Genomic DNA, 115,343 nt, shown 5'->3' on the forward strand with positions numbered 1-115,343 from the left:
GCAGACGCTTGCCCTCCGCGTCGATCACCACCGCGTGGTGATGCGTCTTGCCGATGTCTACCCCGGCCCAGATCTCAGGCACGGTCACCTCCGCCAGCTCGTCGTAGACCGATCCCGCAGACGACCTCGCCGGCGTTGTCCTACAGCAGCGATCGGAGTCGCATCTCCCAATTGGCGGTCGAGTCGTCGCGGGGCTCCGGGCGGCCAAGTTCCTTGAGCCATCGAACGGTCTCCGCCATGCCAGCCATACCCAGAGCCCCTGGGCCCTCCGATCTTACGAATGACCAGAGTCAGACCCACACCTGAAAGGTAGGACCGCCATGCACACGACATGGCGCCTCAAGCAGGCTCCGGCAACCTCCAAGATCCTGGCTCTCGTTCCGGGCATCGGCGGGCTGCTCGCGCCGCGACAACCCGACCACCGCGATTCGGCCCGCGCCCAGGCGGAAGGAAACACCCCCTCATGAACCTTGTGTCACCGGTGATCGTCGGCATCGTCTACTGCCTGCTGATGTCCCTGGTCCAGGAACCGCACCGACGCCGCTTCAACGCGATCATGGTGGGCGGAGCCGGCGCCGCCTATCTGAGCGGGGGCGGATTCGGCCCATGGGAGCTCCCGTTCACCGCGCTCATGGCCTACGTCGCCTACCGCGGCCTGGAGTCCTGGGCTTTCATCGGCATCGGCTGGCTGCTCCACACCGCATGGGACCTGGCCCACCACATCAAGGGCAATCCGATCCTGCCGTTCTCCCACACCTCATCCCTGGGATGCGCCATCTGCGATCCGGTCATCGCCCTGTGGTGCTTCCTCGGAGGGCCTTCCCTGATCGCGCTCGTCCGCCACAGGTCCAGGCCCAGCCGGACAGCAGGACATGCGCACGATCGCACCTCTGCGCCCTCCTGACAGGCCGCACCCGCGTCTGGCCGCGAGTGTGGACGCCCGCCCGGGTGCGGTTCTTGACGAACCCTCGCCACCCGATGCCTGGGGGTGAGCTATTGCGCGGGCCATACAACGCTGATGCCGAGTCGGCTCTCCACAACAGTTATGTCGCACATAAAGCCCCTCATGCCACCGGACGGGACCCCGCCCCAGAGCAGGCCGACAGCGGTCTGAGTGCCTTCTTCAAGCACCAAGGAACCAGAGTCACCGCCCTTGGCGAAGATCCCGTCCGGGCATCCGACCGGGTTGAAGAAGATCTCATACGTGTGAGACATGACGAAACTGTGGCCAGGCGACGGCGCTGCCACGCCGTTCCACTCGACGAATGGATGGACGCCGACGACCAGGCCGGTCGTCGGGCCGGACTGTGAACCACGCTTTTTGACGGGCATTTTGAGCGACGGCGATGTGGATGAATCAACCACGCCGAAACCGTCGACGATCCCGTGCGAGATCGTGCGATTATGATTGCGCGCTTCGTCCAGCGACACGGTGGCCGCGTCCAACGGTTTTCCGAGCAATAGTTCGCTGCCGGACGGCACCGGAATCGTCTGCGTTTTCGGCGATTCGGCTGCTAGCGTCTTCCCGATACCATCGGTGAGATCCACGGGGGTATCGACACCAGCGATGATCATGGGTGCGACCGCTTGCCACACGAGCGAGCCCGGGTCACCCACGACGTGGTGGCACGTGAGGCCGACCTCGACACCGTTGCTGTCGTGCACAATCGCGCCGAGCGTGCCGGATGCGCTGGGGGCGGGCTGAATCTGGGCACCGCCCTGGAGATCGTCATAGCGCTTGGTGTCCGGATCGAAAAGCGCCTCGACAGGGAACTCGACTATGCAGGTGCCGAGCCCTGCGAGGCTCTCCGGGATTCCATCAGGGATGTTCGATGCATCGGTGACGAGTACACGAACGGCCAGCTCCTCTGACAGCTCACCGGAATCCTCGCGCAACCCGATACCCACTCCAATGACTCCGGGTATCGCCATCAAATTCGCTGCTGCGGCATCGACAGCACTGAACGCTTCCTGAGGTATGTCCATGAAACTCACCCCTCTGCTTGCAGGCGAAGGATCGATCCGCTGGATCATCTGCCATTTGCCGCCGAGGGGAAACGTCCGCCCGACTTCGTCGGCTCAGCGTCACGCGACCGCGTCGACAGTTACTTCCAGCGGAGCACTGATCACCTGACTTGGCAACCGCCCGTTCGGCCCCTCAAGGCGCTCCCTCGGCAGGCCGATATTCCAAGGTATCTGCCCAGGCCACCCACAGAGCACCGGAGCGAAGGTCCGATGGCCGACTTCAGTACCAACGTCGTACGTGCCGACGACCTTCTCAACCTCACCTTCGACTTCTTCAATCTGCACTTGGTCGAGACAGCAGGCCAGCCGCCCCAGCTGGTGAGGATCGACCCCGGCCAGCCGGCGTTCATGGTGGTCCGCCTCCCACCGCAGCACATCGCCGAGTCGGCCTACACGGCGGATCCGGGGAGCGGCATCCTGCTCGGCGAGGCCAGTCCGCCCGTCGAGTCCAGGATGGCGAGCCCGAGCCGGCTCGGCTTCCGGGTGCCGGACGGCATGACGGCCATCCCGTTCACGCTGGCGGCCCTCCTCGACTGGAACGCGCTGACTCCCAACGTTCCGGACAACGCCCTGCCTGACCCTCCGGATCTCAGCGCGAGCGCGCCCCGGCCCGGGCCGCCGACGGAGCAGCAGACCGATCTCGAGGTTCCCTACCGGCTGGACCTCTCGCCGGACGCCTCCGGCCGGTGGTCCCATGCCATCGACGCCGTGACGCACAACGGCGTCACCGAGCTGTGGCACACCCGTCTGGGAGTCATCGACTCGGACGACCCCGACGGCCCGGTGGACGAATCCGTGCTTCCGGCCCTGCGCGCGGTGTACACGCCCGATCTCAACCGCCATGACGACTCTCCGCAGATCGACGGCGCTTTGAAGCCCGAGTTCCGCCGGGACATCGTCACCGGGTCCTCGGATTTCTCCCCCGGCCCGCCGGGAACCACGTACCCGGCCCCACCCCTGCGTGCCACTCACTTCAGTCTGTCACCCCTGGGAGCCTCGACCGACCTGCAAGGGCTATGGCTCCCCGCCGGTGATCCGAATGCGCCCCAGCTCGGCATCCAGTCGTGGCGCCACGTCGTCGCCGGCGGCCGTGACCAGACCGTACGGGTCGTACAGCTGGGCTTCCTCTATCCCCTGGGGAACCGTGCGGCGCATCTCGACATCACCGAACGCAAGCTGGCCAAGTCAAACCCCCAGGACGCGGGTCACGGCGAATACCTGGTGACCACGACCTGGATCGCCGTACTGGAACCGGACCGTGACTACGACAGCCTGCCTGCCGACGGAATCCCCAACTACCAACACATGCCATTGCGGCAGGTGCGGATCACGACCAAGACAGTGGTTGTCCCACCGGGTGGTGAGCCGGCTCCCTTCCACGTGATCGCACAGGACTGGGCCGGGCACACCGTCGACTTCACCATGCCGCTGCTCTTCGTCCCCCCGGGGATGACGCAGGCCCAGATGCAGGAGCTGTACGGGGAATCCGGGCAGCTGGACCTCGGCGGGCGGCCGATGGCGCTCGGGCCGGAGGGAGGCGACCCCGCAGGCAGTACGACACTGCCCGTCGACGCGCTCCACTTCTCCGCCGATTTCCCCGGGTCGCTGGATCCCCCTTGCTTCCCCTATGTGGATCAAGCTTCCGTACGGGTGCCCGCCATCGCCCATCTGCTGGGCTCTTCTCAACGGGTCGACGCGGTCAACGTGACCCTTCTGGACCCGGAGGACAATTCCGGTGGCGTCTTCGCCCAGATCAAAGGCGGCCTCCCCCTCGACATTCCCACCGACAAAGCCGGCGGGATCACCAGCCCGAAGTTCGCCATCGCCGGCTTGTCCCGGTCCCAGGGTCCGGTGCCGAAAGGCGCGGAAGACATCGGCACTGCCATCCCGGCGGAACAGCTGTTCCACGATCTGGCCGGCGCCAACCTTCTCGGCGGCATCCGACTGGCGGACGTCATCACCCCGGTGACCGACCTGACGCAGTTGCCGGCTCTCCAGCAGGCCAGCCTGCCGGATTCGCTCACCACGAAGTTCAGCTGGGCTCCCCCACTGACTCGTCCGGCTCCCAGCCCGCTCACTCTGGAAGACTCTTCTCAACTGGTCATCAATGCGGAAACCACGGTTCCGCTGTCGACCACCGGCCAGCCCGGCGAACCGACCACCACCATCACCGGACAACTCACCAACTTCTCACTCGACTTCGGCGGAGTCGTCAATCTCTCCCTCGCCTCACTCGACTTCGCGGCTGGCACGGGGAAGAAGGTCAGCGTCGTCCCGAAGGGCATGGACATCACCTTCGCCAACGAGCTGCAATTCCTCAACGAGCTTGCGGACATCATCCCCAGCGGTGGTTTCGCCGGGCAACCCGAGCTGCGCATCTCCCCCCAAGGAGTGATCGCCGGCTACTCCCTCGGGCTGCCCAGCGCGGGATTGGCCGTTTTCAGTCTGGAGAACATTCTTCTGTCGGCCGTGGTCTCACTGCCGTTCGATGGGCATCCCGCGAGTCTGCGTCTGGCATTCTCCGAACGCGGCAATCCCTTCCTGGTCACCGTGGCGATGGTGGGTGGCAGCGGCTTCTTCGCGATCGAAGTCGACTCCACCAAGGTGCTGTCCATCGAGGGACAGATCGAGCTGGGGGCCAACCTCAGCGTGGACCTCGGTCTGGTGACCGCCAATGTGCACGTCATGGCGGGCTTCTACTTCGGCATCGCAGACGGAATCCTCACGTTCTCCGCATATCTGCGCATCGGTGGATCCGTGGAGCTGCTCGGTGTGGCGGGCATCTCGTTGGAAATCTACTTGGCGTTGACATACGACCCGCATGTCGACCCCAACAGCGTCGGCGGCCAGGCCACCGTCAGCGTCGGAGTGCATCTCCTGATGTTCACCAAGCACGTCCCCCTCACGGCCAAACGCCGTTTCGCCTTCCCTTCGCGGGGATCAGGCTCTCACCATGCCGTGGGCGGCCCCGTCGACCCCACGTTCGAAGACCTGATCACGCCCGCCGACTGGGAGAATTACTGCCGGGCCTTCGTATGAGACGTCTCCCCATCCCGACATCAACACGTGGCCGGTCGTGCCGCTCCGAGCCGGAGAGAAAATGACGCTACGCCAGTCAGTCATCTGGACGGCCCTGCCGGGCGGTATCACCGGCGCGCCCACCGACCGCAGGCTGCGGCTGTCCGTGTTCGTCTCTCCCCGGCTCGAGGCGGACCAGCCGGATGCTCCCCTCAGTGGGGACTTCACCGACTGGCCGTCGAATCTGCAGCCTGGCCGGGTCACCTTCTCGGTCCAGGTCCCCGGTGCGCCGCCTGTGAACGCCACGGTTGTCAGCCAGCCGCCGGATTCGGCTCTCTGGGCCGCCTTGTTCGGCAACGCGACCGTGAAAGCACCGCCCAGTCCGGACGACGTGGGTGGTCAACGCGTATACAGCTCCTACCCGGTGGCCGCCTTGCACTCCGTGATCAAGCAAGGGCATCGGCAGCTCGCCACCGACAACTCGGCCCTGGGGCTCACCGACGATCACATCAGGCGCGCCTACCCCGACGTCGTCCAGGCCGCCGCCCCCACCGACCGACGCATCACACACACCGCCTTCACGCCGGCGAACCTGGCCTCCGAGACCGACATCGCACGGCTCCAAGCCCTGCACGCCGACGCGGCGAGCAGTCTGCTGCGCGCCGACCGGATCACGGACCAGGCACAGCGGATCGCCGACTCGACGGCCGTGGCCGGACGACTGGCCGAGATCGTCTCAGATGCGCCCACGCCCGTGGTGGCGGACACCGGGCATCCGGCCAGTCCCTTCGCCCAGGTGCTCGCCTTCCACACCGGCAGCGCTCAGGCGGTCCCGAAGACGGAGGCGTCACCGCCACCGCCGCGATTCGACTTCCACGAGACGATGACCTTCCTCGCGGACTATCCGCAGCTCATGCGGTTGTTCGGCCTGGTGATCGATCTCGAGGTGCCCGAAGGGGCCCTCCCGCAGTCGGTCAGTGGCCAGGCGCAGCCGCAACGCCTCCAAGTCGTACCGGAGTTCAGCCAGTCGATCGCCGCGGAGTCCCACAGCCCCTTCACCGCGTATCTGCTGGAAGGCAACCGTTTCTTCGAGGCCGCGTCCGCGACCCCGTTCGCCGCCACCCCCGGTGCCACTCCCGCGGCGCCCGCGCCCACGGAGAATGTGCGCGGGATGCTGAACCTGGCGCTCGACGGTGCCTTCGAAGCGATTCAGCTGGATGTCGACGGCGGCGCCCTCAAGGTGCTCGGCATGGCCTCCGCGCTGACCGGGCAGGACGGCGCACCCGCTGCGGACGCGGTCGGGGTGCCGGCGCTGCGTACGAGCGGGGTGACCATCGCCCGGTCAGGACACGCCGCACTGCTGATGAACCGCATGTCGGCGGCGAAGACCGCCAACGACAGCCTCACCAGCGGCCAGGAGGTCACCTTCTTCGTCGAGGACCTCATCCGCGGCTATCGGTTCGATGTGCAGGACGTCACCTCGGGGACCTGGCACTCACTGCACCGGCGCGTCGGGACGTACGCCCTGTCCCAGCACGTCGGCGGTCCGCTCACCCTGAACTTCACCGACGAGGGCACAGTTCAGCCCGCGGTCACCCGGCCTCCCGGGCCGGATGGAGTCACTCCTGACCCGGGCGCACCCTTCCACATCCATGAGTCACTGCTGCACTGGCAGGGCTGGAGCATGGCTGCTCCACGCCCCGGAAAGACCGCGACCGACAGCGGACCGGGCACGGTGACGAGTCAGCCGCCGGCCGATGGCGTGCCGCTCCAGGCCACGTTCCAGGCGGAACCGGGCACCTTGCTGCGTCTCCGTTTCGGGCAGCAGTACCGGTTCCGCGCGCGAGCAGTCGATCTCGCGGGCAACAGCCTTTCGGTGGATGAGGCCACCGAGCTGCTCGACTTCTTCCAGCACGTCGTGGACCAGCCCCCACCGGTTCTGCCCATCGCCGGTACGGAGTTCACTTACGCCCGGTATGAGCCGGTGCCCTCACCGGTGCTGGTCCCACGTGAACGGTTCGACGAAGGCGAGTCACTGGAGCGGCTGGTCATCCGGAGCCGTAGCGGAACCACTGCTACGGAGTACGCCAACGCGCTCACCGGCGAGATCAGGGCTGCCCGGCCTACTTCCGGAGCGCATTACCGCGGCACCAGCGAGCGGCACGCCGCTCCTCCCAAGTCCTCGCAGGCGATGGCCGAGACCCACGGCATGTTCGACGCTTCCTTCGGCGCGGGGAGCGGCTTCCAGGAGACCTACGAACTGGCGCGCAGCGAGCGCGGCAGCATCGCCGACCCCGTGCTCGACGAGACCACCGGGCAGCCCAAGCTCACCCCGGACGTCGATCCACTCACCGGCGCCCAGACCTGGCGCCCGTGCGTGGAGCAGGTCACCACCGGGACCACCTCCTCAGGGGACCAGGGGTATGCGCTGCATCACGAACCCCAGCTCAAGCTGCCCTATCTACCTGACCCGCTCGCTCAGGGCGTGGCCCTGTTCGGCCTGCCCGGGCTCCCCGCCGACGGCGGCCCGGCGGGCTTGCCGGGTGCCGACGGCAGCCTCGCTTTCGCCCCCTCCAAGCTCACTCCCGAAACCCTCGGCGCCCTGGGTGGGTCGGCGGTGCACATCGACTTCGACGGGAACTGGCCCGACCGGCAGCCGTTCCGGATTCAACTGGCCGACCCCGGACCTGCGGCCGGCTCGGAAGCCGCTCCACCCACGCCACCCCCGAGCTGGGATCCTCAGGCACGTGTGCTCACCGTGTTCCTGCGCCAGGCCGAGCAGGCGACCTTCCGGCTGAGTTGCTTCCTCTCGACCGAGGGGAACACGAGCGGCCTGGAGAAGCTGGGGATCTGGCAATGGGTGGTCGAGCAGAGCCAGCTGGCAGGCCGGCAGCCCGGGCCGGTCGAGGTGGAAACCGCGCTCGAAGGTGGCCACCGCATGATCACTCCGTTCCGCACCGTCAAACTGGTGCACGCGACCGAGGCTCCGCTGAGCCCACCGACGCTGAGCGAGGACGACCTGGCCACTTCCCGGGATGCCGGCAACACCTTCGCCTACATCGGCGGGACGCTGCTGATCCACGGCAAGAGCACGGCCAAGGTCGACCTGCTCGCGTCCTGGAGCGAACAGATCGATGACCCCGACGCTGACGGACCGGTGACGGCCGATCGCCAGGCGCACGTCTTCGAGATCCCGGTCTTCCTGCCGGACGAAGACGAGCCCGCGCGCGACACCGACCCCGGGACCGTCCCCATCGCGGAGTACGAGCCGTTCCCGCAGGACGTCCTCACCTTCCAGGTGCCGCCGCCCGACGACGAGTCGGGCCTCGCCTATCTGTCCCGTCACGAGTTCGGCGACACCAAACACCGCAAGGTCACGTACCACGCGGTCGCCACCAGCCGGTTCCGCGAGTGCTTCCCGCCCGAGGTCGCCGACGACCCACGGCGGATCACCGTCACCGGCAACACCGTGCAAACGGACATCCTCAGCACGGCACGGCCCGCCGCACCGACCGTGGTGTCGGTCCTGCCGACCCAGCGCTGGTCACGGGAGACCCATCCGGACGGCACTCGTATCAGCCGTCGCACCGGCGGGGTACGCGTCTACCTCAAGCGGCCGTGGTTCTCCTCCGGCGACGAGGAGTTGCTGGGTGTGCTGGTCACGGACGGAATCCAGTATCCGGCGCCCGATGTGCTGGCGCCGTACCTCACTCACTATGGTGAGGACCCGGTCTTCACGTCGGGTCCGATCACCAGCTTCCCGAGTGTGACCGGCTTCCTCAACGCGGTCAGCACGGACAGCGGCCTCATCCTCGACGAACTGCCCGAAGGCCCGTCGGCCTCGGTGGCCGGGCACCCGGTTCAATTCGATCCCGGGCGCGGACTGTGGTTCTGCGACATCGAGGTGGCCGGTGCCCCAGCCGAGACGTACTGTCCTTTCCTCCGCCTGGCGCTGGCCCGCTACCAGCCCTTCTCGCTTCGCGCCCAGGAGCTCTCCCGGGTCGTCCAGACGGACTTCGTGCAGCTCTCGCCGCCGAGGACCGTCACGGTGAGTCCCCTTCCCGGCACCGCCGATGCCTTTGGTATCACCGTTGACGGCCCGAGCTATCGCGGCGTCGACTGGTCCCCTGACGAGAAGGTCATCGGCGACACCATGGACACCGGTAAGAGCCATCGCGTCCCGCCCCTGATCGAGGTGGGCATCCAGCAGCGCATCCCGGGCACCCAGGACGACCTCGGCTGGCGGTGGTTCCAAGGGGGCGGCGTACGCGTCGACGGCGCCCAGCCCGCGGGAGCGTCCGGCTCACCACTGTGGAGCGGACAGGTGACGCTGCCGGCGAACCGGCAACCGGGCCAATTCCGTGTCGTCATCCTGGAGAACGAGCACCTCGCGACGGACGAGCTCAACGTCAGAACGGAAAAGAAAATGATCCTCCCCGATCCCGAGGTGCTCCCCCATCTCCCCCCGCACCTGGGCACGGTCACCTACACCTGGATGCCGGGTGCCGACCGCCTGGTGTTCGCCGAGACCGTCGAATTCTGACCCGTCCCCGCCTGACAGCTCTAACGGGGTTGTTCTCCTGGTGTGAGACCGATCCACGTCTCGTTGCTCTTGGGGATCAGATAGACCGGGTCGGTGTCCGCTCTCCAACCCAGCGGTACGACGTAATAGCCGTCCGAGCCGGCGACGAGCTGCCGGAGGCCGGTGTAGCGGTGGCGTCGTCCGATGCCCATGACTCATGTAGCAGCTGGTGTGACCGACGGCCGTGCCGTTTGTGACGCGGAGGCTCCGTACAACGACGTCCGGGGCCGTGCGGAACTGCCCGGAGGGGAACCGTACGGCCTCCTCGTCACCCGGGCTCGGGATCTCCGTCGGATTTCCGGGCCGGGGGACGGGTCGGCGAAGCCGGCGTGGGGGTGGGCGTCGTTGACTCCATCGACTCCATTGGGGCCGCCAGCAACTTCTCCGAGGCCGCCTGGGCGGCATGGGACGGTGAGGCCGTCCGCAGGGCGGTGGCAAGCTGTGGGTCCGCCGAGGTGATGGCCGCGATGGCGCCCGCGCTTCTCAGGTACCGCTTGTCGACCTCGGCGGAAACGACCCTCGCGCCGCCCGCTCCCGCCAGAGCCGCCCCCACCAGGGCGGTCACCGTCATGTTGACCGGCAGTTCGCCCGCGGAGTGCGATCCCAGGAGCACGGCGTCTTTGAGGGGGCCGTACAGACCCCAGGTGACCACTGCTCCAAAGGAGCCCAGCAGTGCGTTGCCCAGGAACCCTGGCTGCAGGATCCCAGCCTTCTCCCTCGGCAGGATCAGTTCACTGTCACTCAGCAGGGCATTGACGATCCCACCCACCGCGCCGGCCGCGGCCACGCAGCCGAGGATTACCCAAACGGAGGATGATGTCACCACCTGAGACGCCGACGAAGTGAGATGCCCAAGCATGCGAAGCCTCATTCAGTGAGGGTGCGGATCGCGGGTACCCAATTTTCCACGTACGTTTTCGGTCTTCCAGCCGGGTGGGCCACACAGGTCAAGATGCGTTTGGCACGTCACGAAACTAGGGTGAAAAGAAGGAGCCGTCGGCCGTCGTTGCGCTGGGCGGCCTGTTGACCAACCCCTGCGAGCCTGACCCCGCAGTGCGGCCGGCCATGGCCTGGCGTGCGCCAACTGAGAGGGGACGCAAGATGCGAAATTCGGTGCGCAACAATTTCGCCGCCTTCTCCACCAGGCTCGAAGGCAGGGTGCCTCACATGTATCTGGACAGTCTGGGCAATGTCACGATCGCCATAGGCAATAAGATCGATCCGTTGAGTGACGCCCTCGGCCTGTCTGCTTCGGGTGCGACGTTGAAGCGCGACAGCGACGGCAACCCCGCAAGTGATTCCGAGATCACGGACGAATGGAATCGCGTCAAGTCCGCTTCCGGACCGGCTCAGCTGCACCTCGACCAATCCGACATCGATACGCTCGTGGCCAACAAGCTGAACGACACGGAGGCAGCTCTGCTCCCGTTCTTCTCCGGGTTCGCGGACTGGCCGGCGGATGCCCAGATGGGGCTTCTCAGCCTGGGCTGGGCCATGGGACCGAGCAAGTTGAAGCCGCCACTCTTCCCCATCTTCCACGCCGCCGTGGACGCCCGGGACTGGTTCGGCGCCGCACGGGCGTGCAATATGGCAGGCGCCGGACTGGTGAAGCGCAACGCCGTCGACCGCGGGCTCTTCCGCAACGCAGCCGTATCGGCGGAGCCGCCGCCCAGCGATCCGGAGACACTGTTCCTGCCGATCCCGGGCAGCCGCCCTCAACTCCAATCGGGCTCCAGTGACGTTCCCCCTGCCGATGATGTGGGGACCCTGCAAAGGATGTTCCAGCCGTCCCGTTTGAATCTGCTGACTCCAGGCAGCTTCACTCCCGGAACGTTCGACACCGCCACGGAATCCGCGGTGAGGACCTTCCAGAGCGGGGAATCCGGCTTTCCCGTGACGGGAGTTGTCGCCGAGCTCACCTGGGCAGCTCTGGGCGAGGGAGTCCCGCTGGCGTGACCTTCGCCCGAACCCGACCGCAAGCCCTTCTCGGGCTGAGGGGCCATGGACGCAGACGTGCCTGGAGCAGGTCCGCGGGGTTCGGAGGGGCTTTCCCGTTCTACGTGATGCTCGCAGCTTCCGTGCGCGATGATGAGCCCGTTGCTCCTTACCGCACAGGGAGGTTGCCATGGGTGATCACAGGAAACCTGATCCGGACCCCTCGCAGGGCAAGCCCCCGCCCGGGAATTCCGACGGCAAGGTTCCCGATCCCCCGCCGCCCAGTGGAACGCGCAGGAAGTGACCGTGGACATCGAGGTGCGCCGGCAGCGGCTGGCGGACGCCCTGAGCGCGCGGGGCTGCTGGCCGGTGGACTCGCCATGGGTCCGTGAGGCGATGTCCGCGCTGCCGCGGGACCTCTTCGCTCCGGACCGGCTATGGGTCTGGGACGGCGAGGACTACGCACCGGTGGACCGGGCCACCGCTTCCGAACGGTGGGTGCGGGCAGTGTTCGCCGGGCCGTACGACTCCGCCGTCACTCAGGTCGTCGACGGCCTTCCGGCGTCCAGCCTGTCCTGCGTGTCGGTCGTGGCCGACATGCTCGACGCGCTGATGGCCGAGCCCGGCCACCGGATTCTCGAACTCGGCACCGGATCCGGATGGAACGCCGCGCTCCTGGCGGCACGGGCCGGGGCCGGGCACGTCACCAGCGTCGAGGTCGACGCACGGCTCGCCGACGCGGCTCGCGAGCGGCTCAAGGCCGCAGGCGCCGGAGTCGACGTCCGCGTATGCGACGGGGCCGGCGGCTGGCCCGGTGGCGCCCCGTACGACCGGCTGATCGCGACGTATGCGGTGGACGAAGTGCCCTGGCCATGGGTGGAGCAGACCCGCCCCGGCGGCCGGCTCGTCCTCCCTTGGGGACGGCTCGGGCACATCGCTCTCACCGTCGCCGGCGACGGCCGGTCGGCGAGCGGCTGGTTCCAGGGCCTGGGGATGTTCATGCCCAGCCGGGGCACCGGCCAGGGCAAGCCCTTCCACGAAGTCCGCGGCGACGGGCAGCCCGACACCCAGGACACCCCCTCCCTGGAACCCCATCTGCTCAGGGACGGGAACCTGCTGTTCGCCCTGCGTGTCCTCCTCCCGGACGTCCGGATCAGCACCGAGACGAGCGGCACCGGGACAAGAGCCTGGATCCATGACGGCCGCTCGTCCTGGGCCACCCTCACCCCCGCCACGGATTCCGGTACGGCGGCGACCGCCTACCGGGGAGGCCCTCGCCGCCTCGACGACGAGCTCACCCGCGCATGGCAGCACTGGCAGGCCGCCGGAGCACCGGGCCTGTACGACTTCGGCATGACCCGGACACCCACCGAGCAGTACATCTGGACCGGCGACAAGGACACCGGCCCACGATGGCGACCTCTCGCCTCACTCGTCCCGCACAGCAGCTGAACGAACGCCGCGCGCAGGGAACATCGCCGCCCTCTCAGCCCCGACGCTCGTCATGACGGCTCTCCACCACGGAGGCGACAGCATTCCCCGCCCACACCGCGGGGGTTCGGCCCGACCACGGGCTTGCCTGTTCGAGTTGTCCAGCGAGGCGGAAGAGGTGGCCCTCTCGCCCGTACCCGGCAGCGAATTGCATACCGATCGGAAGCCCGGTCCCGGGGTCGGCCGTCACCGGCACGGACATGGCGGGCGTCCCCGCCACATTGAACGCCGCGCTGAACGGCGTGAGGTCGAAGACGCGGCGAAGCCAGCCGAGGCCGTCCAGCGTCTCCGCGCCCTCGGCATAGGCGCCCAAGGGCACGGGAAGCTCCGGCAAGGTCGGGGTGAGCAGCATGTCGTGAGCGGCGAAGTACCGTGCCAGGCTCCGGGCGACCCGGTTCCGGACGGCGAAGGCGGTGACGAACTGTGCGCCGCTGACCTGCTGCCCGTAGTGGTAGCTGGCGAGGATGGGCGGCTCGAGGGTTGAGGAGTCGATGGGCCGACCGGAGGCGGCAGCCAGCTCATCGACCGACACCGTGAGATTCGCCGTCCACTGACGGGCGTTGGCCAGGACGAACTCCTCCCAGTCGACCCCGAGATCGACCTCGACCTCTTCCACCTGGTGACCGAGGGATTCGAGCAGGCGCACGGTGCGGGAGAGGGCATCGGCCACGGGCGTGGTGGTGCGGCGTCCGCCCCATGCCTGGGTGAGGACACCTATCCGCAGCGAGCCCGGGCGACGGGTGACTTCCTCGGCGTACGGCCGGGACGGCTCCTGGGCGAAGTAGGGGTCGCCCTCTTCCGGGCCGCGGATCTGGTCGAGCAGTACCGCACTGTCGCGTACGGTGCGGCTGACGCTGCCCTGCACGGCCAGGCCGTTCAGGATCTCATCGAAATCGGGACCCACCGAGACCCGGCCACGCGTGGGCTTCAGCCCGAAGAGGCCGTTGCAGGCGGCGGGAACGCGGATCGAGCCCGCGGCGTCGGTGGCATGCGCGATCGGGACCACCCCGGCAGCGACGGCCGCGCCCGCGCCCCCGCTGGACCCGCCCGCGCTCCGCTCCGGATCCCATGGGTTGCGGGTCGCGCCGTACAGCACGGGTTCCGTCGTGGTGCTGTAGGCCATTTCCGGTGTCGCGGTGCGCCCGAGGGTCACGAGGCCGGCACGACGGAACCGCCGCATCAGGGAGGAATCGGCGTCGGCGACATTGCCGGCCGCGAGACGACTGCCCAACTCCGTGCGCTTTCCGGCCATGGAGACCCCGAGGTCCTTGATCAGGAAAGGGACTCCGGCCAGCGGTGTACTGCCGGGGGTGGGCTCGTCGTCGGCCGGCCATGTCTCCACGATCGCGTTGATCCGCGGATTGACCGCCTGTGCGGCCTCGCGCGCGGCCGCTTCCACTTCGGCGGGGGTCACCTCACCCCCCGCCACCAGCTCCGCGAGCCCGACCGCGTCGAAGCTCACGTACTCGGTCATTCTCATTGCCACTCCCGGAAGAAGAGGATGGTGATACCGCTGAGTACCCAGTGATACCCATCGGTATCGCGCGGAACGGACTGGTACCGTAGCAGAGGATGGGCCCCGGGCCCACAACGAACCGAACGTCACGGAGCAGTCATGGCATCGACCGTCAGAAGGCCGAGCAGGGTGGCGAAACTGCCGCCCCGCGAGCGCATCCTCGACGCGGCGGAAGAGCTCTTCCAGAGCGAGGGGATCCGACGGGTGGGCGTCCAGGCGATCGCCGAGAAGGCCGAGACCACCAAGATGGCGATCTACCGGCACTTCGAGACCAAGGACGCGCTGGTCGCGGAGTGGCTGCGGATCGTCGCCGCCGACTACCAAGCGGCCTTCGACCGGGTCGAGACCGAATTCCCCGGCCGCCCCAGGGAGCAGATCCTGGGCCTGGCCCGCTTCATCGCCGAGGGCTTGCCGGCGATCTCCCACCGGGGCTGCCCATTCATCAACTCCATCGCCGAGCTGCCCGATCGGTCCCACCCCGCACGGCAGGTCATCGAGAAACACAAGGCCCGCCAGACCCGCAGGCTGGTCGGCATGTGCGCCGGGGCCGGACTTCCCGATCCCGAACAGACCGCCGCCGAGATCACCTTCGCACTCGAAGGCGCGCAGGTCAGCGCACAGAACGGCAGCATCGATCAGACGGGGGACCGGCTGATGAGGATCGTCGAGGGCATCGTGGACCGGCACCACTCCCCCACCGGCGCGTCCCGGGCGACCGCCGGATGAGGGGGCGCTTCCGCGTCCCCCTATACGGAATCGGCTGCGCGTTCGCCCAGGTTCACCGGAACATTTGCCACGTCAGACGGGGAGGGCGGCGAGCCACTCGGTCAGGAGCCGGTTGACTTCGGCGGGGCGTTCTTGCTGAATCCAGTGGCCGCAGTTGTCGAGAAGCTGGGAAGAGAGCAGGCCCGGCAGCGTGACCGGGTACGCCCTGATCGCATCGGCCATCCATGTAGTAGAGGCGTCCAGTTCGCCGCCGATGAACAACGACGGCTGGGTGATGGAGGCGCCGTCGAAGGCCGCGAGGTCCTCCCAGTCGCGGTTCATGTTGCGGTAGCGGTTGAGGGCTCCGGTGAGGCCGGTGCGTTCGAACTCCCCCGCGTAGACGTCGAGGTCCCTCTCGCTGAGCCAGGCGGGCAGCCGACCGCTGGGGAACCGGTCCCGCAGCGTGCCGGCCTTGCTGACGAAGTGCGGGTCGGGAGCGCCGGGCGCGGGCATGGTGTCGGCGGACAGAGCCGCGTAGAAGCCCGCCAGCCAGCCGCGTACGTCCGGCTCGATCTCGGCCTCGGCGCGGCCCGGCTCCTGGAAGTACGAGACGTAGAACTCCTCGTCCCCGCCCATCCGGGCGAAGACGTCGCTGGGGCGGGGCCCACCGCGCGGGCTGTAAGGAACACTCAGCAGCCCCAGCGCGCGGAAGACCTCCGGCCTGAGCAGGGCGGAGTTCGCGGCGATGGTCGCACCCCAGTCGTGGCCGATGACCACCGCCGACTCCTCGCCCAGGGCGTGCACCACCGCGACGTTGTCCTCCACCAGGTCGAGCATCCGGTATGCCTCCGCGGCGGCCGGCTTCGAGGAGCGGCCATAGCCCCGGACGTCGATGGCCACCGCCCGATATCCCGCCGCCGCGAGCGCCGGCAACTGATGGCGCCAGGAGTACCAGGATTCCGGAAAGCCGTGTACGAGCAGCACCAGCGGCCCTGTTCCCTGCTCGGCAAGGTGAATCCGGCCTCCCGGCGAGGACACCAGCCGGTGTACGGGCTCCGCGACGTGCCACGACATATGTCTCCTCCAGGATCGCCGGGCTGCTGTACGCCGGGACGGCAGCCTCGCCCGCCGTTCCGTCTCCCCCGAGACCGATGATGCGGAGGGCACGGCCGGGAAGCCAAGCGGGTTTGCCGCTTCGGCAAGCTGATCCTCGGTACGGGCGCCAGGAGTTGATGGGCAGTGTGGTGCGCGATGGTGTCGCCGTCGTGGGACGGGCGTCGCTCAGGCCTCATCATCGCCGACTGGCCACGAGGGGACGTTCAGCCGTAGGCACCGTGCGTCGGGCTTTGATGCTAAAGCAGCACATCACCGCCAGGAGAGTGAGCCCGAGAGGGAGGAGGAGTGTCCACCTCATGGCCGAGACGAATCCGGTGTTGAACACGTCAGTGCTCAGCTGCTGGAGTTGGCTGCCCATGCCCCCGGACGTGCCAGTGGTCTTCGGTGCCTTGGCGAATGCTCCGCCTTGTCCCGCGTGGGCAAAGCTGTCGACGAATCCACGGCGGTAGGCAGGCGGGAGGCTCCTGCTGCGGTGAGTGGCTTCGTCCACCAGGGCATGGTGGAGGGTCGCCTGCAGCAAGGCACCCACGGCGGCGGTACCCAGCGCCTGCCCCAGTTGACGTGTGGTGTTGAAGACACCTGAGGCCGCGCCCGACAGATCGGCGCCGACTTCTCCGACGGCGACCGTGGTCATCGACGTGAACAACAAGCCGATGCCGATGCCGAGCGCGGCGACCGCGGGCAGCATCGTCCAGCTGCTGATATGTGGCCTGGCCGCGATGACCGCGGCCGTGATGCCGACCGCGAAGGCCAGCAAGCCGGCGATGAGCAAGTATTTCCCGCCGGTGCGGTCGGTGCGGAAACCTGCGAATGGCGCGATGAGCGCGGCGATCACTGAGGCCGGGGCGGTCACCACGCCTGCCATCAGCGGTGTGAGGCCGAGCACTTCCTGCAAGAAGATCATCAGGGGTAGCAGGCTGACCATGGCGAAGCCCACTCCCATGGCCACCACATTGGCCACGGTGAAGTTCCGGTTGGCGAACAGCGCCAGGGGCACCAGCGGGTCGGCCGACCTCAGCTGCTGCAGGACGAATGCGAGGAGCAGCACCACTCCGCAGGCGATCAGGGCCGGGACGGTGAGCCGACCGGTGATCGTGCCCCAGTGGTAGCGGCTGCCTTCCAGCAGCCCGAAGGTAATGAGGGACAGGCCACCGGTGAGCAGCGTGATGCCCACCGGGTCGAAACCGTGGGCGGTGTCGGTACGGGACTCGGGCACCCAGAGCAGGACGAGCAGCAACCCCAACGCGCCGACCGGCACATTGACGAAGAAGATCCACTGCCAGTGGAGCTTCTCCACGATGAGTCCGCCGAGGAGAGGCCCGGCGATGGTCGAGATGCCCGCGACGGCGCTCCACATGCCGAAGGCGGCGCCGCGCTTGTTCGGGGGGAACAGGACCACGATGAACGCCAGGGTCTGCGGGTTCATCAACGCGGCGCCGATGCCCTGCAGCGCGCGGGCGAGGATGAGTTCACCACCTGTGTGGGCCGTCCCGCACAATGCGGAGGCGATGGTGAAGACCACCAGTCCGATGACATAGAGCTTCTTGCGGCCGAACCGGTCACCCAGACGGCTCGCCACGATGAGGGGCACCGCGTAGGCCAGCACGTAGATGTTGACGACCCAGAGGATCTCGTCGAGACCGGCGTCCAAGCCGCTCAGCATGCTGGGAACGGCGATGTTCACGATGGTCGTGTCCAGAAGAATCATGAATAATCCCAGACACAGAGCACCGAGAGCCAGCCAGGGGTTGCGAGTGCGTAACGTCGGCATCAGCCTGCCTCCCCTGCGGGCCGGAGCGACTCGTGGCGGTCCTGTCGAGGCAGCCCGGTCTCCAGCAGGCGCAGCGGTTGAGCGGAGCCGGCATCGGGCCAGCCCAACGCGCCGCTCTCCAACTGTCCGACCACGTCTCTGATCCAGCTCAGCTGCGCCTCCTTGGCGGAGGTCTGCCACGTGAGGTCGATGAAGTAGATCGGCTCCACACCGGAGGCACGCAGCCGGGCGGTCATGACCTCCTCAGCGGCGATGGCGGCTTCCAACCGCGCCGCCCGCCAGGTGAGGCGTTCGATGGCCTCCTTGCGGTCGAGGGTGTGCAGCAGGGCCATCGCCAGCGGGAACTCCGAGAATTCTCCCTCCGGTGTGGATACCAACTCGCGTAGCCGCTCGGTGAAGGCCGCCCTGCCGCCCTCCGTGATGGCGTACACGGTGCGCTCGGGCAGACGGCCTTGGCGACTGGTCTCCACAGCCTCGATCAGGCCGAGCTTCTCAAGGCGCTCCACAGCGTGGTACAGCGTGCCGGCGGTGAGCTTCACCAGACGGTCCCGTCCGCGGTCGCGCAGCCGCTGCTGCATCTCGTAGGGGTGCATTGCCTCCTCCTCCAGCAGTTCCAGGACGGCCAGGGAGATCAGGTTGAGCTTTCGTGATCGTGGAGCGGGCATCGATCGACCTCCGTCATCTATTCCAACTGGGGTACTCAGGCTGGACTATACGACTTGGAGGGCGAGTTGGAACAGTGAGCGGCACGGCGAGGCCGAGGGAGCCACGCGCTGGGAGCCGGTCGCTTCGCCGCCGCCGGAGGCGGGCAGACAGAAGGCGACCCCGGCCAGAGCCTTGGCCCGTGCCCGAGCGGAAGTCGATTCAGGCTCCCTGACCAGAGCTGTCCATCCGGGCGATCGGCAGCCGCCGTGCAGGCAAGGCACCGGCGCCGTCGCCGACGTGGACCAGGCCGTGGAGGGTGCGGCATTGAAGTCGATGCCCCACGGAGGCACATAAAAGCCCAATGAATAGCAAGCACACCTCTTGGGACATGCTTTCAGTCAATTCAAACCACCATGAGGACCCGCGCGCCCTGGAGAGTAGTTTCGGTCGCGTAGGGACGGTCCGTCACCAAGGCAAGCACGAGCCGCGTGCCAGTGATGAGAAGTGAGACCGGTGATACCACCGAGCACCGCCAAGGTGGATATCCGCCCGCGCGACTGACATCCACCGACCCTCGGGGGCTGTCGGCGTGATCGCCACAGCGGAACGAATTTTCAACTCCGCCTACGTTCCTGATGACACACCCGCGCGCTCCTCAACATAACGCGGGTCGATCGCCGCCCCGGAATTATCCCGGCTAGGGAAATTCCGCAAGACGAGGGTGCTCCCAGGGCGGTTTCCAGAGTCGCCTGGATCACATCACCATGCAGAGACGGAGGCACGCATAGGGGCGCGGACTGTCGTTCAGCGTCCGCGTGGAAACCACATTGTCATGGGCTGATCCCCGGGCCCGGCAGGTCATCTGAAAGTCGACGATCTCGCAGTCGCCGAGAACCGACATCAGGTCCCTCTGGCGTAGCGCGTGAAGTGTCGGCAACCCCGCGCTCGCCAGGGGGACCCTCGTCGTCCCCACCCCGCAGAACGTCTCACCTGCACTGCGGAACACTCGCAGCCGCACACTGCGCTCCCCCGGCCCGGGCAGGCCACCGCACCCTCCCTTGCATCTTGGAGCAGTCCCGCAGCAGGAGCCGGCACAGGTGCGCAGCGGGCAGCATTCCTCCACTCGCCACCGCGAGCGCGATCCTCAGGGAGAGGTCGCGTAGCGGGTGCCGACGTTTCCGGCGTGCCATTCGTGGTTGCCGGTCATCCAGTTCGACAGCCCGGCCATGAAGCGGGCGGTGAGCGGGTTGGTGGCGGAGAGCGCGGCGGCATGCTCCTCGAAGAGGTGGACGATCTCGTTGTGGACCTCGATCGCCTTCTGGAAAGCGTCGTTGATGGAGCATTTCTCCTCGGCCGCGATGACGGTGGGCAGGCTGTAGTGGAAGCGTTCGCTGGCCTGTTCCTTGCGCAGCGAGTAGAGGTCGTTGCAGATCGTCGAGGCGTTGGAGGCCAGGGCAACGGCACGCTGTACCGCGGGCTCCGCGAAGAGGTGAGCGGGCAGTTCGTAGCCGCCGACGGAGTCGGTGATGGTCAGGCAGGGGCGGAAGTTGTTGAACTGACGCTGCACCAAGTATTCCCACACAGAAGGCGTACGGTGCTGGCTGATGCAGTCGCCCTCGGCGTTGTACCCGAGGTAGAGGTTGGCGATGTCGTGCCGGAAGCGGTGTGCCTGTGCCGGAGTGGCCAGGGCTTGGAAGTGGTCCATGGCCGACCGCATCGAGCGCAGGGCCGGATGGGAGCCGACCCCCGCCTGCCAGTCGGCTTCGTAGCGTGGGGTGTTGTGCGCGGGGTCGATCGCGGACTGCGCGACGGCGAGCGCCGCGCCGCGGCGGTCCGCGCTGCCGCCGTACTCCGCTTCGCAGAAGTAGTCGTCCACGGCGTTCTCGCCGATCAGGAGACGGGCGGCGGCCATGAGGTGCTCGATGCCGGGCGCGTCGGGATGGCACAGGACCACCGACCGCCCCGCGTCGAAGCCGACGAGTGCTTCCCTGTGCTCGGTGTCCGGGTAGAGTCCCACTTCCTTCTCGGCCCACTCGACGAGCCGCTCGTTGACCTCATCGGCCAGCGCGCGGTCGTCCCGTACGGCAGGCGGGCAGTAGAGACCTTCGATCCGCTGCGACGACGGCTGCGACTCCGTCAGCGAGGGGAGGGCGGTCGGCAACACTTCCGCGGCCGGAGCCGCGTCCGGATCCAAGCTCGCCGCGAGGCGCAGGGAGTTCGTCCCGATACCGGTCGGACCGGACAGCAGCCGGGCCAGGAGATGCGATGAGCCGCCAGCGGCCTCGGGCACATCGGCCGCGCTGGGGGTTGGCAAGGTCATCCGCAACTCCGTTCACAGACACTGGACTTGGCGCCTTCGTCGCCGAAGGGATAGCACGGCGCGCGGAGCGGCAACAAGAGTCTCCCTCTCGCCCACCGGCCTGACGTGCGCCTCTGACGCGTGCTCAACAACGTTGCTCACTCGTCGGGGTGAAGCGGTAGCACCCCCGGCCCCCTCACAACCCGCCTGGACGTTGGCCGGCGCCCGGTCGGCCAGGAAGCAAGTGGCGCGATGACGTCTTCTGCAGTCGGCGTTTCTTCGCCCATCCGGACGGCACGGGACATCAGTTCGCGCAGATCAAGTCATCCTCGGCAGCGGTGAATTCCGGTCCCGTAAGGCGCCGATGGCCGGCGACCACGGCTTCCGGGCGGCAGCCGGTGGCGCAAACCGATGGTGCACGTTCCGCCACTCTCGACCGACAACCTGACCCGCTGCTTCACTTGCGGCGCGCATCCGCGGCAGCAGGCCCGGCCCACCGCGGAAGCTGCGCGTGCCCTGCACCCCCCACGTTGTGTCGGAAGGGACCGGAATGACGAGTGCAGTGACGCCGGATCAATCGGAACAGCGTGAAGGATCCGCGGGACAGGCTCAGTTGAGCCTCGGGGTCGCAGCCGCCCGGAATCTGGCGACCACCACCAAGACCGTTCCGCAGATGCAGAACATCAGCTCGCGCTGGCTGCTGCGGATACTGCCCTGGGTGGAGGTCAGCGGCGGTACGTACCGGGTCAACCGGCGCCTGGCCTACGCGGTCGGCGACGGGCGGGTGACCTTCGTCCAGGAAGGGGCGGACGTCAGGGTCGTACCGGCGGAGCTGGGCGAACTGCCGCTGCTGCGCGGGTTCGACGAGCCGGAGGTGCTGCGGTCCCTGGCCGGGCGGTTCGAGCAGCGCGAGTACGAGCCGGGCGATGTCCTGGCCCGGGCCGGGCAGCCGGCGGACCATGTGGTCCTGATCGCGCACGGCAAGGTGGAGAAGACCGGCACCGGGAAGTACGGGGACGAGGTGCGGCTGGGGGTGCTCGCCGACGGCGGGTTCTTCGGCGGGCAGGTGGTGTCGGACGAGCCCGGCACGTGGGTGTTCACGGCGCGGGCGCTGACGGCGTGCACGGTGCTCGTACTGCCCCGGCAGGCGTACGAGGAGGTGGCCGGGCGGAGCGAGCCGCTGCGCGAGCACGTGCTGCGCCGCCAGGCCGAAAGGGAGCTCCCGCAGAACAAGCGCGGCGAAGCCGACATCGCGCTGGCCTCCGGCCACACCGGGGAGCCCGTCGTGCCGGGCACGTACGCCGAGTACGAACTCGCGCCGCGCGAGTACGAGTTGAGCGTGGCCCAGACGGTCCTGAGGGTGCACACGCGGGTCGCCGACCTCTACAACGACCCGATGAACCAGACCGAGCAGCAGTTGCGGCTCACGATCGAGGCGCTGCGCGAGCGCCAGGAGTACGAGCTGGTCAACAACCGCGCTTTCGGGCTGCTGCACAACGCCGACCACGGGCAGCGCATCTCCACCCACTCCGGCCCGCCCACACCGGACGACTTCGACGAGCTGCTGAGCATGCGCCGCCAGACCAAGGCGTTCTTCGCCCACCCCAAGGCGATCGCCGCTCTCGGCCGCGAGTGCAACAAACGCGGCATCTACTTCGGCGACGCCGACGTCAACGGCCATCGCATCCCAGCCTGGCGCGGTGTGCCGATCTTCCCCCTGGGCAAGCTGCCGCTCTCCGAGCAGGGCACCACCTCGGTCCTGGCCATGCGTACCGGCGAGGAGGCGTCGGGTGTGGTCGGGCTGCGGCAGACCGGGATCCCGGAGGAGTGCGAGCCGGGCATGAACGTGCGGTTCATGGGCATCAACGAGCAGGCTGTCATCTCCTACCTGGTCAGCACGTACTACTCGGCCGCGATCCTGGTGCCCGACGCGCTGGGCGTCCTGGAGAACGTCGAGGTCGGCCGCGCCTCCGGCGCCTGAGCGCCGCCCGCTACGGGCCGCGCTCGGGGAGCGGCTGCGCTCCGGCCCGTACGGCCGCTCTCCGCCCCGACAGCCACATGAGTGCCTGCCGCGCAGCGCACTCGCAACACCCTGAACTTCCCGCAGTCATCGGTACGTTGTAAGGAGTCTCCACCATGACCACCACCCCGGAAGCCCCCGCCGCCGTCCTGCGTACGGCGTACCAGCAGTCTGTCGCCGACTACTGGAACAACGAGAAGGACCCGGTGAACCTGCGGCTCGGCGAGGTCGACGACCTCTACCACCACCACTACGGACTGGGCGACTACGACCCGTCCGTGCTGGAGGGCCCGGAGGAGACCCGGGAGGCGCGCATCATCGAGGAGCTCCACCGCCTGGAGTCGGCCCAGGCCGACGTCCTCCTCGACCACCTCGGCCCCGTCGCCCCCGACCAGCGGCTGCTCGACGCGGGCTGCGGCCGCGGCGGCACCAGCATCATGGCCAACGCCCGCTTCGGCTGCCGGGTCGACGGCGTCTCCATCTCCGAGACGCAGGTCGCCTTCGCCAACGCGGAGGCCCGTCGGCGCGGCGTGGACGACAAGGTGCGCTACCACTTCCGCAACATGCTGGACACCGGCTTCCCGACGGGGGACTTCCAGGGCATCTGGAACAACGAGTCCACGATGTACGTGGACCTCAACGAGCTCTTCGCCGAGCACGCCCGGCAGCTCGCGCGCGGCGGCCGCTACGTCGTCATCACCGGCTGCTCCAACGACGTGACAGGCGGCCGCTCCAAGGCGGTCAGCGCCATCGACGAGCACTACACGTGCAACATCCACCCACGCAGTGCGTACTTCAAGGCCATGGTGGCGAACGGCCTCGTGCCGATGCACGTCGTGGACCTCACGCCCACCGCGATCCCGTACTGGGAGCTCCGGGCCAAGTCGTCGGTGGCCACGGGCGTCGAGGACCCCTTCCTGACGGCATACCGCGAAGGCAGCTTCCACTACCTCCTCATCGCCGCCGACCGCGTCTGAACCGTCTACAGGCGGCACCGTGCGCCCCACGGCCGGACGCTGTTCCACGTGACTGTGTCCGGTGCCGGGGCGACAAGATCGAGGCCCTGGTCGACGAGTTCGACCGGGGCCGGCGCATGTCGGCGTGCCTGCGGCCGATGGCGCGTTCTCTCTTCCTTGAAGACCTCGGGCGGGGCAGGATGACCGACGAGGAGTGATGACCCACATGACCGATGACCACTACCGGCGACACGTCCTGCCGTACTACCGGGCGTTCGAGTCACGCTTCGGGTACGCGGCACTGCTCGGTCGTACGCGCCACTTCGGCTGGTACGAGCCAGGTCATTCCCCATGGGGGTTCGCGGCAGCCATGCGCCGCATGGAACTCGTCGTGACCCGGAAGCTTGCCCTCCCTCCGGCGTCGTCCGTGCTCGACGCCGGGTGCGGGGTCGGCGACACAGCGCGCACGATCGCTCGGACGGGCGGGGTGCACGTCACCGGGATCGACGGGATCGAGCCGGACGTCGCCATCGCACGGCGGCGGTCGGCCCGCGCCGGCGAACCGGGCAGGCGCACGCGTTTCCTCCTGGCCGACTATCACGCCCTCCCCTTCGCCGATGCCTCCTTCGAGGGCGTCTACACCATGGAGTCCTTCGTCCACTCCCCCGACCCTCGCCAGGGGCTCGCCGAGTTCTTCCGCGTCCTGCGCCCTGGCGGAAGACTGGTGATGTTCGAGTATTCGAGCACTCCACAGGCCCATCTCCTGCCGAAGGCACGGTCCGCTCTGCTCAGGGTCTGCGAGCTCTCCGGCATGCCGGGCATGCTCACGCTGACCCACGGCCACCTGGAGCGGCTCCTCCACCAGGCCGGCTTCGTTGTCGAATCGAGCTATGACGCGACGGAGAAGATCCTGCCCATGCTGCGGTGCTTCTCGGCGCTCGGCCGGCTGCCCTACGCGCTCGCACGCGGCATGGGCCGAGGCGACAGGTTGGTCAACGCGATGAGCGGGGTGGAGATGTACCGGCACCAGGAGACTTGGCGGTACAACATCTGCAGCGCTACCAGGCCATGATGCGGCCTGATCAGTCAACTGCCCGTTCGACCTGTCGGTGCGCGACGACGCGGTGAAGAGACCGCCGCCTTCGGCGCGCCAGCTGGCCGGTCAGTGCCTCGATGCCGGGGCAGTTCGGCGTTGCGCACCGCGGTGGAAGTCAGGGCGATGACGGCGCGGGAGAGCTCGATCCGCGGCCACGGTCACGGCCGAGGTTGTCCACCGTCCGCTCGAACCCTGCACCCGCCCGTACAGGAGTCCGGGACGGCGTCCGCATCTTTGTGGCTTCTGCCAGTACGACGGTCTGCCGGAGTGCGGGAAGACTGCCCGCCGGAGGCCGCAGCGCCTCCCGGAGGCGGGCCACATTCAAGGGCATGGCGAAGCACGAGGGAGGACAGCACGATGGACGCACAGCAGTATGACGGGATCGGTGAGGCTTTCGAGGGGTTCAAGTCCCTTCCGCTGGCGCATTACGCGGAGGTGCCCAGCTTCCTCGCCATGGTCGGGGACGTGCGCGGCAAGTCGGTCCTCGACCTGGCTTCCGGAACCGGCTTCTACAGCAGGGAGTTCAAGCGGCGTGGCGCCACGGATGTGCTCGGAATCGATATCTCCGGTGAAATGGTCGCCGCGGCACGAGCCTTCGAGGAGCGTGAACCGCTGGGTGTGCGCTACGAAGTGGGTGATGTGTCCGCGCTACCACCCCTCGATCGGCGCTTCGACGTCGCCACGGGAGTTCAGCTGCTCAACTACGCGGAGGACGTCGCCGCCATGGAGCGGATGTGCCGCAACGTGCACCGGAGCCTGAAGCCGGGGGCCGAGTTCTTCGTGCTCGCGCAGACCCCTGACTACCGCTTCGACGGGCCGTCCTTGGCCAAGTACGGTTTCCTCTGCGAGCCGGCAGGGGAGGAGAGCGAGATCGGACCACGAGTGCGGATCACGGCACTGCTCGACCCACCGATCTCGTTCGTCGGTGCCTGCCCGCGCCGTGAAGTCTATGAAGGATGTCTGCGGGCGGCCGGATTCGACGAGTTGACCTGGGTCCCGCTGACAGTGTCCGACGCGGGCGTACGTGAATTCGGTGCGGAATTCTGGGCGGACTGCGTCGCCAACCCCCCACTGGAAATGCTGCGCTGCCGCGTCTGATGGGGCGATCGGGCATCCGGGGGGTTGTTGATCGGCCCCGGGCGAAGGCTTGTTCCGGGGCCAGTCGAGATTCCTCGCCGTGCCTTACCCCGCTTCGCTGTCCTCGGCGAGCCGGCCTGCGAGCCGTGCTATGGCCGACCGGATGCCATGGCCGTAGTCGTCCTTCTTGAGCGCGTCGAGGTGCTGCTGGGCTTGGGTCAGGTGTGTGCGGGCCTGTTCGGTATGGCCGAGCTTGTGGTAATCCGAGGCGAGGTTGAGGTGCAGGGATGGGTAGAACCCGCGAATCGCCAGTGACGAGTGGGTGCTGCTTGGCCCGGTCGTCGGTCACCGACCCTGCGGCTTCCAGGGCACGCAGGTCCCATGCGAGTTCGTCCTGCGGGTCCTGCTGAAGATCAGCCATGTAGTGGGCGAGGACGCACCGGTGAAAGGGGTCGCCGTCAGAAGCGATCTCTTCCCAGATCTCGGTGAACCGTCGCCGAGCGGTATCGGTTCCGCCTGCGTGCTGCAGTCCGATGGCCTCCTCGATGCGTTTCATCGTCTTGTCCTCGGTGGTCATGGGACCCTCCTCAAATGCTTGTCAGTGATCGTGTGGCAGCGTAGGGGCAACCACTGACACAACCAGCCCCGGTACCGCCGGGCCGTTCTTCTCCTCATGCTCCGTGAGGATTTCGCGTACGGGCAGCCGATGGCCGGGCTCAGAGGCGATCACCTCACGAGTGCCCCACCTCCAGCCGGACCATCGCGCCTTCCACCAGCGGAAGTGCTACCCCCGCATGCCCCGCCTTGACCTTCACACAATGACAAGGGGTTCACTGCGGCCAAGGAGGTGATCCCGACGATCATGTCGAAACAGGACACGGATACCATGCGAGCGCTCCAAGGGCTGGAGAACAACAACCCGTCGGTACGGCTGCGGGCAGCCCTGGCAATCGGCACGGCGCCTGACCCGCGGTTCGTCGTCACGCTCATCGAACGAGGCGCGATCGAGCCCGAATTCTACGTGCGCGAAATGCTTACGTGGGCTCTCACCCGTCACTCGTCATCAACAGTGGTCCCCAAGCTCATCGAAGAACTCCGCTCGGAGCGCGCGCAGGCGCGAAGCCAGGCGTTGCACACGCTGTCCAAGATCGGGGATCGGCAAGCGTGGCCGGCGATCACACACGCGCTTCTGACCGACGCCGACGACGAGGTGGCGCGGAGCGCCTGGCGGGCAGCGGTCGTGCTCGTGCCCGAAGGTGGAGAGCACGAGTTGGCCGGAGTGCTGGTGACGCAGCTCGGGCGCGGCGCGCGTGAGACGCAGTTGAGCCTCAGCCGGGCGCTGATCGGTCTCGGTGAGATGATCATGCCGATTCTGCGCGCCGTGCTGACGGATCTCGACCCTCACGCGCGTCAGCACGCGATCGCCACGGAACGGCTGTTCCGCAACCCGGATGCCGGATTCGAGTTCGCGATCGAGGAGGCGAAGCGCATCATGGCGCTCGGCACGACCAGCCAGGAGGGGTGACAAACGGTGTTGATCGGTGATGTGGCACGACGGTCGGGGGTCAGCGCCCGCATGCTCAGGCACTACGACTCGCTCGGCCTGGTGCGGCCAACGGGTCGTACCGAGGCCGGCTACCGGGAATACTCCAGCGAAGACATCCGGCGGATCCTCCATGTCGAGAGCCTGCGGTCATTGGGGATGTCGCTGCGTGAAGTCGGGCGTGCGCTGGATGACCCCGGCTTCACGCCCTCGGAGCTCGTCGACGACCTCATCCGCCAGACCCGCGAACGTATCGCGGCTGAGACCGCGCTGCTCACACGACTTCGTCGGATCGGCGCCACGGAGCCCGCCGGCTGGGAGGACGTACTCCAGATCGTCGCGCTCCTCCAGGCCCTGAGGTCGGAGAGCGCGGGGAGCCGTCAGCGTGCGGCATTGTCCTCGGTCGACGGGGTTCCGGTGCCGGTGGAGTCCCTGGCCGAAGCGGCCCTGAGCGAGACGGACCCGAACGTCGCCGGAGCCCTTCGATGGGCGCTGGCGCGAGCGGGTGACGGTGGGCTGGCGTTGCTGGCGGATGGTCTCGGCTCATCGGTGGCCGACGTGCGCAAGCGTGCCGTCCAGTCCATTGCCGAGATTCCGACCGGTGAGGCAACCGCACTGCTACAGGACGCTCTCACGGACTCCGACATCGCGGTCCGCAGAAGTGCGGCTCTGTCCCTCGCGGCACGTGGAGAGGCCGACGCGATCCCGACGCTCATCGACATGGTCGTCGAGGGGACGGACGACACGGCCGCAGCCGATGCCCTGAGCGCGCTGACGAGCGATCCCGCGTTGGCGGACCAGATCACCACAAGGCTCGTCGACTGCCTCGCCCAGGACACCCTCGAATCGTCCGCGCGCCGGCGGCTGACACAGGCGCTCGCGGACATCCCGGGAACCACGACGTCAGGCGCCCTCGCAGCTCTGTCACATGACGAAGACCGTGGCGTCGCGCTTACCGCGGCATACCTTCTCACGCTACGCGACGCACGATCCGGAGCCGCTGTCGCCTGAGGGCGTTACGGCCGGGGGAAGCCGACCGGGTTCCTGCCGAGGGCAGGCTGGCCAGGAGCGACGGCACCCGGCGACCGGATGCCGCCGCCTCTGGGAAGTGGCTCAGTCGATCTGGTTGTTCGTGTGCTTGGGCAGGCAGAACATCAGGGCCCACATCAGGGCGAGGAGGCTGCCGACCCACCACAGCACGGTGATGAACGCGTCGCGGTTGAGTCCGGCGTCGGGCGAGCCGCCGGTGATGGCGAAGAACACCAGGGCGGTCAGCGCGGTGCCGAGGGCGATGCCCAGGTGGATGGCGGTGTTGAACAGACCGGAGGCGGCTCCGGCGTCCTCGTGCGGGACCCTGGCCAGCGACAGGTCGGCGAGCGGGCCGCCGACCATGCCGAGGCCGAAGCCGATCAGTACCACCGGAGCGGTCATCGCCAGCAGGGTCGGATTCCCCTGGCCTGTGTCGACCTGGAGCCCGTAGGCGGCCATCGAAGCGGACGCGATGAGGGCTCCGGTCTGGGGCAACCTGCGGGCGAAGCGCCCGCCGCTCTTCGCCGCGATCGTCGCGCCGGCCAGCTCTCCGAGGGAGAGCAGCACGAAGGCCAGGGCCGCGTGGAAGGGGCTCATGCCCAGGCCGCGCTGGAGGTAGAGGGTCCAGGTCATGAAGAACAGCCCGCAGAGCAGGCCGTGCGTCAGCTGCGCGGCCATGCCGCCGGAGAACTGCCTGCCCCGGAAGAGGGACAGGGGCACCAGGGGCGCCTTGTCCTGCTTGCGCTGCTGGTGCCGCAGGAAGACGCCCAGCGCAAGGAGACCGGTGGTGAACATGGCAAAGCACCACAGCGGCCAGTGATGGAGGTGCCCCTCGGAGAGCGGGAAGACGATCAGGACGATGGCCAGTGCGGACAGCAGCATGCCGCTGAGGTCGAGCCGGTCGGCCTTCTGGACGGTCGACTCGGGGATGAATGTGCGTCCCAGGAGGAGCACGGCGAGGCCGACGGGCACGTTGGCCAGGAAGATCGGCCGCCATGACAGCCCGAGCAGGTCGGCCTCGGTGAGCAGGCCGCCCATCACCGGACCCAGGACGTTGGCGAGCGACATGACGGCCCCGTACAGACCGAACACCTTGCTGCGGTTCTGTCCCTCAAAGGTGACGTGGAGGGTGGCCAGGACCTGCGGGATCATCAGAGCCACCCCGACGCCCTGGAGCAGGCGGGCACCGATCAGCACGCCCGGCCCGGTGGCCAGACCGCACAGCAGCGAGGCCGCGGTGAACACGATGGTGCCGATGAAGAGGATCTTTCGCCTGCCGTAGAGGTCGCCGAGGCGCCCGCCGGTGATCAGCCCGACGGCGACGGGCAGTGAATAGCCGGTGGTCAGCCATTGCACCGCGGCCGGTCCGGCGCCGGTCGACTCCTGGATCGCGGGCAGGGCGGTCAGGACGACCGACTGGTCGATCATGTCCATCAGCTCGGCGCCCAGCAGCACCATGAGGGCGATCCAGGCCCCCAAGGCCATCTTCGACGGTCCAGGTCTGGGGTGGGCTGGGGGCTGGGTGGTGTGCTGCGGCTCGTTCTCGAGCGCGGGGGAAGGCACTGTGGGGCTCCTGATCCAAAGAGTCGGGGAGCCCTGCCGACAGCCGCACCGGGGCCGGAAAACACGAAAACCCGGGGCAGTCGGCAGAGCTGCACCCGGAGAATGACAGGGAAAAGCGGGGGTGGGTGACGCAACTCAGGCCAGCGCGACGTCCGCCCCCGGACACGTTCAAACGATCAGAACGTGGGGAACTGCGGACGGCTACTTGGCCTGGGAGATAAGTCGTCACCTCGAAACACAGCGCCGGGCCCCGGATCGGGCGCAGGCGGAACTCAAACAGGGTAAAGGCCCCTCCGGCATCCGTGCAACGCGATATCTCACCCACACCCCGCCGCGGCATCCCGGGCCTGCGACGTAACCCTTCAGTCCGCCAGATCCCCTCAAAGTGAAGCTTCGATCCGCGGACTGCGACGTCACTGGACACACATGGCCCGAGGCGGGATTGAACCCCGTTGGGAGGCGTAGCGACCGTGGAGGTCGCGGTTGTCCTTCCAAGCGTCGAGACGCAATCCCAGCTCGCCCACGCCCAGCGCTCACGACTCGTCGCAGCCGCCCAAGGATTCCCCCGCAGGGTATTTACGCAGGTCAGCTGCCAGCTGCGATAAAGTGCCCGGACTTTGTCCTCCGTCGTCAGAGGAGCAATCGTGTTCGACCTCATCGTCATCATCCGCGTGCCCAAGGCCGAAGACGCCGTCCATGTCGCGGACGCTCTGGCCCGTATGCGTCCACTGTGCCTGGCCGAAGACGGCTGCGTCAGCTGGGAGGCGTACCGATCGCACGAGGATGCCGCGCGTTTTGTCCTGGTCGAGCGCTGGGCGACTCGGGAGCATTGGGAGACCCACGGCTCCGGTGCGGCCATCCAGGACATCTATCTTCCCGAGATCATGCCGCGTATCGAACGTGAGGTGCACCCGAGCAGCCCTGTCGCATCGGTGTGAAACCTAGGGGACGCGGGGCATGGCGCTTCCGTGGTCAGCACGGGCCCGTGCGGCCGCGTGATCTGACTCCACTACTGCTGGCCGGTGGAGGCCGTGAGTTCCGCCAGCTTCGCGACCGTGTTCCAGTTGCGCGTCGTCGCCACGCCCCGCGCCGCTCTTCCTAAGGCATCCGCCAGCTTCGAACGGCCCAGGCCGTCTGGGGCGTAGAGGTAGAGCGCGCGGTCGCCGAGGCGGAAGTCCTCCGGGAGGAAGCGCTCGGCATCGACCTTCGCGAAGTCGGCCGCGGTGACCGGATTCGCGAAGTACGTGACGTGGAGCTGCTTCGGCTCCAGGGACGCCGCCGGGAAGGGGCAGGCGTCGGCCACCGCTCTCAAGTAGGCATGGTCGCGCACCAGGACGTCGACGGGAAATCCGAACCGGTCCTCGATCGCCTGGCTCACCCGCGTCTCGAGCGCCGCTTCGTCCGTGGGCACGCTCGTGAAGACCGCGTTGCCGCTCTGCAGATGCGTGCGGACATCTCCGTACCCCAACTCCGTGAGCAACGCCCGCAGATCCGCCATCGGGACCTTCCGGTGGCCGCCCACATTGATGCCGCGGAGAAGCGCCGCGTACGCCTTCGTCGTCATCCGCCCACCTTAAACAAACTCCGGTGTGCGAATTCTCGTATCGGTCACCTGTCTGGAGCTCGGCTGGAAGATGTAAGAAGAGCGTGGCGCTGTTCCGTCCCCGGGGTACCAGTAGCCAGAACGGACTGCGCGACGAAGAAGGAGTACCCGTGACGATTCAGCGGATGGACAACGTAGGCATCGTCGTCGACGATCTCAAGGCTGCCATCGCCTTTTTCACCGAGCTCGGCATGGAGCTGGAAGGCGAAGCGCAGATCGAGGGAGTCTGGGCAGACCAGACGGTGGGCCTCGACGGGGTCCGCAGTGCCATCGCGATGATGCGCACCCCGGACGGCCACGGCAAGCTGGAGCTGACGAAGTTCCACGCTCCCGCGGCGATCGCTGCCGGGCCGCTCAACCCGCCACCCAACACTCTGGGCCTGCACCGTGTCATGTTCGCCGTCGACGACATCGACGACACGATCACCCGGCTGCGCCGCCATGGCGCGGAACTCCTCGGCGAGGTGGCGCAGTACGAGAACGTCTACCGGCTCTGCAACCTCCGCGGCCCCTCGGGAATCATCGTCGCTCTGGCCGAACGGATCGGCTAGGTTCTGCCTCATTGGTCAGCTTCGGGTTCAGATGAGGATGCTCACGAGGTGGAGTGCGGCCCGATAAGCGATCGCGAGGCCTCCTCGTCGCAAGCAGTGACTGCCCTTGGTCGGACGGCTGTGGGACGACCGCACGGATGCCCCAGCGCCACGCTCCCTCCTTAGCCACCCTTGACCTCAATCGAACTTGAGGTACCAAGATCGTGTGCAGCGGGGAACACCCGCCTCACGGACAAGGCAACAGGAGCACCTCATGAGCGGCAGCACGACGGAGTTCGTATCGATCATCGACTACACGGTGGAGGGTGGGCCGCAGACGCAGGACGAACTGGTGGCTGCGTTCGCTCCGTTGCTGGAGAAGTGGGTGGCGTTCTACCCCGGCTATGTGTCGGCCCGCTTCCACGTGAGCACCGATGGCACCCGGGTCTACAACGTCGTGACCTGGGAAAGCGAGGCGGACTACCGGAATTTCGTGGAGAACTCCGACACCGACGGCCGCATGGCGGCCATAGGCGCGGCAGTGGAGGGCCTCACCTCGGGGAAGGCGGAGCCCAGGATGACGGGTGCACCGACGTACCGCATGGCGCGCCAGGTCGGGCCGACGGCGTTGCGCGGGTGACGGAGAGCGGCCCAGCCGCATGCCGGAGCGGTGGCGGGTCCGATGGGGGCCCGCCACCGGAATCCCCGGCAACGGGGAATTCGAAGGCAAAACCTAGTCGCCGCCGTCACCGCCCCCGCTGTCACCCCCGTCATGACCTCCACCGGCGTCACCGCTGTCGCCGCCGTCCGTACCCCAGCCGTCGCCGCCTCCGGGATCGTTGTCCTCTCCGCTCGTCCCGAGATTGCTGAACCACGAACGGTCCCAGTCGTCGTCGACGGCGACCGGCTCGCCCGCGGATGCCGGGCTCGGCTGTGCGCGGAACCGCACCAGGCCCGTCGTGTCCCCGAGTCCGAAGGCGACGGCGAAGACCTGTGCCATGACGGCGTCCAGCGGGTCGGCGCTCTCGTAGCGCACGGGGGCCAGCGGCAGCAGCACCGTGTCCGGCTCGACCGCCGGCCGGCGCGGAGGGCGCGTCAGGAGGGCAACGCGCCGTTCGTCGCGCAGCAGCCACGAACTGACCGCGTTCTCCCGCCGCAGCAACCACTGCTGCCCGGGCAACCGCACCTCCACCGAGCTCTTGGACTTGCGCAGCTTCTTCCTGAAGGCGAGCTGCGCCGTGAGGTCGCCCACGGTCAGGCACAAGCCGTGGGACGGGCCCTGGGAGCCGCGGTGGAAGCCGTGCGGCGCCCGGATCCGTACGGCGGGAGCGTGCGACCCCCACACATCCACGCGCACCAGACGCCGGTCCACGACGACGGTGACCGGCCCGGCGGGTCCCGGCGCGGTGCGCCGCGCCATCCACAGCGGTACGCCCTCGGTACGAGCCCTGGCCCCCAGAGCGGCCACCTGCTCCGGTCCACCACACTGCCGTACCGCCAGCTCGCCCAAGTTCCGGGCGAATTCGGCGGCCTGACGCACCTTCACCGGCACGGCGGTGCCGGTGACCCGAGTCACCGGGACGACGCCGGCACCGTCCGGCAACCGCTCCAGCGGACGCTCCGCTCCCCCGCCCCCGAGCCAGCAGCCGCGCTGGAACGCCTCGGCCATGCCGCCGAGGTTCAGCTCGTCCAGCGGTGTGGTCCTGCCACCCCTGCGCAGACCGGCTTCGGTCAGCTCCACGCTCCGCACCAGCGGATTCCACGAACGCTCGCCATAGAGCACCTGGCTCACATCAACCCCCATACTTTTTACGCCTTCACCAGAGCCCACCGGGCGACTTGTGCCGCCACTTGGAGCCGCCCCGCAACGGCGGCTACGCTGTCGGCGGGCCCGTCTCCCAGGCGATGCGCAGGTCAATGTCGTGCTCGTCCGGGCACGGCTGCCCGTCGACGGGACAGAACCTCTCCGGGTCCGCCCAGTACCCCGGCCACATGGCCTCGGCCCGCTCCACGCACATGGTGCAGAGCGTTTCGACAGCCACATTGACGGTGTCCGCCTCGGCCCCGCAGAACGCGGTACGCCACGAGGGGTCCCGGCAGCACACCAGGTGCCCGATCTCATCAGGGTCGGCGTCCAGACGGAACGAGGGTTCGGTCCGTGCTCCCAGGGCGTCGGCGTTCTGCTCTCTGGCGGCGGGTGACATCTGTCCGACCTTACGCCACAGACCTGCACGTTTTCGAACCGCCCTCACCGGCCCGCCCCGTCGTACCCCGAGCTCAAAGGCGCGCGACATCTGAGTACGCGCACCGTTCCGTGTGGGCCACCGATCCGGTGGAGTGAACGTATGAAATACCTCGCGACATCGGACACCGGCTCATCACAGGCGTCAGAACGCCGGGACACCCCTCCCGCCCATGTCGTGCTGGGACGGCCCATCGTCGGGACGGCTACGCCGGCCATCATCGGGAACCGCCAGTCGCAGGCCGCCATCGTGTTCGGCATCCGCCGTACCCCAACGTCTGTTCGTTGCACCTGGCGGCCACCTCATACACAGCCAGGCTCTCCGATATACCTTTACGTCCGGGTCGTCGGCAGTGATACCCCACGACGCCGCAGGCGCGGGATCAGACGGGGAACGCGTCGCTTGTACTCCTCGTACGTGCCCGGAAATGCCTCGGACATCAGTTTCTCCTCGACGTTGATCTTCCACTGCACGAGGAGGACAGCCAGCAACACCGCCACTACCCAGCCTCCGAACAGCATCAGCACTGCGGTACCGATGAACATGCCGAGGATGCCCGTGTAAATGGGGTGCCGGACGATCGCGTAGGGGCCGTCGGTGCGCAGTTCGTGGCCCTGCTTTTCCACAGGTGCGGAGGTCCACATGAGGCCGAGGCGGAGGCGAGCCCAGACCGTGAAGGCGGTCGCGGCGATCAGCACGACGGCGCCCACGGCCCGCAGCCACTGCACATGCAGGGTGATCGGCTCCCATGTGCCGTGCGGCAGCAGCGCGTTCACCGTCACCGCCACGACGATCCCGGCGGCAATGCTCCACCGCTGGAGCGGCTGTCCGCGTTTGCGCACGGCCGGGGAGCGGCGCGCGTTGTAGAGCGCGCCGAGGGCCCATACGGTCAGGAACGTCAGCCAGCAGACGACGTCGATCCCTGTCGCGACGTGACGCCACTGCGAGTCGGTCATGTTCGTTTCGCCCCCTTCAGCCGGGACGGCCCGTTCCTCCCGATGAGACGCAACGGCCCACGGACCGGTTTCCAGCGAGGAGGGTTCCGGGCGTACGCGACACGGCGCACGGGCGCGCAACGAGCAGCCCAGCAGCCGCTCGCTGTTCTGTTGCCCCAGTCGACATGATCAAGTAAAGTCCGCCGACGTGAACACCGGACCGGCGCTACGCCACACACGGATTGGCCACCCGGTGGAGGGCTGATCGCGCAGCGGGTGCGCGGTAGGCGCCCCCACAGTTCGGCACGCGGACCTCCCGACGCTCATGCGTCCCGAGTCCCTTCTCAGTGCCGAGCAATTACGAGGTCAGCTGCATGACAGTCACGTTCAACCACACCATCATCGCCGCCAAGGATCGCAGCGAGTCGGCTCAGTTCTTCCGCGAGCTGTTGGAACTCCCGGAAGCACCGTCCTGGGGCCCGTTCACCAATATCCAGCTCTCTGACGGCGTGCTGCTTCAGTTCGCCGAGCCACCGGTGGATATCCAGATGCAGCATTACGCGTTCCTCATCGACGACGAGCTGTTCGACCGGGCGTACCAGCAGCTCCGTGATCGCGGCATCGAGCACTGGGCCGATCCGCAGATGCGGCGTCCGAGCGAGATCAACAACGAGCACGGTGGTCGAGGGGTGTACTTCAAGGACCCCGCAGGTCACGCGATTGAGCTGATCACTCGCCCGTACCTGTAACCGAGTGAGTGCCTGGTCGGGCGCCCGGGATGCGGGGCCCGACCAGGCAGTCCTGGGGTCACCAGTAGAGGAGCCGACGTCTGTCGCGCCACACCCCATGCCCCTGTAACGTGAGCCGCTCGTCATCGGGGTCGACTCTGGGGCTGGGAGCGACTTGGTGCAGCGTGTGACCGGAGTGGATCACCATCTCGCCGCTCTCGTAAGGGACGTATTCCATGGTGTGGAAGCGTTTCAGGTCGGCGGCGGACTCGACCCAGCCCTTTTTCGAAGACGGAATTCCTCGTAGCTCGTCAGGGTGCGGGCTTCGACCGCAAGCCGTAGGCCGACAGGTGGGTCAAGAGTGTAGTCAGCCCGATACGCAGTTCCGTGTGCATGAGCGCGGCCCCCATGCAGTGGTGCGGGCCGCGGCCGAGGGGGAGGTGGCACGGTCCGGCGCGGGTGGTGTCGAAGCGGTACGGTCCGGGCAGGCCGCTGGGTCGCGGTTGGCCAGGCCGAACGCCACTGCCGCGCGGACGCCGGCGGTGTCGGCGCGGGTCATTCCGTCCGTGATGGCGGGGCAGCACCGCAGTGTCTCCTCAACGGTCGGGGCCAGGAGGCCGAGGTCGGTGGCCATTCCTGGCAAGCCAGTCGGAATGCGTGAACAAGCACAGGAGAGCGCTGGTGAGTTGATGCGCGGAGAGGAGGATGTGGCCGTCGAAGAACAGCGAGGCTGCCAGCCCTGTCAACTCGCCGGCTTCCAAGCCACCGCTGTGGTGGACCGCGAGCAGGTCGCGCAGAGGTCCCGGCGAAGGTCGTGCTGATCGAGCAACTCCACGACAGCACTGTGCAGGCCCGACTCTGCATAATACAAAGCAGAGCCATTGGCGTCGGGTACCTTCGACCAAGCGCACGACCAGCGGTCCAGCCCCAGCCGCGCGTGTTCCGGTACGCCGCATCACGCCTCCCGGACACAGGACCTCAAGTCAGGGTCACCATATGGATCCTCGGATCTGCCGTTCGCCACTGGGCGTCTGTAGATGGGGTGTTCGCCATCACCGGCCGCTCGTCAGCGGCGACGTGTTTCCGACGTTCACCGACTCGGGGCCAGGCGGTCCCCCGACGAACCGGTGGAGTGACCACCCTTCGCCAAGGTGACGAACAGGCGCGTGCAGGACCGATTCGCCATCCACGCAGGGGTGATGCCGCGCATGCGGCCGAGGCCGCGTGGGCAGACCCGGCCCGACCAGATCACCCTTACATCGGAAGGCACACCATGCGCCGCATCACCACCGTCCTCCTCGGAGCCGCCGCGATCCTCGGCATCCTCACCGTGCCCGCGAGCGCGGACGAGGCGCCCTGGAACCGCCTGGTGAGCGTGAACACCAATGCGGCCAGCGCGGACCCATGGCACTCGGGAGCTCCTGAACGCAACGGGCTGATCGTCCTGCCGTGATCCTGCCGTCCTGCCCGGGCACCGCCGTCCGGTGCCCGGGCAGGACGCTGCTCGAGCCCGGTCGGAGCAAGGACCGAGCGTGTACGGCTCGACGCTGCCGTTCACCACCCAGGAGCTGGTGAAGCGGCGCGCCGGCCGGATCAACAGCTGAGGTTTTCGTGTCGACATGCACAGCAAGGACGCCGCGCATGCCGGGAAGCCGTCGACGCGCCTCAATCTGGTCGCGGCTTGGCGTGAAGGCCACGGTGTTCACCGACGCCGAGCGCGCCGCCCTGGGGCCGGCCGAGCAGGGCACCCGCCTCGCCGACGCCGCCGGTGGAGTCACGGGCGAGTCCTGGGCGAACGCCCCCAAGCATGACGACGAGGAGCAGCTCGCTGCCCTCGTATGCCTCATCTCCCTGACCAACGCCTTCAACCGGGGCAATGCCATGCTCCGGCAGCCCGCCGGTGGCCATCAGCCCGGCCGGCGCGAGTAACCGGAGTCCAGCCGCCCCGCCGGGCTCTCCCGGGCGATCGTGGAAGATGAACCCATGACAGGGGAAGCTGGCGAGATCGTTCTGAGCAAGCGGGAACTTCGCGAGGTCACCGCGTTCGCCGCAGCGTGTGCGGAGGTGGTGCTCGAGATCTTCGAGACCGATCAGCCGGACGACTCGCGGCCCCGAGACGCTGTCAGTGCCGCGTGGGAGTTCGCCCGGGGCGGCGGACGCGGGAAATCTCTGCGCGACACGGCGTCGGCGGCCCTCAAGGCGGCCAAGTGCGCGGACACTGCGGCTGCGCGCGAGGCGGCGTGGGCAGCGATGTCCGCGGCAGGCGCCGCCTACCTGCATCCGTTGCCCAAGGCCACCCAGGTCAAGCACATTCTCGGCGCCGACGCCTACGCGGCCAGAGCGGCCGAACTCGTCGCCGACGACGACCGGAGCGTCGGTGCCGCACACCTCGAGCAGGCGGTGCACCGTGCGACACCGGTCGTCGTTGACGTGCTCAAACGCTTCCCGGCGGCGCCGAGTGGTGGCGGCCGTGTCGGTGAATTGATCCGCGTACTGGACGCCGACCTTCGTTCACTCACCCTCGTTGAGGACCCGCCATCCTGATTTCCGCTGGTCGGCGGGGCTGACATGTCGAGTTCCGACTCCGGGTCGCCGGAGCCGGAACAGGCGCTGGCCGGTACGGACGCGGACGGAATGCGGCTGATGCCGAACAGGGCCGAGGGCATGGGGAGATCCTGCCCCAGGAGTACTGGCGCATCGTGGGGATCGTGGGCAGTACGGGCGGACCGGTGATGGCCAGGACGACGCCCCCGACAACCCAGTGATCGTCACGGCCACAGGGCCACCCGCAACCACCGCCTCACCGACTCGTCCAGCCCGGCAGGCGAGGGCATCGGCTTCTTCTGCCTCACCAGCGCGGATACACACCCGACCTGGAACACAAGTACCCGTTCCCAAGCCGCTTCGAGGCAACACCGAACCATCAGGCCACGATCGGCCCACGCCTGGCTGCGGAGCGGACGACGAATTGACCGCTCGAAGCGCCTCCGCCATCCAGCTTCAGCAGTCTCCTCGTCACTCTTCTTGTTAAGGTGACAGGAATCGAAGTACCGTACGCAGCATGCAAGTTGATGCGTGGTCACCCACGCCGGTGCTGCTGACTGTCGATCTCGTGATCTTGACGCTGCGCGAGGGGCGACTGTGTGTCCTGCTCGTGGAACGGGGTGAAGATCCCTTTCAAGGCATGCCGGCGCTGCCTGGCGGATTCCTCAATCACGCAGGTGAGGAGATTCTGGACGCCGCTCACCGTGAGCTGAGGGAAGAAACCGCTCTGGTGGCCGGGCGGATGCATCTTGAGCAATTGGCCACCTACGGGGGCACAGGCCGTGATCCACGGGGACGAGTCGTTTCCGTAGCGCACTTGGCGATCGCGCCGGGACTCCCCGAACCGGTCGCGGGAACGGACGCCACGGATGCTGCATGGGTTCCCGCGGAAGCCGTCCTGTCCGGTGAGATGGAACTGGCCTTCGATCACCACCGGATCGTGACGGACGGAATTGAACGCGCGCGTACCAAGCTCGAATTCTCGGCACTGGCCACGGCATTCTGTGCAGAAGTCTTCACCATTGCCGAGTTGCAGCAGGTATACGAAGCCGTTTGGGGCACCAAACTCGATACCCGTAATTTCTATCGGAAAGTTCAGGCAGTAAAGGGATTCATCGTCCCCGCAGGCTCGGGGCGTAGGACCACAGGGGGACGGCCCGCTCGGCTGTACCGGGCCGGGCCGAAGTCGGTGTTGTTCCCACCACTGATCCGACCTGTGCCGTCCGCGACGGAAGAGGACACGAGAGGAGAAGGGGAATAGATGTCGAAAGACCTGGTGGTGATTCTCACCGCCCTCAATCTCGAATACCAGGCCGTGCGCCGGAAACTGACCGACCCACAGGTGCACCGGCATGAGCGTGGGACGCGGTTCGAGGTGGGAACCGTGCAGGGCACTTCATGCCGTGTCGCACTCGGCCTGACGAACAAAGGGAATCATTCCGCCGCGGTGATCGCTGAGCGCGCGATACAGGAGTTTTCGCCGGTGGCCGTGTTGTTCGTCGGCGTCGCCGGTGCCTTGTGGGATGACGCCAGGCTGGGCGACGTGGTGATGGCGACACACGTGTACGCCTACCACGGCGGGACCAGCGAGGACGACGGACTGAAGGCCCGTCCCCGGGCGTGGGAGGCGGCACACGGCATCAGTCAGCTCGGCTCGCATCTGGCTCGCGTGAACGACTGGGCAGACGACACGCCTGGTCATGAGCGCGCGCCGCAGGTGCGCTTCGGCGCGATCGCCGCCGGCGAGGTCGTGCAGAACTCGAAGATCTCGGCTGAGGCGCGGTGGATCCGGCAGCACTACAACGACGCGCTCGCGATCGAGATGGAGGCCGCCGGTGTGGCGCAAGCCGGTCATCTCAGCGGGGCACCAGTGGCCATCATCCGGGGAATCAGCGACCGAGCCGACGGTACGAAGAGCAGCGCGAAGGACCGTAACTGGCAACCACGGGCTGCGGCGAACGCGGCCGCATTCGCCACACGGCTGGCCGCGGAACTGGTAGGAGAACAGGAGCAGATCACGATGTCCCAGGAAGACAAGAACCATACGTCCGACAGACTCGAAGAGCACGTCAGCAACTCCGCCCATAACAGCACCGTTGGCATCATGGCCGGCTCGGTCAAGGAAAGCAGCGTCTACATGAACACGGCCCCGAAGGTGACCGGTCCGGCGGACCTGGTCGCGGAACTGGACGGACTCCGTGAGCACCTGAAGCATCACCACGCTGAGAGCGCCCTCGACGACGACTCCTACCGAGAGGCACTGGCCGAGCTGGGCTTCGCCCGCCGGGCGGCAAAGGAGAACACTCCCGGATCGTCCAAGAGGGCGACCATGGCACTCAAGAGGTTACGCGGCCTGGTCGCGGAGCTTCCCGAGCTGGTGGCCATGCTGGCGCCACTGGTTGTCGCGGCGGGCGACTTGTCATGAACGAGGGCAGCAGTGGCACGCACAATTCGGCCGCCTACGACTCCACTGTCGGAATCCAGGCCGAGACCGTGCACAACTCCAACGTCTACTTCGTCCATCCGGATGCATCGCCTCAGGAAAAATACAAGGTCGGTGTGCGGTTCCTGGAGGATGGCGTCCCCAGCCGTGCTCGCGACATGATCAGTGACGCGATCGCCCACGGACACGACAACGCGGAGGTCCGTTTCCACTGGGTGCTCGCCATGCTCAGTGCCCGCGCTTACCACGACCTCAGCACCGAAGAACTCCAGCGGCTGCACCATGCCTCCGGGCTCGTACGGACCTACGCTGAGGGAGAGTGGAAAGACGCTCTGCGCGTCGCTTTCGAACTGCTGGCGATGCTCAGCATCGCGGAAGGCGAAACAGGACGCGTACTGGAGCGGTTGCGAGCCCTGTCACTTCGCCAGCGTGACGCGATCCTCCACCACCTCGACCTCGTACTCACCGGAGGGCTGAAGGACAGCCTGTGGGCCGAGAACCGCGAGCGGGCCGAGGCGGCTCGCTTCGGCAACGACCGGGTCCAACGGGTCTGGGCTTATTTCGAACCCGATCCCATCGGGCCACGGGCCCTGCCGCCCCGTCCGAGCAGCGCTGCTGCCGCGAAGGCATCCCTCCCGCTCCGAGTCGGCCTGTTCGTCATCGTCGCCGGATTCCTCTCGATGTTGGCGCTGTTCGCGGATCCGGCTGCGGCAGTCATCGAGTTAGTGGTGGCACTCGGCGCCGGCCTGACCGCGGCTCACTTCGGCCGCCGATGGTGGCACCAAGACCATCGGCTTAAGGTCAAGAACCGTGAGTCCCACATCCCGTACACAGGCAATCCCGCATTTGCCGGAGACGGGTTCACCAACCGCGTCCGTCATTCGTTCGATCACTACTTCGGTACCCGCGTGCCCCACGGATGGGCCCCGCACGAATGGCTCGGTCATACCGTCCACATCCGCGACAGCCTCGTCGCCGAGATCGCGCTTCTCTATCGCGAGAGCCGAGTCAGCGTGGACCGCGTCAACTGGCTGATCCGCTATCTCGCCGAGGATGCCCGAGACCGTCACCACAAAGGCACTCTCTTCGGTCATCGTCACCAGAGCCCCACGTCGGCGGTGGCGAAGACACTGTGCATGGTCGCCCTCATCGCTCTCGGCATCACCACTCTGGCCCTGCTCGGAACAGTGGCCTCAGGTGCCGGTGCTGCGCAGACGCTGCTGGCCGTCCTGGCCGCAGTCGGTGCGGTCTGGTCCGGACGCACGGCTGTGTCCTCGTGGCTGAAGACCCGAGGTGAAGAGCACCGGCTGGCCGAAGAAACCCGGGAATATCAAGAGCAGCTGGCCGCGCGGCAAGCCGCCTACCAGAACTGGAAGTCGTTCCTGGACGCCACGCGACCCACTGAGCTGGAAATGGAGACCTGGCTCACCTGCGACAAAACGGTGTTCGTCGACGAAGCACTCCGCCACCACCAGCTCACCTGGCGCGACCTGATCACCCACACCATCCTGATGACACCCGCACGCCCTTACAAGCGAGGGCGCGTGAAGGGCGGTCCTTGGCGATACTCGCGCTACAACTTCCGCCTTTTCCTGGTAACCCAGGACGGCGTTCGTGAAGTCAGCACGGAATTCGATTTCACCGACGCAAAACGCGGTAACGAGCAGCGAAGCAACTACCGCTTCGACGCGTTGTCCTCCGTACAGGTCACGGAACGCACCAGCATCGGATACGACCTGGAGCTCGTCCTCACCAACGGGCCGGCCAGGAACATTCGCGTCAAAGACGCCGACACCCATCAACTGGCGCCGGACGAAAACGCCCAGGAAATCGCCGAGATCAACCTCAATGCGGCGGGTTTCATCCACACCTTCCGCCTCCTGGAAGGAATCGCGGCGGACGGAAAGGGTTGGATCGAACGGAACAACCCCAACCACCTACCGCCCTTGCGCCCTACCGACTGATTCTTCCGGTTCTTCAGGAGGGGCAGGGGCCGGAGCGCCGGAGCCCTGCCCGCTCACTCATCAGCCCAGCCGGGACCCCAGCTTAGGAATGGCCGTGGCCGCCACAGAAGACGTCACCGAAAGCAGACTGCTGCTGGCCGAGTACGACCGCCTCAAGGAGGAGCAGAACACCCGGATAGGATTCCGTGACAACCTGCTCTACTTCACGCTCGCCGCGTCCACCGCGGTCCTGGCGATCGCCGTCCAGAGCGGGCAGGCTCAACTGCTGCTCGCCGTCCCCGGGATCTGCCTGGTCCTGGGCTGGACCTACCTGGTCAACGACGAGAAGATCTCGGCGGTCGGCTGCTACATCCGCGAGCAGCTGGGACCGCGGCTGGCAGAGCTCAGCGGCGCCCACGGCACAGTGTTCGGCTGGGAGATCTACCACCGTGAGGATGCGAGCCGCACCACGCGCAAGCGACTGCAGACCGCTGTGGATCTGTTCACGTACTTGGCCTTGCCGATGATCTGCATGACCGCATTCTGGTGCTCTCCCGCCGTCCATCCTCTACTCCTGATCGCCTCCCTCGCACAGACACTTGCCCTGGCCGTACTGGGCTGGCAGTTCCTACGCTATGCGGAGAGGTAGGGCTGCTCCGCCGCCTCACTTCACGTTCAAACTGGAGCCTCACAACCGAGAGGAGCCCGCCTGCCGAGCCGGAGGGTATCGACGTCTCTACGCCATCGATACCCTCCGGCTCGGCCGACGGGCTCCCGCTCCACCTCCGCAACACCCGTTCAGCGTCCCGGGAAGCGCTCGGTCCGCAACCTGGTGCGATGTGAATCAGACCAGTTCGGGTTGCGGTTCCGGTTGCCGCACTGGTGCGGTCTTCGGCGCCTGCGGTTCCCACCGTTTGGTGGTCCGTACGTAGCCGTAGATCACCGAAGCCATCGCCAGAATGAGAAGGGGTCCGAAGACCCAGGGGTGTTCGGCCATCTCCAGCGGCAGATAGCGATAGGACACCAGGAGTGCCGTGAAGACCGCCGCGCCGTAAGCGACCAGCTGGGTTCCCGACCGGTCCCAGCCGCGTTCGAGCGAGCGCAGAGCCGCTTCGATCGTGAGGGTGAAGACCACGCCGGCGATGATGTCCGTGCCGTAGTGGTAGCCGAATCCCAGTGTCGCGCCGAGCGTGGCGACAAGCCAGAAAGCGCCTGCGTAGCGCAGAATTCGTGGTCCCTTGCGGGAATGGATGAATATCGCGGTGGCCCAGGCGGTGTGCAGGCTGGGCATGCAATTGCGTGGGGTGATCTCGTCGAACGGCATCTGGTGCGGGGCGTTGAGTATCGGCGCCGTGTTCGGCCACAGATCCGCCACAGCCCAGTGGCTGCCGTCGGCGCCGTAGGCGAAGATCGGCCCGACCACCGGGAAAATCATGTAGATGCCGGGCCCGAGGAGGCCGATCACCAGGAAGGTGCGCACCAGGTGGTGGCGCGGGAAGCGGCGCTCGGTCGCCACGTTGCGCAGCTGGTACAGCGCGACGACGACCGCGGCCACCGCGAGCTGGATGTAGACGTAGTCGAGAATGTGGTCGCCGACCGGACCGGTGGCCTTGACGATCTTGCCTACGATCCATGACGGGTTGCCCAGCGCGTGATCGGCGGTCGCCACGTACTGGTCGAGCACCGTCGGACGGGTCTTGGACGTGATGAGCAGCCAGGTATCGCCGGTCTTGCGGCCGGCGACCAGAAGCAGGCCCAGTCCGACGCCTTTCAGCAGAAGGAGGCGTTCCCGGCCGGTGCGGCGGGTGACGGCGATGACCGCATAGCCCAGAAGCACCCACAATGCGCCGTTGCCGAACATCATCTTGGCGTCGACCGCCCACCGGACGAGCCAGAAGACGACGTCGATACCGACGGCGACGCCGGCCGCGATGAACCGCTCCCGCCAGGTGAGCACCACCATCATCAATGCCATGCTGCCGTACAGCAGCGGCCCCGATTTGGGGGCGAGTATCACTTCTTTCGCCTGGTTGGTGATCGGCCCCGGCATGCCGTAGTGACGCGCGGCGATCTCCAGCGCGACGAGGAATCCGAAGGCCACCACACCCGCCGTGACCCACAGTATCGTCCGCGCTTTACGCCCTGCGGCGAATGCGGCTCTGCTGTTTATTTGTGAAAACAACCGTGATGCTATAGATATCAATTGCTTGGCCAATTTGTCGGACGTCAGCTAAGTAGGTCACTTTTTGTGCTGGATGGCACGGTTTTCGGGTGAGGGTGGGTGATCGGGGTGATCGCCACGAGTTCGAACATGCTATCTGGAGCGGTGCCGGTGGGGTCCGCTGGTCACGGGTGTCGCGAGGGGCGGGCGATCCGGCGCTCGACGGTCCAGCTTCTCGCGAATACCACGAAACTTCGGCACAGCCGTCCGCCAGGCTGCTGATGATCTTGGATGGCCCCTCGATTCCGTGCCGCTTCGCGTCATGCCGTGAACCGGGATACCCAGGAGCGGGATCCGCCCGGAGGCTTCACGAGGGGCAAGATTTTCGAAGGGCGATGACGAGGACCCGTGACTGACTCCGCGGGCGCCGGATGCCACTCCGCACAACCGGCGCGCACACCGGCGCGCCTCGGTCGCCTGCCGGATGCCCTGGGCTGTCCCGCGCGCCGTGCGGGCCGTGCGAAGGGTGCGTGCACGGCGCACGCGCGGGGTCGTTGACGCCTCCAGGAGCGCTGTTCCGCCCCCCAGTAGCTCCTTGCCTCCCTTTCCGGTGCGCGCCTAGCCTTGCGAGGGTGCAGCGGAGAATAATTCGGTCGACACCGATGCATAGAGCCACAATTCGCTTCAAGGCTCAAGATTCCGGCACTGAATTCGTGCGACGTTCCGCAACTGCCGGCTGTCCCAGACCGTGGCCGTGTGCCGGGCCGTACGGCAGCGCCACTCCCCCACCCGCCGAAGGAGAATCGGCATGGATGCTGAGCCCATTGCGTTAGTAGGGGTCGGGTGCACACTCCCCGGCAAGGTGCACGGGCTGGACGACATACACAAGGTCCTGCGGGAAGGCCGGGACTGCGTCGAGGAGATCCCGGCCAGCCGGTGGGACGTGAATGAGCTCTACGATCCCGACCCCCTGGCAGCAGGCAAGACCTACGTCCGCCACGGCGGGTTCGTCGACGACCCCGACCGCTTCGACGCCGCGTTCTTCGGGATCTCGGACGCCGAGGCGGTCCGGATGGACCCGCAACACCGCTTGCTCCTGCAGACGGTGTGGCACGCCCTGGAACACGCCGGACAGAATCCCGACGAGATCAGGGGAAGCAGCACCGGCGTCTTCGTGGCCATGATGAACAGCAACAACTACGGGTTCCTCAAACACGACATCGACGGTCTCACCGGCATCACGGCCTATGACTCGATGGCCGACGAGATCAGCATCAGCGCCGGCCGCATCGCCCACTTCCTCGACCTGAAGGGGCCCTGCCTCACGGTCGACACCGCCTGCTCGGGCTCACTGACCGCACTGCACCTGGCCCGTCAGTCCATCCTCACCGGCGAGTGCGACTCGGCGATCGTCGCGGGGGTCAATCTGATCCTCACCCCCGATGTGCACATCTCCTTCTGCAAGCTGGGCCTGTTCTCCCGCGGTGGGCAGTGCCGGGCGTTCGACGCGAAGGCGGACGGCTACGTCCGCAGCGAGGGGTGTGTGGCGGCGCTGGTGCGCCGGGAGTCGCTCGCCGAGGAGCGCGGCGACCCCATCCTGGCCAGCATCATCGGCACCGCGATCAACCACGACGGCCGCACGCCCGCGCTGACCGCGCCCAACGGCCGGACCCAGGAGCAGGTGATCCGCGCGGTGCTCTCCCGCACCGGTGCCGATCCCGCCCGGGTCGGCTACGTCGAGGCGCACGGCACCGGGACCCCGGTCGGCGACCCGATCGAGATGAACGCCATCGCCGGCGCGTACGCCCACGCCCGCACCGCGGACCGGCCGCTCTACGTCGGGTCGGTGAAGAGCAACTTCGGTCACACCGAGGCCGCCGCCGGCCTCCTCGGGGTCGTCAAGGCCGCCCTGTCCCTGCACCACGAGACCATCTACCCCAGCATCCACCTCGACCGGCTCAACCCCAAGATCGATCTGAAGGGCGCCGCGGTGGAGGTGCCGGGGGAACCCGTTCCCTGGCCCCGGGAGGACGGCGTCCCGCGCCTGGCCGGTGTCAACTCCTTCGGCTACAGCGGCACCAACGCCCACGCGATCCTGCGGGAGGCACCGCGGGCCCGGCACGAAGCCGGTGGCGGCGGCACGCGGCCGCGCTCCGCCGAGCTGCTGGTCCTGTCCGCCAAGTCCCCGGAGAGTCTGGACGGGCTCGCCGAGCGCTGGGCGGAGCATCTGTCCCGGACCGACCAGGAGAGCCTGCCGGAGGCCATGTTCACCGCGGCCGCCGGGCGCGCCGTGCACCGCCACCGCCTCGCGGTGAGCGGACGGGGTGCCATCGGCATCGCCAACGACCTGCGGTTGTGGCGGACTCGCCGGACTCCTCCGTCGGTCGCGTACGGGCACGCCGTCAAGCCCGCCCGGACCGCCTTCGTCTTCACCGGCCAGGGCGTGCAGTACCCGGGCATGGCCCGTGAACTGTACGACGTCGAGCCGGAGTTCGCCGCCGCCATCGACCGGTGCGCCGAGGTGCTCGACGCCGAACTGCCCGTACCACTGCGGCGACTCCTCTTCGATGAGCAGTCCCCGGAGGCGCTCGACGACACGAGGCTGGCCCAGCCGGCGCTGTTCGCCGTCGAGTACGCGCTGGCCGCCCTGCTGCGTTCCTGGGGAGTCGTCCCGGACGCGCTGCTCGGGCACAGCGTCGGCGAGCTCGTCGCCGCGTGCGCCGGCGGCATGCTGCCCTTGGAGGACGCCGCCCGCTTCAGCGCGCTGCGCGGCCGTCTCATGGGCGAACTGCCGCGCGACGGCGTCATGCTGGCCCTCGCCGCGGATCCGGAGACCGTACGGGGCTGGGTGGCCGGGCGCGAGGCCGACCTGTCGGTGGCCGCGGTCAACGGCCCGCGCGCCGTGGTCGTCTCGGGACGTACGGAGGCCGTGGAGGAGGTGGCCCGTCTGGCCGGCGACGCCGGCGTACGGGCCACCCGGCTGCGTACCTCGCACGCCTTCCACTCGCCGCTGATGGACCCGGCCCTGCCCGAACTGAGCAAGGCCGCCACGGGGCTCCGCCCGACGGCCCCGGCCGTCCCGGTGATCTCCAACGTCACGGGCGAGGCCCTGACCGGCGCCGAGGGGCCCGATTACTGGAGCCAGCAGGTCCGCCACCCGGTCCGGTTCCACGACGGCATGCGCGCGGTGGCCGCCCTGGGCCGCACCGTGGTCGTCGAGATCGGCCCGCACCCCGCCCTGCGGGCACACGTGCAGGAGGCCCTCGGCGCCGACGGCGTGACGGTGATCTCCACCCTGCGGCGTGACGGGAAGGACGTGCGCAACATGCTCGCCGCGGCGGGCGCCCTCTTCACCTCCGGAGCCGCGATCGACCTGGCCGCGCTCTACCGCGGGCGCGGGCGTCGCCGCACCTCGTCCGCCCCGCAGTACCCGTTCCGCAGGGACCGGTACTGGGTGACGCCCGCGCCCGACGTCCGTCGTAGCCCGGAACCGGGGACATCCCCGCGGCCGGAGCCGCAGCCGGTCCGCGAGCTCGAAGCGGTGGTCCGACGGCACGAGGTGGAGCCCGGCACGCCGTGGGTGGACCATCGCATCCTCGGCTCGACTCTCTTCCCTGCCACCGGATACCTCGAACTCACCGTGGACGCCTACACGTCGGCCGACGGCCACAGCTCCGTTCCGGTCGAGCTGACCGACGTCGACTTCGTCCGGCCGCTCGTCCTGGCCCCCGGCCGCCCCAGCAGCGTCCGGGTGGAACTCAAAGCCGATGGCCACACGCCGGGCCACCGGTTCACCGTGGCGGGCGGCGACGGGGACGGCCCGCCCCGCTACTGCCACGGCAGGATCGGACCGGCCGTGGAACAAGGCCGTTCCGGCACGCGTCCCGGAGAACTGCGCGCGGCGATGCCCGACGCGTTCACGCCCGGCCGCCTCTACGGGCTGCTGCGGGAGGACGGCATGGAGTACGGCGCGAGCTTCTCCACCGTCCGCGAGCTGTGGTGCGACCAGGCAGGCGGCCAGGCGCTCGGCCGGATCACCGCCGCTCCCGACGGTGCGTCGGGAGCGGGGCACGCGCACCGGTTCGCCACCATGCTCGACGGCTGTCTGCACCTGACCGCCGCCGCGGCCGACGGCTCGGCCAGGGGCACCCATATCCCGGTCGGCGTGGGCCGGATCGTCCTGCACGGTCCGTTCCCCGACCAGGTCTGGGGCCACGTCCGGCTGCGGCCGCACGCCTCGGGGGCCGCGTTCACCGCTCAGCTGCGCGTCCTGGACGACTCCGGCGCCGTCCTCGCAGACCTGGAGGACATCGAATTCCGGCGCATCGCCTCGCTGACCGACACCTCGGCGGCCGTGCCCGCGCCGGCCGGGCCCCACTCCCGGGACGGTGGCGTCTCACGGCGGGAACTGCGCGAGCGCGTCGAGCCGCTCCCGCCCGGGGAGCGCCGGCAGGTGGTCATCGACTGGCTCACCGGGGAGATCGTCGACACCCTCGGCCGGATGTCGACCGAGCTGGAGATCGACATCGAGCACCTCGATCCTTCCCTGGCCCTGCTGGAGGTCGGGCTCGACTCCCTGACCATCACCGAGCTCCAGCGGCGCATCCAGGAGAAGCTCGAATTCCGCTACCGGGCGATGGAGGCACTGGAGTACCAGAGCATCGAGGAGCTCGCGGAGTTCCTCCTCCAACGGGTGATCCTGGCGGACACCGGCAGCCCCGACAGCGCCGACGCCGAGGCCGCTCCGGCGCGCGCCTGAGCCCGGCCTCCCGCCGCACCCGGCAGATCCCACCCCAGAGGGGAAGTGCCAGCAACCGTGTTGAGCTCCGAACACGTCCACAGCTATCTCGACAGCCATCTCGGCGAACGGCAAGTCAACAAGATCCAGCACGGGTTCCCGTCGCCGCGGTACTGGAACGAGCTGTCCGTGCCCATCGACGAGATCGCCGAGGACCGCCGCCGCCTGCGGGAGGCGGAGGGTCCCTACCCCGTGCACCTGTACGTCGGTGTCCCGTACTGCATCCAGACCGACCCGGGGAAGTGCGGGTACTGCCTCTTCCCCGTCGAGGAGTTCCAGGGCAACGCCGCCCTGGAGAACTACTACGGCTACGTGGAACGCGAAGCCGAGATGTACCGGGAGCAGCTGGAGGGTTCCGTCCTCGCCGGGGCGTACTTCGGCGGGGGCACCTCCAATCTCTACAAAGCCCCCGTCTACCACCGCCTGATGGACATGGTGCGCCGCCTCTTCCCCGACATCCGCGAGGACGCGGGTCTCACCCTGGAGGGCATTCCCCAGCTGTTCTCCCGGGAGAAGATGGAGGCGATCCGGGACGCGGGGATGAACCGGATCAGCATGGGCGTCCAGCAGATCAACGAAAGGCTCAACAGCTTCAGCGGACGCAAGCAGACGACCAAGCACGTCATCCAGAGCCTGGAGTGGGCCCGCGAGCTCGGGCTGGCCGCCAATGTCGACCTGATCTTCGGCTGGCCCCAGCAGACCGTCGACACCATGCTGGAGGATCTGGAGACCCTCGTCTCCTGGGACGTCTACGACATCACGCACTACGAGCTGAACGTCGGCGGCCCGACCGACTTCGCGCTCAACCGCTACCACGAGCTGCCCAGCACCCTGGCCAACCTGGAGATGTACCGGGCAGGGCGCGACTTCCTCCTCGACCACGGCTACGAGCAGCTGTCGACGTACAACTTCCGCCGTCCCGGCGACCCCGCGAGCCGGGACTTCCGTGAGGGCTACACCTCCCGCTTCGAGCACGTGGACTCCGTGGGGCTCGGCTATGCGGCGATCACCTTCTTCGGCAACCCCGCGCTGCCCCCGGGCCGTTCCTGGTCGTACATCAACCAGCGCAGCCTGGCGCAGTACAAGGCGGCCGTCGACAACGGCCGGTTCCCCATCGAGCGTGGCTTCCGGCACGCGCCCGAGGACTGGCTGCTGATGGTGCTCTTCCGCAGCCTCATCAGTACGGAGATCGACGTGTCGCAGTACCGTGCCGCCTTCGGGTTCGACGTGCGCGAGAAGTACGGCACCGTCTGGGAGGCCCTGGCCGAGCGAGGGCTCGTGGAGATCACACCGGAGTGGATCAGGTTGGTCGGGGACGGGCCGTTCTACGCCCCGATGATCTCGACCTTGATCGCCGAGGAGCGCTACCGCGAGCTGCGCGAGGAGGCCGCGCGGCGCAAGAAGGAGTCCCGCGGGCCCGCGACCGTGTCCCGGAGCGGGCAGTGACGGAGGGTCTGCCCCTGGCGGGCCGCGGTGTCGTGATCACGGGCGGATCGCGGGGCATCGGTGCCGCGGTCGTGCGGCTGGCACTGGCCCAGGGCGCCGACGTCGTCTTCGGCTACCACAGCGACGAGAAGCGGGCGAGCGCCCTGGCCGACGAGATGGGCGCCGCTCACCCCGGGCGGCGCTGCACGGCGCTGCGGGCCGACGTGGCCGACGCGGACGAGGCCCGGCGCTTCGCCACCGCGGCCCTGGAGCGGCTGGAGCAACTGGACGTCCTCGTCAACAACGCCGGCATGACCCGCGACACCGTGTTCGCCCGCATGAGCCGGCAGCAGTGGCACGAGGTCATCGCCACCAACCTCGACAGCATGTACACCGTCACCAAGCCGCTGCTGATGCCCCTGGTGAAGCAGCGCAGCGGCGCCATCGTCAACATCGCCTCCTCCTCCGGGCTGCACGGCATCCCCGGCCAGACGGCGTACTCCGCGGCCAAGGCCGGGGTCATCGGCTTCACCAAGGCCCTGGCGAAGGAGATCGGTGCCAGGGGGGTCACCGTCAACGCCGTCGCGCCCGGTCTCATCGAGACCGACATGACCGCCGCGATCCCGGAGGAAAAGGCGGAACTCCTCAAGTCCCTGATCCCCGGCCATGCCTTCGGCACCCCGGAGGACGTGGCTCACCTGGTGTGCTTCCTGGCGTCCGGCCGGGCCCGCTACATCACCGGGCAGGCCATCGAGATATCGGGAGGTCTCGTGGTGTAACCGTGCGCGGGCGTGGGGCGGCTCCGGCGGGATGACGCCGTCCGCCCCTCGCCTCGGTCCATGCTGTTCGCCGCCGCGGCCGCGGATCCCTCAGCCCAGGGTCCCGTGGCCGCTGCTCACCCGGATCAGCCCCTCCTGGGCCAAGGTGGCCACCAGCAGACCATCGCGGGTGAAGACCCGGCCCAGGACCAGTCCCCGCCCCGCGGAGGCCACCGGGGTCTCCAGGGCGCAGAGCAGCCAGTCGTCCGCGCGGAAGGGGTGGTGGATCCACACGGTGTAGTCGACGCTGCGGCCGCTGGCGTGGAACCACGAGACGCCGTGCTGGACCAGGACGGTCTCCAGCATGGTGACGTCGCAGACGTACACCAGCAGGCAGGCGTGGAGGTGGCGTTCGCGGTCGGCGGTCGCCCCGGGCGGCAGTTCGCCCGTGGCGCGGACCCACACCTGGGTCCGGCGGGACACCAGCGACGGGTCCTTCTCCACATCGAAGCTCAACGGGCCGACGAAGCGCAGGTCGTACGGCTTCCCGAGGGGCTGCATCACCTCGCCGAACGCCTCGGTCAGCCGCTCCTCGTAGGTCGGCAGGTCCTGCGGGTCCGGGACGGGCGGCATCGGGTCCTGGTGGCCGAGGCCCGGCTCGAGGCGGTGGAAGGAGGCGGTCAGGGTGAACACCTCCCGACCGCGCTGGGTGGCGCGCACCAGCCGGGTGGCGAAGGAGCCGCTGTCCCTGACCCGTTCGACCCGGTAGTCGAAGGGCGCGGTCGGCAGGGCGGGGCGCAGGAAGAAGCAGTGCACGGAGTGCGCGGGCAAGCCGTCGGGCACCGTGCGGCCGGCGGCGGCCAGCGCCTGGGCCGCCAGGTGCCCTCCGTAGACCGGGGAGGAGGGTTCCAGGGGCGGGCGGCCGAGGAAGTGCTCGCCGCCGCCCTGGTCCGCCGCGGGGCCGGGGTCGAGGTCGAGCAGACCGAGCAGGTCCCGCAGCGCGCGTTCCTGGTCCATGGTTCCCACTTCGCCTCGGCGTCACCGCAGCGGCCAGTATCTCCACCGCGGAAGCGCCGCTCAACCCAACTGCCTTAAGGCGCCGTCGAGTTGCCTCGTCGACAGGAGGCGGTACGGTGCGGTACTTCGGAACCGCGCGTGGTGAGCGACCGCCGTGAACACGACGGCTCCGTACGACGCCGGCCCGCGCTCGGCGGACCGCTCGACCGGGAGGTCCCCTCATGCCCGACCGTTTCAGCGCGGCGCTGTACCGGCGGCGTACCGCCGTGCTGTGGGTGAGCGCGCTCGCCCTCGTCCTGGCCGCGATCGGTGGGCTGGGGGTGGAGAACCGGCTGGTCCACGGCGGCTTCTCCGATCCCCACGCGCAGTCCTCCCGGGCCGGGCGCCTGGTGTCCGAGCACTTCCCCTCCGCGGGCGGTGATCTGGTGCTGCTGCTCAGCGGGGCCGGTGCGGTCGACTCGCCGACGGCCGTCTCGCTGGGAGCTGCCCTGACCCGGCGGGCCGAGCGGGCCCCGGGCGTGGGAGCGGCCACCTCGTACTGGACGTCGGGGCACGCGCCCTCGATGCGCTCCCGGGACGGCTCCATCGGGCTGGTGTCGCTCTCCCTGCGCGGTGACGAGGACGACCAGGCGAAGACCGCCGGGCGGCTGGTGCCGGACCTGCGGCGGCACGCGCAGGGGCTGACGGTCATGGCGGCCGGTCCGGCGCAGGTGCAGTCGGAGGTCGGCAAGCAGACGGCGCACGACCTGCTGCTCGCCGAGGCGATCGCCATGCCGGTCACCCTCGTCCTCCTGCTGTTCGTCTTCGGCAGTGCGGTGGCCGCCGCCTTACCGCTGGTCATCGCGCTGCTTTCGGTCCTGGTGAGCCGGGCCGTGCTCAACGCCCTGGCAGGGGTCGTGCCGATCTCGGTGTACTCGATGAACTCCACCACCGCGCTCGGACTGGGTCTCGGCATCGACTACAGCCTGTTCATCCTCGCCCGTTTCCGGGAGGAGCTTCGCGGTGGCGCGACGGTGCGGGAGGCACTGGGGCCCACGGTGCGCCGGGCGGGGCGGACGGTGGCGTTCTCCGGGCTGACGGTGGCCCTGTCCCTGGTCGCCCTGCTGGTCTTCCCCCAGTTCTTCCTGCGGTCCTTCGCCTACGGCGGCATCGCGGTGGTGCTCTCCGCAGCGGCGGGAGCGGTCTTCGTGCTGCCCGCGCTGCTGGCCGTCCTGGGCCACCGCGTCGACCGCTACGACGTCTTCGCCCGGCTGCGCGGTCCGGCGCGGCGGGCCGCCGCCGGCGAGGCGGGCCCGGAGGCGCCCGAAAGCGGCCGCTGGTACCGGTTCGCCATGGCGGTGATGCGCCGTCCGGTGCTCTGCGGAGGCGGCGCGGTGCTCGTGCTGGCCGTCCTCGCGTCCCCGTTCACCCGGGTCTCCCCCGGCTTGTTCGACGACCGCTCACTGCCCGCGGGCTCCCAAGTGCACCGTGCCACACAGCTGTTACGCACCCGGTTCGACGCCGATGTGCTGCGTACCGTGCCCGTCGTGGTGGAGGGGCTGGGGCGCGACCGGGCCCAGGCTCTGGAGTCCTATGCCCGTGCCCTGTCCGCGGTGCGGGACGTCCGCCAGGTGACCGCCGCGACCGGCACCTATGCCGCCGGCCTCCGGGTCCAGGGCCCGGGCCCGGCCGGTGCCGCGCTGGTGGACGGCGGCACCGCGCTGCTCTCCGTGGTCTCCGCGGTGGATCAGGACTCCCCCGCCGGAAGCCATCTCGTCGGCCTGCTGCGGAAGGTGGCGCCGCCGGACGGGGGCGCGGTGTCGGTGGGCGGGCGGGCCGCCGAGGTCAAGGACAGCACATCGGCCATCAGCCGAGCCGCTCCGGCGGCCATCGGCATCGTCGTGGGTTCCTCGCTGGTGCTGTTGTTCCTGTTCACCGGGAGCGTCCTGATGCCGGTGAAGGCACTGGCGCTCAACACCCTCAGTCTCAGCGCCACGTTCGGGGCGATGGTGTTCGTCTTCCAGGAGGGCCACCTGTCGTCGCTGGCCGGCAGTCCGCTGCACACCGGCACCCTGGACGCGACCATCCCGATCCTGGCCTTCTGCGTGGCCTTCGGCCTCTCCATGGACTACGAGGTGTTCCTGCTCTCCCGGATCCGCGAACGCCATCTGCGCACCGGCGACAACACGGAGTCGGTGGCCTTCGGCCTTCAGCACACCGGGCGGATCATCACCGCCGCAGCCGTCCTCGTCGCCGTCGTGCTGTTCGTCTTCGCCATCTCGGGGGTGACGTTGCTGAAGCTGCTCGGCGTCGGCCTCGCACTGGCGGTGGTGCTGGACGCGACCTTGGTCCGCGCTGTGCTCGTACCCTCCTTCATGCGCCTGGCCGGCCGGGCCAACTGGTGGGCCCCGGGGCCGTTGCGCCGCCTGCACGACCGTGTCGGGCTTCGGGAGGACGCCGGGGAGTGAGGGGGCTTTGCGGGGCGAGGGGCAGCTCATCGGAGTTCCACGATCACGAGCGTGCCCCGGCTGCCGGCAGGCTCGGTCACTCGTGCCGACGCCCGGACAGGCTCTGGGGGACGCGCTTTCGGGAGCGGCACCGGTCGCCGCACCCCCTCGCGGTCGGCCGCACCCCGGCTGCGTCTCGTCAACGATTGTCCGTTTACGGGTTGTTGATGGTTTATACAGCGCCACCCATGATGGTCGAGACCAGTACGCAAAGGTCGCACCACCCCACCGGAAAGGTCTCGCAATGTCGCTGAGAACCCACCGCCCGATCGTGACCCGCACCGCCTCCGCCGTGGCCGCCGCCCTCCTCGCCGCCACCGGGCTCCTGGCCACCGGCGGCGCGGCCCACGCCGCCGTGCCCGCCGCCTCCGACACCCTCCCCAACGGCGGCACCTTGACCCCCGGTGCGAGCCTGATCTCCGGTGACACCCAGCTCGTCATGGAGCGCAACGGCGACCTCGCCCTCTACACCACCGGCCCCGGCACCACTGAGGCTCCGCGGCTGCGCTGGCACTCGGCGACCGCCGGCGAGGGCAACAAGGCCGAACTCCGCGCCGACGGCGACCTCGTCGTCACCGCTCCGGACGGGGGCGCGCTCTGGCAGAGCCGGACCGGCAGCGGCGACTGTCAGCACATGCCGTGGACCAAACTCACCGTCCGCTCCGGCGGCGACATGTCGATCCTGGCGACGACCAACAGCGAGGCCCCCTACTTCGTCCAACTCTGGTCGGCCTCCTACGGACTCCAGTTCCCCTGCGGTTCCTCCGCCCGGTGAACACCCCGGCCGCGGGACTGGGCTTCGCCCTGCTCGGCCCGGTGCGGGCCTGGTGCGACGGGCTGCCGGTCGACCTCGGGCAGCCCCGTTCGCACGAGGTGTTGGCGGTCCTGCTGGCCGCCGGCGGCCGGACGGTGTCGCTGCCGCTGCTCGTGGACGCCGTGTGGGACGAGGGCGACCGGCCGTCCCGTCCGGAGCACGCGGTCCGTACCCATGTGTGGCGGCTGCGCCGGGCGTTGGCCCTGCACGCCGCCGAGCCGTTGCTCGTGACCGTCGGCGACGGCGGGAGCGGGGGGTACGCGCTGCGCGTCCCCGCCCACGCCGTGGACACCTGGGCCTTCGAGCGCGCCGCGGCCCGGGCCGCGGAGATCCGGGCCTCCGGCGGCAGCGCCGAGCACGCCCGCGAGGTCCTCACCGGCGCGCTGGAGCTGTGGACGGGCGAGCCACTGGCCGGGCTCCACGGACCGCACGCCCGGACCCTGCGCGCCCGCCTCCAGCAGGCGCGGCAGTCACTGCTGGAGGCCCGGCTCGGTCTCGACGCCGAGCTCGGCGACCGGCCCCGCCTGGCCGCCGAAGCGGGGGCCCTGGTCATGGAGTTCCCGGACAGCGAACGGTTGCGGGCGGTGCAGATGCTGGCGCTGTACCGCGCGGGCCGCCAGGCCGAGGCGCTGGGCGTCCACGAGGACACCCGGCGCCACCTCGGCACCGCGCCCGGTGCCGAACTGGCCACGCTGCACCAGCGGATCCTGCGCTCCGACCCCACCCTGCGGCTGCCCGAGGACAGCGGACGGCGGCCCCGCACACCCGGGTCCGGCGGCGCCTTCCCCTCCCCCGTCCCCGGCTTCACCGGGCGAGACGAGCAACTCCGCGATCTGACCGGGATGCTGACCAGGACGGACGCCTCAGCCGTCATCGTCTCGGCGGTCAACGGCATGGCAGGCGTCGGCAAGACCACGCTCGCCGTGCACACCGCGCACGGGCTCGGCGACGACGCGTTTCCGGACGGGCGCCTCTACGCCGACCTGCGCGGCGCCGACGCCGAACCCCTGCACCCGCACCACGTACTGGAGAGATTCCTGCGGGGGCTGGGCGTCGCCGACGAGGACATCCCCGACGACGCCGACGAACGCGTCGCGCTCTACCGCACCCTGCTGGCCGACCGCCGGATGCTCCTGCTGCTGGACAACGCGGCCTCCTGCGAACAGCTCAGACCGCTGATCCCCGGCGCCGCCGACTGTGCCGTCCTGGTGACCAGCCGCGCCTGGCTCACCGGACTGGCCGGGGCGCGCCATCTGCGGCTGGACGTCATGCCGCCCGAGGACGCCCTCCGCCTGCTGCGGCGCACCATCGGCGACCGCGCCGTGGACGCGGAACCGGAGGCCGCCCCCGCGCTCGTGGCCGCTTGCGGGCACCTGCCGCTCGCCCTGCGGATCGTCGCCTCCCGCCTGGCGGCCGAACCCGGCCGGCCACTCGCGGACATGTGCCGGCGGCTGGCGGACGAACGCCGGTGCCTGGACGAACTGCGCACCGGCGACGCCGCCGTGGACGCCGCCTTCGAGCTCTCCTACTCCACCATCAGCAACGAACAGGCCCGCGCCTTCCGCCTGTTGGCCGTGCCGGACGTGCCCGACCTCGCGCTGTCGAGCGCGGCCGCCCTGCTGGGGCTGGGCGCCGACGAGGCGGAGGAGCTCCTCGAATCCCTCGTCGAACTCAGCCTGCTGGAGTCGCACCGCCTGGACCGCTACCGGTTCCACGACCTCGTCCGCGCCTTCGCCCGGGCCCGGGGTGCCCGCGAGGACTCCCCCGGCACGGCGACCCGCGCCCTCGCCGGGCTGCTGGACTTCTGCCTGGCCACGGCCCGTAACGCCGACACGGTGGCGCACTCCGCCGAGCCGGACGAACGCACGCTCATCGACGTCGTACCGGCCTCCCCCGGGATCACCTTCGCCACCGCCCGGGAGGCCACCGACTGGATGCGTGAGGAGACCGTCCTGCAACGGGCGCTCATCGCCCGCGCCTGCGCCGACGACGGCCTGCCGCTGTCCCAGGCCGCCGATCTCCTCGACCGGCTCAACACCGTGCTCTCCGGCATCACCCACCTCACGGCGGTGTCGGAACAGGCCCGGCAGGTCGCCGAGGTCGCCGCACGGCGCGGCGACCGGCCGTCGGAGGCTCTCGCCCGTTACGTGCGCGGGAACGCCCTGTGGCACGCCAACGCCTTCCCCGAGGCCGAGAGGGAACTCCACCGCAGCCTGGAGCTCTGCGACCACGACGCCGACCTGCGGCTGTGTGCCTCGGCCCATCTCACGCTGTGCGCCCATGCCCGGGTCCGCGGCCGTTTCGACGACGCGGTCACGCACGGGGAGGCGTCGGTGCGCTTCTTCCGGACGCTGGGCGCGGCGACCGCCGAGGGCACCGCGCTGGGCGAGCTGGCCTTCAACTACGCCCGCCAGGGCCGCTTTTCCGAGGCGCGGGCGGCGGCCGGACGCGGCGCGGAGCTGCTCGGCGGGCGCGAGTCGGTGTCCAAGGCCATCGGCCTGTACTACCTGGCCCGGGTGCTCCGCCTGTGCGGGGACCGGGACGAGGCACTGCGCCGCGCCGAAGCCGCCCTGCCGCTCTTCCGCACCCTGAACGTATCCTCCTTCGAGGCCGCGTCGGGCAACCTGATCGCCGAACTCCACGCCGAGGAGGAGCGGTTCGCGCTCGCGGCGCAGACCGCCGAGACGTTCCTGCCACTCGCCCGCAAGGTCAGCGCGATGCTGGAGGCCGGTCTGCTCCGGACGCTCGGCCGCAGCCTCATCCCCTTGGGGCAGCACGCCCGGGCCGGTGCCTGTCTGCGGGCCGCACTGGAACTCTTCGAGGGGCTGCGCGCCGAACAGGACGTCGCACACCTCCGCCGACTGCTGGACGAGCACGCGACAGCACCGTTTATCGAGCGGTGAACGCGGGGCGGCAGTCTCTGCGGCACGGCAAGAGCCGCCACTCCCACTGTCCAGGAGGAACCTCATGAAGCCCACTCGCACCCTTGTCGCCATCGGTCTGGGCACCCTGGCCACCCTGGCCGCCGTCGCCTCTCCCGCCGTCGCCCAGGGAGCCGGGGCCGGCCAGGCCAAGGCCGTCCAGCACTGCGTCGTCGACACCGGGAACGGCGGCAAGTCCTGCTTCTCCACCTACAGAGAGGCCATCTCCTTCGCGACCAAGGGCCGGGTCACCGACGCTCCCGACGACACCCGGGCCGCTGTGCACGACAAGAAGCTCCAGGAACGCCTCAGTGGTCCGCGCAGCGAACACGGTGCCAAGCTCTCCAAGAACGTCACGAACGCCCGATCCGCCGCGGCCGCCGAGTACCGGGTCCTCGGCACGGTCTACAGCGACAAGGACTTCGGCGGCAGCTCCTTGACCTACCGCGGCAGTGTCGGCTGCGGCTGGCGCTACCCCGAGTTCGCCACCATGGCCGATGGCTGGAACGACCAGGTCAGCTCCACCTCCTCCGGCCAGTGCGACGTCACCCTCTACCAGCACGCCAACTTCCTCGGCTTCAGCCAGACCTACCGCGGCAACGTCCCCTACGTCGGTGACGCCATGAACGACCAGGCCAGCTCGGTCAGCTTCGACCGCTGACCCGCCCCCCACAGGTTGACGAACCCCCCACGGGCACCCCCCGCCGGAACCTTCCGGCGGGGGGTGTGTGGCGTGCCCGCGGTTGTGGCTGGTGATCAGGGCGTCACGGCTGCTGGGGCCGCCGCAGGAGAAGTCCGGCAGGCGTCGCAGGCTTTCGGTGATGGCGGCGAAGCCGTACCGGATCACGCGCAGCTCGTACTGCCCGACGGCGGCCGGGAGTTCGCGCGGCTCACCGCCTTCCAACGCGGCGCCAGGGCCAGGCACCGCGCTCAGGCACCCCCGCAACTGCTCCCGCCACAGCTGCTGCCGCAACTACTTCCGCAACTGCTCCCGCAGCCGCTCCCACTCGAACAGCCGCCGCTGTCACTGGAGCTGCTGTCACCGGAGCTCCCGCAGCTCCAGCTGGTGCCGCTGGTGCCACTGCTTCCGCCGCCGCCCCAGCCGCCGGTGAAGAAGTCGGCGAGGGCCGAGCCGGTGTCGCCGCCCCCGGCCGCCGTGGCGAGCTGCTCCCGTAGTTCTTCGTCCGCCACGGTGGCCGCGCCGTCCAGGGCCAGGGCGACCAGTGCCGACAGTCCGAGGCCGACGGCCACGCCCGTAGCGGCAGGGGTCGCGGTGGGCGTGGTGGATGCGGCCCCCTGACGTGTCCGCCGCTCGAGCTCCCGCGCGCCGGGGGTGAGGGCGCCGGGTGTGGGCAGGACGCGTGTGCGCACGTGGTGGGCGGCGTAGGCGGACAGGGCCAGCAGCACGGCGAAGAGCAGGTTGCCGGGCTTGAGCAGGGAGTGGTCGACGGCGAACAGGACGAGCCAGGGCAGCGGCAGCCACCGCAGCAGCCAGAGCACACGTTGGCCGAAGCGGAAGCGCTCGCGCTGCCCGCGGGTGTAGGACAGGCCGCGCCCGGCCAGGTTGTCCCCGATGGCGCACACCTCCCGCCGGACCATGGCCCGCGCCCGCAGTGCGGCCAGTGAGGGCGAGGCGCCGCGCCCCGCTTCGGCGTGTGCGCGCCGGACCGCGTTCTCCACCTCGGTACGCCCCCGGCTGCCGCGCGGCAGGTGGACCTTGCCCTCACGGGTGATCCGCAGTGTCCCGTCCCGGTGCATGGCGGCCACTGCGGTGTCGACGACCCGGCCGGGGCCACCGTGCATCCAGGCCAGTTCCAGCACGTGCCGCGGGGCCGGGCCGGTCGCTTTCTCCAGCGGGACCGGCCCTGTCTTGTCGGCCTGGGCGCGTACGGCCTTGACGCGGGCCACGGTGCCGTAGGCCGCCCAGGCGGCCGTCACCAGCCAGAAGGCCGCCATCCACAGGTATGCGTTGCTCATGAAGTGACCTTCCGTCCACGGATGCCGGGGATACGGGCTGTGCCGGGCGACGGGCGCCTGGGAGCGAGCTCCCGGAGCCGGCGCCGCAGCGCGCGGCGCCGGGCCGCCGGGAGTCCGCCGCGCGCCAGGAGGTGCCGGGCGAAGCCGGCGACGTCCGAACGGGCCCCGCCCCGCAGCGGGTTGGTCCTGGCCCAGTCGATGAAGTCCTGTCGCGCGCCCTCGGTCACCTCGGGGGCGATCCGGGAGGCCACCTCGTGGCGCTTGGCGGCGAGGGCGCGGGACGCGGTGGCCAGGTGCTCCGGGTCGAAACGCCCCGGCACGGGCGCCCCGGCGGTGAGCGCCGCGAGCACCTCACCCTGAGCCCGGTCCAGCCGGGCGCGGTGGGCCTGCGCGGGAACGCCGTCATCCGCCTCGGATGCCGCCCGGCCACAGCCCGTCGGCCCCGCTCCCGGATCCGGCGGCCCGGCCGCGAGAACCGCGCGTATGGCGTCGAGTTCGCGCGAGAGCTCCTGGGCCATCGGGTAGTCGCCGTCGCGTTCCAGGAGGACGCCGGGCGGGTCGGTGCGGGTGCGGAGAGCGGCGAGTACGTCCAGGACCGGCTCGGTGAGCGGGTGGGCGTGGGTGTCGTGCCAGAAGCCGTCGCGCTCGACGCCGCCCGCGACGTGCGCGTACGCGACGGCGTGCAGCGGCAGGTCGTCGAGGGCGCGGACGGGGTCGGCGCAGAAGTTGACGTGGTTCGCGTGGAGGTTGGCGACGTCCACCAGCAGCCGCACCCCGGTCCGTTCGACCAGCTCGGCGAGGAACTGGGCCTCGGTCAGCTCGTCCTCCGGCCAGGCGAAGAGAGCGGAGGTGTTCTCCAGAGCCAGCGGCACGGGCAGGGCGTCCTGCGCGATCCGGACGTTCTCGGCGACGACGGCCAGCGCCTCGCGGGTCCGGGGCACCGGCAGCAGATGCCCGGCCTCCAGGGCGGGCGATCCGGCGCGTACGAACGCGACGTGCTCGGAGACCAGCGGGGAACCCAGCGCCACGGCGCGGTCGGCGAGGGCGGCCAGCCGCTCCGGGTCGGGGCGCCCGCCCCCGCCCAGGCCCAGACCGACGCCATGCGGCACCACGGTCAGACCGCGCTCGCGGAGCAGTTGGAGCGACTTCGGCAGGTGGGCGGGGCAGATGGACTCGGCGACCACCTCGACCCAGTCGAGCCCGGGCATGCGCTCGACCAGCAGGTCGATGTCCGGGCGCCAGCCCATGCCGATACCGAGCCGTTCCACCGGCGCGCCTCCCCCACAGCAAGATCGCTTCTGGGGGACACGCTATCCCGTATGGTCAGGTTTTCGTAAAGAGGGGCAAAAGAGAGCGTCCCAGTACGTGGTGGTCCGCCTCACCGCGGTGCTGCCGAGGGAACGTCAGCGTAGGCCGTGTCGGCGAGGAGGGGAACGAGCAGGACTGGCTGAGGATCATCGCGGGACACCGGGCGTGCTGTTACGCAGTGCGGTCCGCGCGTTCGTAAACGCTGATGTGACGCCAACTCGCCGCGGTGTACGGCTCGCTGCTCCAACCACCCCACCGTTCACGCAGCCGGAGTCCGGCGATGCGAGCCATGAGGTCGAACTCGGGCGGGTGGGCCAGGCGCAGTCTGATGGGTGAGAACCTGATACCGGCGGTGCTGATGCGGATGTGGTTCAGGTCGAGGATCTGCGTCAGTGGGTCGTACCGACCGGCATCGAGGTCGACGTGCTCCAGGCCGACCTGCTCGGTGTCGAGGTACTGATGGCCGGCGCGTGAGGGCGCGGTGGGAATGCGGCATTCGACGACGAACACGCCGTCGTCGGTGAGATGACCGGCGGCGTTCTGGAAGCACCGGACCTGGTCCTCTTGGGTGAGCAGGTTGCCGATCGTGTTGAAGACCAGGTAGACCAGCCCGTAGGTGCGGCCGGTAGTGGCGCGGGACATGTCGCCCATGATCACGTCGACTTGGTCGCCGCCTGGTTTCTCACGCATCCGATCGACCATGTCTTGCGACAGCTCGATGCCGTCCACCCGCACCCCTGCCCGCATGAGGGGCAGCGCGATCCGGCCGGTGCCCACCGCGAGTTCCAGGGCGTTCCGCTGCCCTGCCAGCCCGGCCAGGAATGCGACGGTCTCGGCCTCATCACCGCGTGGATCGTCGTCGTACCGCTGGGACACCTCATATCCGAAGCTCGTCCTGGGATCGAATCCCTCCACGGAACGCTCCTCTCATGAACAGCTGGTCCGTTGGCCAAGCCTGACGAAAGCTCGCGTGGCCGGGCCGGACCCTACCGCCGACGTTCCGTGCGTCGCCACGCATTTACCGATGTGCGGGAATGCGGCTGTGAGTCAGGGACAGCTGGGTCCGCGGTAGGGCGGCGTTCGGCTGCAGCCGTTCTACGAGCCGTTCACCACGCTGTCCTGGCTGGCCGGCATCACCAGCGAAGTGCGGCTGGGCACCACCGTGCTGGTCCTCCCCTGCCGGCATCCGTTGTCGGTGGCGCGGATGGCCACCAACCTCAGCCGGCTCAGGGGTGCACCAGTTGCCAGCCGCGCGGCATGTGCGCCGACGGCATCACCCGCTCCGGCATCGGCCGGGTCGTCCACGCGCTCTCCACCGAGCAACTCGTTGGACTCAACCCGCAGTCGGGCGACTGGCCGAAGGTGGCGCAGGAGAGCCCGGCCCGTTTCGACGAGGCACGCGCCCCCATCGACGCCTACCGGCCCAGCTGATGACATCGGCTCGTCGAGTTGGCCTTGGTGCCGAGGTGGTGGCCCGGCTCGCCGCCGATCAGGCTTGCACGGTAGGGCGGACGACGATCTCACTGACGTCGATACCGTCGGGCTGTTCGATGGCGTAGCCGATGGCGGAGGCGATCGCGGAAGGCGGCATGGCGATCTCGTCGCGCTGCCGGGTCATCGCGGCCGCGGCCTCCGGGCCGGCCCCCTTGCCGACGCCTTCGGTATGGGTGAAGCCGGGCGAGACGAGGGTGACGCGCAGATCCGGTCCCGATTCCTGACGCAGGCCCTCGGTAAGCACCTTCACCGCCGTCTTGGTGGCCGCGTAGACCGCCTGGGGGGTCTTGACGACGTAGGCCGCAGTGGAGCCGACGTTGACGAACTGGCCGGAGCGTTGTCGACGGAACACGGGCAGGACCGCCCCGATGCCGTTGAGCAGGCCGGTGATGTGGGTGGAGACCATGCTGTCCCAGTCGTCCTGGCGCAGGTCGTCGAACGGCGAGACGGCCATCGTGCCCGCATTGGAGACAAGCACGTCGAGCCGGCCGTACTGGTCGAGGGCCGCGTCCGTCAGGCGCTGGAGGTCTTCGCGGCGCGTGACGTCGACGATGACGCCGGTGGCAGTGCCACCCTTCGCCCTGATGCCGCCCACGACAGCGTTCAGTCGGTCCTCACGCCGGGCTCCGAGCACGAGCCGGGCGCCCTTCTCTGCAAGGTAGGTGGCAGTCGCCTCACCGATGCCGCTGCTGGCACCTGTGATCGCGATGACTTTGCCCTGGATGCCCGACATGATCGGCTCCCCTTCCCGGGGTACGCGCAGGTCAACACGGTGACCTATAGTGAAAACGGAGGTGCCCCCGCTTGGTCGACATTAAGTGGGGGTGCCTCCACTTAGCAAGCCGAGAGGGCTCCCGAGAAGAAAAGGTGAGCACTGATGACCGACGGAACTCCTCGGCCGTTGCGGGCTGACGCACGGCGAAACAGGGAGAAGATCCTCACTGCCGCTGTACGCGTGTTCACGACGGAGGGGCTGGACGCGCACCTGGAACGCATCGCCAAAGAGGCAGGCGTGGGCAGTGCGACGCTGTACCGCAACTTCCCCACCCGGGAGGCCCTGATCGAGGCGGTCTATCGCAATGAGGTGGCCCACCTGTGCGACGCCGCCCCCGCTCTGCTCGCCCAGAAGCCGCCGACAGAGGCCCTGCGCGCGTGGACACGCCTCTTCCTGGACTACGTCACCGCCAAGTACGGCATGATCGACGCCCTGCGCGCCATCGCCGCGACGGGAAGCAGTCCTTATGGTCACAGCCGGGAAATGATCCAGGCCGCCATCACCTCACTCATGGACGCTTGCGCGGCCGCCGGGGCGATCCGTACCGATATCCAGCCCACCGACATCGGCGCCGCCCTGGAAGGCATCGGCCTCACCTCGGCGGGTGCTGAACACCGACAGCAAGCAGAGCGCCTGCTCGACCTCACCCTGGACGGCCTCATGGTCCGCCCATGAGGACTCGCGCACGGGTCCGCTCCGCCACCGCAGGGTCTCGCGCGGCCATTCGCGGCCGTCGCCATCCTCGTCGAGATCGCCGCCCCAGCGCGGGGAGGGACGACGCGAGAGGGCCGCGGCTCGCCCGTATTTCCGGACGATCCTGACGGTCAAGCGCCCTTGGCATGCGCGGACTTGGCATGAATCACCTGTTTGACCGGTGACGTGCGCTGTGCCACAGTCGTCTGGCGCGCCCATGAAAGGCATCAGGACCGGTGTGCGCGTGGGATCTCCTGCGAGTCGCGGAGCGGTCGCAGGCCGGCACTTCGAGACGCGCGGAGGGCATCAATGATCAACAGGCGTAGGTTCGGCACGGCTGTCGGCCTGAGTGCCGGGGGCGCGGTCGCCGCGGCACTGGCGGGGCCGTCGGGACCGGCGCATGCCTCGGCCGCGACAGGGACAGGAGCCACCGCGCCCGCCGCCGGTCCCCGCGGACGTGCCACGTTCTCCGCGCTCAAGAAGGTCAAGGCCGGTCTGCTGGAGATCGGTTACGCCGAGATGGGACCGGCTCATGGGACGCCGGTCCTCTGCCTGCACGGCTGGCCGTACGACATCCACAGCTTCGTCGAGGTCGCGCCCCTGCTGGCGGCGGAGGGCCACAGAGTGATCGTTCCGTATCTGCGCGGCCACGGCACGACGCGCTTCGTCTCGCCACGGACCTTCAGAAACGGACAGCAGTCGGCCCTCGCCCTCGACATCATCGCCCTGATGGACGCGCTGGGGCTGGAGAACGCGGTGCTCGCCGGATTCGACTGGGGAGCGCGGACCGCCGACGTCATCGCGGCGCTGTGGCCCGAGCGCTGCAAGGCCCTGGTGTCAGTGGGCGGTTACCTCGTCATCAATCTCGAGGCGAACCTCCAGCCGCTGCCGCCGGCGACCGAGCACGCCTGGTGGTACCAGTTCTACTTCGCCACGGATCGGGGCCGGATCGCCATGGAGGACCGGGCCAAGCGGCACGACCTGACCCGGCTGGTCTGGGACACCGTGTCCCCGACGTGGGACTTCGACGACGCCACCTTCGAGCGCACGGCCGCCGCCTTCGAGAACCCGGACTACGCCGCCGTTGTCATCCACAACTACCGCTGGCGGCTGAGCCTCGCCGAAGGCGAACAGCGCTATGAGACGTACGAGAAGCGGCTCGCCACCCGGCCGGTCATCACCGCGCCGACGGTGACGCTCGACGCCGAGCTCGACCCGTTCACGGTGCCGGGCAACGGTTCGGCGTACCGGGACCGGTTCTCGGGCCCCTACGACCACCGGGTCCTGAAGGGCATCGGCCACAACCTGCCGCAGGAGGCACCCGAGGCGTTCGCTCAGGCCGTCATCGACGCCGCCCGACTCTGATGGGCCGTCAACTGCGTTGCGGGCACGTATCCATACTGATGGCGAGTCGGACCGAGCGCCGGGGGAACTGAGGGAACGGGAGGCTGACGATGCGGGACCACCGTATACAGGACAGCGACTCGGCGGTGCGCCACGCGCGATTCGGCGCACTGCCCGAGCGGATCGCCTACGAGGACATGGTCGAGGAGAAGGCAGCCACCCAGAGGGACCCGGAGCGGGACGGCGGCGACCCAGGCGTGCGGAGTCTCCTCACATGTGTGGCGTTGGATCTCGTGCTGTGATCTGCGCGGCCCTGGAGGACCGAGCGGACCCGTGGTGCCTGAGATGCTCAACCGGCCGGGCCGGTGCGTCCATCATGAAGCGCGGCGAGGTGGGGTGAGCGCCGCTGCTGTCCGGTGGAGGCGGGTCGGGTCGAGGGAGTAGAGGACGTAGTAGCCGTCGCGGTGCGTGGTGGTCAGTCCCGCGTGGGTCAGGTGAGAGCGGGCCCCGGCGATCGGTGGCGCACGCCGTCAACTCGCGGCCTGTTCCAGGGGGAAGTCGGCGCCGAGAGTGACCCCCTGCCAGCAGTCGAAGCCGACTTTGAGGGAGTCGAGCTTGGCGGTGGCGATGTCGTAGGCGGCCTTCCCCAGCAGCAGGCGCAACGGGGGTTCTTCGGCCGTGACGGCGGCGATGACGGCCTGGGCGGCGCGGGCCGGATCCCCGGGCTGGTGACCATAGGTGGCCAGGGTGCCGGCGCGCCGTGCGCCCGCGGTGGGGGCGTAGTCGTCGATGGTGGTGGCGGACTGGCGCATGGAAGGCCCGGACCAGTCGGTGCGGAACGCGGCGGGTTCGACGATGGTCACCTTGATGCCCAGCGGAGCGACCTCGGCGGCGAGTGACTCGGAAAGACCTTCCACGGCGAACTTGGTGGCGTGGTAGTAGCCGGTGGCCCCGAAGCCGACCAGGCCGCCGAGCGAGGAGATGTTCACGATGTGGCCGGCGCGACGGGCACGCATGCCCGGCAGGACGGCCCTGGTGGTGGCGGCCAGGCCGAAGACATTGGTGTCGAACAGGGCGCGGACCGCGTCGTCCTCGCCCTCCTCGACGGCGGCGAGGTAGCCGTAGCCGGCATTGTTGACCAGTACGTCGATCCGCCCGAAGGCGGCTCGCGCCTGGTCGACTGCCTTCGCGATCTGCTCGGGGTCGGTGACGTCCAGCGCCGGCGCGAGAGCGCGTTCCCCGTGCCCGGCGATCATGTCGGCGACCTTGCGGGGATCCCGGGCGGTGACCACCGCCCGCCAGCCACGCTCCAGTACGGCGTGGGCCAGGGCCCGGCCCAGCCCGGAGGAGCAGCCGGTGATGAACCAGACGGGCACGTCAGATTCAGATGAAGTCATGCGGTAGGTGTCCTTCGTCTTGAGTGTCTTGGGGGTCGGCTTGAGCGTCTTGGAGACCGGCGAGGGCAAGGCCGCCGAGCAGGGCCAGCGACCGTTCGGCGGCGCTGCCGGGTTCGGCTCGGTACACGACAAGGTGCTGGCCGGGGGCACTGTTGACGGAAAAGGTCTCGAAGCTCAGGGTGAGGTCGCCGACCAGCGGGTGGCGGAAGCGCTTGGCCGAGGCCGTCTTGGCCCGTACCTCGTGGCGCGCCCACATGCGTGCGAAGTCGGGGCTGCGCACCGACAGTTCGCCCACCAGCTCCCGCAGCCGCTGATCGTCCGGGTCGGGATTGGCGGCCCGCAGCGCGGCCACGCAGCCCTGCGCGACGGCGTCCCAGTCACGGTAGAAGTCCCGGGCGGCCGGGTTGACGAACATCGCCGTGATCAGACTGCTCTCGCCACCGAGCCAGGACAGCAGTGCCTCGCCCAGGGAGTTGACTGCCAACAGGTCGATGTACCGGCCGTAGACCAGCGCCGGTGTGTCCGCCCAGGCGTCCAGCAAGGACACCAGCTGCGGGCCGGCGTACTCCCGGGCGGGCCGGAGCTGCCCGGGCTGTGGCGGATCGACCAGCGCGCGCAGGTAGGCGGCCTCCTCGTCCTTCAGCAGCAGGGCGGCCGCCAGGGCGCGCAGGACCTGGGGCGAGGGATTGCGTTCGCGCCCCTGCTCCAGCCGCACGTAGTAGTCGGTGCTCACCCCGGCGAGGACCGCGACGTCCTCGCGTCGCAGGCCGGGAGTACGGCGGACCCCGGCGGGCATCCCGTGGTCCTCCGGGCGTACCAACGCGCGCCGGGCCCGTAGGAATTCACTCAGCCGTTTCGTGTGCATGCCGACCAACGTACGGCGGGGCACGGTGGAGAAGGTGGCCCTGTCACACCCACCCAAGCCGACGAGTCGGTCCGGACCCTGACTACCCTTCTGCTGTGACGCTCTATTTCGATCCCGTGCCCCTGCTCGACGATGCGCGCGAGCTCTTCCAGGGGCGGTGGGGCGAATGGAAATGGCTCAACGTACCCGGCCCGTTCTACGGGGCCGCGACGGACAATTGTGGTACCGGTCGGCTCCACGCGCCGGAGCTGGTGCTTTACGAGGCCGAGCATTTCACCGAGTACGTCTTTCGCCAGCCTCGGACGCGGGAAGAGCTCCAGCACCTGGTCGAAGCCGCCGAGGCGGATCCCTTTTCCGGCTACGGCTGTGACGGCGACGATCACTGGACGCCGACGGCCGTCCGGGAGTGGTGGCGCGACAGAGGCCGGGTCCGGGAATACCTGGCGAACTGGCGTGGCACATGGGAGGCCGATGACGAGAAGTCCGGGCAGGGCACGGCCGCCGCCGCGTGCGCGTACGCCGCGTATCTCGACGGCGAGCTGGCCGCACACCTGCGGACCTACCTCTTCTGGCTCGATGAGCGGCGCGCTCCGACAGAGACGGACCGACTCCCGCGGCTATAGCAATGCTGGGGCCCAATGGGCTCGACCTGCTCCGCACCGTCACGGCCCGGAGCCTGCCGACATCGGGGCGGCCGTTCGCAGGTCAGCGGGTGACGTCGAACGCGTCCCGGATTTCCTTGGGGACGCGACCGCGGTCGTTCACCTCATAGCCGTTCTCGCGGGCCCACGCACGAACCTCTTCCGCACTGGGGCCGTCGGCCGCGCTCTTGCGTGCCCGACCCGTCTCCTTCGTCCGGCCCAGCTTCCGGCCCTTCTCGATGAAAGGCCGGAGCGCCGCGTCCAGCTTGTCGTAGTTCTCCGGAGTCAGATCGATCTCGTAGTTGACACCGTTCAGGGAAAACCTGTGCGTGCTGACCTCGTCCGATTCCGCACCGGTGAGGTCGTCCAAGTAAAGGGTCACAATCTTCTGAGCCATGGCCAGATGCTACCCAGCCGCTCCGGGCCATGGGCAGAGATCGGTCTGATGGTCTCTGCCGGAAAGTCCGCCGGTGAGGCTCTGTCAGCACGGTGGGTGGCCGCCGCCAGCACTCGACTTCCGCTGCCGTGCCGTCGGGCAGTGCGTGTGCACCCGCGTCTGCCCGTCCGTACCCTTCCCGGATGCCCGCCGCTTCTGTAGAGAGGAGAGAAATGGGCGGTGCCAAGCTGGCGTGCGCGGCCTGCCAGTGGGCGTACGAGGCCACCAACCGGCACATCGCCGCCCAGTACGGGTACGAGGTCGTCGCCTCGGGATCGCACGGCCAGCTGTTCAACCGCTGGATCATGCCGGACTGGCTGGAAGAGAACGAAGCGGCCCGGGACGAGGTCTTCGCCCGGGCGCGGGAGGCGGGCGGCCGTTTCGAGCGCAACCGCCACGGTTACCTCGAACTGCGCCTCGATGAGCAGGGGGCCAACGCCGTTCACGGAATGCCGTACTCCGACTCCGAATGGGAAGAGGACTGACAGCGGGAAAAGAGCGGTCGAGGGCGCCATCTTGGCGGAGGGGGCCAAGCTGATCGCCGGTGCACTGCGGCCCATGGCAGGTTCGTTGGCCGTGCAGGGCACGATCGGGTACCTCCCGCAGCCCCTCCCCTCGACCTGGTCGGCGCGAGCCAGTTGGCGCTGAACGCCGTGGAGGGAGGCCCGCGGTATCGGCTGATCATTCTTGCGAGCCCCATGGTCACCCGTCACGATGGTGACGTGAACACGGATCATGTCTTTGTGTGCGGCAGCCCGGCGCTGGACTTCGCGGCCACGCTCCGGGCGCGCCGCACGGTGCGATTCGAGATGTTCGCGACACCGGACCGCCTGGACGCGTGGTTCGTGGAGTCCGGCATGGTCGATGCCGTCTCCCCCGCCCGGCAGGCCGACGTCGTGCGGGCGACGACCGTACGGGAGGCCGTCTACGAGCTGATCACGGCCCGGCGCCTCGGCACGGACTTCGACGACGAGGCACTGGCCGTGCTCAACGAAGCGGCCCGCAGAGCTCCCGCGGCACCGCAGCTGACCCACTCCGGCCGGTGGACGGCGGCGACGCAGCGGGAGGCGCTGTCCACCGTCGCCCGGCACGCGGTGGAGCTGTTGAGCGGCCCGGACATACCCCTGCTCAAGGAGTGCGGCAACCCCGAGTGCACCCGCGTCTACATCGACCGCTCGCGCGGCAGCCGGCGCCAGTGGTGCGGCATGGAGTCCTGCGGCAACAAGATCAAGGCGGCGGCGTACCGCGCCCGTAGGAAGACGACGGTCCCCTCCGCGGGGTGACAGCGGTGCCTGCCGCAGACGCTGCCGGTGGGCGGTCGGCTTCGAGATCCCGAAGCACGGTGGCAGAGCCCGCCAGGCGCAGCCGCTGCCCTCACGGGCTTCGGACAGCCCGTCGCTCAAGGTCGGCGACCCGCGGGACCCGGACCCGTTCATCGGCCCGATGCCCCGCCGTGACCAGCGGCAGCGGGTGCGCGACTCCATCGAGATCGCCCGCCGCATACGTACCGGCACCGTCACGATCTGATTGCCTGCCATGCAGGCGCCGGGGCGGGAGAGGATCGCGCCATGGACATCCGGCAGCTCGAGTATTTCCTGGCCATCGTCGACGAAGGTGGTTTCCACCGGGCCGCCTCGGTCCTTTACGTGTCACAGCCCGCCCTTTCCCAGGCCGTCCGGTCCCTGGAACGCGACCTGGGTGGTGCGCTGTTCCACCGCACAGGCCGTCGTGCCGTCCTCACCGAGGCGGGCCGGGCGCTCATCGAGCCGGCCAGAGCGGCGGTCCGCAGTCTGCGGACGGCGCGTGCCCGCGTGGCGGCGGTGCACGAGCTCAAGGAAGGCCGGCTGGACATGGCCGTCATGCCGTCCCAGGCGGTGGAGCCCCTGACCACCATGGTCCGCGCCTTCAGCGACCGCTGGCCCGGGGTGACCGTCGTGATCAAGGCTGCCTTCACACCGCAGGAGGTCGTCGGCATGGTCAGAACCGGGGTGGCCGAGCTGGGGCTGCTCGCCGTCCCGGGGCCCCTGCCCGACAAGGACGTGACCGCGCACCTGGTGGAGGAGCAGCGTTTCGTCTTGCTGACCCCGCCCGACGGGCCGTTCGCCGAGCAGCGGTCGCTGAGCCGCGAGGAGTTGTCGGGATGCCGTCTCATCGTCGGGCAACGGGGCACCGGTATGCGGTCGTATGTGGAGGATCTTCGGGAGGGCGGCATCGCGTTGTCGATCGCGGCCGAGACCGAGCACCGGGTCGCCATTCTGCCGCTGGTGCTGGCCGGTGTGGGGCTGGCGGTGGTGACGGAGTCCTGGAGAGCCTTGGCCGAGCGGGCCGGCGCCCGGGTGCTCGACCTCGAGCCGAGGCGTGCGCTCAGGGTCGGCCTGATCAGCCGCAAGGCGGAACTCTCCCCGGCGGCGAGCGCGTTCCTGCGGACCTCACCGCACCGGTGACCCACCTGATAAGCGGTCCTTATCACGGAGATCGGCACCACGTCTTGGACGGCGTGGCGGGCCGGTTGCTGGAATCGGCGCATGACGAATCACCGCATCGCCCTGATTCCCGGTGACGGCATCGGAGCCGAGGTGCTGCCCCCGGCGCGGCATGTCCTGGACACCGTGGGGCGCCGCCACGGCATCACCTTCCGCTACAGCTCCTATGACGACTGGTCCTGCGAACGGTATCGGCGCGAGGGGGCGATGATGCCCGCGGACGGCCTTGACCAGCTGCGCGACAAGGACGCCATCCTGCTCGGCGCCGTCGGCCACCCCGGGGTCCCCGACCATGTGTCGCTGTGGGGACTGCTGATCCCGATCCGGCGCGGCTTCCATCAGTATGTGAACCTGCGGCCGATCCGCGTCTTCGACGGCGTCGAGAGCCCCGTGCGCGGAGCCGTGTCCGGTGAGGTCGACCTCGTCGTGGTGCGCGAGAACGTCGAGGGCGAGTACAGCGAGGCAGGAGGCCGGCTCAACCGCGGTCTCCCGGAGGAAGCGGCCGTACAGGAGTCGGTGTTCACCCGCGCCGGTGTCGTACGGGTACTGGACTACGCCTTCGGGCTGGCCGCCGCCCGCGGCGGGCGGGTCACCTCGGCCACCAAGTCCAACGGCATCGTGCACACCATGCCGTTCTGGGACGAGCTGGTCGCCGAGCGTGCCGCGGCGCACCCCGGCGTGGCCTGGGAGCAGGAGCACATCGACGCGCTGGCGGCCAAGTTCGTGCTGGATCCGGCCCGCTTCGACGTGGTGGTGGGCTCCAATCTCTTCGGTGACATCCTCAGCGACCTGGCCGCCGCCGTAGCCGGTTCCATCGGCATTGCACCGGCCGCCAACCTCAACCCCGAGCGGCAGTACCCCTCGATGTTCGAGCCGGTCCACGGTTCGGCCCCGGACATCGCCGGCCGCGGTATCGCCAATCCGCTCGGGGCGATCTGGTCCGCCGCCATGATGCTCGACCACCTCGGCCACCTTGAGGCGGCGAAGGAAGTCACCGACGCCATCGCGTCGGTGCTGGCCAAGTCCGATGTCCGGACCCCGGACCTCGGCGGGTCGGCGACCACGGGCCAGTTCACGGAAAAACTCCTCACGCTCCTGTGAACCAGCGGGAGCGGGGCTGAACGGAGTGCCGTCTGGCGGGAGCCGAACGGGACGGAGTGCCGCGCCCCCTTCCAACTGCCGGGGATCACCTGGCACCCCGCCCTGTGCCTGTTCATCGTCGAGGAGGAACGCCGTGGCAGTCCCCTCTCCCTCCGCTCCCGCACAGCCGTTGGCGCATTCCAGGCCCTGGTACCGACAGCTCTACGTCCGAGTCCTGGCCGCCATCGTCACCGGCGCCCTCACCGGCTGGCTGTGGCCCTCGGCGGGCGCTGCCATGGAGCCGGTCGGCACCACCTTCGTCGCCGCCGTGAAGATGCTCATCACCCCGATCGTCTTCCTGACCGTCGTGACCGGCATCGGCAACGCCGACAGCCTCGGCCGGGTCGGGCGGGTCGGCCTCAAGTCGCTGGTCTGCTTCCAGGCCGGCACCCTGGCCGCTCTGGTCGTGGGCCTGGTCGCCGCCAACGCCTTCCGCCCCGGCGCCGGGGTCCACGCCCACCCCGGCGATCTGCGGCTCGGAGGCGCTGCCGCACGGTATGTGAAGGCGGCGGAGGGGCAGAGCCACTGGCACTTCCTCACCGACCTGGTGCCCTCCAGCCCGGTCGGAGCCTTCGCCGACGGCAACATCCTCCAGGTCATCTTCTTCTCGGTGCTGTTCGGCGTCGCCCTCAAGGCCGTGGGCCCCGTCGGCGAACCTCTCCTGGACGGCGCCAACCGCCTCAGCACGGTGATCTTCAAGATCCTGCACTACGTCATGCTGGCCGCCCCCGTGGGAGCGTTCGGTGCCATGGCATACACCGTCGGCGCGTACGGGGTCTCCACCCTCACCGGCCTCGGCCGGCTCCTGGCGCTCTGCTACGGCACCTCGGCGTTCTTCGTCATCGTCGTCCTCGGCGGTGTGACCGCGCTGCTCCGGATCAACGTCTTCCGCCTGCTGCGCTATCTGCGCGAGGAGTTCCTGCTCGTGGTGGGCACATCATCCTCCGAGAGCGCCCTGCCCGGCCTCATGGCCAAGCTCCGGGGGCTCGGCATCCGCCGCGACATCGTCGGCCTGACCGTGCCCACCGGATACTCCTTCAACCTCGACGGAAGCTCCATCTACCTCTCCCTGGCGGCCCTTTACATCGCCCAGGCGACCGACACCCCGCTGGACCTCGGCCGGCAGTGCGGCCTCCTCGCCGTCATGATCCTCACTTCGAAGGGCTCCGGAGGCGTGACCGGCGCCGGCTTCATCGCACTGGCCGCCACCCTCACCAGCGTGGGAACCGTGCCCGCCGCCGGCATCATGCTGATCTTCGGGATCGACAAGTTCCTGTCCGAGTGCCGGGCCCTGACCAACCTGGTGGGCAACAGCGTCGCCACCCTCGTCGTCGCCCGGTGGGAGGGAGCCTTCGACGCCGACCACGCCCGCCAGGTCCTGTGCGGCGAACGACCTCCCGCCGAGGCGGCCACCTCCATACGTTCCGGCGAGCCGGGCGAGAACCGCGCGGCACCCACGTTCACCAAGCCCTGACGCGACGGGGTGGCCGTACCCGAGCGACCGCCCGGGGGTATCTGTGCGGGACGTTCCGTGAGGCTGCCGATGGCCAGGGAATACCGCTGGTCACCGATCCAGCGTTAACCGTCGAGTCGCGAAGGTACTCATCGCGCCCGCACACCCGCCAGGGGATCCTTTCCGGCAGCGAAAGCCACCAACTGCGCAACGTTCTCCCGCACCGCTCCCAAGGAGTTCGTGCCCTCCTCACCGGACCACTGCTCCCACAGGCCGCCCAGAGCGAGCAACGGCCGCGCATAGCCGGTGCCGAGCACCTCGTCGAGGTACAGAAGCGTCCCCATGGCCTGGCGCTGGCACTGCGGGTCGTCGCTCTCGTCCGCGGGACGTGGCACAAGCAGGGCCTGGTCCAGGTAACGGCGCAACAGGCCCGCATCCTGGTCCGTGCCGAGTCGGGCCAAGGCGGTGCAGTAGTCCCAGCCATATCCGCAGGGGGCGTCGCCCAGCAGGTCCTGGGCGATCCGGTCGCGGAGGTCGGCGCGACGGCCGGCCGCGATGAGCCACGTGACGGCCAAGTGCTCACGCCAGCCGCCCGTGTCCAGGAGCGTTGTCAGGTCTCTCGTGGTGGCCCTGCGCGCGGACCGGCGCAGCCGGTACTGGATGAGCCGCTGCCGGGGTCGCGGCCAGCCCAGCACTCCGCCGCGCAGGTTCAGATAACGTCCGCCATGGCCGACGTATCGCCGAATCAATCGGGCCCTGTAACGGTCCTCGCGGCTGCCGATCCTGCCGCGCAGGAAGGTCGCCGTGTAATCCCGCAGCCCCGTCAGATCCACCTGGGCCATCCGCGCCGCCGCCCACAGCCGCGACTCCGGGTACCACCCGCGCTTTTGCCTCAGGAAACCCCCGTACCGCTTACTGACCATCAACAGCGCCTCTCCCCGTCTGCGACCCCGCCCATCATCCGACCATTCGTCGGCTCGTTCATCAGCTCCGTACGCCCATCGACCCGAGCAACAGCGGCAGCGAGCGGTGCAGTTCACGTTGCCAGTAAGGCCAGCTGTGCGTGCCGTGCCCGTAGAAATCGGTGACCAGACGATGGTCGCCGAGCGCTCGCAGACGATCGGCCACATGGCGGCTCTCGGCCAGGAAGAGGGTCTCGTACGCGCTGGTCGCGCCTGGCGGATCGAACGGGCCCGCGGTGCCGTCCCCGCAGGACAGGAAGACCGGCAGCCGCCGCAGCGCCCCGGCCAGCACGTACGGATCGTGCTGTGCCCAGATCCTCCGGTCGGCCACCGGATCGCCCCACAACGCGTACGGGTCGGCGCCCTGGCCGCGCACGATCTCCAGCACGTTGACCGGGCCGCCGTGCTGGTAGAGCGGATCGGCCACCCCGCTGTAGGAAGCGGCACCGCGGAACATGCCCGGGTGCCTGGCGGCATAGGACAACGCTCCGAAACCGCCCATCGACAGGCCGGCGACCGCCCGGTCGGATCCGGCGCCGTAGGAGCGCTCCAGAAGGTGCCGCAGCTCGGTGAGGTGGAAGGTCTCCCAGCGCGGCGCGCCGCCGCTTCCGTGGTTCCACCAGTCGCTGTAGAAGCCGGTCGTGCCCGCCTCCGGCATCACCACCAGCAACCGGCGCAGCTCCGGGATGCTCGCCATGTCGGTGTTCGCGGTCCAGGTGGTGTAGTCGTCGCAGCATCCGTGCAGCAGCCACAGCGTGGGCCAGCTCCGGTTCGGCCGGGGCCTCCACCCCTCGGGGGTGAGCAGCCGGACCCTGACGGTGCGGCCGAGCGCGGGGGAAGAGACTGTCAGATCCAGTTGCCGTGCGGTGATGCGCCGCTCGGCCACCACCCTGGCCGCACCGGCATCTTGGGCCCGCGCGTGCACGGTGGGCAGTGCGAGTACGGCGATGACGCCCAGCAGGGGCAGAGCTCGAATCAGTCGTCTCATCGCTGGTATCCCCCGACCCGAAGCCACCAGTTTTCCGCCACGCGACGTCTGATGGTAGTACCGATCGGTGCCGCTCCGACGTCACTTCGGTCAACCGGCACGCCTCAGCCTCTGTCCCGGTCCGGTTGAACCCCGTGCTCTGCCGACTCATGACGCACGCGATGCGGAGGTCTCGGTCGGCTCGGTCGGCGGCACCTACGGCAACGCGCTCATGGAGTCGTGTCCGGTGGGCCGGGGAGGGTCAGGGTGAAGGTGGTGCCGGGACGGGGGTGCTCGGAGCCGGCGGTGAGGGTGCCGTGGTGGCGTTCGGCGATGTCGCGGGCGATGGCGAGCCCCAGGCCACTGCCGCCGGTGTCGCGGGTGCGGGCCTCGTCGAGACGGGTGAACCGCTCGAAGATGTGCTCGTACTCGTCCGGGGCCAGGGGTGTGCCGTCATTGTGGATGGTGACTGTGTGCGCCGGACCGTCGGAGACGATGTCCAGGACGACGGCGGTGTGCGCGTGCCGTACGGCGTTGTCGAGAAGGTTGCGCAGCAGTCGGTGGAGCTGTACGCCGTCGCCGCGGACGGGCACCTGGTCAGGGCTGCTGCGCAGGGAGACGGGGTCACCGCGGTCCCGGTACTCGTGGACGAGTTCCGCGACGAGGCCGGCCAGGTCGATCAGGGAGTGGGCGGCGGGGCGGTCGGGGCGGGCCAGCAGGAGCAGGTCCTCGGTGAGGGTGTGGATGCGTCGCGTGGCGGCGAGGGCGTTGTGGAGTGTCTGGTGCGCGTCGACGGTGTCGGGGTGGGCGAGAGCGGTTTCGAGTTCGTAGCGCAGCGCGGCGACAGGGGAGCGCAGTTCGTGCGAGGCGTCCGCGACGAAGCGGCTTTGGCGTTCCACCGCGGTCTCCAGCCGGCCCAGAGTGGTGTTGGTGGTCAGTGCCAGGCGGCGGACGGGGTCGCGGGCGTCGGGGACGGGGACCCGGCGGTCGAGGCTGGCGTCGGTGATCTCGGCGACCTCCCGCCGGATGGCCTCGACCGGACGCAGGGAGCGGCGTGCGGCGGCCCAGGCGAGGGCTGCGACCAGGAGCGCGGCCAGGGGGACACCTGTCATGAGCGGGGTGCGCAGTGGAGCGGTGGCCGGCTCGGCATTGTCAGGGGGTGCGAAGACGTAGAGGGTGGAACGGCATGATCCGTCGGCTTCGGTTGGCAGGCTGCACGCGTTCGCGGGAGTGTGCACGGCGGTGGCGAAGACGGTCATGGTGCGGTGTGCGAGCGTGTGGGCCTGCCGGTGGGCGATGAGTGCCTTCTGCTCGGGAGAGGTGTCGCCGCTGGGGGGCGGCTTCAGCGTTCCGTCGGGACGGTGGAAGCGGTCGTGGTCGCGTTCGTCGACCGCGCCGACATGGACCGTGCCCCACTGCGGGCTGCCGGTTGCCCGGCGAGGAGGCGGCACGGGGGGTGGCGGGAGCAGCGCCGTCAGGTCGGTGAGGTCTTGGGTGCCATCGGCTGTGGCGATGGTGCGGCCTGTCCGGTTCACCTCGATGAGGGGCCAGCCGCGCAGGGGGTCGTTGAGGATTTCTTTGCCGGCGGCCGCTTGAGTGGCGAGTTGGATGGACAGCTCGAATGCCCGGTTTTCTGTCGTCCGGTAGGCGTCCGTGCGAACGTGCTGGAACAGCCACCACGCCCCGGTGCCGAACAGCGCGAGGGCGGCGATCCCCGCCACGAGCGCGATGCGCACTTGTCCGGGCAGGCGCTGGAGCAGTGCTGGTGTGTGGCGCGAGGGAGGCTGCTTGGCGGTCGTCAAGGCTGTTCGCCGGACGTGAGGCGGTAACCGTATCCGCGGACGGTTTCGATGCTGTGGGTGGCGAAGGGGGCGTCGATCTTCTTGCGCAGTGCGGAGATGTAGACCTCCACGATGGCGGTGCCTCCGGTGTAGGCCGGGTCCCAGACTTCGTCGAGGATTGCCTCTTTCGACACCGGCCGGTCCTGTGCGTGCAGCAGGCAGGTGAGGATCGCGAACTCTTTCGGTGTCAGGGCGAACTCGACGGCGCCCCGGCCCGCGCGGCGGGAGGTCGGATCCGCCCACAGGTCGCCGGCGCGCAGCACGGATCGGCCGGTCGCGCCGGTGGCGCCTCGGCGCAGCAGGGCCCGCAGCCGTGCGAGCAGGACCACCGAGGAGAACGGCTTGACGAGGTAGTCGTCGGCGCCGGTGTCCAGGCCCTCCGCCTCGTCGTACTCGCCGTCCTTCGCGGTGAGCATCAGTACGGGCGTATCGAGGCCCGCGGCGCGCAGAGCGGAGCAGATCCGGTAGCCGTTCAGGCCGGGGAGCATGATGTCCAGCACGATGACCGCGTGGTCACCGGTCAGGGCCCGCTCCAGTCCGGTGGTGCCGTCGCGGACGAGTTCGACGTGGTAGCCCTCTGCTGTCAACCCGCGATGCAGGGCGGGTCCGAGCTGAGGATCGTCCTCGACGACCAGGATGCCTTTCACGGGGTTGAGCCTTTCATGCCGCATGCCCTTTTCCCCAAAGATGACCTTCAGGTTCTTTAGATCATCTTTGGGTTGGTTCGTGCATGCTGTGCCCCTGCCGCACCGGATGGGGTGCCCGCCTGCTCACAGTCGACAAGAGCTCGATGGGCCCGTTCCGGGCCGGCCCTCCTCCGCACCCTGATCACTCAGAAAGCTGCCCTCATGCCGAGCCCTGCCGTCCGTCCGAGCCACCGCAGTCCTGCCCGGCGGCTTACAGCAGTGACCGCGGCACTCTGCCTCGTCGCCGGGGCAGTCCTTCTGACCGGATGCGGGCCACAACGCGTCACGCCGGCTCAGGCTCGCGCGCAGGCGGGCGGGAGTGCACCCGCCACTGAGGGCAGCGCAGCCGGGGCGCCGGTGGACTGCCGGGAGGCGAAGTGCATCGCGCTGACCTTCGACGCCGGCCCCGGGCCCCACACCGCCGAGCTCCTGGACATCCTCAAAGCGAAGAAAGTACAGGCGACCTTCTTCCTCCTGGGCAAGAAACACGTCCTTGCCCACCCTGACCTGGTACGCCGGGAAGCAGCCGAAGGGCACGAGATCGGCAACCACACCTGGACCCACCAGCGCCTCGACGATCTCGCCCCGGACCGGATACACGACGAGCTCGACCGCACCCAGGACGCGATCGAAAAGATCACCGGCAAGGCCCCCACACTCATGCGACCGCCGCAGGGCGGCACGAACGAGACGGTGGGATCGGTCACCCGCTCACTGGGTCTGTCCCAAGTCCTGTGGAGCGCCACCGCGAGCGACTACGCCACCACCGACACCCGCCTGATCGGCGACCGCATCCTCAGCCAGGCGTCCCGCGACGGCATCATCCTGCTCCACGACATCTACGACGGCACCGTTCCCGCCGTCCCCAGGATCATCGACGAGCTGCGTGCCCGGGGGTACACCTTCGTCACCGTCCCCCAACTCCTGGCCCCAGCCAGTCCGCATCCCGGCTCCGTCTACCACCCCTGACCCGTCCCACCAGCCAGCCGGAGGCGTGCCAACACATGCGTATTTCCTTCCTGCTCCACAACGCCTACACCATCGGGGGCACGATCAGATCGACGTTCAACCTCGCCACCGCACTGGCCGCCCACCACGACGTCGAAATCATCTCGGCCCTCCGCTACCGCGATACGCCGGCCATGGGTGCGCCCCCCGGAGTGCGGTTGACACCGCTGGTGGACCTGCGCCGCCATTCCGCGCACTACGACGGTGACGATCCCCGCCACGCCCGGCCCGCCCGCATCTTTCCCCGCGCGGACGGCCGTCACAGGCAGTACAGCCTCCTCACGGATGAACGCATCGGCCGCTGTCTGTCCCGCCTGGAGGCAGACGTGGTCGTCGGCACCAGACCGGGACTGAACGTGCACATCGCCCGGCAGGCTCACCCCGCTGCCATCAGAGTGGGGCAAGAACACCTCACCCTCGCCGGCCACGGTTTGCGCATGCGCCACGAGATACGCCACCGCTACCCCTTGCTGGACGCGCTCACCACGGTGACCGAAGCCGACGCGCACGCCTACCGGCAACTCGGCTTGCCCGACGTGCGGGTTCAGTCGATCGCGAACAGCGTCCCCGCGATGACCGCCAGGTCGGCTGAGCACACCGGCAAGGTCGTCGTAGCCGCGGGACGGCTCATCCCGGTGAAACGCTACGACCTCCTCATCAAGGCATTCGCCGACGTGGTCGCCTCCCACCCGGACTGGCAGCTACGGATCTTCGGCAGAGGTGACACCACCGGCAACGAGAAGCGCAACCTGGCCGCTCTCGTCGACAGCCTCGGGTTGAACGGCCGCGTCTTCCTCAACGACCATGTCGGCGCGCTGGAGTCCGAGTTGGCGAAGGCGTCCATAGCCGTCTCCGCCTCCGACCGGGAGTCTTTCGGCATGACCATTGTCGAGGCCATGCGCTGCGGGCTTCCCGTCGTCGCGACCGACTGCCCCAACGGGCCGCGCGAGATCATCACCCACGGCGTCGACGGACGCCTCGTCCGCCCCGGCGACACCGAAGGCCTCGCTGCCGCGCTGTGCGACCTCATCCGTGATGACACTCTGCGCCGACGCATGGGAGAGGCGGCTCGGCACAATTCGGCCCGCTTCGCCCCGGACCACATTGCCGGGCAACACCTCGACCTGTACGAGGACCTGCTCAGCCGCGGCCCTGGCCGGCGCGCACTCAGCCCGTTGCAGGAGGCCGCTCACCGGGCGCGTACGGCTGCCATCGACACCGCACACACCCTACGGTCGACGACGCTCCGCGCGATGAAAAGGTGACGCGTCGAGGACAGCTCCCATTGAAGTACGCGTCGCGGCTCCGGCGCGACGCCCACGGTCTCAGCGGCGTTGCCCGCAGCCCGGGCAGAACGCCGAACCCTCCGGCAGCGGGGCCTGGCACCCCTTGCACGGGGTCTGCTGGGCCAGCAGGAATCCGCAACCCGGGCAGAAGCGTCCGCCCCGTGTCTCCGTACGGCACTGTGGACAGACCAGCTGCCGGGGAGTGTGCGCGTCCACGTTCCGGCCCCGCATCTGGCCCTGGTCGTACGCGTGCTGCGCCACCACGTCGTTGAGGCCGCGCTGCTGCGCCGCCATCATCTCGCCCGCGGTGTCGGGGGCACAGTTGAGGCAGAGGCCCTGTTCCGTGTTCCAGCAGCGGCGGCACACGTACACGCTGCAGCGCCCACAGCGGTTGAAGTGGGACGTGGCCTCGCCGATGGCCCGTCGGAAGGAGGCGTCGCGCGCGCTGCCCCACCCCGAGCCGGCCAGCCCGTCGGCAGCGGTGGACACCCCGCTGCCGACCCGGCCGAGCAAGCCCGATGCCATGCCGATGGCCCGGCCGAGCCAGCTCGCCAGCCGTCCGCTCTGGTACGGCTCGAAGGGCGAACGCCACGTGTCGTGGCAGCGCCAGCAGGAGAACTCGAACTGGAAACCGGCCGCGGTTCCGTACTGCTCGCACAGATCACGGTAGTTGCTGGCGAAGTAGATCTCCGTGCTCACTGTCTCGCTCCCCCGGGCTCGGACCACCACTCTCCCGCCAGACGACGCGCGGGGGCGTGCGGATGGTTCTGCTCAGCCGAAATCGTTGCGCAAGCGCCGACTTGATGACGAGTAAGGGGGTAGTGGCCGGGCAGCGCGGGCCCCTGCCGAGTTGGCAAGGGCCCGCGGCACGAACAGCGGAAGGGCGCCGGGGCCTGCCTTGGCCGGCCCCGGCCCACCGTCTGCCGGCGGCCTGACGGCCTCGCCTCACTTGAGGTGCCGGGCGAAGAACCCGGCGGCGTCCTCCGCTGCGAACTGCGGGACGCCCGCGTGCCCGCCCATATTGGCGTGCAGCGTCTTCTCCTTGGAGCCGAAGGCGTCGAACAGGTCCAGCGCGGCCTGCCGGTCGTTCCCTTCATCGTCCCACTGCAGCAGGACATGCAGCGGAACAGTGACCCGCCGGGCCTCCTCGAACATGGCGGCGGGCACAAGGCTCCCGGCGAAGAAGCCGGCGGCCACGATGCGCGGCTCGACCACCGCCAACCGGATGCCGATGGAGATCACTCCACCCGAGTACCCGACCGGACCACCGATCTCGGGCAGCGGGAGCAGGGCGTCCAGGGCGGCCTGCCATTCCGGGACCGACTTCTCGACCAGCGGGAGGACGAGGGCGTCGATGATCTCGTCGCCGACCTGCTCGCCGGCCGCCATGGCCCGGCGCAGGTCGGCGCGTGCCTGCTCGGCGGCGGCCCAACGGGGCCGGTCACCGCTCCCGGGAAGCTCGATGGTGGCCGCGGCGATGCCCCGCGCTGCTGAGCTCCGGGCCCGGGCCACCAGCCGGGGGTACATCTTGTGCAGTCCGAGCGGGGGGTGCCCGAGAAGGATCAGCGGGACCGGTGCGGATGCAGACGCGGAGGCGGGCGTCCACAGGATGCCGGGGATCTCGCCGAGGGTGAACCGGCGCTGGAGGACGCCGTCGTCGAGACGCTGTTCAGAAGTGAATTGCATGATCGTGCCTTTCGGGAGTGCACTGGAACGGCGCTCCCGGACGACGACCTATCGCCCGACCGTGACCCCGGAGGAGAGCACCCATGTCGATACTGCGTTCACGGGTACCACCTCCTCGTTCTCTCGCACGGCCTCCGGAAACGTAGCAGTGGTCGCGGTGGTCCGCCAAACGGATTTCCGAGCGGCCGGATCTCCGGCGCTCGCGCATCTTGGTCAGGTCGGGCGGTCACCGTCCGCGGTGACCGCCCGGCAGTTGGCGACGGTGCCGCCGTCGCGCTTGTCGATGCGGCAGATGTTGTCGCCGTTGTCGCCGTCGACCGTCCCCTGTGGGCCCACGACGGCCGCCGTGCCACCCGGCCCCTGGATGACGTCGTCGCCGTCGCCACCGGAGACCGTGGCGGACCTGTTCGCCCCGACGGACGGCACCTCGATCAGGTCGGCTCCGGCGCCCCCGCGGATGTAGCTGCTGCGCTCCGTCTCGGTGGCACCCATCGCCCCGAGGCGGATGGTGTCGTCGCCCTCGTCGCCGTCGATGACGACGGTTCTGGGCAGACGGGACGTCGGGCGGTTGATCCTGTCCACGGAGATCCTGTCCTCTCCGGGGCCACCCCGCAGCGGCCCGCCGAGAGTCCCGACCGTGATGGTGTCGTCACCGGACCCGCCGTCGAGACGGCTCGACTTGCTGTCGTACTCGGGTACGACGAAGGAGTCGAGGCGGAGGGTGTCGTTGCCGTCCCCGCCGTCGATCGTGGTGGCGTGCACGCCGCCTGTGGTGATCTTGTCGTCCCCGGCGCCACCGTCGATGAGCCCCCGGAACGACACACCGCCGGTGGTGATGGTGTCGTCGCCCGCGCCCCCGTGGACAGGACCCTCGACGCTGAACCTGTCCTTGTCGGTCACGGCGATCTCGTCGTCTCCGTCACCGCCGTCGATGGCTCCGCTGCCGCCGGCGAGGATCCTGTCGACGATGATGACGTCGTTCCCACCGAGCCCGTGGATCGCGCCGGACAGGTGGCCGCTTTCGGCATCACCGCCCCTGACCTCGATGATGTCCGCCTTGTCGGTGCCGTCGAGGGGCCCGTCGGAGGAACGGAGCCCCTCCGTACAGACGAGGTGGACGCCACCGCTCGGCAGAGCGGTACGGGTGCAGCCCGGCGGATCGGCCGGGGCTGCCGCCGAGGCCGGGGCCGTAGGGGCGGCCACGAGTGCGAGACCCGCGACGAGCGCGCCGACGGCGGTGTGTCTGAAGGGCATGGCTGTTCCCTCCTGAAGGCTGAATATGCCAGCGGTGTGGGCCAACAGCGTTCCCGCGCACCCAGGTTCTTCACAAGAGAGGAATCGGCCCGGCCGGATTCCTGTCGTGGTGCAGGGCCTGGTGGTGTGGTGCTCAAGTGCGCACCACTACCGCCACCACCGGACAGCCGGCCGGAGGAGCCTCACGGCTGGGGTGCGCAGAAGGCCACCGGGCTGTGCAGGCCGGCGTGGTTGAGCGCGCGGATGCCGAAGAATACGTTGTCCTTGGACAGGTTGACCGTGTGCCGGAGCACGTTCCCGGCCGGGATGACGTGGGTCCATTCCGATTCGGTGGTCTCCCGCCACACCACCTCGTAACCGGCGATGTCCGGCTCCGGGCCGCGTTCCCACACCAGCTCGGTGGAGTTGCCGAGGGCGGCGGTGCGGATCCTCGCGCCGCGCGGAGTGCCGGGGGCCTGGGAGAGCGACCAGAGGGCGGCCGCGTTCACCCGCGCCACCCGGGCGATGAAGGGGAAGTCACAGAACTCGGGCAGGTCCCCGTACTGCTTGCCCTCCACCACCCGCACGTCCTGGTGCTGATGCGCGTAGTTCTCGGCGGGCTCGGTGAACCGTGCCGCCGGATAGCCCTGTTGGAGATACGGGATGTGGTCGCCACTGCGCAGGTAGCGGTCGCGGCGGTACACCACCCGCACCCGCATCCCCGTCGCATCGTTCTCGGCGGTGTCCCGGACGAACCTGGCCAGCTGGCGCGAGGGGGAGTCGTTCTCGCCGCCCACCGCGCGTCGCACCTCGGCCTGCTCCGGCGTCTCGGAGGTCGGCACCCCCTCGGCGAACATCCGGATCGTGTACGGGTCGCGCGTACCGTCCTCGGCGGTCGAGCTCCCCACGATGTCGTTGGTGAACATGCCCTGCACGTCGGCCTGCCGGCCGCGGTACGTCTGGGCCATGTGCCCGGCCCCGTACAGCCCCTGCTCCTCCCCCGCCACCGCCGCGAACACCACGGTCGCGGCCGGCCGCCGGGTGGCGAAGACACGGGCCAGCTCCAGGACGACGGCCACCCCGGAGGCGTCGTCGTCCGCGCCCGGCGCGTCGCCGGTCGCGTTCATGGGGTCGCTGTTCCGCGAGTCGTAGTGCCCCGAGACCACATAGATCCGGTCGGGCGTGACCGAACCCCGCAGTGTGGCGACGACGTTGGTGATCCTGGTCGCCACCGGGACGCGGGGCGCGGGCTGCTGTATGTACGACTGGAGCTCCACGGTCATCCGCCCGCCGGAGGCGTGTGCGCTGCGGCGCAGCTCGGCGAGGAGCCAGTCGCGGGCCGCGCCGACGCCGCGTACGGGATCGTCCTGGGCGGACAGGGTGTGCCGGGTCCCAAAGGAGGCCAGCTTGCGAACGGTCGCCTCGATGCGGCGCGGGTCGATCTCCCGTAACAGTGCTCGGAGTTCGCGCGAAGGGGGCTGAACGGTGAGCCCGTGGCGGGCGGGCTCTCCGGGCCGCGCCGACCCGGGCTCCGCGGGTCCGGCCGCCGATGACATCGCCGCTGCCGACGGAAGTCCGAGGGCCGCCGCCCCGGCCGTGGCCGCGCCGAGCACCGTACGCCGCGCCGTACCTCGTCCGCCGTGCCCGTCGTGACCGCTGTGTCTGCTGCCCGCGTCCTCGCCCGGCTGTGTCATGCCGCCATCGTCACGTCCGCCTCAGCGCCCCCGCAAGGTCCGGTTTCGGCCCGGCGGGGAGCAGGCTCTGATGCTCGTCACCAGTCGACGCCCGGATGGCCTACCCCGCTTCGGCCGCGCCGTATTGACGATAGCTCAGGAATCCCGTCGTGAAAATTCCGGCGGCATCGCACTGACGGTCGTCGCGAAGCACCGCACGGTTCCTGAAGCGGGCCGATCGATGAATGTGAAGCACACCACACACCGTCAATTGGATTGTGGATCATGTGTATGCATAGATTTGAGGCGTTGCCACATCACCACCCGTTTTGCGCGTGTTCGGTCGCCGATAGTTCAGTCAACTATTGAACAAATGATTCGGTTGATTCTTGAACACAGTTGAGAACGTGGTGGCCGAAACCACCGCGGAAAACGGCCGGATGTGGCACGTCCCTGCCCCGAAGTGAGAAACCTGCTGGGTTTCCCGAGCGCGAAGTAATCCTCCTTTCGACTCCCCTCCGATTTCCCGTTCCCGGCCCGGAAGGTGCCTCTTGTTCGCCCTGCTCGTCGATGCCCGACTCGCCGCCAGACTCTCCGGCCTCCCTCTCGTCGGCGACCGCATCTCCCCCGACCACGACCTCGGCATCACCGGTGTGAAGGCCGTCATCGCCTCCGAGGCCCTCACCGCCGAGCAGGTGAAAGCACTCAACGACCGGATATCCCGCCTGGACGGCACCCACCCCACGTTTCCCGAGGAAACCCGCGGGCGCGCCCTGGTGGCCCTGGACTACGAGTGGGGAGGGGAGCAGCGCGCCCCCCTGATGTTCCGCCTCGCCGGCGCCAAGTCCACCGAGAATCCCGGGAAACCGCGGACCGACGCCGCGCCACGCGCCCTGGCAGCGGCGGCGCCGGCCGCACCCGACGACCCGGCGGCTCCGGCTGCCGCGTGGGTCACCCTCGACCGTTCTTTCGGCCCGCTGTATTTGCGCCGCCTGGGTGCGAGCTACCAGGACGAGAAGATCTGGGTCCTGTGCGACGCCACGGTGCACGCCGGACCCTTGGAGCTGGGCGTGGACGGGCTGGGTCTGGGCATTCCCCTGGACGGCAAGGACTTCACGCCCTCCGGCCGGCTCGACGGGCTGAGCCTGTCCTTCCGCAAGCCGCCGCTGGAGATATCCGGCGCGTTCGTGAACAAGCCGGTCACCGCCGACTCGCCCTACGACCGGCTGATCGAGGGCAGCGCCCTGATCAAGACTCCGAGCGCCAGTTTCGGGGCGATCGGCGCCTATGAGCACCTCAAGACCGGAACCAAGTCGCTTTTCCTGTACGCGGAGTTGGGGGCCGGATTCGCAGGCCCTCCCGCCTTCAAGGTCACCGCGGTGAAGGCGGGCTTCGGTTACAACAGCGACCTGCGCGTGCCCGCCATCGACCAGGTCGCCGGCTTCCCTCTGCTGCGCGGGCTCGCCGAGGCAGGTGAGGGCAAGCCGCGCGAGCCCCTGGACGTACTCGAAGAGCTGACCGAGGGGACCGACGGCAACCCCGCCTGGGTCACCCCGCACGAGGGCAGCACCTGGCTGGCCCTCGGTCTGAACGCGGACGTCTTCGAGATCGTCCACTGCAAGGCCCTGGCGTTCGCCGAGTTCGGCCCGGACGACCTGGTGGTGGGGCTGCTCGGCTCGGCCAAGGCCCAGTTCCCCGACCCGGAGAAGAAGCTGGGCGAGCCGTACGCCGGCGTCGAGCTGGACATCTCCGCGGTCTACCGGCGCTCCGCCGACATGCTCGCCGTCGACGCCCGCCTCGCCCCGGACAGCTTCCTGCTCGACCGGTCCGTGCACCTGACCGGCGGGGCGGCGCTGCGCCTGTGGTTCGGCGACGGCGAGCACGCCGGCGACTTCGTCTTCACCATCGGCGGCTACCACCCGCGCTACGCCCCGCCCGCCCACTACCCGCAGGCGGACCCGGTCGGCATCGACTGGACCTCCGGCTCCGAGCTGACGGTGAAGGGCACCAGCTACTTCGCGCTTACCCCCTCCGCCGTCATGGCCGGCGGCCGCCTGGATCTGCGGTACGACAGCTCGTGGGCCAAGGCCCGGGTCGACGTCGGCTTCGACGCCCTGGTCGAGTGGGCGCCGTTCCACTACGAGGTGGACGTGTGGGCCGAGATCACCGCCCAGGTGTGGCTGCTGTTCGGCTGGAGCGGCGAGGCGTCGCTGGGCGCGCGGCTGTCGGTGTGGGGCCCGTCGTTCGGTGGCACCGCGCACGTGAAGGTGCTCGGCATCTCGATCCCGATCGACTTCGGCGAGCCCAAGGCCGGGCCGCCGCCCATCGGCTGGGAACAATTCCGCACGCTGCTGCCGCAGCGCCCGCTGACGCTCACTCCCGTCGACGGACTCCACCCCGACCACTCCGCGCAGGCCGCACCGTCCGGTGGCGGCTCCGGTGCCTGGACGGCCTCCGCCGACGGCTTCGCCTTCACTGTCGGCACCGCGTTCCCCGCCTCCGCGCTGGTGGTCAACGGAGTGGACAAGACGGGGGACGGCCCCGCCAAGGTCGGCATCCGTCCCATGGGCAAGACCGGCCTCGACGTCACGCTCTCGGTCACTGTCGAGGAGGAGACCGAGGACGGCCACTGGCGCCAACTGCCCGCAGAGCACTGGCAGAACTGGACGGTCACCGCGCAGCGCACGCCGCAGCCGACCGCGCTGTGGGGCGCCGGAAAGGCCGACGACGCGCTCGGGGCGGACCCCTTCGTCCGCGGCCTGGTCAACGGGGCGCGCATCGCCGTCCCGGCGCCGCGCCTGCCCGAAGCGGCCGCGTCCAGCCGGAGCGGCCGCCTCCGCCACGCCCCGCTGCCCGGAGGGACCCTGCCGCTCGACCCGGGCGCGGCCCCCACAGGGGTCCGCGGGGAGCGGGAGGAGAGCGCCGACACCGGCGCGCTGCGGGTCGGCACACCCGAGCAGACCGCGCAGCGCAAGGCCGCGCTCGACGCCCTGGCCGCTGCCGGATATCGGCTCGACGCCGCCCCGGAGCTCGACCGCTACGCCCGCGAAGCGGCCTTCTCCTCCCCGCCCCTGCGACTCGTCCACTCGTGAGGACCTCATGACCACGCACCCGACCGAGCAGTCCGCACCGGCGGACGACACCCCGGTCACCTTCCACGACCACCTGCTGCCCGGCATCGAGGCGGGCCGCTACCGCATCACCGTCGGCCAGCAGCTCCCCGCCGAGGACCTGCCGGGTGCCCGGCTCGACCCGGTGAAACAGATCGTCGACGTACGGGCCGCGCAGTTCCGTCTCGACCCCGCGTGGGTGCACGCCGTCCACCCGGTCGCCCACAGCCAGGGCCCCTTCCACGGTCTGCTCCCGCACATCACCCTCAACGCGGCGGCCCTGCCGTGGGAGCGCGATCCCTTCACCGGCGGCGCCCGGAAACCCGGCCAGGCTCCCTGGCTCGTGCTGCTGCTCTTCGGCGAGGGCGAACTGCCCGGCGACCCCAACGCCTTGGGCACCACCGCCTCGCTGTCCGTACGCGCACTCCTCGACGGTGACGCCGCGGTGTCCGGGCCCGCCCTGGACCGGGACGCCGTCGACCCCGCCCTGCTCGACACTCCCTGCCGGGTCGTCGACGTGCCCCGGGAACTGCTGGCACAGCTGCTCCCGGAGCCGTCCGCCCTCGCACTCCTCGCCCACGTCCGCACGGGTGGCGAGGACGCCGCCCCCGCCGAAGGCCAGGACAGCCGGGCGGTCCAGGACGCGCACGCGGTCATCACCACCGCCCGCTTCCCCGACGCGGCCCGGGGGCGGTACGTGGCCCACCTGGTCTCGCTGGAGGGTCACACACACCCCGGTTCGCAGGCCGACGGCAAGCCCGTGCGCCTGGTGTCCCTGCACAGCTGGACGTTCACCTCCTGCGCCGAATCCGGCGACGGCTTCGGCCGGCTGGCCGGACGCTTCGCCCCGGGCAACGGCGAGCACAGTGCCGCCCCGCTGCGCCCGGCCCCCGCCGCGGGCACCGGGCTGCCGGCGGAGCTGGGCACCCTGCTGGAGCAGGGCATGGTCCCGATGACCCACATCACCGACTCCGGCGAGCGCGCCCTCGCGTGGTACAGCGGCCCGTTCCTCCCCCGCGTCGCGCCCGAGCTGCCCCGGCCGGCGGACGGCCACTTCCCCGACGCGGACGGCCTGTTGCTCCACGAGCCGCACACCGGCACCTTCGCCACCGGCTACGCCTGCGCCTGGAACGTGGGCCGCGCCCTGGCCCTGGCCGACCCCGGCTTCGCCACGACCCTGGTCCGCCTGCGCCACCAGGGCAGGCTGCGCCGGGCGACCGACCGCCAGTACGCGACGTACCGTCGGCAGCTCTTCCACGGCGGCCTGTCCGCCGAACCGGCTCCCGGCACGGCAGCCCGTGCGGCCACTCCCGCAGCCGCTCCCGCGCCGACGCCGCGTGAGCAGTTCGAGGAGCTGCTGCGCGGCGGCGCCCTCGGTGCGCTGGCCGCGACCTTCGGAATCCCCGAGGACGACGAGCCGCGCCCCCGGACCGTGAGCGCGGCCCCCGCCACGTACCGCCCCGACGCCCCGCGGCGCTCCTCCGCGCCGCAGCCGCGGCCGGACGCGCGGGAGGCGGCGGCGTGGCTGGCCAAGCTGCGCACGCTCAGCGGAGTGCCGTTCGACTGCCTCGTGCCGGATCAGCGGATGCTCCCGCCCGAGAGCCTGCGCCTGTTCCACGTCGACCGCGGCTGGCTCCAGGCCCTGCTCGACGGCGCGCGCAGTCTTGACCGGCACCCCGGCGCCGATGCCGCGACCGACGCCGAGCTGGACGACCTGCTCGACGGCCAGGGGCCCGTGCCCGCCGCCGGTCTGCTGCTGCGCTCGGCCCTCGTCCCGGGCTGGCCGACGCTGCGGGTCGAGGCTCGTGCCGACTCCGGAACGGTGCCGGTCGAGGTGGTCCGCAGCGAGGCCCTGGGCGCCGACGTCCTGCTGATGCTCTTCGAGAAGATGCCCGACCGCCTGACGATCAGCGAACCGCACCAGGGGCTGCACTTCGGCGTGGACGACGAGGGAAACGTGGCACTGCGCAGCCTGGCCTCCGGCGAGGTCGGCCGGCTGCTGGGCCGCTCGGTGCCCGTCGGCGCGGATCCCGCGCTGACCGTCACCACCCCTGCCGGGGCACGGGTGCTGGACGTCGGCAGGCTCGCGGCCCGCCTCGCCGAGGACGTCAGGCCCGGATCCCCGCTCTCCCCCGCCGAGTTCGCCGTGCAACTGGTGCGCGCGCCCGAGCAGCTGACCCTCTCCTTCGAAGGAACCCCCCGATGAACACCGACCTCCTGGTCCCCGTCAGGCTCCGGGCCCTGGTCGTCAACGACCAGGTGCGCGGCCGGGACTCCTTCCTCCGGTGGGAGCCCGACTACCGCATGCTGGGCGTCCACCGCTCCCCGGAGCCGTCGCCCTGGGCCGGCACGGACACGGAGTTCGCCCGGGAGCGGACCAATGACGGCGTGTATCTGCACTGGGAGCTTCCGGCGGCCCTGCGCCGGGCGACCACGCCCGGCGGCGAGGTCACGCTCCCGCCCGCCCCGAACCGCTGGCTGGTCGTCCGGCACGCCTACACGGCCGCGGGCGAGTACGCCACCGCCGCGTGGGTCGTCGAGAGCGACTTCCTCGACAAGCGCGAGGGCACCGCGCCCTATCTGCGGCCCGGCCGGGGCCACATCACCCCGACCCGGATCGGACGCCACACCGAGGCCGCGCAGTGGACGGAGTCCGCGGCGGACCGGCCCACCTTCCTGACCGCGACCGGCCCGGGAACCCTTACCTTCGCCGCGTTCCAGCCGCACTGCCAGAACGTCTTCTCCTTCCACGACACTCTGGCGCAGCTGCCGGACCGGTTCGACCGCCTGGGCTACCAGGTCATCGGCTGGCACACAGCGGGCTCCGACGACCCGCTCTCCGACTCGCGGGTACGCAAGGCCCTGGAGACTTCTCTGGGGTGGCGGGCGGACGGCGTCCCGCCGCCGGGCACCCGCACCGTCTACACCGGCCGCGTCCACAGCGTCCTGCCCCACTACGACCCCTCCGGCGAGCAGTGGCCCGACCCGACGGTGGCCGTCGCCGACAGCGCCCGCTCCGCTCTCACCGCCCTGACCACCGGGAAGGCGGCCACCGCCCCGTCCCTCACCCTCGCGCCCGCGCTGCTCGACCAGCTCCAGTCCAACACCCTCGCCCGGGCGGACGAGCCGGACAACACGCACCACCTCGCCGACATCCTGCTCAGCGCCGGCTTCGGCGAGGGCACCGCCTCGTACGCCTGGCACGCGGTACCGCCCAGCACCTCGGAGAAGGCCGCATCCCCCGAGGACGAGCGCCGCGCCCGGGCCGTCGAGGCCGCCCTGAACGCGGCGCAGCACGCCTACGACCGTGCGGACCGCGAACTGGCCGGGCTGCGCCGGAGGCTGTACGGCATGTGGCGCCTCCAGGGCCTGCCCGTACTGCCGCGCGGCTACCGTCACCAGCAGCTGACGCAGGAACTCGACCCCGAGCGCGAAGGCAGCCTCGCAGCACGCGTACGCGCCGAGCGGCGGGAAGTCCACCGCCTCCGGGCCGCCCTCCCCGGCGGAGACACACCCGCGCAACTGGCGGAATCGGTCCGCCAGTACGCCCAGGCACACAGCCTGCCCACCGGCTGGGACCTCAAGCGCGTGGCCCCGTCCCCCTTCCACCGTGCCCTGGATCCCGCCGTCGTCCTCCAGGGCGCCGGCTCCGTGCCCGCCCCGGACGACGCGACGCTGCACTGCCGGTTCGGCGACCGGACCGTGACGGCCGTACAACTCGCCGACAATTCCTCCGAGTTGACCGCAGACCGGGCCGATCTCGCGTGCAACACGCTCGACCTCGGCGCCGGCGAGCACTCCGTCATGCCGGGCTCCACCCGTGCCCTGCTGCGCGAGGCGTTCCTGCTCGACCCGCACAGCCCGGCCGTGCAGCCGCGCACGACGGACAGCCGGCCGGACGCGGGTGCGGTGCCGACTCCGCGCACCGGCACCGCCCCCGCCTTCGGCGACGACCCCTGGGCGCAGCCGTGGCACCCCCTCCACCTGCTCTGGGAGATCGAGTACCACCCCCTCCCCCACGACCAGTGGGAGTTCGACGGCGACCGCTACTCCTGCCCGCAGCCCCGGCCCCAGGACAAGAAGTTCTACACCGGCCGGGCACTGCTCAGCGACCATCTGCCGCGGAGCCTGGCCGACCAGCTCCGGCAGTACGCGCCCGACGACCACGAACTCGCCCCGCACTGCCACGCGCTGGCGGAGCGTGCGGTTCGCGGGGACGTGCTGTCCAGCTCGCTGGCCGGGCTGCGCGACATGCTCATCGGCCAGGACCCCGGCCAGGGCTTCCCGCCTCTGGGCGCGCCACCGGAGCTGGCGGAGCTGATCGGTGACGCCTACCGCACCAGCCCCGACCCGGGCCCCCTGCCCATACCTTTCGAAGGCTGGCTGGACTCCGGCTTCCAGCAGCTGCGCGCGGGCCAGTTCCGCTTCCTCAGGCTGACCGTGGTGGACTCCTTCGGGCGCGCTCTGGACGTCATCACCCGGGGGGACACCAGCAGGCCGAGCGACCTCCGGCACCCCGTGGTCGCTGAGCAACTGCGTCCGCAGCGCGTCGCCGAGGCCCTGGGCACAAAACCGGAGCACGTCATCCAGCTGCCGCCGCGCCTGCCGCAGGCCGCGCGCCTCGGGCTGGACCTCATGGACGCCGCCCGCGACACGCACCAGGCCACCCACCTGGACGACGGCAGTCCGCTCGCCGGCTGGATCGTCCCCAATCCGGTCGACGGCTCGCTCACGGCGTACGCGCCCGACGGCACCGCCCTCGGCCTGCTCCGCTGGGCATACCGGATCGGCCGGCCGGCCCGGGAAGCGGTGTGGACACCGCTGCCCGGCGCCGACCCCGCCGACCTCGACGCCCTGCGCACGGCCTTCCCCCACCTGCACGCGCTCGTCACCTGGTTCCAGGGCACCGGTGAGGGCAGTCCGCTGCCCTCCGCCATGGATCTCCTGGAGACCTCACTGGTGGACATCGTGCCCACCGCGGGTGCCGCCTCGGCCGCGCTGGCCGGGCGCCCGCTGGCCCTCGTCCGCTGCCGCCTCCACCTGGATCTGGACGGACCGCCGTCCACCGACCCGGGCTGGCAGCACATCTTCGACCACGAGCCGCCGAGCCCGGAGTTCACCGGCTACTCCTGGCCGGTGCGCCTGGGCGAGCGACTGCGCATCGGCGACGGGCTGGTGGGCTATTTCGCCGACGCCGAGCCCGGCGTGCTGCGCACCGTGGTCGCGCCGGGCGACGCGCATCCGCGCATCGCCGCAATCGGTGACGGGACCCATCTGCGTGTCACGGCCGGGGCACCCCAGCACCTGACCCTGCTGGTCGACCCGCACGCCCCCGTGCACGCCACCACCAATGTGCTGCCCACCACGACGCTGGAGATCCCCCACCGTTTCACCGACGGACCGCTGAACCGCATGCGCACCGTCCTGCGCACCGGACCGCTGCTCACCCCGGCGGCCGCCCTTCAGGAGGGAACCGTCGCTCTGCCGGTGCGCACCGTCGACGACCAGACGTGGACATGGGCGGAGCGTGCCGTGGACGGCACCTGGGCCCACTTCGCCACCTCGGCCGCGAGCACCACTCCGCGCTGGACCGGCCAGGCCCCCGTCCTCCGCTCCGGCCTGCTCACCTCCCGCAGCCCGCTCCCGCCGGCCGACGACGCCGCGTCCGAGTAAACCCCGCGAGAACCGAAGGAATTAAGCCTCATATGAGCGTCCAGTACGGCGGCACCAGCCGTCTGACCTACAGCATGGCCACGGTCCCGGCCCCGCTGGCCACCGACCGGCCGGCCCACATCGACATCGTCGTGTCCAACTCGGGCACCGAGGCCGTGTGGTGCAAGCAGATCCTCGTCGTGCTCCCCGCCGGCGACCTCGCCCAGGACCTGGTGCCCGCGGAGCACAGCATCACCCCCACCGTCCAACCGAGCGGCCAGTGGACCGTCGGCAAGATCGAGGGTGGCGTTTTCCTGGCCCTGCCGAAGGACGAGATGGCGGCCTTCACCGCCGGCGGCACGCCGCTCACCGTCCGCCCCACCAAAGGTGAGTCCGTATCCCTCACCACCGACGGACTTCTCCTGCGCCTCAAGGTCCTCCAGACCAACACCCTCGCGGGCACCGCCCTGCTGCGCGTCCGCGAGACCGTGAGCGTCGACAACGAGACCTGGGAGACCAACGAGGTCGTCCTCCCGCTCGCCAAGTACCCGTCGGCCGAGGCCCTCACGGCCGACGTCGTCGGCAACCTCGCCCTCCACGAGGCCGGCACCAACGGCAATCCCTCCTCGACCCCCGCCACTCTGCTCAAGCCGGGCCAGGAGGCCGTCCTCAGCTGGACCGCACCGTCGGACGCCGTCTGCGACGTCTACTACGACGGGGGCAAGCACGCCGCGACGCTGAGCAAGCAGAGCACGTGGGAGCACCGCGTCACCGGCCTCACCCGCGACACCCACTTCCACGTCCAGGTGGAGCTGGACCGCTCCGGCGGCAAGATCACACACCACCTCTCGACGGCTGTCGCCGTCGAAGAGCCCACCTTCCCGCAGCTGACCGTCACCAAGATCACCGCAGGCGGCCGGAGGGGCAAGTACGAACAGCCGCTCCTCACCATCGACGGGGCCGTGCGGGTGGAGAAGGACAGTCACTTCTCCGGAATGGTGGAAGTGGAAAAGGAGAGCCACTTCTACGGAACCGTGTACGGCGGAGAGGGCACGCTCACAGTAGGCGATGCCATCCTCGCGAAGAGGAGCCTTACCGCCGAGGCGGACGTCACCGTGAAGGGCAAGCTCACCGCACAGAACGATGTCGAGACGAAGAAGCTCGCCGTGACCGAGAAGGCGCTCGTCGGCTCGACGAACTTCAGTGGCATGGCCGACGGTGACCTCTGGATCCGCGGCAAGTTCTCCGCTGATCGCGCCGAACTCAACACCCTCCTCGGCACCCCGGAGAAGCTGACCGGTGCCTTCGACGGAACGGAACGCACGGCGTCGTCCCACGGCCTGCTGCTCCTGTGGGCCAGGACTCTGGGGAGCCACGCCACCAGGACCATCTACGTCAGCATTGACAACGGCAATGGTTGGGAAGTCGTGGGCGCCGCGACAATCGACTACGGAAACGCCCCGGACCTCAAGGGTTCCTCGGCGACCGTCCCCCTGCGCAAGGGGCAGAAGTACATGATCTGGCAAGAGGGCAGCGGCGGCGGTACCACCGATGCGTACTTCTTCCCCGTCCTCTCCGGATGACACCGGTCACCGACGGACCACACCTTCCTTGCGTGAACCGGACGGCCGGGCACGGCACAGCACACGCCGTGCCCGGTCCGTACGTCCGGCAACCAGGCACGCCCCTGGTCCGAACGTGCTCGCCACGGCTCCGCGTCCTGCGCGCGGCCCAGTTCCCCTCCTGTCCCGGCCCGAGAACCCCCCGGCACCCCCCGACCATGTGCCCCCGAAGGAGAACAACTTGAGCCCCCACCACGGGCCGCTGACGGACGGAATTCCTGCCCGTAAGCCGGGCCGGATCGTGCTCACGGACACCAAGGACACGACCTGCGCTGTCATCACCTTCCCCGAAGCGGACGATCAGCGTGCCGGTGCGCCGCCGACCGTGATGATCGACTGCGGGAATTCCCGCGGGGCACAGGAGACCACCGAGAAGATGCGCGCCACCGTGCGGCGGGCCCTCGCCGGGCGGACGCGCATCGACCACGTGTTCCTCACGCACCCTGACTCCTCCCACTGCAACGCCCTGCTCCCGGTGACCCGGGGGCTGGAGATCGGGCAGGTTTCCTGTGGCGGAGAACTGCGGCAGTACGCCGGTCTCCAGGGAGGAGCGGAACTTCACCGTTGGCTGGTGGGCAATAGCGCGCGCACCTTTCCCCCGTCCTTCCGGGGATCGAGCGCGCCGGTCGTCTCCTTCGGCGGAATGCGGCTCTACGTGCTCGCGGCGAATTCCACCGGCAATACGGGATCGCCCGACGCGGATGCCAACGGGTGCGTCCTCCTGCTGGTCTACGGTTCGTTGCGCGTCGTCTTCCTCGGCGATGTGCCGGGCTCCGTCGCAGCCGGCCTTCAGGCGGAGGCGTTCCCGGCCGATGCCGTGGACGGGCCCATAGGTCATCCGCTCGCACCCCAGGGACAGCTGCTCGTGCTCGGACACCCATCGGCCGACGGCGCCTACGAGTGGCCCTGGGGCCCGGAGGGGAACCACCGGTACTCGCTCGTGCGGGAGCACACTCCGTACGACTCGGAGAGCGGCTCGGCCACCGGACACGCCAGCGCCGCTGTGCTGTTGTCGGGCTCGTCGGCGGAAACGGCGTCCGCCGCCGAGGCGGAGCAGAGGGACCGGTTCACCTTCACCTCCGTCGATTCATGGGCCGCCGGTTCTCGGCCGTCGCCGACGGCGAGCCTCTCCGGCTGACTCCCGGCAAAGAGCCGGTTCACCGGTTCGTTCCCGCTCGCCGCGGCGAACTCGTCCACCTTCTTCCCGAATCAGGATCGCAGATGCCGAACGGCAGTCAGAAGAAGCTGCTCCCCATTTTTCCGTACGTGCCGAGGAGGGTGCCGGACTGGGTGTACCGGATCGACAGCCGCGGGCCGGAAGAGATATTCAAGACCGGATTTACGGGCTGGGACACCTACTACGACATCCCGGGCCACCTCGCGGACTGGAAGAATTTCAGCAGAAAGAGCGGATTCGTCAGCGTGGCGCGGGATTCCGACACCGCCATGAAGATGTTCGTCCGCTGGGAGCTCGGCGGGCTGCTGAAGACGATGAGGGAATCCGACCTCAATGCCGGACTCGCCGTCCAGGAGCTCGAGAAGAAGGGGTACCACAGCGAGGCGGAGCTCTCCGAACTGCGGAAGATCGCACGGGAGCTGGCCAGGGACCGGGATGGCACCTACTTGACGAAGTGGCTGTACGTGATCAAGCCGTCCAGGTACTTGGTCAGCATGGAAGGCAATGTGCTCGATCCCGGGCGGCGCGCCCATGCCGGAGGCCGGGCCCGGAATCTGGTGAAGGAAGCCACCGAGTGGGACGCGCCGTGGCACATCCCCCCGCAACGGATCCTGGAGGCGTGCCAGGTGGACATCACGCTGCGTTTCACCTACTCCGAACGACCCGACGGCCGCCTTCCGGTCAAGCAGCACGCGTGGTCCTCGGGAAGGGACTACGTCAAGCATCAGCCGGACCGGCGCAAAGGATTCCCGGGGTTCGACAGGGGGTTCCGGTACAACCCGTTCGCAGACGAAGCGGCACGCTGGACAGGGCTCGTCGGGTATTGGACGAAACTTGACGAAGCACCCTGGACCCCTGGCTCCCCGAAGTTCACCGCACCCCGAGGATGGCGCGGTGAAAAGGAGTTCTGGCCGGATCAGGGCCAGGCGAGCCCCAGCCATCCGTTCGGCACTCCGGCAGAGGTGACTCCGATCGTTCCCCAGTGGGCCCGTTGACGGCCGCGCACGGCGCGGAAAAGTATGCAGAAGCGAAAGGCGAAGTGTGTCCCTGTCGATGGCGCAGGTCCGGACAATTCTCACCGGCGCGAAAGGAGAATTGACGCTCACCCCAGAGCAGTTGGTGCATGAGAACGCGCTGGAACTCTTCGACGACTATCTCTTCACGGACGCTCTGACCATCCATGATCCCGAGGTGGACCTCGAAGCGCTGACCGTCAGCGGCCGGCTGACACTGGCTCGCCACGGCGCCGATCTGCCCTGCACCCTGCGTTTCCTCGGCGATGCCCGAGGAACGGACGTGAGCGCCGTCGTGCTGGACGCGCAACTGCCGGACTGGCGGTTCCGGCTGGGCGATCTCGACCTCGACCTGGGATTCCTGGGCACCGCGTGGAAGGCGGGGCGGCTGCACGCCTTCCTCACCCTCGGCCTGTCCGAGGACGGCGGCACGGCCGTCACGTCCCGCTGCGTGGTCCGCCTGCCGGGAATCGGCGCGGACCATCAGCAGTGGGAGTTCGACGTCGCCCCTTCCGGGGCGTCGACGGTCACCGCCTCACTGGCACCGGAAGAGGGACTGCCCTTGGCCGCCCTCGCCGATCTCGCTCAATTGCCGTTCGGTTCGGGTGCCGATTTCGCCCTTCCGGCAGAGATACCCGTCGCCGCTCCCCGGATACGGCAGATCCAGGTGGTCGCCGATACCGGCCAAAGACGGCTGCGTAGCGTCTGGTTGCGGGTGAGCGTGGCCGATCATGTGCCGGTGATCCCGGGAACGGCGGAACTCACCACTGTCGAGGCGGAGTTCACCCTGACCTTTCCCGAGGGCGGCCCCGTGCGGACCCGCGCCGCTCTGCATGCCGGCATCGGCGTGCACGGCTACACCCTCGGCGGAACCGTCACGGTTCCGGAGCTGGAGCTGACGGCCGAGGCGGCCGGCCCCTTCCCGGACAACGGAACACCTGCCGCGTTCGCCGCCGGGAGCGGCCTGGAGAGTCTTCCCGTCGCCCACGCCACGGTCAGGGCCAATCTGCGGGAGGGAAGTTATGCCCTCGCTCTCGGCTATTCGGCGCCCGCAGCAACCGGTTCGGACTTCGCCCTGGAGAACGCCTCCCTCGAAATAGCCGGCCATGGGAAGGGAGCTCCGGATGTACGGGTCCTCGGCGAACTGGCCATCGGATCCGCCCGGGTCCGCGCCGTCGCCGCCCGTACGACGGACGGCCGGTGGGAACTGGCCGGCTCGGTGCGCCATGTGGACTTCGCCTCGGTCGTCGACTGGCTTGCGGAACACATGGGAGTGACAGCGCCGGAATTCCTGCGAGGCGTCGTCCTCGACGACCTGTCCGTGACCCGGAGGACCGATGGCGCCTTCGAGCTCTCCGCCGACAGCCTGTTCTCTCTCGGCAGCCGCAAGGCAGACCTCACGATCAGCGCTGCCGGCGGCATCGGCTCGGAAGCCGGGCACCTGAAGGCCACGCTGTCCATCGACCTGCCGACGGCGGCCGAGCCCATGGTCCTGGAGCTCCAGGCACAGGCAGAAGGCCGTGTGCGGGCCTCCTGGCAGGGCGACGCGGCGGTATTCGTGACGGATCTCGTCGAATGGCTCGGGGGGACAGTCGACGACTCCGTACGAAACCTTCTGCCCGAGGTCACCCGGCTCGACCTCATGACGGGGGACGGCGGTGTCGTCGTCGCCGCGGACGCCGGAACCGTGCGTGCCGTATTCGCCACGATGCCGTCCGGAACGACGCCCGCCCTGCTCGCGGACGCCCACCGCGACTGACCGACCACCTCCTCGCATTCGGAGCATCCAGTGACTCTCCCCTCCAACCCCGGGACGTCCCCCGCGCGTATGCGGATCACGATGGGGACGCGGGGTTCCTGCCCGGCCGTGGAACTCCGCCCGGGAATCGCCGTCACTTCCGTGGCCCGCACCACCATGCTGTCGCACCCGGCAGGCCCTCTCGACCAGGCGTTCCTGGACCACGTGGACGACCTCCTGTCCCGGTTGGAGGCCGTTCCCGCCGGGAAGCGCCTGGTGGACTTCTTCGGGCAGACCACTCCCCTGCCCGGCCCTGAAGGGTTCGGCGAATCCGCCTTCACCGCCCAGTACGAGTCAGGGAATTCCCCCGCGAGCATCGCGACGGTGATTCTCTCCCGCGGTGGCAGTTCCGCCGCGGATACCCGCACCCTCACCGACGAGACACACATCGCCCGCACCGGCCTCGGCTACTTCTCGTACGTCGAGTTCAATCCGCGTTTCGGCGTTGTCCAGGACAGGGTCGTTCTGGCGCCCGAGGTCGTCCTCGGCCATGAACTGATCCACGCGGCCCACATCGTCGCCGGGTCGATGGAGGCGAACGAGGAGGAGCAGCCGTACTTGGCGGGACTCCTCAACGGTGCTCTCGCGTTCGACACCAGTCCGATCGAAGAGATCGTGACCCACGGCAACCCCGTCGCTCTGGAGTGGCTGTTCGGTACCACGACCGACGCCGGAACGGGGCAGAAGGTCCTGCGCAACACCCCTGGACAACTGCGGAGTATCGAAGCGGTCGACCGCCACCTGGCCGGCCCCCTCGACGCCGTCGAAGCGGCGCGAGCACAGCGCATACGCACGCAGCGCGTGGAGCTCTTCGACATCAGCGAGCGGCGGCTGGTCAAGGAGCTCGGATTCGCCGCGCGGCCCTCCTACGGCCCGTTGGCGAAGGGAGACCAAGCTGCGGGCATCTGGAAACCGGGCTGGAAGCGACCCGAGGGGGACGCGGTGTTCAGAGACCTCGCCCTCGTGAAGAGCAGCCTCACTGCGAGGCACTTCGCCCGCTTCGTCAAGGAGCCGGCCGGCTTCTTCGCGGATCGCGGGGCGGCCGAGCCCCACGTCCGGCAGGAACTCGACGCTGAGCACGAGAAACGGGCCAGGCACATCGTCACGCCTCCCGACGGCCCCGCGCCTGTGCTGGGCTTCGCACGCCCGCAGCCGCCCGTGGCCGACCCCGGTAACGGCCCCGCTGTCATCAGGATCAGCGAAGAGATCTATGCCTGACCTCGCCGCCCGGCGTGCGGAACCACATCGCCCGCCCACGCCGCCCAGCCTCCGTTCGTCGAGTGGGCGGCCGTAAGTGACCACAGAACATCGAGGACGGGATTCGGCAATGCCATTGTCCGTTGAGGAAATCGCTGAAAGAGCACGGACCGGAAGTCTGCGACTCCAGGCCGAGGAGTTCACCGACCCCGCGGTCCGTGGCGCGTTCTCCACGTATCTCGGATCCGCCGAACTGAGCTTCTCGGACGTGGAATTCAGCGCGGAGAGCATGACGGTCCGGGGGCACTGCACCGTGCCCGCCCTCGGTCCGGAGCCGTGCCCGGCCGTGGCGGAGTTCCTGGCCGACGCCTCGGCCAGGACGGTCGTGGGATTCATCCTGGTCGTGGACGCCCCGAAGTGGCGGCTGCCCGAACCCTTCCCCACGCACGACCTGAGCCCGCTCCGGGCTCTGGGGGCTCAGTCGCCCGTCGTCGTGCTCGACGCGACCCCGCATACGAACAAGGAAACGGGCCAGGAGCGGATACCCGTCGTCTTGGGAGCCCGGTGGGAACTGCCCGGCCTCGACGAGCCGGTGCTGTTCCTCGCCGCCGTGCACGAGGGTGCTTTCACGGTGTCCGCCCGCTTCCCCGACGGGCTCACGCTGCCGTCCTTGCGGTACGTGGCGGACCTGCCGGGCTGCACGGGAGCGGACGCCGTCACCGAGCACTTCCCCGCGGAGTGGCAGGGGCTCCTCGCCTCGGCACTGCCCGCGCTCCGCGAAGTCACCGTCTCGTACGCCCCCGGGGACGGCCGGGTGACCGGAGAACTCGAGGTCGACCTGGCGCACGAATGGCCGCTGTTGGCGGGCGTGACGCTGAGCCGGGTCCGGGCGCGGATCTTCCTGGACTCCGCCGCCCGGCAGAACGGCTGGGGAGGGCTGTCGGTCGAGCTGAGCGCGCACCTGTCCGTGGGCGGCCTGGAAAGCGACGTCGCGGTCGACCTGCCCGCCTTGACGGCGCACGGCGAACTCGCCGACGGCAGCGGTCTCTTCGAGCAGGCCACCACCGGCCTCGACAAGAACGGCGTGGGACGGCTCTCCTTCCTGTGCGACCTCCGGGACGGCGCCTTCGTCGTCGCGGGAGCGCTCCTGAGCCCTCTGGAGATCGCGGGTATACAGATCGAGGACCAGACGGTCCTGGTGTCCGGCGGCGGGGACCGGGCGCTCGAGGTCACCCTGGCGGGCACGCTCGTCGTGGGCGGGACCCGGATCGGGGTGAAGGCCGGCAGGAGCGCCCAGGGCTGGGGGCTCACCGTCGAGGCGGACCGCATCGCCTTCCGCGACATCAGCGCCTGGACCGAGCGGACCATGGGCAGCGGCCTGCCCGCCTCCCTGGCGGAGCTGACCTTGCGGGAGCTGTGCTTCGAGGTCGTCCCCACGCCTTCCGGACGGCTGTTCGCCGCGGCCGGGTCCGCCGAGTTCCCGCTGCCCGGCGGGCTGCGGGCCCGCGCCCACCTCACGACGCGGATCAGCACCGGGGACGGCCCGGCCGACGTCGAGGCCACCGGCTCGCTCCTGCTCAGTGGCCCGGATTCGTCGCTGATGGAACTGGACCTCGTGGCGGACAAGGATCCGGACGCGACGAGCTGGACCGCGACCTGGGCCGCCCAGGAAGGCATCACGCTCGGCGAGGCGCTCGCCCCTCTGCTGCCCACGACGGACTCGCCGCCGGCAGGGCTGCCGAACCTGCTGCCCGCCGTCGAGAAGGTCGCGCTGCGGTACACCGCGCCGACGGCGGCCGGCGCCGCCTCCCTGGTCCTGACCACCGACGCCCGTCGGGCGCGGGCGGTCCTGGTCGTCACGGACTGAAACCCCGCGGCCTCCCCCGAAAGGAAACACACCGTCATGCGTCGCCTCACAGGGCTCGACCCTGCCCGACTGACACCACCGCAGCCGGTCCAGGCAGCAGCGGAGTCCCGCATCGAGATCGCCTGGCTCGACGGCAAGCGGCTCTCCCTCACCGTGATACGGCCCGGCATCGCCGTGTGCCCCGAAACGGACGTACTCGACGACACCTCCAACCCCGAGCCCGGACTGGAACTGGACGCCGAGGACTACGTACGGGAGATCGACTTCCTGCTCCGGCGGATCGAGTCCTCCGAAGCCGGCAAGCGCCTCGTCGAGTTCCTGGGCCAGGCCCAGCCGCTGCCCGACGCGGACGGCACCTATGGCGGGCCGGAGGACTGGGACGCGGGCATCAGCACGCGGGTCCTGTGCCGCCACGGCGGTTCCCGGAAGGATGGTCGGACGCCGAAGCAGCGGGACCTCGCGGGGATCAACGTCATCATCACGCAGGCCACGGACGGCAACCCCGCCCAGTGGTCGCTGACCTCGCGGCTCGACGGGCCGCTCTACGACGGCCGGGGCGCGTATTCCGTCGTCTCCTTCCACCCCCGGGTGCTGATGCTCTCCGACGACGTCGCCACGGCTCCCGAGGTGATCCTCGCGCACGAACTGGTCCACGCCGCGCACGCCCTGGCCGGGACCTTGGACGACGTGGGGCACGACGACACCGAGCGTGCCAGGATGCGGCAGGCCGCGCTGGCCGAGACGGAGCGGCTGTTCCGCGAGAGGTACGGCACGGGCTCCGTGGTCAGCATGAAGAACCCGGGCCCGGTGGAGGTACGCGGCACCGGGAAGTCCGAGACGCGCCGGGAGCGCGAGGCGTTCTACAAGGCGACCCTCAGCGAGCTGTCCCTGAGATACCTCTATCCGCTCCCGGTCGCGGAGACGGAGCAGGGGCTGGTCGTGCTGCGCGGCACGAACTGGGAGGAGATCCGCACCCACGGCAGCGACGTGGCCCTGGAGTGGATCGACGGCGCGGTGGTGCGGGAGAACGGCCGTCGGATCTCGCCCTCCCCGGCCGAGGAACGGGCCGAGCGGATGGCCTTCGACCACCACGGCCGCGCGGTCGTACGCGCCGGCCGACGGGACGCCGAGGGCCTCGCCGCCCTGCGCGGCGCCGTCGCCACTTGGCAGCAGCGCAAGCGCGTACGCGGGGTCACCGAGGTCGCCATCGCCCGTGACCTGGGGTTCCGGCACCGCATCGCCTATGTCGCGCTGACGAGGGTCACGCACGTGCTCCACCTGGCCGTGCCCCGCAAGCGCATCCCCCACCGCCTCTTCGCCGGCGCGAGCAGTTTCGTCTACAAGCGCGACGTCTCCTCCCTGAACGCGCTGGCGGCGTTCTTGAGTACCGTCGACCCGGCCGCGGCGGTCCAGGTGATGGATCATCGGGCGAAGATCGGCGCCGCCCGTCTGGAGCAGGGCTACCTGGTCGAGCAGCGCGCGTGCCATCGCGGCCCGGGCAGACCGGTCGAGACCCCCCGGCCCCGTTGGATGAGCCCGGACAGCCTGCCCGAGGAGCAGCGGAAGCGGGCCGGGGTGATCGTCAACCGGGCACGGCCCAAAGCCCAGGGCGCCGGCAAGTCGCCCTGGGAGCTGATCACCGACGTGTACGCGGGACAGGCGGTCGGCAGTCCCCACCCCGACAAGGGAAGCGTGGGCTTCGTCGCCATGGTCCCGGCCAAGGTCGACGACCACCGGAAGCTGCTCACCCTGGCACGCCGCTACCGCGACGAGGCCACCTCGACGAGGCAGGGGTGCGCGCTCGTCATCGGGCTCAACGAGGGCTACCCCTTCGGTGAGAGCGACGCCAAGCGCGCGGAACGCGTGGCACGGCAGCGGAAGATCATCGACGACTTCACCAACGCCTGGCGGCGGGAGAAAGCCGACTTCCCGGTCGCTGTCCTTTCCTTCCTCTGGTGCGCGCCCAAGGGCAAGGCGAGTCTCAGCGATCAGAAGACCATCCCCTACGGCGCCATACGGCAGACCATCGCCGGGAGCGACCGGACGCAGGAGTTCGTGAAGGCGCTCTACGCCGACGGCAGGGGATACGAGCGGATCTACTTCCACACCGGCGACGCCGATGTGATCTCGCTCAGGACTCCCGAGGGCACCCCGCTGTTCGACGCGGCGGCGGACCGGCTGCGGAAGGCCGGCTGGCCCGACCTCTTCAGCGGGGGCTACCGCCTCCCCGAGCACCGCGACCCGCGGGTGGGCATCGCGACCGCGATGGACCGGGACGTCCGCGTCGCGATGGCGAAGGCCGACCCCAGGACCGTCTACTTCCCGGAGCCCAACACGTTCGTCAAGCTCCTGGACGGCCTCACCGGCCTGGAGGACGGCGTCACCTTCGGCACGGGCGACCAGGAAGGAGAGGCCCTGGCGAAGTCTCTCGGGACGATCCGCGGCGAGGAGCCGGGCAACAGGGTCTTCGACCCCGGCTGCTCCGTCGTCACCGACGGCGACAGGCTCATCAAGGCCATCCTGGCCACACCCGGAACAGGCCCCGTTAGCGAACGCATCGTCGCGCTCCGCCAGTCCTACACCCAGAGCCACGCGCGCCGTGAAGAGTGGCGGAAGCGTGTCCTCGACTTCTACAAGGTGGCGCCCGACGCGGCACTGGGCCTGTCGGCTCTCGTCTTCGACGTGCCGGACGACGCGAGGCTGGCGGAGCTCGCCCATATGGACTCGGCGTCGTTCGACGAATACGTCACCGAGGACAGGAAGGCGGAGCTCTTGAAGAGAGTCACGGAGAGAAAGCTCAAGGGCCCTCTCCTCGCTCAGCGCGAACCCTCACTCGGTCGCATCGTCAACGACACCCACGAGGCCCTGCTGCGCAACTACGTCAGCGCGTACGAGCAACTCACGCGCTGAGGCACGGAACAAGGTGGCCGGGGCCCGATTCCGATGCCGGAACCAGGCCCCGGCCACGCCGGTCGGTCCCGGGTAGGCCCGCCGTCAGTCGGTGCGGTCGGACCAGCCGGCCGGGAGGTCGCCGGGGGCGACGGAGATGACGGACTCGTCGTCGGTGCCGACGTATTCGAAGAGGGTGATCTTCGCGAACTCGGGGACGACGTAGATGGGGTAGGTGGGTCCCTCGTCGCGGTAGCGGCGCATCTCGTCCAGGTGGTCGTTCTGGAAACAGACGGTGCGTTCGCCGTGCTGCTCGACCCAGTGCGGGAAGAAGATGACGCCGTGCAGGCGGCGCTTGCCGGGCATGACGTTCACCACGACCGAGGTGCCGGTGGGCTCGTTCCAGAAGACCTTGTAGCTGTCGTCGTCCAGCTGAACGAGGCCGACACGCTGGTCCTTGACCCAGCGGCCGCCGACCATCCCGGAGTGGATCCGATAGTCGATCGTGTGGTCGTTCTTCACATACATCTCGTACTGCCAGCCGTTGGCGTAGGTGTAGACGAAGCGGTGGCCGACGATCTTGGACAGGTCCTGCGGGGGGACGGGCTGCTCGACGGTGGTCTGGAAGGCCCCGTTCCTGGTGGTGCCGTCGTTCGTCATGGATGACCTCCTTGGGTGCCGCTTGCCGGCATGGCGCGTCCGACCACTTCAGTTTGCCACAAAACTATTTTGCAGCAAAAGGATCAGTCTGGGAGAATCGACCCCATGGACACCGCCACCGAGTTCGGCCGCCTCATCGGCCCACTACGCCGGGCCGTGCTGCGCACCCGACGCGCCGCCGACCTGCCCGATCTGCCCGAGGCCCAGATCGAGCTGCTCCGGGCACTCGCCGAAGCCGGACCGCTGTCACCACGCCAGGCCGCCGACCGACTGCGCCTGGCCCCCTCCACGATCAGCAACCTGGTCCGCGCCATGACCGCCGCCGGCCTGGTCGAACGCAAACCCTCCGCGACCGACCTGCGCACCGTCCTCCTCATCGCCTCACCGAGCGCGCTGGAGATGCTCCACACCTACGACCGCACCAGCACGGCCGCCCTGCACCGAGCCCTGGCCGGCCTGGCCCCGGCCAGCCGCGAAGCGATCGAGCACGCCCTCCCCGCCCTCGCCGAGCTGCTCACCGCTCTTGAGACCGACTAGCCCCAGACTTCCGCGGGATCCAGTTCAACGCGGTCGTGGAGACCAACGCCCCGGCGGTACGCCTGTGGAAATCGCTGGGGTTCGAGGTGATCGGCACCGTCCCGGACGCCTTCGACCACCCTGAGCACGGCCTGGTCGGCCTGCATGTGATGCTCCGTCGGCTCCGAGGAGAGCCGACGGGACGGGCGCGGTGGCTCGGCGGGAGCCGGTCCGGCTTCGGCCTTACCCCGCCAGGATCTGCCGCGTGCGGCTGCGGAGCCGGAAGGCCGTGATGATCTCGATGATGCCGAGGGCGAGGAGCCAGCAGCCGGCGAGGATCGTCAGGACGGCCACCGACTTGAGCGGGGAAGCGATCAGCACGATTCCGCCGAGGGTGCTGGCGATGCCGGCGAACAGCAGCCAGCCGCGTGCGGGCATATAGGGATCGCTGGCGGCCGCCAGGGTCAGCGTGATGCCGCGGAACAGCCAGCCGATACCGATCCACAGCGCCAGGAACAGGACCGACTCCAACGCGCTGCGGAAGCAGAGCAGTCCGAGCAGGATGGACAACGCGCCGCTGATGAACGCCATCACGCGCAGGGATGTCGAGGTGTGGGTGCCCAGCGCGCTCGCGAGCTGGAAGATGCCGCTGACCACCAGGTAGACGCCGAAGAGTACCGCTGCCACGAGCAGCGAGGCTCCCGGCCAGACCAGGACCAGCACACCGAGGACGGCAGAGGCGATACCGGCGAGCAGCACGTTCTGCCAGGCGGCGTCCGCGAGCCGCCGTAGCGCGCCATCGAGCGGAGGCCGGGGATCCGTGGACGTTTCCCGTTGGTACGCCATGACGCTCCTCACTGGCATGCGGACGGAATACCTGATCCCGGCTCCGGCATACCGCTGATGATGAGGTAAAACGGGTGTCTATATCCACAAAACAGCATTAGCTCTATCCGAGGATGCGGCCGTGCGGGAGCGCGCGCAACATCGGCACTTCCGAAGACGCCGCCGCGGGCACTCAGCCCCTTGCCCTGGCGCACGACGGCACCAGAACCGGGGGCGCCACCTCATGAGCATCTGTCCGCGAGGCGTAAAATTCACAGCGTGTCCCCCGAGTACGAAGAGCGCACGTCCCGGCTGCCGGGCGCGATCGTCTGGGTGCAGGGAGCGTCCGGGTGTACCGGTGGCGGCGAGACGACGACCGTGTTACCCGACGGCTGCATCGACCTGCTGTGGACGGCGGGCCGGCTCCTCGTCTCCGGGCCCGATACAAGCGCCTACAGCACTCACCGGGGCTTCTGGGTGGGTGTCCGCTTCTCCCCCGGTATCGCCCCCGCCCTGCTCGGCATCCCCGCGCATGAGCTGCGGGACCAGCGAGTCGATCTCGCCGACCTCTGGCCCGGCGCCGGGACGCGCCGTCTCACCGAACGCGTCGACGCGGCGGCCGACCCGGCCGCCGCCCTCGAGGATCTGGCATTGCGGCTCGCGGCCGACGCGGAACCCGTCGACCCGCTCCTGCGAGCAGTCGTGGCGTCCCTCGAAGCCGGTCGCTCCGTCACAGCGACCGCCGACTCGGTGGGTCTCGGCGCGCGGCAGCTCCACCGCCGTTCCCTGGCCGCCTTCGGCTACGGACCCAAGACCCTGGCCCGTGTCCTGCGCATGCAGCGCGCCCTGCGCCTGGCCCGCGCCGGTGTCCCCTTCGCGGAGACGGCGACGCTGGCGGGCTTCGCGGACCAGGCTCATCTGGCGCGTGATGTACGGGAGATGGCGGGGAGTTCGCTGAGCGAACTGGTGGAGAGGTGACCCGGCCGCTCGCGTTCACCGATGGTGTGAACCCGTCCGGCCATTGCTGACGGGCCACTCCGTGCCGGGCCGGCCCTCTCCTGCCGTTTCCCCTTCACTCACGGCTGTGTCTCTACGCTGTCCCCTCCCCCGCGGTTCCACCGGCCCGGTCATGGCCTTCGCCTGCCAGCAACCGCTTGCGCTCCGGGGTGTAGTGCCACCAGGGACGAGCGGGCAGGCCTTCGGCCTGGTCCACCGCCGACATGACGGTGTCGAGCAGGCAGGGATCGAGGCGCTCGCCGAAGGCGGCTGACATCCGCTCGTACAACTCGACCGGATCGCGGTCCCGCAGTTGCGCGATCTCGGTGATGCCGATGCGCTCGAAGTACCTCGCCACGGACCGGCCCACGTTGACCAGAGTGGTGAGGTCCGATCCGTCGGATGAGGTCACCCGGACTCCTTCTCTCCATGACGACGCCGGACAGGCTCGGTCGCTACGCTCACGTCCAAGACTCCGCCGGCGGAATGTTGAAGTTGACTCGGAACATGTTGTCCGGGTCGTATTGGGCCTTGACAGCCCTCAACCGGGCGAAATCAGCCGGAGTGTAGGCGGCTTCCACGCTCGCCGGGCTGATGTCCTCGACACCGGCGAAATTGAGGTTCGTGCCGCCGGTGCTCCATGGGCGCAGCCGGTCGAGCAGGTCATCACGGCGCCGGAGACCCTCGGCTTCCGGGACGGCGCCCGTGAAGAGCGAGAAGGCCGCGTCGCGCCCGCCCACGCAGTTGGGGACCTTCGGCGGACGGGCGTACGCGCCGCCGAAGTGCCGCAGTTCGGTGACGAACGGCGCCCCTGCGTCCGGTCCGGCCAGGGCGACGATGATGTCGACGGCATCGTCGGTCAGGTCGCTCAGCAACACGTTGCGGTCGTACGCGACGTACGGCATGGACGTGGGCTCGTGATGAATCGTGCCGACCTCGGCGTAGGGCATGTCCCGCACGGTGTCGAGGAGGATGGGTCCGAGTTCGCGTAGCGGCCGCACCAAGTGCTCGCCGTCTGCCGGTTCGCCGCTGTAGGCGATGCGGAGGTGGGTGATGAAGCGTCCGCGCAGCGGTTCCGGGACGTCGGGCAGGTCGGGGTTGTGGACGAGCAGCACGGAGGACGCCATCTCCTCGGGCACGTGCCGGACCCACTCGGCGTAGGCGTGCAGCACCTCGGCGGTGGCCTCGCCCGCGAAGTAGAGCCCTCCGCCGTAGAGCCGGGAGACCGGGAACAGGTCGACCTCCATGCCCACGACCAGGCCGAAGTTGTCCTTGCCGCCGCGGACCGCCCAGAACAGGTCGGGGTCGGTCCCGGCCGTCACGTCGCGCAAGCGGCCGTCGGCGGTGACCAGGCGCAGCCGCCGTACGTGGTCGGCGGCGTAGCCGAACCGGCGGCCCAGCAGTCCCGCGCCGCCGCCGACCAGATAGCCGACAGCGCCCACGTTGGGGCTCGAGCCGTTCAGCGGCGCGAGCCCGTGCGGAGCGGTGTGTTCCAGCACCTTCCGCCAGCGTGCCCCGGCTTCGATCCATGCCGTCGCGCGGGCCGCGTCAACGCTCACACCTTCCATCCGCCGCGTGTTGACCAGCACGGCGTCGTCGGCCGACACGGACGGTCCGTGACCGGTGGCCATCACCCCCACGGGCCGTTTCTGCTCGGCGGCCAGCCTCACCGCGGCGGCCACCTCCTGCTCGTCGGCCGCCTCGACCACGTAGGCCGGCCGCGATTCGGCCGCCCGGTTCAGTCCCAGCCGGGCGTCGTCGTATCCCGGCTGGTCCGGCTCAAGGGCCCATCCCCATTGCGTGCTCATGCGCGCCATGTAATCAAGCAGCTCAAGGCGGCATCTTGAAGGAATCGGACATGGTTGTGGGAGCGCCTGCCCGCGGGGAAGCCCGGCGCGAAGCCCGGCTCGTCAGCACCTCCCCAAAACGAGGAACCGATCAGGACATTCGGGGGCTTGTTCCAGCCGGAGACCTCAAAAACGATTGCCCAGTACACCGGTTCCATTGGACGGTCGCCATGCAAGCGGATACGAGATGACGCGATGCCCGTTGTCGCGAGAGAGCCATCGACACGCTTGCTCAGCACGCACCACCCACAGTAGTTGTGAAGCGGACTCCCGATTCGGCATTCGAATTGAGGAGATGCCGTTCCATCGACGTGAAGGAGTGCTTTTCTTGACCACTCACCTTCGATATGGGGCTCGTCCGCGGGTGTTATTGGCGTTGTTTGCGGTGTTGTGCGGGGTCGTGGGTGTGGCTGCTGGGGGTGCGTCTGCGGCGGTGGCTGCTGATCAGCGGCATGCGATTTATGCGATCGCGCACCGGGTCGACACGCTGGACGGTGTGGATGCCGCGCTCGGTCATGGGGCGAACGGGATCGAGATCGATGTGTGTGCCTGGTGGAACCCGAATGAGTGGCGGGCGTATCACGACTGTTCCTCGGCCGGTGACAGCCGGCGGGGCTCGAGCTTCGACAGCATGATCGACCGGATCGTCTCCCACGCCAGGGCGGGGCGAAAGCTGGGCCTGGTCTGGCTGGACATCAAGGACCCGAACTACTGCGGTGAGGCCCCCAACCGCGGGTGCAGCGTCGCCGGCCTGCGGGACAAGGCCCAGCGGCTGACAGCGGCGGGGATCCAGGTGCTCTACGGTTTCTACGAGTACCACGGCGGCAGCACCCCCGACGTGGGAGGCCGCGGCTGGAAGAGCCTGGAGGGCAAGCTCGGGAAGCTCGAGGGCATCACGACCACCGGGACCCGCGACCAGGTGCGTGGTGCGTTCGGCCGGTCGGGGTCGGGGTTCGCCGCCGGGCACCGGGCGATGGATTACGGGGACAGTGACATCACCAAGGGCTTCGGGAACTGCACCGAGCCTGCCCGGAACACCTGCGCGGAGCTGAAGAAGGGGGCTGCGGACCGTGCCGCCCGGCAGCTCGGGGCCACGCTGTCCTGGACGACCACCTACAACGACCCCTGGTACGTGGACAAACTCCTCGGCGACGCCCGGGTGGACGGCATCATCGCCGGCTACGGAGCCTTCACCGGCGTGCGCGAGTACGACAACAGCTGGAAATGCGCCAACGCCATCAAACTCATCCGTGACTGGGTCGGCCACCACAGCACCACCCACCGCATGGCCACCAGCAACGACCACCTCTTCAAGTAACAGAACCCGCAGGATCCTTCGGGCCGTCGGCCGGAACCCCGGCCGACGGCCCACCCGCACGATGACAACGGCCTGGACGTACGCCGGCAAGGCCCGTTCGGACGAGGCCGACCACCCCGCCCGGTGGGGCTATGCTCCTCGGTCCATGGGCAAACACAGCCGCCGGCCCGAGCGGTCCGGCGACCCGGACGACCACCTCGCCCCGTACCACCGACGGCGCGAACCACCGGCGGACGGCCGGCGCCGTCACTTCCCCGTGCACGGCGGCGCCACTCATGTGCGCCCGGACGAGCAGCGGCTCCTCGAGGAGTGGGACGGGTTCACCTACCAGGCCGCCGGCTTCGCCTCGGATCTCGCCGAAGCACGTGCGTGGGCCCGCGAGGATCCGTCCTGACGAAGGCAGGAGCGGGCATCGCCCGAGGCGAGGAACAGCCCTCGTCACGGCTGCTGCGGCTCGTTCCGGCCGGTGGCCGTGAGGCGCAGGCCGAGCCATGTCCTGATGGCCTCCGCCGTCGTATGCGCGTGCTCCTCCGTCATGCTCCAGTGGTCGCCGGGGACATCCACGGCGGTGTGCGCCACCGGCCAGGGCGGCCGCCGCTCCCCCACCCGCGTCCTGTCGCTGTCGTGGGGCGGTGGCTGCGGCAGCGGTTCCGTGGCGCGGAGCAGCAGCGTGGGGACGTCGGCCGGTTCCGGCTGCCAGCCGCGGGCGATTCGGGTGTAGGCACCGAGCGCGGCCATGGACATGTCGTCGACGGCGGTGTCGAACCGCTCGCCCGTCTGCCCGGATAGACGAGCGGGCAGGGCGAGCAGCCATGGCTCGCTCTCCAGTTCCGGCGTGACGTGGTAGGTGTCGATGAGGACGAGGCCGAGCGGTGGTGCCCCGGTAGCGGCGAGGCGTGCGGCCACCGAGTGCGCGGGGCAGCCTCCCATCGAGGAGCCGATCACGGCGTACGGGCGGCCGCCGAGCTGCTTGCGCACGGTCTCGGCGTGCAGGTCCACGAGGGTTCGCCAGTCCCGGGGGACGGCGTCCCCGTGCTGGACGCCTGGGTGCTGGATCTCGAAGACGTCCCGTTCCCCGTCGAAGGACGAGGCCAGCGTGGCGTGCCAGGGCCGGCCGAGAGCGGGAGAGAATCCGGGGAAGCACACGAGCGCGGGCCCGGCATGGCCCTCGGCCAGCCTGAGGGGCGCGAGTTCGTGCCGGGCGCTGTCAGCAGGGTCGAAGACCGGCAGGGCGAGCGAGGCGGTCACCAGCAAGTGCATCGCCGACACGACGTCGCCGGTCTCGCACAGCCGCCGGTAGAGGGAGGCGAGGGTCTGCGACGGCCGTGCCGTTCCCCGCACGGAGGAACTCCCTTCGCACAGGCCCTCACCCAACCCCTCGTCGAGGTGGCGGGCCAGCTCCGCGGCGCTGGGCCGGTCGAACACGACGGTCGCAGGCAACGGCAGGCCCGTGAGCAGGCTGAGGCGGTTGCGCAGCAGCACGCCGGTCAAGGAGTCGAAGCCCAGCTCGGTGAAGGGGGCGCCCGGCGCGACGGCGTCGGCTCCGGCATGGCCGAGCACGGTGGCGACTTCCTCGCGGACGAGTTCGACCAAGGCCGACGCCCGGTCGGATGCGGGCAGCGCGGCGAGCCGTTCCCGCCAGGCTCCGGCCTCGTTCCCCGGATCGCCGCCCGCCCCGGCCGCCACCCCTGAACCGGCTGACGGGCGGGCCGCGCGCAGCAGTCCGCGCAGCGGCGACGGCACCACTTGCCCGGCGGTGGCCACCCGCCGTG

90 protein-coding genes and 4 pseudogenes (1 of these 94 running past the window's edge) are annotated in these 115,343 nt (G+C 69.4%); 58 read left to right on the forward strand and 36 right to left on the reverse strand.

Annotated elements, in window-relative coordinates; genetic code table 11:
• Positions 1-463: 463 nt before the first annotated feature.
• Positions 464-904, forward strand: coding sequence for a DUF6010 family protein (locus tag ACFY1P_RS03560; protein ID WP_361522534.1), 441 nt, complete (start codon positions 464-466; stop codon positions 902-904).
• An 89-nt stretch (positions 905-993) separates the two neighbouring features.
• Here the strand turns inward: ACFY1P_RS03560 and ACFY1P_RS03565 are convergent, their stop codons facing one another.
• Positions 994-1,986, reverse strand: coding sequence for a hypothetical protein (locus ACFY1P_RS03565; RefSeq protein ID WP_390749553.1), 993 nt, complete (start codon positions 1,984-1,986; stop codon positions 994-996).
• A 249-nt stretch (positions 1,987-2,235) separates the two neighbouring features.
• Between ACFY1P_RS03565 and ACFY1P_RS03570 the strand changes: the two genes are divergently transcribed.
• Both ACFY1P_RS03570 and ACFY1P_RS03575 read left to right on the forward strand, forming a co-directional pair.
• Entirely contained in the window at positions 2,236-5,064 is a 2,829-nt protein-coding gene (locus ACFY1P_RS03570; protein ID WP_390749554.1) for a hypothetical protein, read from the forward strand.
• A 61-nt stretch (positions 5,065-5,125) separates the two neighbouring features.
• Positions 5,126-9,586 (forward strand): hypothetical protein, encoded by a 4,461-nt coding sequence (locus ACFY1P_RS03575; protein ID WP_390749555.1) that lies wholly within the window; start codon positions 5,126-5,128, stop codon positions 9,584-9,586.
• A gap of 20 nt (positions 9,587-9,606) precedes the next feature.
• On the opposite strand, the gene ACFY1P_RS03580 is transcribed toward ACFY1P_RS03575, so the two are convergent.
• Positions 9,607-9,777, reverse strand: a complete 171-nt coding sequence (locus tag ACFY1P_RS03580; RefSeq protein ID WP_390749556.1) for a hypothetical protein — start codon at positions 9,775-9,777, stop codon at positions 9,607-9,609.
• Positions 9,778-9,893: 116 nt separating this feature from the next.
• Positions 9,894-10,496, reverse strand: a complete 603-nt coding sequence (locus ACFY1P_RS03585; RefSeq protein ID WP_390749557.1) for a hypothetical protein — start codon at positions 10,494-10,496, stop codon at positions 9,894-9,896.
• A 230-nt stretch (positions 10,497-10,726) separates the two neighbouring features.
• Here ACFY1P_RS03585 and ACFY1P_RS03590 point away from each other — a divergent pair, with 230 nt between their 5' ends.
• Both ACFY1P_RS03590 and ACFY1P_RS03595 read left to right on the forward strand, forming a co-directional pair.
• A complete protein-coding gene (locus ACFY1P_RS03590) occupies positions 10,727-11,581 on the forward strand; it encodes a peptidoglycan-binding domain-containing protein (RefSeq protein WP_361522550.1) in 855 nt (284 codons plus the stop codon).
• Positions 11,582-11,866: 285 nt separating this feature from the next.
• Positions 11,867-13,012: a methyltransferase domain-containing protein gene (locus ACFY1P_RS03595; protein WP_390749558.1), complete on the forward strand. Its 1,146-nt coding sequence runs from the start codon at positions 11,867-11,869 to the stop codon at positions 13,010-13,012.
• A gap of 34 nt (positions 13,013-13,046) precedes the next feature.
• Here ACFY1P_RS03595 and ACFY1P_RS03600 read toward each other — a convergent pair whose 3' ends face one another.
• On the reverse strand, positions 13,047-14,531 hold the full coding sequence (locus tag ACFY1P_RS03600; RefSeq protein WP_390749559.1) for an amidase: 1,485 nt from the start codon (positions 14,529-14,531) through the stop codon (positions 13,047-13,049).
• A gap of 135 nt (positions 14,532-14,666) precedes the next feature.
• On the opposite strand from ACFY1P_RS03600, the gene ACFY1P_RS03605 reads away from it, so the two are divergent.
• Positions 14,667-15,293, forward strand: a complete 627-nt coding sequence (locus ACFY1P_RS03605) for a TetR/AcrR family transcriptional regulator (RefSeq protein ID WP_390749560.1) — start codon at positions 14,667-14,669, stop codon at positions 15,291-15,293.
• Positions 15,294-15,365: 72 nt separating this feature from the next.
• On the opposite strand, the gene ACFY1P_RS03610 is transcribed toward ACFY1P_RS03605, so the two are convergent.
• From ACFY1P_RS03610 to ACFY1P_RS03625, 4 genes are all read right to left on the reverse strand, one after another.
• On the reverse strand, positions 15,366-16,346 hold the full coding sequence (locus tag ACFY1P_RS03610) for an alpha/beta hydrolase (RefSeq protein ID WP_361522562.1): 981 nt from the start codon (positions 16,344-16,346) through the stop codon (positions 15,366-15,368).
• A gap of 217 nt (positions 16,347-16,563) precedes the next feature.
• Positions 16,564-18,159 (reverse strand): MFS transporter, encoded by a 1,596-nt coding sequence (locus tag ACFY1P_RS03615; protein ID WP_390749561.1) that lies wholly within the window; start codon positions 18,157-18,159, stop codon positions 16,564-16,566.
• Complete coding sequence (locus ACFY1P_RS03620) at positions 18,159-18,824, reverse strand: PadR family transcriptional regulator (protein ID WP_390749562.1); 666 nt, start codon at positions 18,822-18,824, stop codon at positions 18,159-18,161. The genes ACFY1P_RS03615 and ACFY1P_RS03620 overlap by 1 nt, the downstream gene beginning before the upstream one ends.
• Before the next feature lie 1,124 nt (positions 18,825-19,948).
• Positions 19,949-21,124 carry a family 2 encapsulin nanocompartment cargo protein terpene cyclase gene (locus tag ACFY1P_RS03625; protein ID WP_390749563.1) on the reverse strand — a complete coding sequence of 392 codons (1,176 nt, stop codon included), beginning with the start codon at positions 21,122-21,124 and terminating at the stop codon, positions 19,949-19,951.
• Positions 21,125-21,653: 529 nt separating this feature from the next.
• On the opposite strand from ACFY1P_RS03625, the gene ACFY1P_RS03630 reads away from it, so the two are divergent.
• From ACFY1P_RS03630 to ACFY1P_RS03645, 4 genes are all read left to right on the forward strand, one after another.
• Complete coding sequence (locus ACFY1P_RS03630) at positions 21,654-23,084, forward strand: family 2B encapsulin nanocompartment shell protein (protein WP_390749564.1); 1,431 nt, start codon at positions 21,654-21,656, stop codon at positions 23,082-23,084.
• A 155-nt stretch (positions 23,085-23,239) separates the two neighbouring features.
• Positions 23,240-24,100, forward strand: coding sequence for a geranyl diphosphate 2-C-methyltransferase (locus ACFY1P_RS03635; RefSeq protein ID WP_390749565.1), 861 nt, complete (start codon positions 23,240-23,242; stop codon positions 24,098-24,100).
• 205 nt (positions 24,101-24,305) lie between these two features.
• Complete coding sequence (locus ACFY1P_RS03640; RefSeq protein ID WP_361522574.1) at positions 24,306-25,151, forward strand: methyltransferase domain-containing protein; 846 nt, start codon at positions 24,306-24,308, stop codon at positions 25,149-25,151.
• Positions 25,152-25,532: 381 nt separating this feature from the next.
• Positions 25,533-26,273: a class I SAM-dependent methyltransferase gene (locus ACFY1P_RS03645; RefSeq protein WP_390749566.1), complete on the forward strand. Its 741-nt coding sequence runs from the start codon at positions 25,533-25,535 to the stop codon at positions 26,271-26,273.
• A gap of 84 nt (positions 26,274-26,357) precedes the next feature.
• Here ACFY1P_RS03645 and ACFY1P_RS03650 read toward each other — a convergent pair.
• Positions 26,358-26,829, reverse strand: a pseudogene (locus ACFY1P_RS03650) (hypothetical protein).
• A 285-nt stretch (positions 26,830-27,114) separates the two neighbouring features.
• Between ACFY1P_RS03650 and ACFY1P_RS03655 the strand changes: the two are divergent.
• Both ACFY1P_RS03655 and ACFY1P_RS03660 read left to right on the forward strand, forming a co-directional pair.
• Entirely contained in the window at positions 27,115-27,777 is a 663-nt protein-coding gene (locus ACFY1P_RS03655) for a HEAT repeat domain-containing protein (RefSeq protein ID WP_390749801.1), read from the forward strand.
• A gap of 6 nt (positions 27,778-27,783) precedes the next feature.
• Positions 27,784-28,806, forward strand: a complete 1,023-nt coding sequence (locus tag ACFY1P_RS03660) for a MerR family transcriptional regulator (protein ID WP_390749567.1) — start codon at positions 27,784-27,786, stop codon at positions 28,804-28,806.
• 102 nt (positions 28,807-28,908) lie between these two features.
• Here the strand turns inward: ACFY1P_RS03660 and ACFY1P_RS03665 are convergent, their stop codons facing one another.
• Positions 28,909-30,387, reverse strand: coding sequence for an MFS transporter (locus ACFY1P_RS03665; RefSeq protein ID WP_390749568.1), 1,479 nt, complete (start codon positions 30,385-30,387; stop codon positions 28,909-28,911).
• A 644-nt stretch (positions 30,388-31,031) separates the two neighbouring features.
• Here ACFY1P_RS03665 and ACFY1P_RS03670 point away from each other — a divergent pair.
• Positions 31,032-31,325 (forward strand): antibiotic biosynthesis monooxygenase, encoded by a 294-nt coding sequence (locus ACFY1P_RS03670; protein WP_361522589.1) that lies wholly within the window; start codon positions 31,032-31,034, stop codon positions 31,323-31,325.
• A gap of 71 nt (positions 31,326-31,396) precedes the next feature.
• On the opposite strand, the gene ACFY1P_RS03675 is transcribed toward ACFY1P_RS03670, so the two are convergent.
• On the reverse strand, positions 31,397-31,951 hold the full coding sequence (locus ACFY1P_RS03675; protein ID WP_361522592.1) for a DUF1697 domain-containing protein: 555 nt from the start codon (positions 31,949-31,951) through the stop codon (positions 31,397-31,399).
• A gap of 149 nt (positions 31,952-32,100) precedes the next feature.
• On the opposite strand from ACFY1P_RS03675, the gene ACFY1P_RS03680 reads away from it, so the two are divergent.
• Entirely contained in the window at positions 32,101-32,541 is a 441-nt protein-coding gene (locus ACFY1P_RS03680) for a VOC family protein (RefSeq protein WP_361522595.1), read from the forward strand.
• Positions 32,542-32,794: 253 nt separating this feature from the next.
• Positions 32,795-33,160, forward strand: coding sequence for an antibiotic biosynthesis monooxygenase family protein (locus tag ACFY1P_RS03685; protein WP_390749569.1), 366 nt, complete (start codon positions 32,795-32,797; stop codon positions 33,158-33,160).
• A gap of 93 nt (positions 33,161-33,253) precedes the next feature.
• On the opposite strand, the gene ACFY1P_RS03690 is transcribed toward ACFY1P_RS03685, so the two are convergent.
• From ACFY1P_RS03690 to ACFY1P_RS03700, 3 genes are all read right to left on the reverse strand, one after another.
• Positions 33,254-34,324, reverse strand: a complete 1,071-nt coding sequence (locus ACFY1P_RS03690; protein WP_390749570.1) for a hypothetical protein — start codon at positions 34,322-34,324, stop codon at positions 33,254-33,256.
• A gap of 70 nt (positions 34,325-34,394) precedes the next feature.
• On the reverse strand, positions 34,395-34,724 hold the full coding sequence (locus tag ACFY1P_RS03695) for a hypothetical protein (RefSeq protein WP_361522603.1): 330 nt from the start codon (positions 34,722-34,724) through the stop codon (positions 34,395-34,397).
• Positions 34,725-35,095: 371 nt separating this feature from the next.
• Positions 35,096-35,719, reverse strand: a complete 624-nt coding sequence (locus tag ACFY1P_RS03700) for an isoprenylcysteine carboxylmethyltransferase family protein (protein WP_361522605.1) — start codon at positions 35,717-35,719, stop codon at positions 35,096-35,098.
• 353 nt (positions 35,720-36,072) lie between these two features.
• On the opposite strand from ACFY1P_RS03700, the gene ACFY1P_RS03705 reads away from it, so the two are divergent.
• The 8 genes and pseudogenes from ACFY1P_RS03705 (at position 36,073) to ACFY1P_RS03740 (ending at position 44,005) form a co-directional block, all read left to right on the forward strand.
• A complete protein-coding gene (locus ACFY1P_RS03705) occupies positions 36,073-36,447 on the forward strand; it encodes a VOC family protein (protein ID WP_361522608.1) in 375 nt (124 codons plus the stop codon).
• Between the two features lie 1,252 nt (positions 36,448-37,699).
• Complete coding sequence (locus tag ACFY1P_RS03710) at positions 37,700-37,879, forward strand: hypothetical protein (RefSeq protein ID WP_361522614.1); 180 nt, start codon at positions 37,700-37,702, stop codon at positions 37,877-37,879.
• A gap of 79 nt (positions 37,880-37,958) precedes the next feature.
• Positions 37,959-38,355 (forward strand): annotated as a pseudogene (locus ACFY1P_RS03715) (carboxymuconolactone decarboxylase family protein); the annotation flags it as partial.
• 54 nt (positions 38,356-38,409) lie between these two features.
• Positions 38,410-38,970, forward strand: coding sequence for a putative immunity protein (locus ACFY1P_RS03720; RefSeq protein ID WP_390749571.1), 561 nt, complete (start codon positions 38,410-38,412; stop codon positions 38,968-38,970).
• Positions 38,971-39,487: 517 nt separating this feature from the next.
• Positions 39,488-40,231 carry an NUDIX domain-containing protein gene (locus tag ACFY1P_RS03725; RefSeq protein WP_361523889.1) on the forward strand — a complete coding sequence of 248 codons (744 nt, stop codon included), beginning with the start codon at positions 39,488-39,490 and terminating at the stop codon, positions 40,229-40,231.
• Positions 40,232-41,395, forward strand: coding sequence for a 5'-methylthioadenosine/S-adenosylhomocysteine nucleosidase (locus tag ACFY1P_RS03730; protein WP_361523886.1), 1,164 nt, complete (start codon positions 40,232-40,234; stop codon positions 41,393-41,395).
• Complete coding sequence (locus tag ACFY1P_RS03735; protein ID WP_390749572.1) at positions 41,392-43,377, forward strand: hypothetical protein; 1,986 nt, start codon at positions 41,392-41,394, stop codon at positions 43,375-43,377. The genes ACFY1P_RS03730 and ACFY1P_RS03735 overlap by 4 nt, the downstream gene beginning before the upstream one ends.
• An 88-nt stretch (positions 43,378-43,465) precedes the next feature.
• Positions 43,466-44,005, forward strand: coding sequence for a hypothetical protein (locus ACFY1P_RS03740; RefSeq protein ID WP_361523880.1), 540 nt, complete (start codon positions 43,466-43,468; stop codon positions 44,003-44,005).
• Between the two features lie 195 nt (positions 44,006-44,200).
• On the opposite strand, the gene ACFY1P_RS03745 is transcribed toward ACFY1P_RS03740, so the two are convergent.
• A complete protein-coding gene (locus ACFY1P_RS03745; RefSeq protein WP_390749802.1) occupies positions 44,201-45,481 on the reverse strand; it encodes a phosphatase PAP2 family protein in 1,281 nt (426 codons plus the stop codon).
• 844 nt (positions 45,482-46,325) lie between these two features.
• Here ACFY1P_RS03745 and ACFY1P_RS03750 point away from each other — a divergent pair.
• The 3 genes from ACFY1P_RS03750 to ACFY1P_RS03760 are packed head-to-tail and all read left to right on the forward strand — an operon-like array spanning position 46,326 to position 52,519.
• Positions 46,326-50,276 (forward strand): type I polyketide synthase, encoded by a 3,951-nt coding sequence (locus ACFY1P_RS03750; RefSeq protein WP_390749573.1) that lies wholly within the window; start codon positions 46,326-46,328, stop codon positions 50,274-50,276.
• Between the two features lie 57 nt (positions 50,277-50,333).
• The gene (locus tag ACFY1P_RS03755; protein WP_390749574.1) at positions 50,334-51,761 is read left to right on the forward strand and encodes a coproporphyrinogen-III oxidase family protein; all 1,428 of its coding nucleotides are present in this window, start codon (positions 50,334-50,336) and stop codon (positions 51,759-51,761) included.
• Positions 51,758-52,519, forward strand: coding sequence for an SDR family oxidoreductase (locus ACFY1P_RS03760; protein ID WP_390749575.1), 762 nt, complete (start codon positions 51,758-51,760; stop codon positions 52,517-52,519). Before ACFY1P_RS03755 ends, ACFY1P_RS03760 begins: the two co-directional genes overlap by 4 nt.
• A gap of 90 nt (positions 52,520-52,609) precedes the next feature.
• Here ACFY1P_RS03760 and ACFY1P_RS03765 read toward each other — a convergent pair whose 3' ends face one another.
• Entirely contained in the window at positions 52,610-53,515 is a 906-nt protein-coding gene (locus ACFY1P_RS03765) for an acyl-CoA thioesterase (RefSeq protein WP_390749576.1), read from the reverse strand.
• A 221-nt stretch (positions 53,516-53,736) separates the two neighbouring features.
• On the opposite strand from ACFY1P_RS03765, the gene ACFY1P_RS03770 reads away from it, so the two are divergent.
• The 4 genes from ACFY1P_RS03770 (at position 53,737) to ACFY1P_RS03785 (ending at position 60,397) form a co-directional block, all read left to right on the forward strand.
• Positions 53,737-55,962, forward strand: coding sequence for an MMPL family transporter (locus ACFY1P_RS03770; protein ID WP_361523865.1), 2,226 nt, complete (start codon positions 53,737-53,739; stop codon positions 55,960-55,962).
• 283 nt (positions 55,963-56,245) lie between these two features.
• Positions 56,246-56,776: a hypothetical protein gene (locus ACFY1P_RS03775; protein ID WP_361523863.1), complete on the forward strand. Its 531-nt coding sequence runs from the start codon at positions 56,246-56,248 to the stop codon at positions 56,774-56,776.
• Positions 56,773-59,718: a BTAD domain-containing putative transcriptional regulator gene (locus ACFY1P_RS03780; RefSeq protein ID WP_390749577.1), complete on the forward strand. Its 2,946-nt coding sequence runs from the start codon at positions 56,773-56,775 to the stop codon at positions 59,716-59,718. Before ACFY1P_RS03775 ends, ACFY1P_RS03780 begins: the two co-directional genes overlap by 4 nt.
• Before the next feature lie 64 nt (positions 59,719-59,782).
• The gene (locus ACFY1P_RS03785; RefSeq protein WP_390749578.1) at positions 59,783-60,397 is read left to right on the forward strand and encodes a hypothetical protein; all 615 of its coding nucleotides are present in this window, start codon (positions 59,783-59,785) and stop codon (positions 60,395-60,397) included.
• Between the two features lie 269 nt (positions 60,398-60,666).
• Here the strand turns inward: ACFY1P_RS03785 and ACFY1P_RS03790 are convergent, their stop codons facing one another.
• The 3 genes from ACFY1P_RS03790 to ACFY1P_RS03800 form a co-directional block, all read right to left on the reverse strand.
• On the reverse strand, positions 60,667-61,713 hold the full coding sequence (locus tag ACFY1P_RS03790) for a TIGR04222 domain-containing membrane protein (protein WP_390749579.1): 1,047 nt from the start codon (positions 61,711-61,713) through the stop codon (positions 60,667-60,669).
• Positions 61,710-62,960: a DUF692 domain-containing protein gene (locus ACFY1P_RS03795; protein WP_390749803.1), complete on the reverse strand. Its 1,251-nt coding sequence runs from the start codon at positions 62,958-62,960 to the stop codon at positions 61,710-61,712. The genes ACFY1P_RS03790 and ACFY1P_RS03795 overlap by 4 nt, the downstream gene beginning before the upstream one ends.
• A gap of 232 nt (positions 62,961-63,192) precedes the next feature.
• A complete protein-coding gene (locus tag ACFY1P_RS03800) occupies positions 63,193-63,936 on the reverse strand; it encodes a class I SAM-dependent methyltransferase (protein WP_361523853.1) in 744 nt (247 codons plus the stop codon).
• 175 nt (positions 63,937-64,111) lie between these two features.
• Between ACFY1P_RS03800 and ACFY1P_RS03805 the strand changes: the two are divergent.
• Both ACFY1P_RS03805 and ACFY1P_RS03810 read left to right on the forward strand, forming a co-directional pair.
• A pseudogene (locus ACFY1P_RS03805) lies at positions 64,112-64,255 on the forward strand (LLM class flavin-dependent oxidoreductase); the annotation flags it as partial.
• A 23-nt stretch (positions 64,256-64,278) separates the two neighbouring features.
• Entirely contained in the window at positions 64,279-64,452 is a 174-nt protein-coding gene (locus ACFY1P_RS03810) for a hypothetical protein (RefSeq protein ID WP_390749580.1), read from the forward strand.
• 58 nt (positions 64,453-64,510) lie between these two features.
• On the opposite strand, the gene ACFY1P_RS03815 is transcribed toward ACFY1P_RS03810, so the two are convergent.
• Positions 64,511-65,248: an SDR family oxidoreductase gene (locus ACFY1P_RS03815; RefSeq protein ID WP_390749581.1), complete on the reverse strand. Its 738-nt coding sequence runs from the start codon at positions 65,246-65,248 to the stop codon at positions 64,511-64,513.
• 144 nt (positions 65,249-65,392) lie between these two features.
• Here ACFY1P_RS03815 and ACFY1P_RS03820 point away from each other — a divergent pair, with 144 nt between their 5' ends.
• The 3 genes from ACFY1P_RS03820 to ACFY1P_RS03830 all read left to right on the forward strand — a co-directional run bounded on the left by ACFY1P_RS03820 (position 65,393) and on the right by ACFY1P_RS03830 (position 67,629).
• Complete coding sequence (locus ACFY1P_RS03820; protein WP_361523848.1) at positions 65,393-65,965, forward strand: TetR/AcrR family transcriptional regulator; 573 nt, start codon at positions 65,393-65,395, stop codon at positions 65,963-65,965.
• A gap of 327 nt (positions 65,966-66,292) precedes the next feature.
• Positions 66,293-67,348 (forward strand): alpha/beta fold hydrolase, encoded by a 1,056-nt coding sequence (locus tag ACFY1P_RS03825; RefSeq protein WP_390749582.1) that lies wholly within the window; start codon positions 66,293-66,295, stop codon positions 67,346-67,348.
• An 89-nt stretch (positions 67,349-67,437) separates the two neighbouring features.
• Positions 67,438-67,629, forward strand: a complete 192-nt coding sequence (locus tag ACFY1P_RS03830; protein WP_361523843.1) for a hypothetical protein — start codon at positions 67,438-67,440, stop codon at positions 67,627-67,629.
• 228 nt (positions 67,630-67,857) lie between these two features.
• Here the strand turns inward: ACFY1P_RS03830 and ACFY1P_RS03835 are convergent, their stop codons facing one another.
• On the reverse strand, positions 67,858-68,724 hold the full coding sequence (locus ACFY1P_RS03835) for an oxidoreductase (protein WP_361523840.1): 867 nt from the start codon (positions 68,722-68,724) through the stop codon (positions 67,858-67,860).
• A complete protein-coding gene (locus ACFY1P_RS03840; protein ID WP_361523837.1) occupies positions 68,711-69,589 on the reverse strand; it encodes a helix-turn-helix transcriptional regulator in 879 nt (292 codons plus the stop codon). Before ACFY1P_RS03840 ends, ACFY1P_RS03835 begins: the two co-directional genes overlap by 14 nt.
• A gap of 95 nt (positions 69,590-69,684) precedes the next feature.
• Here ACFY1P_RS03840 and ACFY1P_RS03845 point away from each other — a divergent pair, with 95 nt between their 5' ends.
• Complete coding sequence (locus ACFY1P_RS03845) at positions 69,685-70,212, forward strand: ferredoxin (RefSeq protein WP_361523834.1); 528 nt, start codon at positions 69,685-69,687, stop codon at positions 70,210-70,212.
• 82 nt (positions 70,213-70,294) lie between these two features.
• Here ACFY1P_RS03845 and ACFY1P_RS03850 read toward each other — a convergent pair whose 3' ends face one another.
• Entirely contained in the window at positions 70,295-70,627 is a 333-nt protein-coding gene (locus ACFY1P_RS03850) for an Lsr2 family protein (protein WP_361523831.1), read from the reverse strand.
• 212 nt (positions 70,628-70,839) lie between these two features.
• Here ACFY1P_RS03850 and ACFY1P_RS03855 point away from each other — a divergent pair, with 212 nt between their 5' ends.
• From ACFY1P_RS03855 to dctA, 5 genes are all read left to right on the forward strand, one after another.
• Positions 70,840-71,151 (forward strand): hypothetical protein, encoded by a 312-nt coding sequence (locus ACFY1P_RS03855; RefSeq protein WP_390749583.1) that lies wholly within the window; start codon positions 70,840-70,842, stop codon positions 71,149-71,151.
• A 237-nt stretch (positions 71,152-71,388) separates the two neighbouring features.
• Positions 71,389-71,949, forward strand: coding sequence for a CGNR zinc finger domain-containing protein (locus ACFY1P_RS03860; protein ID WP_390749584.1), 561 nt, complete (start codon positions 71,389-71,391; stop codon positions 71,947-71,949).
• Positions 71,950-72,234: 285 nt separating this feature from the next.
• Complete coding sequence (locus tag ACFY1P_RS03865) at positions 72,235-73,110, forward strand: LysR substrate-binding domain-containing protein (RefSeq protein WP_361523823.1); 876 nt, start codon at positions 72,235-72,237, stop codon at positions 73,108-73,110.
• Positions 73,111-73,191: 81 nt separating this feature from the next.
• Positions 73,192-74,250 (forward strand): tartrate dehydrogenase, encoded by a 1,059-nt coding sequence (locus tag ACFY1P_RS03870; protein ID WP_390749585.1) that lies wholly within the window; start codon positions 73,192-73,194, stop codon positions 74,248-74,250.
• Positions 74,251-74,383: 133 nt separating this feature from the next.
• Positions 74,384-75,763 (forward strand): C4-dicarboxylate transporter DctA, encoded by a 1,380-nt coding sequence (dctA, locus tag ACFY1P_RS03875; protein ID WP_390749586.1) that lies wholly within the window; start codon positions 74,384-74,386, stop codon positions 75,761-75,763.
• A gap of 128 nt (positions 75,764-75,891) precedes the next feature.
• Here dctA and ACFY1P_RS03880 read toward each other — a convergent pair whose 3' ends face one another.
• The 4 genes from ACFY1P_RS03880 to ACFY1P_RS03895 all read right to left on the reverse strand — a co-directional run bounded on the left by ACFY1P_RS03880 (position 75,892) and on the right by ACFY1P_RS03895 (position 80,159).
• Positions 75,892-76,665 (reverse strand): DUF6000 family protein, encoded by a 774-nt coding sequence (locus ACFY1P_RS03880; RefSeq protein WP_390749804.1) that lies wholly within the window; start codon positions 76,663-76,665, stop codon positions 75,892-75,894.
• A gap of 61 nt (positions 76,666-76,726) precedes the next feature.
• The gene (locus ACFY1P_RS03885; RefSeq protein ID WP_361523811.1) at positions 76,727-77,692 is read right to left on the reverse strand and encodes an alpha/beta hydrolase family protein; all 966 of its coding nucleotides are present in this window, start codon (positions 77,690-77,692) and stop codon (positions 76,727-76,729) included.
• Between the two features lie 209 nt (positions 77,693-77,901).
• Positions 77,902-79,473: a sensor histidine kinase gene (locus ACFY1P_RS03890; protein WP_390749587.1), complete on the reverse strand. Its 1,572-nt coding sequence runs from the start codon at positions 79,471-79,473 to the stop codon at positions 77,902-77,904.
• Positions 79,470-80,159: a response regulator transcription factor gene (locus tag ACFY1P_RS03895; RefSeq protein ID WP_390749588.1), complete on the reverse strand. Its 690-nt coding sequence runs from the start codon at positions 80,157-80,159 to the stop codon at positions 79,470-79,472. Before ACFY1P_RS03895 ends, ACFY1P_RS03890 begins: the two co-directional genes overlap by 4 nt.
• A 201-nt stretch (positions 80,160-80,360) precedes the next feature.
• Here ACFY1P_RS03895 and ACFY1P_RS03900 point away from each other — a divergent pair, with 201 nt between their 5' ends.
• Together ACFY1P_RS03900 and ACFY1P_RS03905 are read left to right on the forward strand one after the other, a co-directional pair.
• On the forward strand, positions 80,361-81,167 hold the full coding sequence (locus ACFY1P_RS03900; protein ID WP_390749589.1) for a polysaccharide deacetylase family protein: 807 nt from the start codon (positions 80,361-80,363) through the stop codon (positions 81,165-81,167).
• Between the two features lie 35 nt (positions 81,168-81,202).
• Positions 81,203-82,471 carry a glycosyltransferase family 4 protein gene (locus ACFY1P_RS03905; protein WP_390749590.1) on the forward strand — a complete coding sequence of 423 codons (1,269 nt, stop codon included), beginning with the start codon at positions 81,203-81,205 and terminating at the stop codon, positions 82,469-82,471.
• Positions 82,472-82,531: 60 nt separating this feature from the next.
• Here the strand turns inward: ACFY1P_RS03905 and ACFY1P_RS03910 are convergent, their stop codons facing one another.
• From ACFY1P_RS03910 to ACFY1P_RS03925, 4 genes are all read right to left on the reverse strand, one after another.
• On the reverse strand, positions 82,532-83,191 hold the full coding sequence (locus ACFY1P_RS03910; protein ID WP_390749591.1) for a zinc ribbon domain-containing protein: 660 nt from the start codon (positions 83,189-83,191) through the stop codon (positions 82,532-82,534).
• A gap of 246 nt (positions 83,192-83,437) precedes the next feature.
• Positions 83,438-84,178 carry an alpha/beta hydrolase gene (locus ACFY1P_RS03915; RefSeq protein ID WP_390749592.1) on the reverse strand — a complete coding sequence of 247 codons (741 nt, stop codon included), beginning with the start codon at positions 84,176-84,178 and terminating at the stop codon, positions 83,438-83,440.
• Between the two features lie 213 nt (positions 84,179-84,391).
• The gene (locus tag ACFY1P_RS03920; RefSeq protein ID WP_390749593.1) at positions 84,392-85,432 is read right to left on the reverse strand and encodes a hypothetical protein; all 1,041 of its coding nucleotides are present in this window, start codon (positions 85,430-85,432) and stop codon (positions 84,392-84,394) included.
• Positions 85,433-85,614: 182 nt separating this feature from the next.
• Positions 85,615-87,105, reverse strand: a complete 1,491-nt coding sequence (locus ACFY1P_RS03925; protein WP_361520854.1) for a M28 family metallopeptidase — start codon at positions 87,103-87,105, stop codon at positions 85,615-85,617.
• A 530-nt stretch (positions 87,106-87,635) separates the two neighbouring features.
• On the opposite strand from ACFY1P_RS03925, the gene ACFY1P_RS03930 reads away from it, so the two are divergent.
• The 10 genes from ACFY1P_RS03930 (at position 87,636) to ACFY1P_RS03975 (ending at position 107,430) form a co-directional block, all read left to right on the forward strand.
• Positions 87,636-90,176: a DUF6603 domain-containing protein gene (locus tag ACFY1P_RS03930; RefSeq protein ID WP_390749594.1), complete on the forward strand. Its 2,541-nt coding sequence runs from the start codon at positions 87,636-87,638 to the stop codon at positions 90,174-90,176.
• A 7-nt stretch (positions 90,177-90,183) separates the two neighbouring features.
• Positions 90,184-92,400 (forward strand): hypothetical protein, encoded by a 2,217-nt coding sequence (locus ACFY1P_RS03935; protein ID WP_390749595.1) that lies wholly within the window; start codon positions 90,184-90,186, stop codon positions 92,398-92,400.
• Entirely contained in the window at positions 92,397-95,867 is a 3,471-nt protein-coding gene (locus ACFY1P_RS03940) for a hypothetical protein (protein WP_390749596.1), read from the forward strand. Before ACFY1P_RS03935 ends, ACFY1P_RS03940 begins: the two co-directional genes overlap by 4 nt.
• Before the next feature lie 32 nt (positions 95,868-95,899).
• Positions 95,900-97,429, forward strand: coding sequence for a hypothetical protein (locus ACFY1P_RS03945; protein ID WP_361520866.1), 1,530 nt, complete (start codon positions 95,900-95,902; stop codon positions 97,427-97,429).
• A gap of 220 nt (positions 97,430-97,649) precedes the next feature.
• Entirely contained in the window at positions 97,650-98,606 is a 957-nt protein-coding gene (locus tag ACFY1P_RS03950) for a hypothetical protein (protein WP_361520868.1), read from the forward strand.
• Complete coding sequence (locus ACFY1P_RS03955; RefSeq protein ID WP_361520871.1) at positions 98,558-99,640, forward strand: hypothetical protein; 1,083 nt, start codon at positions 98,558-98,560, stop codon at positions 99,638-99,640. Before ACFY1P_RS03950 ends, ACFY1P_RS03955 begins: the two co-directional genes overlap by 49 nt.
• 100 nt (positions 99,641-99,740) lie before the next feature.
• A complete protein-coding gene (locus ACFY1P_RS03960) occupies positions 99,741-101,417 on the forward strand; it encodes a hypothetical protein (RefSeq protein ID WP_390749597.1) in 1,677 nt (558 codons plus the stop codon).
• A gap of 141 nt (positions 101,418-101,558) precedes the next feature.
• A complete protein-coding gene (locus tag ACFY1P_RS03965) occupies positions 101,559-102,674 on the forward strand; it encodes a M91 family zinc metallopeptidase (protein WP_361520877.1) in 1,116 nt (371 codons plus the stop codon).
• Between the two features lie 109 nt (positions 102,675-102,783).
• Positions 102,784-104,520, forward strand: a complete 1,737-nt coding sequence (locus tag ACFY1P_RS03970; protein WP_361520880.1) for a hypothetical protein — start codon at positions 102,784-102,786, stop codon at positions 104,518-104,520.
• Positions 104,521-104,556: 36 nt separating this feature from the next.
• The gene (locus tag ACFY1P_RS03975; protein WP_390749598.1) at positions 104,557-107,430 is read left to right on the forward strand and encodes a M91 family zinc metallopeptidase; all 2,874 of its coding nucleotides are present in this window, start codon (positions 104,557-104,559) and stop codon (positions 107,428-107,430) included.
• A gap of 84 nt (positions 107,431-107,514) precedes the next feature.
• Here ACFY1P_RS03975 and ACFY1P_RS03980 read toward each other — a convergent pair whose 3' ends face one another.
• Positions 107,515-108,069 (reverse strand): phenolic acid decarboxylase, encoded by a 555-nt coding sequence (locus ACFY1P_RS03980; RefSeq protein ID WP_361520885.1) that lies wholly within the window; start codon positions 108,067-108,069, stop codon positions 107,515-107,517.
• 105 nt (positions 108,070-108,174) lie between these two features.
• On the opposite strand from ACFY1P_RS03980, the gene ACFY1P_RS03985 reads away from it, so the two are divergent.
• Both ACFY1P_RS03985 and ACFY1P_RS03990 read left to right on the forward strand, forming a co-directional pair.
• Positions 108,175-108,606: a MarR family transcriptional regulator gene (locus tag ACFY1P_RS03985; protein WP_361520888.1), complete on the forward strand. Its 432-nt coding sequence runs from the start codon at positions 108,175-108,177 to the stop codon at positions 108,604-108,606.
• Between the two features lie 11 nt (positions 108,607-108,617).
• Positions 108,618-108,770, forward strand: a pseudogene (locus ACFY1P_RS03990) (GNAT family N-acetyltransferase); the annotation flags it as partial.
• A gap of 58 nt (positions 108,771-108,828) precedes the next feature.
• Here ACFY1P_RS03990 and ACFY1P_RS03995 read toward each other — a convergent pair.
• Entirely contained in the window at positions 108,829-109,431 is a 603-nt protein-coding gene (locus ACFY1P_RS03995) for an HdeD family acid-resistance protein (RefSeq protein WP_390749599.1), read from the reverse strand.
• A gap of 258 nt (positions 109,432-109,689) precedes the next feature.
• Between ACFY1P_RS03995 and ACFY1P_RS04000 the strand changes: the two genes are divergently transcribed.
• The gene (locus ACFY1P_RS04000; protein WP_390749600.1) at positions 109,690-110,388 is read left to right on the forward strand and encodes a helix-turn-helix domain-containing protein; all 699 of its coding nucleotides are present in this window, start codon (positions 109,690-109,692) and stop codon (positions 110,386-110,388) included.
• A gap of 112 nt (positions 110,389-110,500) precedes the next feature.
• On the opposite strand, the gene ACFY1P_RS04005 is transcribed toward ACFY1P_RS04000, so the two are convergent.
• Together ACFY1P_RS04005 and ACFY1P_RS04010 are read right to left on the reverse strand one after the other, a co-directional pair.
• Entirely contained in the window at positions 110,501-110,818 is a 318-nt protein-coding gene (locus ACFY1P_RS04005; RefSeq protein WP_390749601.1) for a helix-hairpin-helix domain-containing protein, read from the reverse strand.
• Between the two features lie 49 nt (positions 110,819-110,867).
• The gene (locus tag ACFY1P_RS04010) at positions 110,868-112,214 is read right to left on the reverse strand and encodes an FAD-binding oxidoreductase (protein ID WP_390749602.1); all 1,347 of its coding nucleotides are present in this window, start codon (positions 112,212-112,214) and stop codon (positions 110,868-110,870) included.
• A 472-nt stretch (positions 112,215-112,686) separates the two neighbouring features.
• Between ACFY1P_RS04010 and ACFY1P_RS04015 the strand changes: the two genes are divergently transcribed.
• Positions 112,687-113,571: a phospholipase gene (locus ACFY1P_RS04015; RefSeq protein WP_390749603.1), complete on the forward strand. Its 885-nt coding sequence runs from the start codon at positions 112,687-112,689 to the stop codon at positions 113,569-113,571.
• A 145-nt stretch (positions 113,572-113,716) separates the two neighbouring features.
• Positions 113,717-113,965, forward strand: a complete 249-nt coding sequence (locus ACFY1P_RS04020; protein ID WP_390749604.1) for a DUF6087 family protein — start codon at positions 113,717-113,719, stop codon at positions 113,963-113,965.
• 44 nt (positions 113,966-114,009) lie between these two features.
• Here ACFY1P_RS04020 and ACFY1P_RS04025 read toward each other — a convergent pair whose 3' ends face one another.
• On the reverse strand, positions 114,010-115,343 hold the end of the coding sequence (locus tag ACFY1P_RS04025; protein ID WP_390749605.1) for an SDR family NAD(P)-dependent oxidoreductase. 6,661 nt of this gene lie beyond the right edge of the window; only the last 1,334 of its 7,995 coding nucleotides appear in the window; its start codon lies off the right edge, out of view; it ends in the stop codon at positions 114,010-114,012.

This window comes from Streptomyces sp. NPDC001407 (assembly GCF_042895325.1).
Classification (GTDB): Bacteria; Actinomycetota; Actinomycetes; order Streptomycetales; family Streptomycetaceae; genus Streptomyces.

Bases quoted from the DNA above. Each gene is read 5' to 3' on its own strand.
- ACFY1P_RS03560 (WP_361522534.1), top strand. From the start codon at position 464: ATGAACCTTGTGTCACCGGTGATCGTCGGCATCGTCTACTGCCTGCTG.
- ACFY1P_RS03700 (WP_361522605.1), bottom strand. From the start codon at position 35,719: ATGACCGACTCGCAGTGGCGTCACGTCGCGACAGGGATCGACGTCGTC.
- ACFY1P_RS03750 (WP_390749573.1), top strand. From the start codon at position 46,326: ATGGATGCTGAGCCCATTGCGTTAGTAGGGGTCGGGTGCACACTCCCC.
- ACFY1P_RS03790 (WP_390749579.1), bottom strand. From the start codon at position 61,713: ATGAGCAACGCATACCTGTGGATGGCGGCCTTCTGGCTGGTGACGGCC.
- ACFY1P_RS03570 (WP_390749554.1), top strand. From the start codon at position 2,236: ATGGCCGACTTCAGTACCAACGTCGTACGTGCCGACGACCTTCTCAAC.
- ACFY1P_RS03625 (WP_390749563.1), bottom strand. From the start codon at position 21,124: ATGACCTTGCCAACCCCCAGCGCGGCCGATGTGCCCGAGGCCGCTGGC.
- ACFY1P_RS03850 (WP_361523831.1), bottom strand. From the start codon at position 70,627: ATGGCTCAGAAGATTGTGACCCTTTACTTGGACGACCTCACCGGTGCG.
- ACFY1P_RS03835 (WP_361523840.1), bottom strand. From the start codon at position 68,724: ATGACTTCATCTGAATCTGACGTGCCCGTCTGGTTCATCACCGGCTGC.
- ACFY1P_RS04010 (WP_390749602.1), bottom strand. From the start codon at position 112,214: ATGAGCACGCAATGGGGATGGGCCCTTGAGCCGGACCAGCCGGGATAC.
- ACFY1P_RS03720 (WP_390749571.1), top strand. From the start codon at position 38,410: ATGACAGGGGAAGCTGGCGAGATCGTTCTGAGCAAGCGGGAACTTCGC.
- ACFY1P_RS03995 (WP_390749599.1), bottom strand. From the start codon at position 109,431: ATGGCGTACCAACGGGAAACGTCCACGGATCCCCGGCCTCCGCTCGAT.
- ACFY1P_RS03865 (WP_361523823.1), top strand. From the start codon at position 72,235: ATGGACATCCGGCAGCTCGAGTATTTCCTGGCCATCGTCGACGAAGGT.
- ACFY1P_RS03825 (WP_390749582.1), top strand. From the start codon at position 66,293: ATGATCAACAGGCGTAGGTTCGGCACGGCTGTCGGCCTGAGTGCCGGG.
- ACFY1P_RS03885 (WP_361523811.1), bottom strand. From the start codon at position 77,692: ATGAGACGACTGATTCGAGCTCTGCCCCTGCTGGGCGTCATCGCCGTA.
- ACFY1P_RS03690 (WP_390749570.1), bottom strand. From the start codon at position 34,324: ATGGGGGTTGATGTGAGCCAGGTGCTCTATGGCGAGCGTTCGTGGAAT.
- ACFY1P_RS03945 (WP_361520866.1), top strand. From the start codon at position 95,900: ATGAGCGTCCAGTACGGCGGCACCAGCCGTCTGACCTACAGCATGGCC.
- ACFY1P_RS03580 (WP_390749556.1), bottom strand. From the start codon at position 9,777: ATGGGCATCGGACGACGCCACCGCTACACCGGCCTCCGGCAGCTCGTC.
- ACFY1P_RS03705 (WP_361522608.1), top strand. From the start codon at position 36,073: ATGACAGTCACGTTCAACCACACCATCATCGCCGCCAAGGATCGCAGC.
- ACFY1P_RS03915 (WP_390749592.1), bottom strand. From the start codon at position 84,178: ATGCAATTCACTTCTGAACAGCGTCTCGACGACGGCGTCCTCCAGCGC.
- ACFY1P_RS03730 (WP_361523886.1), top strand. From the start codon at position 40,232: ATGTCGAAAGACCTGGTGGTGATTCTCACCGCCCTCAATCTCGAATAC.
- ACFY1P_RS03855 (WP_390749583.1), top strand. From the start codon at position 70,840: ATGGGCGGTGCCAAGCTGGCGTGCGCGGCCTGCCAGTGGGCGTACGAG.
- ACFY1P_RS03685 (WP_390749569.1), top strand. From the start codon at position 32,795: ATGAGCGGCAGCACGACGGAGTTCGTATCGATCATCGACTACACGGTG.
- ACFY1P_RS03565 (WP_390749553.1), bottom strand. From the start codon at position 1,986: ATGGACATACCTCAGGAAGCGTTCAGTGCTGTCGATGCCGCAGCAGCG.
- ACFY1P_RS03785 (WP_390749578.1), top strand. From the start codon at position 59,783: ATGAAGCCCACTCGCACCCTTGTCGCCATCGGTCTGGGCACCCTGGCC.
- ACFY1P_RS03880 (WP_390749804.1), bottom strand. From the start codon at position 76,665: ATGGTCAGTAAGCGGTACGGGGGTTTCCTGAGGCAAAAGCGCGGGTGG.
- ACFY1P_RS03770 (WP_361523865.1), top strand. From the start codon at position 53,737: ATGCCCGACCGTTTCAGCGCGGCGCTGTACCGGCGGCGTACCGCCGTG.
- ACFY1P_RS03955 (WP_361520871.1), top strand. From the start codon at position 98,558: ATGGGCCGCCGGTTCTCGGCCGTCGCCGACGGCGAGCCTCTCCGGCTG.
- ACFY1P_RS03905 (WP_390749590.1), top strand. From the start codon at position 81,203: ATGCGTATTTCCTTCCTGCTCCACAACGCCTACACCATCGGGGGCACG.
- ACFY1P_RS03870 (WP_390749585.1), top strand. From the start codon at position 73,192: ATGACGAATCACCGCATCGCCCTGATTCCCGGTGACGGCATCGGAGCC.
- ACFY1P_RS03735 (WP_390749572.1), top strand. From the start codon at position 41,392: ATGAACGAGGGCAGCAGTGGCACGCACAATTCGGCCGCCTACGACTCC.
- ACFY1P_RS03920 (WP_390749593.1), bottom strand. From the start codon at position 85,432: ATGCCCTTCAGACACACCGCCGTCGGCGCGCTCGTCGCGGGTCTCGCA.
- ACFY1P_RS03635 (WP_390749565.1), top strand. From the start codon at position 23,240: ATGACCACCACCCCGGAAGCCCCCGCCGCCGTCCTGCGTACGGCGTAC.
- ACFY1P_RS03925 (WP_361520854.1), bottom strand. From the start codon at position 87,105: ATGACACAGCCGGGCGAGGACGCGGGCAGCAGACACAGCGGTCACGAC.
- ACFY1P_RS03900 (WP_390749589.1), top strand. From the start codon at position 80,361: ATGCCGAGCCCTGCCGTCCGTCCGAGCCACCGCAGTCCTGCCCGGCGG.
- ACFY1P_RS03980 (WP_361520885.1), bottom strand. From the start codon at position 108,069: ATGACGAACGACGGCACCACCAGGAACGGGGCCTTCCAGACCACCGTC.
- ACFY1P_RS04020 (WP_390749604.1), top strand. From the start codon at position 113,717: ATGGGCAAACACAGCCGCCGGCCCGAGCGGTCCGGCGACCCGGACGAC.
- ACFY1P_RS03940 (WP_390749596.1), top strand. From the start codon at position 92,397: ATGAACACCGACCTCCTGGTCCCCGTCAGGCTCCGGGCCCTGGTCGTC.
- ACFY1P_RS03675 (WP_361522592.1), bottom strand. From the start codon at position 31,951: ATGACGACGAAGGCGTACGCGGCGCTTCTCCGCGGCATCAATGTGGGC.
- ACFY1P_RS03970 (WP_361520880.1), top strand. From the start codon at position 102,784: ATGCCATTGTCCGTTGAGGAAATCGCTGAAAGAGCACGGACCGGAAGT.
- ACFY1P_RS03610 (WP_361522562.1), bottom strand. From the start codon at position 16,346: ATGTCGTGGCACGTCGCGGAGCCCGTACACCGGCTGGTGTCCTCGCCG.
- ACFY1P_RS03640 (WP_361522574.1), top strand. From the start codon at position 24,306: ATGACCGATGACCACTACCGGCGACACGTCCTGCCGTACTACCGGGCG.
- ACFY1P_RS03615 (WP_390749561.1), bottom strand. From the start codon at position 18,159: ATGCCGACGTTACGCACTCGCAACCCCTGGCTGGCTCTCGGTGCTCTG.
- ACFY1P_RS03620 (WP_390749562.1), bottom strand. From the start codon at position 18,824: ATGCCCGCTCCACGATCACGAAAGCTCAACCTGATCTCCCTGGCCGTC.
- ACFY1P_RS03645 (WP_390749566.1), top strand. From the start codon at position 25,533: ATGGACGCACAGCAGTATGACGGGATCGGTGAGGCTTTCGAGGGGTTC.
- ACFY1P_RS03630 (WP_390749564.1), top strand. From the start codon at position 21,654: ATGACGAGTGCAGTGACGCCGGATCAATCGGAACAGCGTGAAGGATCC.
- ACFY1P_RS03575 (WP_390749555.1), top strand. From the start codon at position 5,126: ATGACGCTACGCCAGTCAGTCATCTGGACGGCCCTGCCGGGCGGTATC.
- ACFY1P_RS03590 (WP_361522550.1), top strand. From the start codon at position 10,727: ATGCGAAATTCGGTGCGCAACAATTTCGCCGCCTTCTCCACCAGGCTC.
- ACFY1P_RS03775 (WP_361523863.1), top strand. From the start codon at position 56,246: ATGTCGCTGAGAACCCACCGCCCGATCGTGACCCGCACCGCCTCCGCC.
- ACFY1P_RS03810 (WP_390749580.1), top strand. From the start codon at position 64,279: ATGTGCGCCGACGGCATCACCCGCTCCGGCATCGGCCGGGTCGTCCAC.
- ACFY1P_RS03840 (WP_361523837.1), bottom strand. From the start codon at position 69,589: ATGCACACGAAACGGCTGAGTGAATTCCTACGGGCCCGGCGCGCGTTG.
- ACFY1P_RS03975 (WP_390749598.1), top strand. From the start codon at position 104,557: ATGCGTCGCCTCACAGGGCTCGACCCTGCCCGACTGACACCACCGCAG.
- ACFY1P_RS03815 (WP_390749581.1), bottom strand. From the start codon at position 65,248: ATGTCGGGCATCCAGGGCAAAGTCATCGCGATCACAGGTGCCAGCAGC.
- ACFY1P_RS03830 (WP_361523843.1), top strand. From the start codon at position 67,438: ATGCGGGACCACCGTATACAGGACAGCGACTCGGCGGTGCGCCACGCG.
- ACFY1P_RS03935 (WP_390749595.1), top strand. From the start codon at position 90,184: ATGACCACGCACCCGACCGAGCAGTCCGCACCGGCGGACGACACCCCG.
- ACFY1P_RS03765 (WP_390749576.1), bottom strand. From the start codon at position 53,515: ATGGACCAGGAACGCGCGCTGCGGGACCTGCTCGGTCTGCTCGACCTC.
- ACFY1P_RS03985 (WP_361520888.1), top strand. From the start codon at position 108,175: ATGGACACCGCCACCGAGTTCGGCCGCCTCATCGGCCCACTACGCCGG.
- ACFY1P_RS03725 (WP_361523889.1), top strand. From the start codon at position 39,488: ATGCAAGTTGATGCGTGGTCACCCACGCCGGTGCTGCTGACTGTCGAT.
- ACFY1P_RS03655 (WP_390749801.1), top strand. From the start codon at position 27,115: ATGTCGAAACAGGACACGGATACCATGCGAGCGCTCCAAGGGCTGGAG.
- ACFY1P_RS03585 (WP_390749557.1), bottom strand. From the start codon at position 10,496: ATGAGGCTTCGCATGCTTGGGCATCTCACTTCGTCGGCGTCTCAGGTG.
- ACFY1P_RS03740 (WP_361523880.1), top strand. From the start codon at position 43,466: ATGGCCGTGGCCGCCACAGAAGACGTCACCGAAAGCAGACTGCTGCTG.
- ACFY1P_RS03795 (WP_390749803.1), bottom strand. From the start codon at position 62,960: ATGGGCTGGCGCCCGGACATCGACCTGCTGGTCGAGCGCATGCCCGGG.
- ACFY1P_RS03600 (WP_390749559.1), bottom strand. From the start codon at position 14,531: ATGAGAATGACCGAGTACGTGAGCTTCGACGCGGTCGGGCTCGCGGAG.
- ACFY1P_RS03820 (WP_361523848.1), top strand. From the start codon at position 65,393: ATGACCGACGGAACTCCTCGGCCGTTGCGGGCTGACGCACGGCGAAAC.
- ACFY1P_RS03605 (WP_390749560.1), top strand. From the start codon at position 14,667: ATGGCATCGACCGTCAGAAGGCCGAGCAGGGTGGCGAAACTGCCGCCC.
- ACFY1P_RS03710 (WP_361522614.1), top strand. From the start codon at position 37,700: ATGCGCCGCATCACCACCGTCCTCCTCGGAGCCGCCGCGATCCTCGGC.
- ACFY1P_RS03695 (WP_361522603.1), bottom strand. From the start codon at position 34,724: ATGTCACCCGCCGCCAGAGAGCAGAACGCCGACGCCCTGGGAGCACGG.